The organism is Streptomyces hokutonensis, assembly GCF_000376565.1.
GTDB classification, from domain to species: Bacteria; Actinomycetota; Actinomycetes; order Streptomycetales; family Streptomycetaceae; genus Streptomyces; species Streptomyces hokutonensis.
The window spans coordinates 1-113656 of sequence record NZ_BARG01000054.1 but is presented as its reverse complement, the minus strand read 5'-3'; the positions used below and the strand labels follow the sequence as shown (position 1 = coordinate 113656).

Here is a 113656-nt window from a genome sequence, read left to right as displayed (position 1 = left end):
CGCGGCGGACCGTGGGGATCGTCCGGGAGCCGGCGCGCACCAGGACGGCCATGTCGTTCCAGGGGACGCCGTCCTCCAGGTGTGCCCTGCGGAGGATGTCGGCGATGTTGTCCAGCTCCGTGCCGGGGGTCGGATACGTGTACACCTCGACGCGTCCGCCGTCGCGCACCGGGGACAACTCGCGGTGGGCGCGCACCTTCTGGGCCGGGAGCCGGGTCAGGGGCATGCGCTGGGTCAGCAGGCGGGTGGCGGTCAGCAGGGTGGCGCCGGAGCGGCGGGAGGTCCGGAGCACCTCTACGGGGGCGGGGCGGCCGTCCGCGCGCGGGAAGGCGCTCGGGAAGTCCAGGATGCCGTTCACGTCGGCGCCCCGGAACGTGTAGATCGACTGGTCGGGGTCGCCGAAGGCGACGAGGGTGCGGCCGCCGCCGGCGAGGGCGTGCAGCAGTCGTACCTGGGCCGGGTCGGTGTCCTGGTACTCGTCCACGTACACGGCGTCGTACTGGGCGGCGAGCCGTTCGGCGGCCTCGGGGCGGTGGGCGAGGAGCACCGCGCGGTGGACCAGTTCCGCGTAGTCGAGCACTCCTTGGAGGTCGAGTACGTCGAGGTACTCGGCGAGGAAGGCGGCGGCCGCCCGCCAGTCGGGGCGGCCGATGCGGCGGGCGAAGGCGTCGAGGGCGTCAGGGCCGAGGCCGAGTTCGCGGCTGCGGGCGAGGACCGCGCGGACCTCGTCGGCGAAGCCGCGGGTGGTGAGGCAGGCCCGCAGTTCGTCCGGCCAGCGCACGTGCGCGAGGCCGAGCCGCTCCAGGCCGGGCTGGCCCGCGAGCAGTTCGCGTACGGCGACGTCCTGTTCGGGGCCGGACAGCAGCCGTAGGGGCTCGACGAACAGTTCGCTGTCCTGGTGGGCGCGGACCAGGGCGTAGCAGAACGAGTGGAAGGTGGTGGCCCGGGGCGCGCGGGCGGCGCCGATGCGCAGGGCCATGCGGTCGCGCAGCTCGACGGCGGCCTTGCGGCTGAACGTCAGCACGAGGATCCGCGCGGGGTCACCTCCCCGGGCGACGCGGGCCGCGACGGACTCCACGAGGATGGTGGTCTTGCCGGTGCCGGGACCTGCGAGGACGAGCAGCGGACCGGCCTCATGGTCAACCACCGAGCGCTGTGGCGCGTCCAGGTGAGGGGGAGCCGGCCGGGTCGGCGGGGTACGCACCAGTCGGTAAGCGCCACGGTTCCCCTGTCGCACCTGGGGGTGCGACAGGCGCCTGGTGGAGGAAGAGGAGCTCACGTGGTTCGCCGGTCCTGGTGGGTGTACTGGTTGGCAGGCTGCCGCGCGTCGAGGTCGGTGGCAGCGGGGTGAGGGGGACGCGTGCAGCCGACGCTACGCCGACGGGTCGTACGGGAGCGGGACTTCTGCTTCTTCCCCCGCGGCTCTCACGACCCGTGTGTCCCTCGCCCCTCGAACGTACGGCATGCCACGGACGTGCCCCGTTTCCCCCGTACGGGCCACAGGCCGCACCGGGGCGGGTCCGATGGCGGAAGCTGTCAGGTGTGACCGTCCGCGCGCTCGCCGCCGTCCCATCGCGCCCGTTTCATGTCGAGGCGCGGCAGGTGGCCCTCGGCGGCCCTGCTGGCCTCCTTCAGGGGGGTGCCCTCCTCGCGGTAGCGGGCGAGGGCCTCCAGTTCGTGGCCTGGGAGCAGCACGCCGTCCGCGCGGACGACGCGCCACCACTCGACGGCTCCTCCGTAGAGGGCCATCACCCGGCCGACCTGGCGCGGCCCGCCCTCCTCCAGCCATTCGGCGACGTCGCCGTACGTCATGACGCGCCCGGGCGGAATCCGTTCGGCCACGTCGAGGACCCGCTCCGCGTACTCGGGCAGCGCGTCCGCGTGCTCCGGGCCGGTGTCGTCCGGAAGGCTCTGCTCGCTCATCCGCCCCATCCTGCCGCACGCCACCGACAACGCGACGCGCTGGCGACTCTGCGTATCCCTCGCCCCGGAGCGGCGCTTGGGGCAGACTGTGCGCCCCCGCATTTGCACCCTGATGCCCCCGTGTGTCGGTGGGGCATGCCACCATCGTGCGGGCGGTGACAGGTGATACGAGATCAAGAAGAGACGATGAAGCAGCAGGGTGTGCACCCCGAAGACGCGGAGGGCACCTCTGACGCTGCGTCGCGCCCGGACACCGCCGAAACGCACGAGCAGGACCCCTCGGAGGGCCCCGTCGAAGCGCCCGCGTCCGACCCCACGCCCGGCCTCGACGACTGCGACGACACGCACGCGGAAGAGGTCGAGGGCGACGAACCACTCCTCCCCGCGCGCGTGCACCGCCCTTCCGATCTCATGCGCCTCCTGGTGGGCGTTCTCGCGATCGTCGTACTGCTCGCGATCGCCGCGTTCGCGCACGGCACGACCTCGGGGCTCGAACAGGACATCAACAAGGGCACCGGCCAGGCGCCCGACCTGCTGATCAAGCTCGCGGGACTGGCGTCGAGCATCGCCATCCTGTTGGTGCCGGTCGCCTTCGCGATCGAGCGGCTGATCAAGCGCGACGGGCTGCGCATCGCCGACGGCGTGCTCGCGGCGGTCCTCGCGCACGGAGTGACACTCGCCACGGATCTGTGGGTCGCCAAGGCCGCCCCGGGGTCCATCCAGGAGGCGCTCACCCAGCCCTCCCCCGGCGACATTCACGCGCTCACCGACCCGGTGCACGGCTATCTGGCGCCCGTCATCGCCTATATGACGGCCGTAGGCATGTCCCGGAGGCCGCGCTGGCGCTCCGTGCTGTGGATCGTGCTGCTGCTAGACGCCTTCTCGATGCTGGTCACCGGGTACACGACCCCGTTCTCGATCATCCTGACGGTGCTGATCGGCTGGACCGTGGCCTACGGGACGCTGTACGCGGTGGGCTCCCCGAACGTCCGTCCCACCGGGCGGACGCTGATGGCGGGCCTGCGGACGGTCGGCTTCCACCCCGTGGGCGCGGCCCGCGAGGAGGCCGTCGACACCGAGAACGGCGATCGCGGCCGACGCTACTTCGTCACCCTGGAGGACGGTCCACCGCTGGACGTCACCGTGGTCGACCGCGAACAGCAGGCCCAGGGCTTCTTCTACCGCGCGTGGCGCAATCTGACGCTCCGGGGCTTCGCGACCCGCAGCAGCCTCCAGTCGCTGCGCCAGGCGCTGGAGCAGGAGGCCCTGCTCGCCTACGCGGCGATCGCGGCCGGGGCCAACGCCCCCAAGCTGATCGCGACCTCGGAACTCGGCCCGGACGCCGTCATGCTCGTCTACGAGCACACCGGCGGACGCACGCTCGACTCGCTCGCGGACGAGGAGATCACCGACGACCTGCTGCGCCTGACCTGGCACCAGGTGCAGGCGTTGCAGTCACGGCGCATCGCCCACCGCAGGCTCGCCGGTGACGCGATTCTGGTGGATCGTTCCGGCACGGTGATCCTGACCGACCTGCGGGGCGGCGAGATCGCGGCCGGTGAGCTGCTGCTGCGCATGGACGTCGCCCAGTTGGTGACGACGCTCGGGCTGCGGGTGGGCGCCGAGCGCGCGGTGGCGTCGGCGGTCGGCGTCCTCGGCCCCGACGCCGTTGCCGACTGTCTGCCGATGCTCCAGCCCATCGCGCTGTCGCGCTCCACGCGCGCGACGCTGCGGCGACTGTCCCGGGAGCGGGCCCAGCGGGAGCGCGAGGCGATCCTCGAGGCGTCCCGGCAGACCAGGCTGGCGCACGCGGAGGCGCACTCGGAGAGCGGCTCCGCGCCCGTGCTCGAGAAGCCAGACAAGAAGGCCGTACGGGCGGAGCAGCGGGCCGAGAAGCGGGCCATCGACGATGCCCTGGACGAGGCGCGCGAGGAGGATCTGCTGACCCAGATCCGCCACCAGGTGCTGTTGATCAGGCCGCAGGCGCCGGTCGAGCCGGCTCGTCTGGAGCGGGTGCGGCCACGGACGCTGATCAGTTTCATCGCCGGTGCGATCGGCGCGTACTTCCTGCTGACGCAGCTCACGCACATCGAGTTCGGACCGCTCGTCGCCAACGCCCAGTGGGGCTGGGTGGCCGCGGCCGTGCTGTTCTCGGCACTGAGCTACTTCGCGGCGGCGATGGCCCTCCTGGGGTTCGTGCCGGAGCGGGTGCCGTTCCTGCGGGCGGTGGCGGCGCAGGTCGCCGGTTCGTTCGTGAAGATCGTGGCGCCGGCCGCCGTCGGCGGTGTCGCGCTGAACACACGCTTCCTGCAGCGTGCGGGGGTGCGGCCCGGGCTCGCGGTGGCGAGTGTGGGCGCGTCGCAGTTGTTCGGCCTGGGCTGCCACATCCTGATGCTGCTGTCGTTCGGCTATCTGACCGGCACCGAGAAGACGCCGTCGCTGTCGCCGTCCAGGACGGTGATCGCCGGGCTGTTGACGGTGGCGGTGCTCGTACTCGTGGTGACGTCGGTGCCGTTCCTGCGGAAGTTCCTCGTCACGCGTGTGCGGTCGCTGTTCGCGGGTGTCATCCCGCGCATGCTCGACGTGCTGCAGCGGCCGCAGAAGCTGGTCACCGGGATCGGCGGCATGCTGCTGCTGACGGCCTGCTTCGTGATGTGCCTGGACGCGTCGATCCGCGCGTTCGGCGACCAGTCGACGTCGCTCAGCCTGGCCAGCGTCGCCGTCGTCTTCCTCGCGGGCAACGCGCTCGGTTCCGCGGCCCCGACGCCCGGCGGTGTGGGCGCGGTCGAGGCGAGCCTGACGCTCGGTCTGATCGCCGTCGGCCTGCCCAAGGAGGTCGCCGCTCCGGCGGTGCTGCTGTACCGGCTGCTGACGCTGTGGATCCCGGTGCTGCCGGGCTGGCTGTTCTTCAACCACCTGTCCCGCAAGGGCTCCCTGTAGAGGACGCCCACGGAGGAACATGAGGAACATGGGGCACGCGCGCGTGCGTACCTCGTACGGCCCGTGCCCCGAGCGCCCGGTCGTGTACGACCTCAGGATGGGGTCATGCCGAACCCCTCCCGGCTGCGTGCCGCTGCCCTGACCGCCACCGTCGTCCTGCTGTCCGCCACGCTGGCGGGCTGCGACAGCGACTCCAAGGACGAGGATCCGACGGCCCAGAAGCTGAGCTGGAAGGACTGCCCGGCCCCGTCCGAGTCGGAGGGCGGCGGCGCCGCGCCATCGCCGCTGCCGAACGGCGGCAAGTGGCAGTGCGCCACCATGAAGGCGCCGCTCGACTGGAGCAAGCCCAAGGGCGACACCATCGGGCTCGCGCTGGTCCGGGCGAAGGCCAGTGGTGCCGCGAACAAGCGGATCGGGTCGCTCGTCTTCAACTTCGGCGGCCCCGGCGGCTCGGGCGTCACCACACTGCCCGCGTTCGGCGAGGACTACGCGACCCTGCGCACCCGCTACGACCTGGTGAGCTTCGACCCGCGTGGCGTCGGCCGCAGCGCCGGCGTCAAGTGTGAGAGCGACTCCCAGCTCGACGAGTACTTCCAGCAGGACGCCACACCGGACAACGCGGCCGAGCGGACCAAGCTCCTGGCCAACACCAAGCAGTTCAACGCGGCCTGCGAGAAGAACTCCAAGAAGATGCTCCCCCAGGTGCGCACCACGGACGCGGCCCGCGACATGGACCTGATGCGGCAGGTCCTCGGCGACGACAAGCTGCACTACTTCGGCATCTCCTACGGCACCGAACTCGGCGGTGTCTACGCCCACTTGTTCCCCAAGCACGTGGGCCGCGCCGTGTTCGACGCGGTCGTCGACCCCACCCAGAACTCCGAACAGGGCTCCCTGGGACAGGCCAAGGGCTTCCAGCTGGCGCTCGACAACTTCGCCGACGACTGCACGTCGAAGGCCACGGACTGCCCGATCGGCGACACCGCGCAGGACGTCAAGGACCGCATCGCGAAGCTGCTCAAGAGCCTCGATAGCAAGCCGATCCCGGGCATCTTCCCCCGCCAGCTGACCCAGACCGCCGCTACCAACGGCATCGCGCAGGCGCTGTACTCCAAGGACTTCTGGGAGTACCTGATCGAGGGCCTCGAACAGGCCTACAGCGGTGACGGCAAGGTCCTCATGGCGCTGTCCGACTCGATGAACGGGCGCAGCGAGAACGGCGAGTACAGCAACATCACTGCGGCGAACGTCGCCATCAACTGCGCCGACGACAAGCCGCGTTACACGGCCGACTACGTGGAGCAGAAGTTGCCCGAATTTCGGGCGGCCTCCCCCTTGTTCGGGGACTTCCTGGCCTGGGGCATGGTCACGTGCACCGACTGGGCCGTGCCCGGCGCCGCCGACCATCCCGACGTGAGCGCGGCCGGTTCGGCGCCGATCCTCGTCGTGGGCAACACCGGCGACCCGGCCACACCGTACGAGGGCGCGCGGAAGATGGTGGACGCGCTGGGCAAAGGCGTCGCGGTCGAGCTGACGTACAAGGGCCAGGGGCACGGGGCGTACGACAGCAAGAACAAGTGCGTGCAAAGCGCGGTGAACGGCTATCTGCTGAACGGAAAAGTGCCTGCGGCCGGCACCGTCTGCTCCTGACCCTCCCTCCGAAATTTCAGCAAAAGCGCAGGTCAAACGGTTATCCACAGGCCGTCACGGGCTCGGCTCGCGCCGCCTACTATGGCCTGACCGCCATCCGCGGCGTGACGCGGACGGCCTGCGAGGGGGGAATGCACATGGCGCGATTCGTACGGTGGACGGCCCTGATGGCCGCCGCCGCACTGCTGACGGCCGGCTGTAGCGGCGGCTCGTCCGACGACGGCAAGGACGGCGGGGGCGCGGGGGACGCCAAGCCGTCGGCGGCCGACTCGGCCTCTTCCACGTCCACCACGGCCGCGCTGCCCGCGTCGCTGACCGCGCAGAAGCTCGACTGGGGGCGCTGCAAGGCCACCGGCGACTCGGCCGCGCCCAGCAGCGACTGGCAGTGCGCGACGCTCAAGGTGCCGCTGGACTGGGCGAAGCCGGACGGCACCACGATCGGGCTCGCGCTGATCCGCTCGAAGGCGACCGGCGGCGACCGCATCGGCTCGCTGCTGTTCAACTTCGGCGGCCCCGGCGGCTCGGGCGTGGACTACATGCCGGCGTACTCCACCACCGTGTCCGCGCTGCACGAGCGCTACGACCTGGTGAGCTGGGACCCGCGCGGGGTCGCCGCCAGCGAGGGCGTCCGCTGCCGCAGCGACAAGGCGATCCAGGCCGCCGAGGACGTGGACGCCACACCGGACACACCGGCCGAGGAGAAGGCGTACTTCCAGGACGCCACCGACTTCGGCAAGGGCTGCGAGAAAGCCGCCGGAAAGCTGATGTCACACGTGTCGACGACCGACACGGCCCGCGACATGGACCTGATGCGCCAGGTCCTGGGCGACACGAAGATGCACTACTTCGGTATCTCGTACGGCACCGAACTCGGCGGTGTCTACGCCCACTTGTTCCCGACGAAGGTGGGGCGGCTGATCCTGGACGCGGTCGTCGACCCGAGCGCCGACTCGGTGGGCCACGCGCTGAACCAGACCCGGGGCTTCCAGCGCGCCCTGGACGACTACCTCAAGTCGACGGGACAGGACCCCGCGCAGGGCTCGAAGAAGATCGCGGCCCTGCTGAAGCAGATCGACGCCAAACCGCTGGCGACGTCGACGGGGCGCAAGCTGACCCAGACGCTCGCCCTGACCGGCATCGTCCTTCCGCTGTACAGCAAGGAGAGCTGGCCGACACTGACCAGCGCCCTGGACTCCGCGAAGGAGGGCGACGGCTCGGAGCTGCTGGCGCTCGCCGACGGCTACAACGACCGTGACAGCGCGGGGCACTACGGCACGACGACGCATTCACAACGGGTCATATCGTGCTTGGACGACAAGCAGCGGCCGACGCCCGAGCAGACGCAGAAGCTGCTGCCGGAGTTCGAGAAGATCTCCCCCGTGTTCGGCGACTTCCTGGGCTGGGACACGGCCGGGTGGTGTCACGACTGGCCGGTGGCCGGTCAGTACGACACCCCGGAGGTGAGCGCGCCCGGTGCGGCGCCGATCCTGGTGGTCGGCAACACCGGGGACCCGGCGACGCCGTACGAGGGTGCCCGCAAGATGGTCGACGAGCTGGGCAAGGGCGTCGGTGTGGAGCTCACCTGGAAGGGCGAGGGCCATGGCGCGTACGGCAGTGGGAGCGACTGTGTCGACTCGACGGTGGACGCGTATCTGCTGAAGGGGACGGTGCCCAAGGACGGCAAGGTCTGCGCCTCGTAGCCCGCGCGTCGGCCCGGGTTTCCGCCCGGGCAGCGGAAAGGGGCCCGGCACCTGTGGTGCCGAGCCCCTCCCGGGAAGGCGTATGCCTAGTAGACCGGCTTGTCGGGCTCGATCTGGTTGACCCAGCCGATCACACCGCCGCCGACGTGGACCGCGTCGGCGAAACCGGCGGACTTGAGGACGGCGAGGACCTCCGCACTGCGGACACCCGTCTTGCAGTGCAGGACGATCTTCTTGTCCTGCGGGAGGGTCTCCAGGGCGGTACCCATGAGGAACTCGTTCTTGGGGATCAGCTTGGCGCCGGGGATCGAGACGATCTCGTACTCGTTGACCTCGCGGACATCGATGATCTCGATGTTCTCGCCGTCGTCGATCCACTCCTTGAGCTGCTTGGGAGTGATCGTCGAGCCGGCGGCCGCCTGCTGGGCCTCCTCGGAGACGACGCCGCAGAAGGCCTCGTAGTCGATGAGCTCGGTGACGGTCGGGTTCTCGCCGCAGACCGCGCAGTTGGGGTCCTTGCGGACCTTGACCTGGCGGTACTGCATCTCCAGGGCGTCGTAGATCATCAGGCGGCCGACGAGTGGGTCGCCGACACCGGTGAGGACCTTGATCGCCTCGGTGACCTGGATGGAGCCGATGGACGCGCACAGCACGCCCAGGACGCCGCCCTCGGCGCAGGAGGGGACCATGCCGGGGGGCGGGGGCTCCGGGTAGAGGCAGCGGTAGCAGGGCCCGTGCTCGGACCAGAAGACGGAGGCCTGGCCGTCGAAGCGGTAGATCGAACCCCACACGTACGGCTTGTTCAGCAGTACGGCGGCGTCGTTGACCAGGTAGCGGGTCGCGAAGTTGTCCGTGCCGTCGACGATCAGGTCGTACTGGCTGAAGATGTCCATCACGTTCTCGGCCTCGAGCCGCTCTTCGTGCAGGACCACGTTCACGTACGGGTTGATGCCCAGCACGGAGTCGCGCGCGGACTCCGCCTTGGAGCGGCCGATGTCGGCCTGGCTGTGGATGATCTGGCGCTGCAGGTTCGACTCGTCGACCTCGTCGAACTCCACGATGCCGAGCGTGCCCACGCCCGCCGCGGCCAGGTACATCAGCGCCGGCGAGCCCAGACCGCCGGCGCCCACACAGAGCACCTTGGCGTTCTTCAGCCGCTTCTGCCCGTCCATGCCCACGTCGGGGATGATCAGGTGGCGGGAGTACCTGCGGACCTCGTCTACGGTGAGCTCGGCAGCCGGCTCGACCAGGGGTGGCAGCGACACGGGGACTCCGTTGGTCGGTCAATCACTACAGTTGTTCTCCCCGTAACACTGCCATGCCCCTCTTCATTCCGAGACACCCGTTCCGATCCGCGAGACGATCTCGTCCCAGTAGCCGGGCATGGTCTCCCAGGGGTCGGTGCGGCCCCCGCGATCGGTGCGGTCGGTGAAGTAGATGGTCGAGGCGCCCTGCCAGCGGGCGATGCGCAGCGCCTCGTCGAGATGGCCGCGCGGGACGCTGTGCACGAAGTGGCAGAAGCGTTCGGGCGGGTGGTCGGCGGTCCACTCGGCCACCTGGGACCAGCGGTAGTCGCTCCACGGGCCGGAGAAGGTCACCAACTGGTCGGCGAACTTGGCGTATCCGGGGTGCGGGTGGGTGCCGTGCCCCAGGACGACATGGGCGCCGTCGCGGATCTCGCGGAGCGTGGTGACCGTGCGGCGGACCTCGGGGAGCGCGGTGCCTCCGGTGGGGCAGCGGTCCAGGAGGAAGCCGTCGGTCCGGTACCAGTCGAGATAGCGGTGCGCCTCGGAGATCAGCTCGCCGAAGGCGCGGGCGCCGTACGCGGCGTCCAGGTGGCCGAGCACGCGGATGCCCATGTTGCGCAGCCGGCCGGCCGCTTCCAGGCAGTGCGGGTCGGGACGCGCCCCCGGGCCGGAGGAGACGTTGAGGACGACCCAGTGCAAGGGGGTTCCGGGGCGGGTGAGTTCGCCCCACTCGGCCGGTGCGACGAGGGGGTGTGCGTAGCCGGGGATGCCGAAGCCGGTGCGGACACCGGTGGTCGCGGTGCCCGGGGTCGTGCTGGTCAGATGCGGCACGCCGCCTCCATCCAGATGTCCGCGAGGGACTCCTCCAGGTTGATCCGGGGCCGCCAGCCCAGCCGGTCGCGCGCGGTGCGCACATCGGCCTGCTGCCAGCTGCCGCAGCCGTCCGGGTACGGGTACGCGACCGGGGCCGCGTGGTCGGGGTCGCTGCGGGGGTGGCCGATGGCGGCCCGCAGCGGGCCGGGCGGGCCGTCGAGTTCGTGCAGTGCTCCGCCGTATCCGGCGACGCGGGCGAGGACGGAGGCGGCGTCGCGCAGCCGGACCGCGCGGCCCGAGCCGATGTTGATGACGCCCTGCGCGGCGGAGAGCGAGGCGGCGTGGACGGCGCGGGCCACGTCCCGTACGTCGACGAAGTCGCGTTGCGCGCCGAGGCCGCCGAGCTTGAGCTCGCCGTCGCCGGACTGCATGGCCCGGCGCATGGCCTCGGCGAGTCGGCCGAGCGGGGAGCCGGCGGGGGTGCCCGGTCCGGCGGGTGAGAAGACGCGCAGGACGACGGCGTCGAGACCGGAGCCGAGGACCAGTTCGGTGGCGGCGAGTTTGCTGACGCCGTACGGGCCGCCGGGGCGGGGGACGGCGTCCTCGGCCGTGGAGGAACCGGGCTGGCTGGGGCCGTACTCGGCGCCGCAGCCGATCTGCACGAGCCGGGCTCCGCAGCCGCTGCGGCGCAGCGCCTCGCAGACGGTGGCGACGGCGACGGTGTTGTGGCGGGTGAGTTCGCGGGCGCCGCCTCTGGTGGCACCGGCGCAGTTGACGACGACTCCGGGGTGGACGGCGTCCAGGAAGCGGGTGAGTGCTCCGGGACTGCCGGACGCGAGGTCGAAGCGGACATCGGCGTCGTCGCCGCGGCCGAGCGCGGTGAGCTGGACGGCCGGGTCGGCGAGCAGGCGGTCGGCGACGAACCGGCCGAGGTAGCCGTTGGCTCCGATCAGCAGGACCCTCATCGGACGGCTCCCGTGGCCGACTCTCCGGATCGGGAGGTGATCATCTGGCGTTCTCCTTCACAAGGTGATGCGGTTGCCTCCGGCGGTGGGGCCGGGCGCCTGCGGCTGGGTGACGGGGCCGGTTGGTTCGAGGTCATGGCGGCGTCACCGCGGCTCGTCCGCCGGCGCGTGCGCGGAGGCTCTGGTCAGCGTGCGGGTGGTGTGGAACAGGAGGGTCAGGGCGGCTGCTCCGCAGGCCAGGGCGGGGATACTGCCCGGCCCCCAGGAGCCCAGAAGGGTCTCGACGGGGGTGGCCAGGAAGCCGCAGTCGGGGAGCCGGCCGATGAGGTCCAAGGCCAGGGCCGTGACCTCCGTCGCGGCTGCCGCGCCCAGGGCGAGGGCCGGTGCGCGGGTGAAGCCGTGCACGAAGAGGAGGCGGGCGAGCAGCAGGAGCGCGCCGAGGGTGATGCCCTGGGTGTACGCGGCGGGCTCGCCCAGGACAGCTCCGCAGAGAGCGAGGAGGGCAGCGAGGGCACACACGAAGAGGGCGAACGTGCCCAGCAACAGCGGTTGCACGGAGTCGGCGAAGTCCTCCAGGCCGCGGCTGGTGGCGAGCTTGCGCCGGGCGCGTACGGCGAAGTGGTGGGCGCACCAGGCGGCTGGGACACAGGCCAGGGTGAGGGCCAGGACGGGTGCGGTGGCCGTGGGCCAGGGTCCGTCGGCGATGCCGGTCGGCAGGCTGTCGGGGCCGCCGTCGTCCGCCGCGCGGAGCAGACCGTCGCCGAGGAGGGCGTAGGCGAGCAGCCAGTATGTCCACAGGCGCGTGCCGGGCGGGGTGCGCCACGCAGGGGTGCCGGGCGGGGTGCTCAGTGAGCCCCGACCGAGCGCCATGCGCACGCCGAACGCCACAGCGAGGACACCGGCGACGGCCACCGCCGACCGCACCCGACCGTCCGTGAGGCGCACGCCTGTCACGACTGCGGCGCAGAGGACTCCGGGCAGCAGGGCGCGTACGGCCCAGACGGCGCGGGGCGCGGGCATGGTGGCGAGGTCGGTGTGGGAGTGCCGGGCCGCCGTGTCGGCGCGGGGCACGCGCGCGTACATCTCCTCGGCGAGCGAGAAGACGTCACGGTGCCGGAAGCGGGTGGCGGTCCGGTCGGTGACACCGTGCGCCTCGAGGCCCGCCGCGATCTCCAGCGGGTCGACGGCCCGCTCGCACAGCTCGCGGTGCCGGTGCATCAGCGCCTTCACGGGGTCGGCGGCACCGCGCCGGGCGGGGGCGGGCTTGCGGTCCGTTGTGTGAGGGGGCTGCACGGGGGCGGGGCGGGCGGTAGGCGAATCGGTGTCGTGGTCGACCCGCGCGTTCTCCGTCTCCGTCGCCGACTCCGGTTCCGCCTGTCCTCCGAGCCACTCCCCCGACTGTGCGTCCCACGCCTCCGCGCCGGCGGGCGTTCCGGGGCGGTCGAGTTCGCCGAGGCCGCTCATCGGGCCGCCTCCGTCGTCGGCAGCGGAGTGGTGGCGCGTACCGGTGCTCCCGCCGCCCAGCGTGGGCCGCCGCGAGCCACGACGCGGGCCCCGGGGGCTGCCGTAGGACCGGTCGCCGGGGCCGGTGTGGGGCGGCCGGTCCAGCGGCCGGGGACGTGGGACTCCGCGGGCGCGGCGAACGGGAGGGGTTCGCCGGTGTCGTCGAGGATGACGCGGTGGACCGGGGAGTGGGAGACGACCTCCAGGTAAATGCCGTGAAATGCCGCGATGTTCTGCTCGACGGTGAACAGTTCGAGTGCGCGGGCGCGCGCGGCGGCGCCCAGGCGCTCACGGCGCTCCGGGTCGCGCAACAGGGTCACGCACGCCTCGGCGAGCGCCCGTGGATTGCGCGGAGGCACGACGAGTCCCGTGCCGCCGATGACCTCGACCACCGCGCCGACGTCTGTGGACACGGTCGCCCGGCCGCAGAACATGGCTTCGACCAGGCCGATCGGGAAGCCCTCGACGACGCTGGACAGGACGATCACCGTGCCGGACGCGTACGCCTCGGCGAGCGTGGGGGCCTCCGGGCCGCCGATCTCCTCGAAGGACACCGGGTTGTCGCCGACCGCGTGCACGCCCTCGGCCTCGTCGGGGAAGAGCTGTGCGGCCAGCGCCCGGCAGTGGCCCAGGTAGGCCGCGCCCTCGGCACCGGCGGCCGCGCCGACGATCCGCAGGCGCGCCTTCGGCTCCTCCTTGCGGATCTCCGCGAAGGCGTGGAGCAGGGAGATCAGGTCCTTGGCGGGTTCGATACGGCCGACCCACACGAGCGTGTCCGCGTCGGCGCGGTCGGGCGCCTCGCCCACCTCCGCGAAACGGGACGCCTCCATGCCGGGGTGGACCGTGCGCAGCTTCGTGCGGTCGGCGCCGCAGCGCTCCTGCCAGCGGCGGGTGTGGGTGTTGCCGGGGGTGATCAGCGCGGCCCGCCGGTACACCTCGGCGGCCAGCCTGCCGTGGAAGGCGGCGAGCAGGGCCCGTACGGCGGGCGGGGCGTCCGCGGAGGCCAGGTAGTGCGTGCGCAGCTGCACGCCGTACTCGGTCACCAGCAGCGGTACGCCGGCGAAGTGCCGGGCGAGCAGTCCGGGCAGGGCCGCGGTGCCGCCGGCCGTCGAGTGGCAGAGGTCCACGGAGCCGAGGGCGTCGTCCTCGTACCAGTCGAGCGAGAGGGGGCGCAGGGCGCGTTCGACGTGCGCCGCGACGGTCAGGAGGTCGGGCACGCGCGCCTCGCGCGCCGTGCGGAGTGCGCCGGGCGCACGACAGGCGCGTTCGAGGGCACGTACGGCGCTCTCGGAGCGCAGCGCGGACACGAGTCCGCCCTCGTCGCGGGCGAGTTCCGCGAGCCCGTACAACGCGTTGGCGAAACGGTCCGCCACAACGGCGGAAGCCTCCCTGGAGAGCGCGGAAGACCCTGCGGAAGCAGGCTCCGGGGACTCCGAAGGCCGCGCGGAACCATCCGGCTCCAGCCCGGCGGGGTCAGACACGGAGGACGGCGACTCCGCCGACACGCTCGGCCCCTGCACCGGCGCATCCCCCGCGCACAACACCGCCGCCAGCTCCTCGTAGTGCTCGCGGAACCGCCGGCGTGCGCGGCGGCCGAGCGCCGGTCCGTCGTCCTCGGTGCTCCACAGCGGCGCGGTACGCACCCGCCGGACCTGGGGCGGCAGTTCGAGCCAGCCCTCGTCCTCCTGGCGTTCGCTGCGGCTGAGCGCGTAGACGTCGAACTCGTGCTGCCCGAGCCCGCGCACGAGCCGGTCGCACCAGAGTCTGGCGTCACCGCTCACATACGGATAGCCACCCTCCGTAACCAGTCCTATGCGCACGACCACACCCCCGATCTCCCTTGTGGGGAGCCACCGTTGACCCGGCGGCTCGCAGCGGGACGAACGTATGCGGACATGACGGTGGCGCGACGGACGGTTGTCCATCGCGCCACCAAAAGGGGTGAACGGTCGTAACTTTCCCGTGCGGGTCGCGTTCGCTCGCGCTAAGGGATCACCCGGGGGCGGATCGTTCTACGATCCACGCCCAGATCGTTCTACGATCCTCAAGCCGTCGCCAACTCCCGTCGGACCGCCCTCCGCTGGGCCGCCACCTCCGGATCGAGGGCCGGTACGGCGGCCAACAGCTCCTTTGTGTACGGGTCCTGCGGGGAGTCGTAGACCTCGTCGGCGGGGCCTTGTTCAACGATCCTCCCGCGTCGCATCACCGCGACCCGGTCGCTGACCTGGCGGACGACGGCGAGGTCGTGGGCCACGAACACGAGGGCGAGGCCGAGTTCGCGCTGGAGTTCGCCGAGCAGGGCGACGACCTGGGCCTGAGTGGTGACGTCGAGGGCGGAGACGGGCTCGTCGCACACGATCACGCGCGGGTCGGCCGCGAGCGCCCGCGCGATGCCGACGCGCTGGCGCTGGCCGCCGCTGAACTCGTGCGGGTAGCGGTCGTAGTGCGCCCCTTCGAGCCCCACGCGCTCCAGGAGTTCGCGTACGCGCGCCCTGATGCGCCCCTCGTCCCGTTCGCCACGCGCGCGGAGCGGGTCGGCGATCGACTCGCCCACGCTGCGGCGGGGGTTGAGGGAGGAGACGGGGTCCTGGAACACCATCTGGACGTCGGGGCGTACGCCTCCCCCGGGCTTGATCTCGCCGGCCGTCGGCTTGAGCAGCCCGACCAGCATCCGGCCCAGCGTCGTCTTGCCGCTGCCGCTCTCGCCCACGATGCCGAGGGTCTCGCCCCGGTGGACGGTCAGCGACACGTCGTCGACGGCCGCGAACGCGCGCTTCCCGCGCCCGAATTCGCGCCGCAGTCCCGTTGCCTCCAGGACGACCTCCGGGGCCGCCGAAGACGCCTCGGGGGACGAACCCGAGGACCCCTCGGAGCGAACGCGCCGCGCGTCCACGCGCGGGACCGCACCCAACAGATCCTGGGTGTACGTCTCGGCCGGCGCCCCCAGCACGGTGCCCACCGGGCCGTGCTCGACGGCCCGCCCGTGTCGCATGACCAGGATCTCGTCGACGCTCTCCGCGGCGACGCCCACGTCGTGCGTGACGAGCAGCAGCCCCAGGCCGGTCTCCTCGCGGAGCGTGTGGAGCAGGTCGAGGATCTGGGCCTGGACGGTGACGTCGAGCGCGGTCGTGGGCTCGTCGGCGATGAGCAGCTCCGGTTCGCAGGCCAACGCCATGGCGATCAGGGCGCGTTGGCGCATGCCGCCGCTGAACTCGTGCGGGCGGGAGCGGGACCGTCGTAGCGCGTCCGGAATTCCAACTCGGTCCAGTACGTCGACGGCACGCGCGCGGGCCGCCCGACGCGACACGCGCGCGTGCACCCGGTACACCTCCGCTATCTGGTCGCCGATCGCGTAGTACGGGTCCAGGGACGACAGCGGGTCCTGGAAGACCATCGCGGCCTTGCCGCCGCGCAGCCGCCCCAGGTCCGCGTCGGACGCCTCCTGTACGTCGATGCCGGCCACGCGCACCGAACCGCCCACGTCGGCTCCCGTGCCGCGGTGCAGCCCCAACAGGGCCGAGGCGACCGTGGACTTGCCGGAGCCGGACTCGCCGACCAGGCCCAGCGCGGCGCCCTTCTCCAGCGTGAAGGAGAGGCCGTCGACGGCGCGCAGCGATCCGAACCCGACCGTCAGGTCGGTGACTTCCACCAGGACATCCGCCGAGACGCCCGTCGAAACGTCGACCGAACTCATGCGAGCACCACCCGTCGGTCGGCCACCGCGTACAGCACGTCCGCGACGGCGTTGGCGATGACCACGAAGAAGCCGATGACCAGGACCATGCCGACGACCACAGGGAGGTCGACGACATTGACGGCGTGGACGAGTTCCTGTCCGATGCCGGGCAGTCCGAAGAGAGTCTCGGTGAGGACCGCGCCGCCGACCGCCGAGCCGACGTTGTTGGCGTTGAGCGCGATGATCGGCGCGAACGCCCCCCGCAGGGCGTGCCGCCCGATGATGGACCGTTCACCGACGCCGTACGCGCGGAAGGTGCGGATGTGGTCCTCTGCGAGGGTCTCCAGCATCGACGCCCGGGTGAGCCGGGCGAACGTGGCGGCCTCGATGAGGGCCAGGGAGAGCCAGGGCAGCAGCAGGTTCCAGGCCCACTGTTCGGGATCGTCGGTCAGGCTGACGTACTGCGGGAAGGGCAGCAGTTGGAGCTGCCCGCAGACGACGATCATCAGCACCAGGCCGATGACGAAGACCGGGGTGGCGACGCCCGCGAGGGTGATGCCGGTCAGCAGGCGCTCGGTGAACCGGCCGCGCCGCCACGCGGACAGGACGCCCGTGCCGACGCCGAGGATCAGCCACAGCACCATCGCGCCGAACACGAGGGACAGGCTGACCGGGAGCTTCGCCAGGATCAGCTGGGTGACCTGCTGGTCGCCCTGGTACGACAGGCCGAGGCAGGGCGCCGAGCAGTGCTCCACCGAGGTGCCCGTGGAGTAGTCCTGGCCGACGAGGATGCCCTGGAGGAAGTGCCAGTAGCGGAGGTACAGCGGGTCGTCGAGCCTCAACTGCTGGGCGACCTGGTGCACTTGTTCCGGGGAGCAGCGCGGGCCGCAGGTGATCTGGGCGACGTTCCCGGGGGTGACGAAGAAGACGACGTAGACGATCACCGAGATCGCGAGCAGGGTGATCACGGTGCCGACACCGCGGCGCAGGACGAATCCTCCGAAGCCGCTCATGACGTGGCCTCCTTGGAATTCGTGCTCTTCGTAGTCGCGCCTTCGGTGCGGACGTCGCCCTTGGTACCGGCGTCCTTGCCGCTCGCGCCCTTGGTGCTCGCGTCCGCCTTCGCCTCGCCCTTGCGGCCGGTGCCGATACGCAGGCGGGAGGCCGCGCGCGGGTCGAGGGCCGTGCGGATGCCGTCGCCCAGGACCGTCAGGGACAGCACGGTGACGAACAGCGCACCGGCGGGCAGCAACAGGTACTGCGGGGCCGCCTGGTACCAGACGTCGGCGGCGGTGAGCATCTGTCCCCAGGAGGGCGTCGGAGGCTTCACACCGACGCCGAGGAAGGACAGCGCGGCCTCGACGGTGATGTTCATCGGGACGAGGAGCGCGGCGTACGTGATGACGGGCGCGGCGAGTCCCGGGAGCAGTTCGCGGCGGGCGATGCGCCAGGTGCCCCAGCCGCTGAGCCGGGCGGCGGAGACGTAATCGAGTTGCTTCAGGGTGAGCGTCTGGGCGCGCACGATCTTCGCGGTGTTGCCCCAGGCGATCAGGCCGATGACGAGCGCGACCAGCAGGGGCCGCGGAAAGCTGCTGGGCACGATCGCCAGCAGCGCCAGCGACATGATCATCAACGGCATCGCGACGATGATCTCGGTCAACCTGCTCAACAGTTGATCAACCCATCGACTGCCGAGCGCGGCGGCGACACCGACCACGACACCGATGAGGACCTGTACGACGGTCGCCCCCAGCGCGACACCGAGCGAGACCCGGGCGCCGTAGACGAGACGCGCGAACAAGTCGCGGCCGGTCTGTGGTTCGACGCCGAGCCAGTGGTCGCCGGTGATGCCCCCGAAGGAGCCGGTCGGGACGCCTCCGCGCGCGGAGTCGATGAGCGAGGGGTGGTAGGTGAAGGGGTCCTGGCCCTCGATCGCGGTGAGCAGTGGCGCGGCGAGCGCGACCAGGACGAGCAGGGCGACGACGGCCGCCGCGACGAGGGCGGCGCGCTGCGCGCGCAGCCGCCGCCAGAACTGACGGGCCCCCGAGGCCGCCGGGACGGAGACGTCCGTCCCGGCGGCCTGGGAGGCGACAAGTGCCTCGCTCATGGGGTTACTTGACCGCGACCTGGGAGATGTCCAGGACGCCGGTCCAGTCGCTGATCACGACGTTCTTGATGTCCTTGCCGACCAGTCGCTTGTAGACGGGGTGGAACAGCGGCACGGTCAGGGCCTGCTCGCCGATCTTCTTGTCCAGTGCGCCCCACCTCTTGGCGGCCTCGTCAAGATTCGTCAACTTGTTGATCGCGTCAATCTCGGCATTGACCGACTTGTCATTGAGCAGGCCGGTGTTGAAGTTCGCGCCGTCCTTGACGATCTGGCGGCCGTCGAAGATCGGGGCGAGGAAGGGACCGCCGGAGGGCCAGTCGGCACCCCAGTGGGCGAGGAAGAAGCCCGGCTCGGTCTTGACGCTGTGGATCTTGTCCTTGTAGTCGTTGATCTCCAGGCCCTGCAGCTTGACGGTGATGCCGGCCTTCTTGAGCGCGTCCTGGATCGCGGTCGCGATCTCCGGGCTGGTCTCGAAGTCCTTGTCGTTGGAGTGCGTCAGCGTGACGGTGATCCCCTTCGGGTAACCGGCCTCCTTCAGCAGCTCCTTGGCCTTCGCCGCGTTGCCGGACGCGCCCGCCGGGAAGAGGTCGTAGGGGTCGTACCCGAAGGACTTCTGGTTGGGCAGGAAGGTGGTCGCGGCCTCGGCCAGCGACGAGCCGCCCGCCGCGTTGACCACCGACGACCGGTCGACGGCGTACGAGATCGCCTGGCGCACCTTGACGTTGTTGAACGGCGCGACCGTGGGGTTGAACGCGATGTAGTTCGTGTAGCCGAAGTGCCCGGTGCCGACGCGCGCGGCGAGTTCCTTGTCGCCGGTCACCTTGGCGAGCTCGGCAGGACCGAGGTTGGTGTCGGTCGTGACGGCGGTGGCGTCCGCACCCTGGGACGACGACAGCCGCTGGTTGATCACGGAGGAGTCGAGCCCGGACTTCACGTCGATCTTGTCCGGGTAGGCCTTGCGCTCGGAATCCGTGGCCGTGGACCAGTACTTGTTGCGCTCCAGGACGAGCGTCTCACCGTCGTTCTGGTTGCTGACGACCTTGTACGGCCCCGAGGAGATCGGGTGCTGCTCGTACTTGGTGCCCGTGTCCTTGCCCTGCGGGACGGGCGTGAACTGCGTCTGCGTGGCGAGGTAGGGGAACTCGCCCTCGGGCTTGTTGAGATGGAAGACGATGGTCCGGCTGTCGGGAGTCTCGATCGCGCTGAGCCCCTTCTTGTCCTTGTACGGCCCCTGGTAGTCGGCCGCGCCGACCAGCCAGTCCCGCAAGTAGGGCGCGCCGCCGGAGAGTTCGGGGGCGAAGGAGCGCTCGATGCCGTACTTGATGTCGGCCGAGGTGATCGCGGTGCCGTCCTCGTACTTGAGGCCCTTCTTCAGGGTGTACGTCCAGACGGTCGCGTCCTTGTTGGGGCGCCCGGTGTCGGTGGCGAGGTCCGGGACGACCTTGGCGCCGGCCGCGCCGTTCTCACGGTTGCGGGTGGTGAGCGTACGGAAGACGAGGGAGGGGACGTTGCCGCCGCCGGAGGTGTACAGGCGCGCCGGGTCGAAGTCCTCCTGGGGGTTGGAGTTCAGGACCGTGAGCGTGCCGCCCTTGTGCGGCGTGGAGTCGCCACCTGAGCCCTTGGCATCGTTGTCCTTCGGCCCGCAGGCGGCGGCGCCCGCTGCCACGGCCAGGCTGACGGATGCCACGGCCACGCGCCGGGCTATGACGGACGGTTGACGCATCGGAATGACGACCTCTCGGGGGGGATGTTCGGGAATTCTCATGGGGTTTCCCGAATGGTGAGACGGATGGACGAGGGGTGAGACGGAAATGAACAGGCGTCCGCCCCGGCGTCAGGTCGTCGGAAATGCCCTGCCGGGGTCAGGGGCAAGGGCGAGGTGGTGCGGGTCGCGACACGAACGCCAGGGGGCGGTGTTCAGCGACAGAGAATGTCGGCCACGCAGAGCGGGGTCACACCGATGAGCGCCAGCTCGATGGCGGCGCGATTCACGACATGACTAGACCACATGCCCAAAAATATGAAGGATGCTGCGGCTCGTGTCAATGTGACATAAGCGTCGCCTGTCAACTGCCCGGGTACGGCCAGGGGTTCGCCAGACAGTGGATCCCGTCGTGGTCGAGGAACTTGGTCTGCTGCTGCATGACCGGCGCCAACTCGCCGTCCTTGTCGCAGGTGACGTGCCCGTAGCCCAGACGATGACCGACTTCATGGTTGATCAACATCTGTCGATACGCATACATCTTGTCCCCATATGTTGACGACCCCTGCGCCCATCGATACGCATTGATCAACACACGTTCGGTGGCCGCCGAGTCGCACGACACGTTGTCCTCGGTGGTGTCGAGGCCGGACTTGGCGCACCACTTGGCCGTAGTACCAGGGCTCGCGAGAGTGATCACGAAGTCCGGTTTGCCGGAGTAGATGCGCTCGAAGGTACGGGCCCCGTTGTGGGCCCAGCTCCGGTTGTCGTTGAGCGTCTTCTGTACGGCCGCCGCGAAGAGCGTGCCGTCGAGCCCGAGCCCCTGCTCCACGTCCACGCGGTACGTGTACTTGCGCCCCTTGCCGGGCGCCTTGTCGACACCGGGCACCGCGTCGAACTTGTCCGGCCCCTTGAGCGTGGCGCTGAGCGGGTACTTCTTGTCCATCATCTGGGCATACGTCAGGGTCGCCACCCGCGGCGAGGCGGAGGCGCTGGGCTGCGCCGAGGCGGCACCAGTACCGCGTACGTCCCGGGCCTGGTCGGTGGCCGCCTCAGACCGCACACCGCCCTTGTCACCGTCTCCGGCGACCTGTCCTGCGACGACGACGGCCAGCACGGTGGTGACGGCCGCGGCGGCGATACCGGTGTAGGCACGCCCCTTCCCACCCTTGGCGGGACCGGTCTTGGCGGGACCGGTGCCGACGCCGGGCCGGCCACGGTCGCCGGGCGGCGCGCCCGCACCGTCGACGTCGCCCTCGGTGCCGGCGTCGCTCTCGGACGGCCAGTCCGTGACGGAGGCGTACGGGTCGGAGCGGTGCGCGGCGACACCGGACCGGGGCGCGAAGACGTCACCGCCCTCTTCGAAGGCGTCGACGTAGTCCTGCCGGGGACCACGACCACGCTGCCCACCTGGCCGAGCCCCGGTTTGCGGCGCCTGCCGCTGCCGGGGAATGGGCAGCACCGGACCCGCCCCGGTCGGTACGGGTCCACCGGGGACCGAGGCTTGAGGCACCCCGGCCCGCCCGTCCCGCCCCCTCAACTCGCCCCAACCACCGCCGGATTCAGGCTGCTGGGGGTGCCCGGCACGAGCCTGCGGGACACCGTGGGCGGGAGTGCCGTCCGGCAGACGAGGAACACCGCGCGCGGGAGTGCCATCGGAGAAGCGGGGGGTGCCGTGCGCCGGAGTCCCGTCGGAAAAGCGCGGCATGCCGTGCGCAGGCGTCCCGTCGGAAAAGCGCGGCATGCCATGTGCCGGAGTCCCGTCGGGAAAGCGGGGACTGCCGTGCGCCGGAGTCCCGTCCGCCAAGCGCGGAACACCCCTCGCCGGAGTCCCGTCCGGAAGCCTCGGAAAGCCATGGGCAGGAGTGCCGTCAGGCAGCCTCGGGAAGCCGTGTGCCGGGGTCCCGTCGGCGTAACGCTGCTCTCCAGGGCCCGGGTTGCCCTCCCCGGAACGCGGCGCACCCGGCCGACTCGCCCCCGGCTGAGCGCCCTGGCCCGCTTGGCCCACCCAGTTCGCTTGACCGAGCTGGCCCGGCCTGCCCGGCTGACCCACCCGACTCGATCTGCCCACCTCGCCGGGCTGAGGCCCCTGAGCCCGCTGAGGCCCCTGAGCCGCCCAACCGCCTTCGCCAGTACCGGCGTTGGCATCGACGTCGGCACCGGCACCGGCACCGGCCCTCGTGCCTATGCCCCCGTCCGCGGAGTCACCCTTGGAGTTGGATTTACGGCGACTATGGCGTCCCACGTCGCCCCCTCAACTCCCCGTGTTCGTATCGTCGCCCTTGACATCACCCGCGGCGCCGGAACCGGTACCCGCACCCGAGGAAGCACCGCCGCTCTCGCTCACCGTACTCACCGAACCGCCGTCACGGACCCCCCGCGCACCACTCCGTCCCCCTCGGCCACCGCGCCCCACCGCTTCCGCGTCAACCGCCCGACGCCCCGTCACCGCGCTCACGCCCCCACCGGCACCGGTTTGAGCGCCCGCCCCCAACTCCCCCGCATCCGCGAGCAGTTCACGAAACGCCGTGGCCACGATCTCCGGGTACTCCATCATCGCGACATGCCCGGCGTCCGGCAGGGACAGCAGTCGGGAGTCGCGGAAGGCGCGGGCGGCCCGCTGGGCCATGCGGTAGCCGACGAGTTGGTCGCGGCGGCCGTAGACGAGGAGGGTCGGGGCGAGGACGCGCTCGGCCTGGCGCCAGAGGCCGTGCTGGCCGCCCAGGGTGTAGGCGTTCACGACGCCGCGGGAGGAGCGGGCCATCACGTCCCAGAAGTACGGGAGTTGGAGCCGCCGTTCGAGTTCCTCGACGGCGTGGCGGAACTCCTCCGGCGTCACCTGGCCGGGATCGCCGTAGCAGAGGCCCAGGACGCCGCGGACGCGCTGTTCAGCCGTCCATTCCCTGCTGACGCGGGTGAACAGGGAGGCCACGCCCGGTACGCCGAGCAGGGCCGTGGGGACGGCCGTGCGCTGGACGCGAAGCTCAGGGAGGGCCGGGGAGACCAGGGTGAGCGTACGGACGAGGTCCGGGCGTACCGCGGCCACGCGGGTCGTGACCGCGCCGCCCAGGGAGTTGCCGACGAGGTGCACCGGGCCGCGGCCGGCCGCGTCGAGGTAGCGGATGACCGCGCGGGCGTGCCCGGTGACGGAGTAGTCGCCGTCGTCCGGTGGCGGGGAGTCGCCGAAGCCCGGCAGGTCGAGGGCCTCGCTGTCGACCACGCCGTCGAGCTGCGCCATGAGCAGCGACCAGTTCTGCGAGGAGCCGCCGAGCCCGTGGACGTACAGCGCGGGCGGGAGTCCTTCGCGCACCGGCGGCCTCGACCGCACCGTAAGGGTGATTCCCGGCAGCCGGACCGACCTGAGCCGCTCGCCGTCGCCGACTCTGACGGGCGCCACTTTGGGGAGCACGGCGGCGACCGACACGGAGGGCAGCTCTGTCGAAGACATGCGGCAATGTTACGAGACGATCACGCTGTGGCTCATGTGTTCGCCGTCACAGACAGCGAACGGGCCGCGGCGAACCGGCGGCGGGCAGGCAACGAGCCGGACAACCGAGCGACTGCCCCGCCCATCGCATGGCGTCCGGATCGGGTGTCTCCTAGGCTCGTACACAGGGCACCCGCATGTGGCCCCCTGCTTCGTCAGGGACGTACTAGGAAGGGAGCCCCTCATGGCCGTCGACCCCACCGATCCCGAGACCTTCGAGGACGAGAGCGGCGCCGCCGAACTCGGCGTCGAGGCTCCGGAGGACGACGCCGCCGAGCAGTTGGCCGAGGTGACGGCGGGCCGTGAGGACTCGCCGACCGAGCTGGACCCGGACTCCGCGAACGAGGCCGACGTCATCGAACAGGCCCGGGTCGTCTCCATCGACGAGGACGACTATCGCTGACCGCCTCATGGTCACCACCGTCCCCGCTTTCCCCTGGAGCGCGGACCGAACCGCGCCCCCATGCCCGCTCCGTCCCCTTTCAAAACACTTTGCACGACTTCCGTCGCCGTCCGGTCCGTGAAATTCTGCGCTCGCAGCGCGCACACCAGGGTTACCGAAAAGTACGATGGCCGCGCGGCGCTCACCGCATGAGGACGACATTGGGAGGCGGCGTGACAGCCATCGAGCAGACAGAGGCGGCGCGCCCGCGGGGCACCCGCCTGCCGCGCCGTGCCCGACGGAACCAGCTGCTGGGCGCCGCCCAGGAGGTCTTCGTCGCGCAGGGGTACCACGCGGCCGCGATGGACGACATCGCCGAGCGCGCCGGCGTCAGCAAGCCGGTGCTCTACCAGCACTTCCCCGGCAAGCTCGACCTCTACCTGGCCCTCCTCGACCAGCACTGCGAGTCGCTCATCCAGGCGGTGCGGACCGCGCTCGCGTCGACGTCGGACAACAAGCAGCGCGTCCGGGCCACGATGGACGCGTACTTCGCCTACGTCGAGGACGACGGCGGCGCCTTCCGGCTGGTCTTCGAGTCGGACCTGACGAACGAGCCCGCCGTGCGCGAGCGCGTCGACAAGGTGACGAACGAGTGCGCCGTCGCGATCTGCGACGTCATCGCCGAGGACACCGGCCTCTCGCGGGCCGAGTCGATGCTCCTGGCCTCGGGTCTGGGCGGTCTCGCCCAGGTCGTCGCCCGCTCCTGGCTGCACAGCGACCGCAGCGTCCCGCGCGACCAGGCCGTCCAGCTGCTGGCCTCGCTGGCCTGGCGCGGCATCGCCGGTTTCCCGCTGCACGGGAGCGAACAGCACCACTGACCCGCCGGCTCCCCTTTTGTTCCCGTCCGGTGTTCGCTCCTGGCGTTCCCGGCGCGGAACATCTACGTCCTCTCACCGGGCTAGTGTGTGCTGCGTACGGCGCGGAAGATCGCGCACTTTGCTGACCGTCGGAGGGACATAGCGTGGAGGTCAAGATCGGCGTGCTGCACACGCCTCGCGAGATCGTTCTGGAGACCGGTCAGAGCGCCGAGGAGGTCGAGCAGGCCGTGGCCGAGGCACTGACCGGGAAGGCTCCGCTGCTGAGCCTCGTGGACGAGCACGGCCGCAAGGTCCTCGTCCCCGCCGACCGGCTCGCCTATGTCGAGCTCGGCGAGGCGGCCCCGCGCAAGGTGGGCTTCGGCGCGCTGTAGTCACGAGCGAACAGCGAGGGGGCCCGGCGGCCGGAAGGTCGCCGGGCCCCCTCGCGCTTCCATCACAGATGGAGCACAAGTAGCCCACAGGGGAGGATTGCATTCCGCAGGTCACGGGTATGACCGGCTGTGAAAGCAGTACGCAGGCCGACCGTGGGAGGGACCCCCGTGATGATCCTGGAAGCGCTCGGCTCCGCCGTGCTGGGTCTGCTGCTCGCCTGGGCCGCCACCCACCGGCTCGCGGACCGTCTTCCGGCCCGCGCCCTGGTCTTCTCCACCGGTGTCGCGGGAGCGCTCTTCGGCGACTTCGTCACACACAGCGCGCTGGGCCCCGGCAGCGGCCTGCCGAGCCTGCTCGGCGCGGCGGTCGTCTCGGCCGCCTCGCTCTCGCTGCTCGTTCGGCCGTCAAGACGACTCCGGGGACGATCCGCACCGGCGTGACTAGGGCCTGTCCGGCGGATCATGCCGGAGACGCGGGGTCTGGCACGCCCTCCCCCACTGCCTCAAAGGCGTGGGGGACCCCCAGTGGCGTTGTCGTCAGTCGCCGACGCTCCGCGTCGGACTCCCTCCTCCGCCTTGCAGCTGCACGCGCCAGACCCCGCTCACCCGCGCTTATGAGGCGCCGCTGCCTTCCTCCGGCCTGATCCGCCGGACAGGCCCTAGGCCGCGAGCCCCAGGGCCGCCATCCGCTTGGTGTGCGCCTCGGTGATCCGGGAGAACATCCGGCCCACCTCCGCGAGGTCGAAGCCGTCCGCCACGCCACCCACGAGCATCGTCGACAGCGCGTCCCGGTCGGCCACCACCCGCTGCGACTGCGACAGCGCCTCCCCCATCAACCGCCGTGCCCACAGGGCGAGTCGGCCCCCCACGCGCGGGTCCGCGTCGATCGCCGCGCGTACCTTTTCTACGGCGAAGCTCGCGTGCCCGGTGTCGTCGAGGACACCCAGCACCAGCGAGCGGGAGTCCTTGTCGAGGCGGGCCGCGACCTCGCGGTAGAAGTCACTCGCGATCGAGTCGCCGACGTAGGCCTTCACGAGCCCTTCCAGCCAGTCCGAGGGAGCCGTCTGCTTGTGGAAGCCGTCGAGCGCGGCGACGAACGGCTGCATCGCCTCGGTCGGCTCGGCCCCGATCTCCGTGAGCCGGTCCCTGAGCTGCTCGAAGTGGTGGAACTCGGCCGACGCCATCTTCGCCAGCTCCGCCTTGTCCGCGAGCGTCGGCGCCAGCTTGGCGTCCTCCGCGAGCCGCTCGAACGCCGCCAGCTCGCCGTACGCGAGGGCACCGAGCAGGTCCACGACCGCGTTGCGGTACTGGGGGTCGGCGGCGGCCGTGGCCCAGTCCTGGGCGGCGACTCCGGTGGGTTCGGCGGGTGCGTCGGAGGCATTGTCAGCGGTCGTCATGAAGCGCACAATAGCCCGCTCACAGCACGGCGGAAGGCCCTGGTCAATCAGTGTGACGACGACTACGTGACCAAATCGGCCAACGCATGTGCGTGATTCCGGGGTATGGTGGTAATGCGCCCGCCGAGTATTCGCCGGGCCGCACGAATGAGGATGCCCGGTCGGTGGCCCGATCGGCTCCGACCCGACAGCCCTCCTCGCCCGTACGGCACTTTGCGTACGAAGTTCGGAGGGGGACCCTCAGCGGTTCGAGCGCTAGAGCGTCGGCAGTGGTCCCGTGCAGTACGGCTTGCCCTCACGGGTTGTCCGTAAGGCAGCCGACGTCCCCGGCACGGTCCTGACACGACCCCCGCGCTCGCCTCGCACCGCGCACACAGAAGAGGCAGCACCCTGACTACTTTCCGAGAGCTCGGAATCCTTCCCGAGACCGCTGAGGCCCTTGAGGCCGTCGGCATCGTCTCCCCCTTCCCGATCCAGGAGATGACGCTCCCCGTAGCCCTTTCCGGCACGGACGTCATCGGCCAGGCCAAGACCGGCACCGGCAAGACGCTGGGATTCGGTCTCCCGCTCCTGGAGCGCGTCACCGTCCCCGCCGACGTCGAGGCCGGCCGCGCCAAGCCCGAGCAGCTGACCGACGCCCCACAGGCGCTCGTCGTCGTCCCCACCCGCGAGCTGTGCACCCAGGTCACCAACGACCTGCTGACCGCCGGCAAGGTGCGCAATGTGCGCGTCCTCGCCATCTACGGCGGCCGGGCCTACGAGCCGCAGGTCGAGGCGCTCCGCAAGGGCGTCGACGTCGTCGTCGGCACCCCGGGCCGACTGCTGGACCTCGCGGGCCAGAAGAAGCTCGACCTCAAGCACATCCGCTCGCTCGTCCTCGACGAGGCCGACGAGATGCTCGACCTGGGCTTCCTGCCCGACGTCGAGAAGATCATCAACTTCCTGCCGGCCCGCCGCCAGACGATGCTGTTCTCGGCGACCATGCCGGGCGCGGTCATCGGTCTCGCCCGCCGCTACATGACGCAGCCCACGCACATCCGCGCCACCTCGCCGGACGACGAGGGCAAGACGGTCGCGAACACCACGCAGTTCGTCTACCGCGCGCACAACATGGACAAGCCCGAGCTCGTCGCCCGCATCCTGCAGGCCGAGGGCCGGGGCCTGGTCATGGTCTTCTGCCGCACCAAGCGCACCGCGGCCGACCTCGCCGACCAGCTCCAGCAGCGCGGCTTCGCCTCCGGCGCGGTCCACGGCGACCTCGGCCAGGGCGCCCGCGAGCAGGCGCTGCGCGCGTTCCGCAACGGCAAGGTCGACGTGCTCGTCTGCACCGACGTCGCCGCCCGCGGCATCGACGTCGAGGGCGTCACGCACGTCATCAACTACCAGTCCCCCGAGGACGAGAAGACCTACCTGCACCGCATCGGCCGTACGGGCCGCGCGGGCGCCAAGGGCATCGCGGTCACCCTCGTCGACTGGGACGACATCCCGCGCTGGCAGCTCATCAACAAGGCGCTGGACCTCAAGTTCAACGACCCGCCGGAGACGTACTCCACCTCCCCGCACTTCTTCGAGGAACTGAACATCCCCGCGGGCACCAAGGGTGTCCTGCCCCGCTCGGAGCGCACCCGCGCCGGGCTCGCCGCGGAGGAGGTCGAGGACCTCGGCGAGACCGGCGGTCGCGGCGGTCCGCGTGGCCGTGGCGGTCGCGACGGTGGCCGTGGCGGTCGTGACAGCGGCCGAGGCGGACGTGACGCCGGCCGGGACAACCGCAGCGAGTCCCGCTCCGGTGCCGGTCCCGTCGACGCCGAGCGCCCGGCGCGCACCCCGCGCCGCCGCCGTCGTACGCGCAACGGCGCCCCGATGGAAGGGACTTCGGCCGCTACGGCCGTGACGTCCGCGCCGGAGGAGACCGCGCTGGCGGCCTCCGAGGAGACCGCGACCCGCACTCCGCGCCGCCGTCGCCGCACCCGCACCGGAGCGACGGGAGAGCAGCTGCCGGCCACGGCAGTCACCTCCGCGGTCGCACCCGAGGCGGCGGAGAACGCCGTAGCAACAGCTGAGGGCCCGGCCCTGGACACCGCCGCGCCGACGCGCCGCCGCCGTACCCGCAAGTCCGCGGAGCCGGCGGTCGTGACGGCCGAGACCGTGGTCGCCGAGACGCCGGTGGCCGAGGCCCCGGTCGCCGAGGAGACGAAGCCGCGCCGCCGGACCCGCAAGGCCGTGGCTGTCGCGGAGCCGGTCGAGGCCGTGGCCGCTCCGGAGGCCGCCGCCGTGGCCGCCGTCGACACGGCCGAGGCCGTCGAGACCAAGCCGCGTCGCACCCGGACCCGGAAGACCGCGGCTCCGGCCGAGGGCGTCGCCGTGGACACGGCCGAGGGCACGGAGGCCAAGCCGCGCCGTCGCGCCACGACCCGCAAGGCCGTCGCCGACATCCCGGCCCAGGTGGCCGAGGAGTCCGAGGTCAAGCCCCGCCGTACGACCCGCAAGGCCGCCGAGGCCCCGGTCGAGGCGGAGGCCAAGCCTCGTCGGACGCGGAAGGCCGCGGTTGCCACCGAGGCCGCCGAAGCCGTCGTGGAGACGGTCGAGGCCGTCGAGACCAAGCCGCGCCGGACGCGCAAGGTCGCCGCCGCGCCGGTGGCCACCGTGGCAACGGAGACCGTCGAGGTCACGCCGCGCCGGACCCGGAAGGCCGCGGTTGCCGCCGAAGCCGTCCTGGACACGGTCGAGGCCGTCGAGGCGAAGCCCCGTCGGACCCGCAAGGCGGCCGCCGCTCCGGTAGCCGCCGAAGCAGCGGAGGCCGCCGAGGTCACGCCGCGCCGGACGCGCAAGACGGCCGCCGTGGTCGCCACCGAGGCGCCCGAGGCGGTCGAGACCAAGCCGCGCAGCACCCGGACCCGGAAGACCGCGGCCGTCGCCGCCGACACCGTGGCCGAGGACGCGGAGGCCAAGCCCCGTCGCCGTACGACCCGCAAGGCCGCCGAGGCTCCCGTCGTAGCGGAGACGGAGGCGGCCGAGGCGAAGCCGAGGGTGCGCCGTCCCCGCAAGGCCGCGGCAGCGGAGGTCGGCGAGAGCTGATCGCCGCCGAAGGTGACAACACCGAACGGCCCGGCCCACTCCACGTGGGCCGGGCCGTCGGCGTTCCCCCTCCGCCCGCCGCTCCCGCTCCCCCGTTAACCCCGGTTACACCGTCCCGTCCCCAACCCGCTCAGTTCCGCCGGATAACCTCGGGCCATGAGTAGGCCTCCCTCCTTCGTCCCGCCCCCCGGCGCTCGCGCGTACCCGCTGCGGACCGGTCGCGGTGAGTTCGCCGTCGTGGACTCGGCCGTGGCCGACGGTGTCGAGCCGAGGGGGGTCGCCCTGCTGCTGCCGGGATTCACCGGGAGCAAGGAGGACTTCAACCCCCTGCATGTGGCGCTCGGCGCGCGCGGGTATCGGACGGTCGCCGTGGACGGGCGGGGGCAGTACGAGACGGACGGGCCCCAGGACGACGAATCCGCCTACGCGCAGGACGAGTTGGCGCGGGACGTGCTCGCGCTGGCCGAGGCGGTCGGCGCGCCGGTGCACCTGCTCGGGCACTCCCTCGGCGGACAGATTGCGCGGGCCGCCGTACTCCTGGACCACGCGCCGTTCGTGTCGCTGACGCTCATGGCGTCGGGGCCTGCGCAGATCTCCTCGTCCCAGCAGGACCGCGTGAAGCTGCTGCGGGACGCGCTGGCCGTGATGTCGATGACCGAGGTGTGGGACGCGATCCAGGCGATGGAGACGCCCGAGGAGACCGAGACCGGCGGCGCGCTGGACGAGGGGCTCGACGACCGGGAGGACCTGCGGCGCCGTTGGCTGGGCACGAAGCCGGCCCAACTCCTCGCCACAGGACGCCAGTTGTGCGTCGAGCCGGACCGGGTGGCCGAGCTGGCCGCCGTCCCGCTGCCGTTCCACGTCCTGTCGGGTTCCCGCGACGACACCTGGCCGGTGCCGCTCCTCGACGACATGGCCGTACGGCTGAAGGCGCGGCGGACGGTGATCGCGCGGGCCGAGCACTCGCCGAACACGGACCAGCCGGCCGCGACGGCGCGGGCCATCGCCGACTTCTGGGACACCACCGTGCGATAGATGATCAGTACTGCGTCTGCAGGTGCTCCCAGAACCCGTCCCGCAGCGACCGCCGCAGATCGGCTTGTCCGCGCAGGGAGTACTGCAGCAGCCCCTCCGCCTCCACCAGCAGATCCTGGTCGACGGAACCGGGCAGATACGGATGCCCGGGCAGCAGTTCCACCAGCGCCTCCCGTCCCCGCGCGGCGAGCCACTTCGCGGCGATCTGCGCGCCCACGAAGCGGACGTCGTCGCGGGTGGGCCGGGTGGCGGCGGCCTCGTAGACGGCGGCCGTGCGCCGGGAGACGTACGGCTTGAAGAAGTCGAGGTCGAAGGTGCGCTGGCTGTCGACCTCCCAGAGGAGCGGCTCGGCCTGGTTGCGGCCCTCGGGAGCCTCGATGCCCCACAAGTGGACGCGGGCGCCGTACCCCTGGGCCGCCTCGACCGCCGAGACCAGGTCCTCGTCGCCGCCGATGAGGGCCGCGTCACTGATGGCGCGGTGCCGGGCGAGGGACTCAAGGTCGGAGCGGATGAGTGAATCGACGCCCTTCTGCTGGTTGTTGGCGTTGAGGTTGCCCAACCGGACCTTCACGTCCGGGAGTTCGGCGATGGCCTGCTGCTCGGCGGTGTGGATGCGGCGGCGGGCGCCGTCGTACCAGTAGACGCGCAGCAGCCGGCTGTCCGCGAAGATCGTGCGGGCCTTGTCGATGAGCGCCTCGATGAGGCCCTCGGTGTCGAGGTCGAAGGTGCGTCGGTCCTCGGTCCCGGAGACGAGCCGGCCCGCGGCTGCATACAAGTACCCGGCGTCGACGAAGATCGCATGCGTCGAGGGCGTCTTCGCCACTTCGGCGAGCATGCGCTGCAGCAGCTCGTTCGTGCGGTCGATGCGGGCGCTGAGGGCCGCGAGGTCGTCGTTCATCGCCTCCATTGTCCCGGCGGTCACGCTGCGAACACAACCGGTCCCGGTCAGTCTCGTGCCGATCCCTTACCGGTCAGTAATTAGGCGTTCGAAAAATTTCCTTAGCGTAGGGAATGTTTGTAACACGCATCCCGTTGACTACATCAGTACCCAAGTAGTTCTCCTCAGGAGGATGACCAGACGAAGGGAGAAGCCAATGCGCTTCGAAATCATGCGTCTTGACGAGGTCGACGGCACCACCGTGGACAGCACCGTCGTGGACGCCGCCTCCGTCAATCGGATCGTGCAACAGGCCGCCGCCATAGGACAGCGACTGTGGATCCGCCCCGCCGAGACCAAAGCCTCGTAACACCGACGACATCCACGCAGAGCTCCACCAGACTTCAGAACCCCCGTACGGCACCGACGCCGTACGGGGGTTCTGCGTTCTCGGGCCTCAGCCCGCCCGGATCACCTGGGTGACCCCGTTGATGATCTGCTGCACGGCGATGGCCGACAGCATCATCCCCGCGAGCCGCGTGACGAGGACGACCCCGCCGTCCTTGATGACCCGGATGATCAGCAGCGAGTACCGCATCACCACCCACAGCACGGCGTGGATGGCGAGGATCGCCGCCCACACCGACACCTGCGTGGCCGCGCTGTCGGCCTTCTGCACGGCGAGGATGACGGACACGATCGCACCGGGCCCGGCGAGCAGCGGCATGCCCAGCGGTACGAGGGCGACGTTGACGTCCTTGGTCTGCTTCGGCTCGTCGGTCTTGCCGGTGAGCAGATCGAGCGCGATCAGCAGGAGCAGCAGTCCGCCCGCGATCATCAGCGCGGGCACGGAGACATGCAGATAGTCGAGGATCTGGTGCCCGAGCAGCCCGAAGACGGTGATGACACCGCCCGCGACACACACGGCCTGGAAGGCCATCCGCCTCTGCACCTTGGCCGGTCGTCCGGCGGTCAGCGCGAGGAAGATCGGGGTGATCCCGGGGGGATCCATGATGACAAAAAGGGTCAGGAAGAGGGAGCCGAAGACGGCGACGTCGAACATGGGTGAGCCACAAGCCTTGCAGAAGAGAGGTGAGCGGGGAGGACGCGGGCGGGGTCAGACTCCGCCGGCTCCCGGTACCGGGAACGCGCCGGTCGCGCGCCGCGTGATCTCGCCGTAGACCTCGGGATCGGTCGTGTACTCACCGAGCTGCACGGACTTGCGGCTCCCGTGGTAGTCGCTGGACCCGGTGGTCAGCAGCCCGAGCTCCTTCGCGAGCCCCCGCAACCGCACCCGTGTCTCGGCGTCGTGGTCCATGTGGTCGACCTCGATGCCGTCGAGCCCGGCCGCGGCCATCTCGGCGATGGCGGACTCGGGCACGGTGCGCCCGCGCTTGCTGGCCCCGGGGTGCGCGAACACGGTCACGCCCCCCGCGGCCTTGACCAGCCGGATCGCCTCGAACGGATCGGTCTCGTGCTTCGCCACATGCGCCCGGCCGCCGTCGCCCAGCCAGTCCACGGTGAAGGCGTCGTTCACGGTCGGTACGACACCCAGCTCGACCAGCGCGGTGGCGACATGCGGCCGCCCGACCGACCCCTCACCGGCGATCCGCGCGACCTGCTCCCAGGTCACCGGCACCCCCAGCCCCTGAAGCCGCTCCACCATGGCCCGGGCCCGAGGCACCCGGTCGTCCCGCACCAGCTCCCGCTCGGCGAGCAGCTCCGGTTCCTCGGGATCGAAGAGATAAGCCAGCATGTGCATCGAGATCCCGTCGATCCGACAGGACATCTCGGCCCCGGTCACGAGCGTGAGCCCCGGGGGCAACGCGTCGATCGCCTCGCCGTACCCACGACTGGTGTCGTGATCGGTCAGCCCGACGACGTCCAGCCCGGCGGCAGCGGCATTCCGCACCAGCTCAGCGGGCGAGTCCGTACCGTCGGAGGCCGTGGAGTGGGTGTGCAGATCGATACGCACGACAAGACTCCAGGCGCCGGCAGGACGGGACCACACAAGGGTAACGGCAACCCCGGGACCTCTGGAAACACACCCGAGGCGCACCCACCTCAGGGGCGCGGGGAACTGCGCGACCAGCCACAACGCACCAGCACGCGCCCCAAAACAGAACCAGGCACCCCCCTGGGCGCTACGGCTCCAGCAAGCGCGGCGACAACGCGCCACACGGCACCAGATCCACTTCCGCCCCCGCGTCCCGCAAATCCGTGAGCACCAGCTCGTCGTACATCAACAACCCCGACTGCTCAGGCCAGACAACAGCCCACAGCCACAACCCCAACGCCTCCCCGGCGAAAACGGCCCGATCATCCGGCGCCGTAGCCACATGCCACAACGGCGTAGGCCGCCCCGCCGCGAGCAGCTTCGCCTGCGGCGGCTTCTCGACGCTCATGTACGGCCCGGGATCCGGCCCGTCGATCCCCGCGTACCGCGCTCCGAGCCCGACACCGAGCTCCTCCGCGACAAGGATCAGCTCACCCATCCCACCGAGCGGCCCGGGGCCGGAGCACGCGACAGCCGTCGCACGCCCCCCGCTCCGGTCGTCCCCCGCGCACGCCACGCCCGTGAACAACCAGCCGACCGGCAGGGGCCACGGCATCCACACGGGTACCTGCGTGCGATGCACGACGACACTGAGGGCCTCGACGCTGGGCGGGATCACGGGCTGCACCGGATGCACCGTGCCGTGGACATCGCACTGCCAGGAATCGGCGAAGAGTCCGGGAGCCCTGACCCGGCCACCACACTTCGGGCAACTGGGTTCGCCCCTCATAGGGCCCCACGGTCCTACCCTCGCACCCGCACGTCAAGGACGATCACCCGTCCGGACGGGGCCACTCACCGAACGAAACTAGATGCATCTTGCATTTATTACCTTGTCTAACTTACTATGTGCATACACCAACTACTTGGGAGGAAGCATGGACGGGACGGACGACCCCTTCGACGAGGGAGCCGGCACCGGCAGCCTGCTGCGCCAGCCGAAGGCCGTATGGGCGACGGCCGGCGCCTCGGTCGTCGCCTTCATGGGCATCGGGCTCGTCGACCCGATCCTGCCGTCGATAGCCAAGGGCCTGGACGCCACCGCCGGCCAGGTCTCCCTGCTCTTCACCTCGTACTTCCTGATCACCGCCGTCGCGATGCTGGTGACCGGCTTCGTCTCCAGCCGCATCGGCGGCAAGAAGACCCTGCTGCTCGGCCTCGCCCTCGTCGTGGTCTTCGCCGGTCTCGCCGGCACCTCGGGTTCGGTCGGCGAACTCGTCGGCTTCCGGGCCGGCTGGGGCCTCGGCAACGCGCTCTTCGTCTCGACGGCCCTCGCGGTGATCGTCGGCGCGGCGGCCGGCGGCAGCGCCGCCGCGATCCTGCTCTACGAGTCCGCCCTCGGCCTCGGCATGGCCTGCGGCCCGCTGGTCGGCGCCCTGCTGGGCAACCAGAGCTGGCGCTACCCCTTCTTCGGCACCGCGTTCCTGATGGCGATCGGCTTCCTGTGCATCACGGTGTTTCTGAAGGAACAGCCGAAGCCCGCCCGCAAGACCTCGCTGCTGGACCCGCTCAAGGCGCTCGGCCACGGGGGTCTGGCCTCCGCCGCGATCTCGTCCTTCTTCTACAACTACACGTTCTTCACCGTGCTGGCCTTCACCCCGTTCGTGCTGAACATGACCCCCTACAAGTCGGGTGCCGTGTTCTTCGCCTGGGGTGTGCTGCTCGCCGTCTTCTCGGTCTTCGTCGCCCCGCGCCTGCAGTCCCGCTTCGGCTCGCTCAAGGTGCTCGGCGGTTCGCTGGTGCTGCTCGCCGTCGACGTGCTCGTCCTCGGCTACGGCAGCCACACCACGGCCATCGTCTGCACGATCCTGTCCGGCGCCTTCATCGGCGTGAACAACACCGTCTACACCGAGCTGGCCCTCGAGGTCTCGGACGCGCCGCGCCCGGTGGCGAGCGCGGGCTACAACTTCGTCCGCTGGTTCGCCGCGGCCGCCGCGCCGTTCTTCGCACCGAAGATCGAGGGCTGGAGCAACATCCACATCCCGTTCGTGGTCGCGGCCGTCACCGCGGCGCTGGGCGCGCTGGTGGTCGTCGTACGGCGGACCGCGCTCACGCACGAGGCGGAGGAGCTGGAGCCGAGGCACGCGGCGGAGGACGGTGTCGCGGTGTTCGCCAACTGACGGATTCCGGCCGGGCGTTGGTGAGATCGGTCACTCACGCGGTCGCTCAAGAGGTCAGTCCAGCGGGACGGACTTGCGGGACGGATCCCGGAGGTCCGTCCCGTTCGTCAGCCAGCGCTCCTGGAGGGCCTGGGCGCCGTGGACGCGTTTCCAGGCGGCCTCGTTCGGGGTCATGGGGAGCAGCGGGAGGAAGCGGACCGGGTCGAGGGGCGCGTCGAGGTCCAGGTCCTCGACCAGGCCGCCCGGTTCGGCGACCAGCACCGAGGTGAAGGGGGCGCCGGGCCACAGCGGCTCGCCCACGTCGAGCGAGGCGCCGGGGGCCACGACCACGCCCTCGACCTGCGGGGACGCGGCGAGTACGGCGAGCGGGCGGAGCACCTTGTCGGTGTCGGCGAGGCCGCCGCGCACGGACAGGACCAGCTCGGCGCGGGGGCCGGAGACCGGGTCGGCGAGCATCGCCGTGGGGTCGCTCATGGGCTGTGCGGACATGCCGAGCGTGGCGTAGCGGACGATGCCGCCCTCCTGGCCGGTGTCCTGGAAACGGAGTACCTCGACGCGGTCCGTGCCCAGGAAGGTGACCGCCGCGCGCGCGTCCGGTTCGCCCAGCGCGGTGCGCAACCGTGCCTCGACCAGAGCAAGAACATCAACCATGCGGGGAGCATAGAACTCGTCAGTACCGGGCAAAGCAGCGCCTTGACACTTCGGCCTGCTGATAGTCTGGGCCGGTCGTTCGGGCAGCACGCAGAAGCGTCGCGTTCAAGTCCGACGCCGTTGAGACTCCCCCACGGGGGACCGGCCGGAGGAGGTGGGGCTGCAATGGACCGAAGTCGACCTGGCAGTACCACCCGCTCTTCCGGCCGCTGATGTCGTCGCTCTGGCTCTAGCCCCTCCAGCCGGCTGCCGCCGCTCGCACTTCTTCACTGTCGCGGAAGAGCACTTCGTTTCCTTTTCCTGATCTGCCTGATCTGTTCGATCTGTCTTGCCGAAGTCAGTGCCTGTATCAGTAGCGAAACTCGCCACCGCGACGGTGCGGTGCTCCCCGCTTTGTGGACGTGCCAAACATCCGCACACAGGACGTCCCCATTCCGGGCAGTTCCAACCGTCGTTGGCGCCTTTCGTTGCTCGTCGCGAAGGAGCCCGCCATGTCGATGATCCGCGACCTGCGTGCCGTGGTCCGCCCGTCCCGCCCCGCCCTGCGCAAGGACGGCGGCGCGTACGACACCACGCGTGACCCCGGCACCCCGTCGGCCGTCGTCGACTGCGCCGTCTACCGCGACGGAGCCCGTGTGGACACCGGCAAGCCGCTCACCCCGCACGAGGCGATGCGCCAGGTGCGCCGTGACGGCGGCTTCGTGTGGATCGGGCTGCACGAGCCGACCGAGGCCGAATTCGCCGGTATCGCCGGGGAGTTCGGACTCCACCCGCTCGCCGTCGAGGACGCCGTGCAGGCCCACCAGCGGCCCAAGCTGGAGCGCTACGACGACTCCCTGTTCACCGTCTTCAAGACCATCCACTACGTCGAGCACGACCAACTCACCGCAAACAGCGAGGTGGTGGAGACCGGCGAGGTCATGTGCTTCACCGGCCGGGACTTCTTCATCACCGTCCGGCACGGCGGCCAGGGCTCGCTGCGGGCGCTGCGGCACCGGCTGCAGGACGACCCCGAGCTGCTCGCGCGCGGTCCCTCGGCGGTGCTGCACGCGATCGCCGACCATGTCGTGGACGGCTATGTCGCGGTCGCGGACGCGGTGCAGGACGACATCGACGAGGTCGAGACCGAGGTGTTCACGCCGGGCCGCAAGGGCGGGGTCTCGCGCGGTGTCGACTCGGCGCGGATCTACCAACTCAAGCGCGAGGTACTGGAGTTCAAGCGCGCGGTGTCGCCGCTGCTGCGTCCCATGCAGCTGCTGAGCGAGCGGCCGATGCGGCTGATCGACCCCGACATCCAGAAGTACTTCCGCGATGTCGCCGACCACCTCGCCCGGGTCCAGGAGCAGGTCATCGGCTTCGACGAGCTGCTGAACTCGATCCTCCAGGCCAACCTCGCGCAGGCCTCCGTCGCCCAGAACGAGGACATGCGGAAGATCACCGCGTGGGCCGCGATCATCGCCGTACCGACGATGGTGACGGGCGTGTACGGCATGAACTTCGAGCACATGCCCGAACTGCACGCGCGGTACGGGTATCCGGTGGTGCTCGCCTTCACGGTGACGGTCTGTCTGGCGATCCACCGCACGCTGAAGCGCAACGGCTGGCTGTGAGCGGCCTGGATAGGCTGGGCGCCATGACTAGCAGCGAGCTGCTCGACCAGGCCCTCGTCGAGGAGGCCACGAAGAAGTCCGGCCTCGTCTGGGTCAACGGTCCGGGCGTACCGGCCCGTGCCCTGTGGCACGTCTGGCACGAGGGCGCGGCCTGTCTGGTCGGCGACGGTCCGGGCGAGCAGCCGCTGCCGGGGCTCGTCGACGGCGGCGCGGCCGAGGTCACGGTCCGCAGCAAGGACAAGGGCGGCCGGCTGGTCGTATGGACGGCGAAGGTCGTGGAACTGGCGCCGGGCTCGGAGGCCTGGACCGCGGCCGTCGGCGAGCTGAAGGGCAAGCGGCTCAACGCGCCCGACGGCGAGGCGATGACGGAGCGCTGGGCGCGCGAGTGCCGGGTGCTGCGGCTCGAACCGACGGGTGCCACGGGCGAGTTGCCGGAGGGATCGCTGGCGGAACCTCCGCTGCCCTCTCCCGCGACGACCCGTCAGCCGGCTCCGGCCGCGCTGCCGCGCCTGCTGCTGAAGAAACGCAAACAGCGGTAACCACCGCTAGGAAGACGGCAGTTGCTTGCCGTAGTCGACAGTGTCGTCGTCCGCGGGTTCCGTCACGGCGAAGCTCTTGCCCCAGTCCGAGAAGGTCAGGGTGCCCGCACCGCCCGCGCGGACCAGCCGGAGCGGATACGGCTTGCCCTCGAGCGACACGTCGAGGGTGCCGCCGGAGCCGTCGTCGCCGGTGATGCGGATCGTACGGACGCCGTTCTGGTCGTGGTGTCCGTCCGTCGCGAGTGAGCCGTGCAGGGTCAGCAGACTGGAGAGGAGGACGTCCTTGTCCGTGAAACCACTGAACTTCTTGTACGAGGGGTCGTCCTGCGGCACCTTCACGTACTTGCCGTGCAGCGAGTCGCCGACGCCCGAGTCACCGTTGCTGTTCCAGAAGTCCGCGTCGGCCTTCAGATACAGCTGCTCGCCGACCCGCAGCAGCCCGAACGTCGACCCCTTCGAGGTGACCGAGCCGCTGCCGCCGTCGGACTTCAGCCGCATGTCGAGCTTGTACGTCCGCCCGCTGGTGACGACGGTCCCCGACAGCCGTACCGCGTCGGCGGCGCCCGCGGCCGTCACCGACTTCGACTGGATCTTGTCGGCGGCCAGCTTGCCGACCCCGTTGGTCCCCGCGTCCGGATCCTCGCTGCAGCCCGCCAGAGCCAGCACGCAGACCGCGCCGAGCAGCACCGCACGACGGTTTCGGACCTGGGGAATCGCAGTCACAGGTGGAGGGCCTTTCGTGCGGCGGGGGGCGATGGCGTACGGCAGCGTACCGGGGTCGCCGGGCGCCGTCGGAGCCAGTCCGTCCGGACCGCCCACCTGCGCGGATCGCATACGGACGGGCTAGCCTGAAGCCCGTCCGAGCGGGCAAATCGGAACATCGGGAAACCAGGAAAAGAAAGGGAGGTGCAGCCATGGCAGGGAGCGCCCCCAGGGTCTTCGTCTCGCACCTCTCCGGTGTCGCCGTCTTCGATCCCAACGGCGACCAGGTGGGCCGCGTCCGCGACCTCGTCGTCATGCTGCGCGTCGGCCAGCGGCCCCCGCGCCTGCTCGGCCTGGTCGTCGAACTGTCCACCCGGCGCCGCATCTTCCTCCCCATGACCCGGGTCACCGGCATCGAGTCCGGCCAGGTCGTCACCACCGGCGTGCTCAACGTCCGCCGCTTCGAGCAACGGCCCACCGAGCGGCTGGTGTTCGGCGAACTCCTCGACCGGCGCGTCACCCTCGTGGAGACCGGCGAGGAGGTCACCGTCCTCGACCTGGCGGTGCAGCAGCTGCCGGCCCGCCGGGACTGGGAGATCGACCGGATCTTCGTCCGCAAGGGCAGGACCGGCGGAGCCTTCAGAAGGGCCAAGGGCGAGACGCTGACCGTGGAGTGGTCCGCCGTCACCGGTTTCTCCCTTGAGGAGCAGGGACAGGGCGCGGAGAGCCTCCTGGCCACCTTCGAGCAGCTGCGCCCCGCCGACCTCGCCAACGTCCTGCACCACCTCTCCCCCAAGCGCCGGGCCGAGGTCGCCGCCGCCCTCGACGACGACCGCCTCGCCGACGTCCTCGAAGAGCTCCCGGAGGACGACCAGATCGAGATCCTCGGCAAGCTGAAGGAGGAGCGCGCGGCGGACGTCCTGGAGGCGATGGACCCGGACGACGCGGCCGACCTGCTCGGCGAGCTGCCGGAGGAGGACCAGGAGCGGCTGCTGAACCTGATGGAGCCCTCCGAAGCCGCCGACGTACGCCGCCTGATGTCGTACGAGGAGCACACCGCGGGCGGCCTCATGACGACCGAGCCGATCGTTCTACGACCGGACGCGACCGTCGCCGACGCGCTCGCCCGGGTCCGCAACGCCGACCTGTCACCGGCCCTCGCCGCCCAGGTCTACGTCTGCCGCCCGCCCGACGACACCCCGACCGGCAAGTACCTCGGCACGGTCCACTTCCAGCGGCTGCTGCGCGACCCGCCGTACACCCTGGTCAGCGCGATCATCGACGGCGACCTCCAACCCCTGGACCCGGACGCCTCGTTGCAGCTCATCGCCGGGTTCTTCGCGACGTACGACATGGTCGCGGCGCCCGTGGTCGACGAGACCGGGTCGCTGCTGGGCGCGGTGACCGTGGACGACGTACTGGACCACATGCTGCCGCAGGACTGGCGGGAGACGGAATTCCACCTGGACGAGGACGAGGCAGAGACAGAGGAGGTGGCGGCTCATGACTCCTGAGCGCGAGACCACGCGTGAGCGGACACCGGCGGGCGCGACCGCCACCACCCGGTCGCGGCCCCGGCTCGACCAGCCGCGCCCGCCCCGGCGCCGGCTGCTGCCCGAGTACGACCCGGAGGCCTTCGGACGGCTGTCGGAACGGATCGCCCGCTTCCTGGGCACCGGCCGGTTCATCGTCTGGATGACGATCGTCATCATCGTGTGGGTGCTGTGGAACATCTTCGCCCCGCGCGATGTCCGCTTCGACAACTACCCGTTCATCTTCCTCACCCTGATGCTGTCGCTCCAGGCCTCCTACGCCGCCCCGCTGATCCTGCTCGCGCAGAACCGGCAGGACGACCGCGACCGGGTCAACCTCGAACAGGACCGCAAGCAGAACGAGCGGTCGATCGCCGACACCGAGTACCTCACCCGCGAGATCGCCGCCCTGCGCATCGGCCTCGGCGAGGTGGCGACCCGGGACTGGATCCGCTCCGAGCTGCAGGACCTGGTGAAGGAGCTGGACGTACGGCACGACGGGCATGTCGTATTCCCGGCAGAACGGTCTTCCGTGCGTGACGCAGACGACCGCTGAGGGGCTGGCCGAAGGGACCGGTCGGCGCCGTACCATCGACACATGGCTACGGAAGACGCGGTGCGCGAAGCGCTGTCGACGGTGAACGACCCCGAGATCAACCGACCCATCACCGAACTGGGGATGGTCAAGTCGGTGGAGATCGGTGCGGACGGAGCGGTCGCGGTCACCGTGTACCTGACGGTCTCCGGCTGCCCGATGAGGGAGACGATCACGCAACGCGTGACCGATGCGGTCTCCGGGGTCGACGGCGTCACCCGCGTCGACGTGACGCTGGACGTCATGAGCGACGAGCAGCGCAAGGAACTCGCGACCGCCCTGCGCGGTGGCACGGCCGAGCGCGAGGTCCCCTTCGCCAAGCCCGGCTCCCTCACCCGCGTCTACGCGGTCGCCTCCGGCAAGGGCGGCGTCGGCAAGTCCTCGGTGACGGTGAACCTCGCGGCGGCGATGGCGGCCGACGGCCTGAAGGTCGGGGTCGTCGACGCCGACATCTACGGCCACTCCGTGCCGCGCATGCTGGGCGCCGACGGCACTCCCACCCAGGTCGAGAACATGATCATGCCGCCGTCGGCGCACGGCGTGAAGGTCATCTCCATCGGCATGTTCACCCCGGGCAACGCCCCGGTCGTGTGGCGCGGCCCGATGCTCCACCGCGCACTCCAGCAGTTCCTGGCGGACGTGTACTGGGGCGATCTGGACGTCCTCCTCCTCGACCTCCCGCCGGGCACGGGCGACATCGCGATCTCCGTCGCCCAGCTCGTCCCGAACGCCGAGATCCTCGTCGTGACGACCCCTCAGCAGGCAGCGGCCGAGGTCGCCGAGCGGGCCGGCTCCATCGCCGTACAGACCCACCAGAAGATCGTCGGCGTCGTCGAGAACATGGCGGGCCTGCCCTGCCCGCACTGCGGCGAGATGGTCGACGTCTTCGGCACGGGCGGCGGCCAGTCCGTCGCGGACGGCCTCACCCGCACGACCGGCGCCTCGGTCCCCGTCCTCGGCTCCATCCCGATCGACGTCCGCCTCCGCGAGGGCGGCGACGAGGGCAAGCCGGTGGTGTTGAGCGACCCGGACTCCCCGGCGGGCGCCGCGCTGCGAGCGATCGCGGGCAAGCTCGGGGGACGGCAGCGAGGCCTTTCGGGACTGTCGCTGGGGATCACGCCCAAGAACAAGTTCTAGAGCTCTTCCTACGACGATGGGGGCGCCGTCTCACCGGACGGCGCCCCCATCGTCGTAGCAACTACTGGGCGTAGGCAGCGATGTCCTTGATCGCGGCGAAGCCGAGTCCATACGCGCTCATGCCCCTGCCGTACGCCCCGACGTGGACCCCCGCCTGGGTCGACCCGGCCAGTACCCAGCCGAACTCGGACTCGCGGTAGTGGAAGGGCGTCGGGACGCCGTCCACGGGCAGGGACAGGGTCGACCAGTCGTCGCCGGCGAGGTCGTCGGCCAGGACCCAGGCCGTCTCGGTCTGCTGCTCCAGCCAGTCGTCGCGCAGGGTGTGGTCCATCTGGCCGGGCCAGGTGAAGGAGAGCAGTCCGACCCCGGCGAGCCAGGCCGCCGAGGACACCGAGGTGGCCTCCAGGAGGCCCGTGCCGTCGGCCGTGCGCCGCGCGGGGTTGCCCGCGACGGTGACGACCACCGCGAACTTCTCCTTGTCCTCCGTGCCTTCGTTGCGTACGGAGGGCTCGTCGCCGTGCCCGATCGAACCGTGCTCGACGGCACCGTCCGCCGCCATGCCCACCTGCATCAGCCAGCGCGGCCCCGTGAAGGCCTCGTCGAGGCCGTACCACGGGAAGGGCGCCAGCAGGTAGCCGTCGACCGTGCGCCGGGCGGAGGGGACCTGCTGTCCGCCCTCCGCGGCCGGCGCCTGCGCGCCTACCCGACTCGTCGTCTCCATGCCGGACGCCTCCTCGCTCTCGTCGGACCGGGGCGGCCCGCCCCCCTTCGGGCGACTCGCCCGGTCCGCACAACAACTCGGCAGCATAGCCACCTCGTGGGAGGCAGCCCGGAAAGCGCCCGGCGCGTGAGGCGCCCGGAGGCCGTGTTCAGGCCGTACGAGGGCATGGCAAACGTATGAAACGCGTCACGTGGGGAGCGCTTCGGGAGCCGCGCGGGAGGGTCAGGTGGCGTCCGCGTCGAAGGGCGGGCGCTCGTCCTTCTCGGGGTCCTCGGGCTTCTTGGTCATGTCGAGACGACCACCGGAAGCGGGCGGGGAACTCGGAGTGTCGGCGCTCTGCACCGCCTCCGTGACCTCGGCCATCTCCTTCTTCAGGTCGAAGCCGTTGCGGATCTCCTTGAGCCCCAGCTCGTCGTTGTCCAGCTGCTTGCGCAGGAACGTCTTGGGGTTGAGGTCCTCGAAGTCGAAGTCCTTGAAGTCCGGGCCCAGTTCCTCGCGGATGTCCGCCTTGGCGCTCTCCGAGAACTCTCGGATCTTCCGGATCGTCCGCATGACGTCCTGGATGACCTTCGGGAGCTTGTCCGGACCGAAGACGAGCACGGCGAGCACAATGATCGTCACCAGCTCGAGCGGTCCTATGTCATTGAACACCTGAAGCTCCTTGCGATCCTCGGTCCGCGGCCCTCGGTGGTCGGTGCGCGTCTTCCGTGGTCCGGGCCGGGTCCACGGTACCCGGCGATCCCACCCGACCGGTACTGTCCCGTGGGCTACGAGTGGGTGTACAGGACCGGTTTTCCGGGTTGTTTGCCTAGTGGGACGGGGCGCGGGGCTCTCACCTGTGACGTTTCTGTCAATCGCCGGTCGAGGAGCCCAGAACGAGCGACACGGTCATGTCTTTGCCGCCCCGCCGGAGAGTCAGCCGCAGGTGGTCGCCGGGGCGGTGCGCGCGGGTCCTCACGATGAGTTCGTCGCCCGAGTGGACCCGCTCGCCGTCGACCTCGGTGATGACGTCGCCCGCCTTGAGCCCGGCTTTGGCACCGGGGCCGCCGGCCGTGACGGCGGGGCCGCCGTCGCTGCCCTTCGTCGCGACGCGGGCGCCGTCCCCGGAGTAGTCCATGTCGAGGGTGACGCCGATGACCGGGTGGGTGGCCTTCCCGGTGTTGATCAGTTCCTCGGCGACGCGCTTGGCCTGGTTGACGGGGATGGCGAAGCCGAGCCCGATGGAACCGGCCTGGCCGTCGCCCGTGTAGGTCCCGTCGTCGGCGGACCGGATGGCCGAGTTGATCCCCACGACCCGCCCCTGGGCGTCGAGCAGCGGCCCGCCGGAGTTGCCCGGGTTGATGGGCGCGTCGGTCTGCAGGGCGTCGACGTACGAGACGTCGCTCCCGTCCGCCGCGTCGCCGCCGGCCGTGATGGGCCGGTCCTTGGCGCTGATGATCCCGGCGGTCACGGTGTTGTCGAGGTCGAAGGGCGCGCCGATCGCCACGACGGGGTCGCCGACCCGCACGTTGTCGGAGTTGCCGAGGGGCATCGGCCTGAGCCCGCGCACCCGGCTCACCTGCACCACGGCGAGGTCGTACCCGGTGTCGTGCCCGACGACCTTGGCCCTGGCGGTCTGTCCCCCGCTGAAGCTCACGGATATCTCGCCGTCGCCGCCCGCGGGCTGCACGACGTGGTTGTTGGTGAGGATGTGCCCCCGCGTGTCCAGCACGATCCCGGTACCGGTCCCCGACTCCTCGTCCCCGGTCACATGCAGGGTCACCACACTGGGCAGCGCCCTGGCCGCAATCCCGGCCACGCTCCCGGCCGCCCGCCCACCGCTCTCCGCACCGGCCTGCGGCAACACGACGTCTCCACCGACACCGTCCCGCTCGAGATACGCCCCTACGACACCTCCGACGCCCCCGGAGACCAGGGCGAGCACCAGCCCGGAGACGACGAGGAGTTTCCGGGTGCGGTTGCGGCGCTGCTGGTGGGTCGGGGATGCGGCGCCGGTCTGTTGGAGGGGGGCGACCAGCGGTGCGGGTGCCCAGGGGTCGTAGCGGTGCCAGGGGTCGGGAACGGCGTCGGGGGTGGGATCACGTGGGGCGGGAACGCCGGAGGCCGTTGTGGGGGCCTGTGGGGCGTCGCCGGGCTCCTGTGCAGGGCGCTCCGGTTCGAAGTCGGCGTCGGCGGAAGCGACTTCACCGCTCACGGCCACACCGGGCGTCACCGCCCGCCCTCGGCCCCACCACTTCGGCTTCGGTGTCTCCTCGTTCATGTGCTCCCCACCGCCCGCCGTGCCACCCCGTACTCCCCGGATTCAACCAGGTCGGCGGGGTGCGGTGCAGGGGCCGGTCAGCGCGGGGGGCGGGAGGAGGCGGAGGGGGACGGAGTGGGGGAAGAGGTGGTGTCGGGTGCCCGCAGCAGGCCGGGGGCCATGACATCGGGGGCCGTGGACCACGAGGTGAGGGCGACCGGCGGGTTCGTGTTGAGCGGGCGTATCAGCGGGGACATGACCGCCGCACCGGCCACGACGGGCGCGGTCAGCGTGTGCATGACCTCGTCGTCGCCCCGGACGACCGCCGGGGACGGCACCCCGGGCAGCAGCGGCGCGGAGACGGAGGTCGGGGCCATCGGGGTGTCGCCGAGCATCGACCGCTGGCTCGTGCCCTGGGCGAGCAGGGGCCCTACGCCACGGCGGCGCCCGGAGTCGGTGGCCGCGGCACCCGTGCCCTGGGTGCGGGCCGGGGTCACTCCCGCGCCGCCCCGCGCTTCGGCCGCGGTGTCGCCCGGTGTGACCGTGGCGACCCCGCCCAGGGCGATCGCGGCCAGCGAGACCGCGCCGGCGGCGACGAACGCGAACCGCATGCCGCGCGAGGCGGAGCGGTCGCTGTCGTGCCGGCTGACGTCATGGATGCGGAAGCCTTCGCGGGCCGGTGCGGACGAAGGGGTCAGGGCGCTCGCGGCGTGCGGGCCCGCGGGGACGTAGCCGAACTCGAACGCGTCGAGCGGGCCGTCTCTTTTCACGCCGAAGAAACCGGCTCCGGCGAAGAGTCCCCCGCCGGGCGGTTCCTCGGCGTCCGAGTCGCCGTCTCCCCCGGGGAGTCCCTGGAGGCGCGCCAGAAAGCTCTCGGAGGGCGGCGGCGGGGCCATCTCCGCGAACACGTTCTTCAGTCGGCGCTGCGCGTCGGCCTCGGCCTTGCACTTCGTGCAGGTGGCCAGGTGCGCCAGTACGCGATCGCGCGACTCATGACCGAGCTCCCCGTCCACCAGGGCGGAAAGTCGGTCTCCCAGATGCTGCTCCGCAGGCGTAGGACGTGATCCACTCACGCGGTCGCGCCCCCTCCCCCCAGCGCGGGCACACGCGCCACGAAGGAACGGCGCTCGGCCCGTGCTTCCGGCGAGCGGTGTGCGAGGGCCTTGCGCAGCTGGGAGCGGCCACGGTGGATCCGGGACCGGACCGTGCCGAGCTTGACGCCCAGGGTCGCGGCGATCTCCTCGTACGAGAGGCCCTCGATGTCGCACAGGACGACCGCCGCCCGGAACTCGGGCGCGAGGGTGTCCAGGGCCTGCTGGACGTCGGCGTCGAAGTGCGCGTCGTTGAAGACCTGCTGGGGCGACGGCTCGCGGCTGGGCAGGCGCTCGGCCGCGTCCTCCCCGAGCGCGTCGAAACGGATGCGCTGCTTGCGGCGGACCATGTCCAGGAAGAGGTTGGTGGTGATGCGGTGCAGCCAGCCCTCGAAGGTGCCGGGCGTGTAGGTCGACAGGGAACGGAAGACCCGGACGAAGACCTCTTGTGTCAGGTCCTCGGCGTCGTGCTGGTTCCCCGTCAGGCGGTACGCGAGCCGGTACACACGGCCGCTGTGGGTGCTGACGATCTCCTCCCAGGTGGGCGGAGTCCACGCCTGCCCGTCCGCGTCGGTGGAGAAGGTCGCGGTCTGGGCATGGTCAGCGGCGTGGCTGTGGTCAGCAGCGGTGTCGTTCACGGATTTCGGCCTGCCCGCCGATCCGAGAAAGCGCCGGAGCACTCCTCCCCGATCCACAGGTACAGCCGCACCTCCCCTGTCGGCTCTGGTGGTGTCCAGTGGAGTCCCTACCATAGCCACCTCGCCCGTTAGCTCCGGATAAGGGGTTTTACGAGAATTTGATACACGCTCATACCGACCTTCCGGCGGTACGAGCCGATGCTCGGGCCCCTGCTCCCGCCGTTGCTCGACGTCCTGATCCATCCTCATCCCCCGCTCTCCCCTCCGGCCGCGTCCCCCAGTGCATTCCTCCCCCTCTAAACGCCCGGTCCCATCAGCAGGTTCCCGGCACCAACGGATACAGTCACGCCCAGGCAACCACGGGGACAGGAGAGGGTCATTACCGGCAACCGGCAGACGAGCTGGGCGTTCGCCGACGCCTATGTCGCCGAGGACGAAGCACTGCGCTGGGCCCGGGACCGGGCCCGCGAGGCAGGGCTGCGCTCGGTGTCGCCCGGCACGGGCGCCGCGCTGCGGATGCTGGCCGCCACCGTGGACGCGAAGGCGGTGGCGGAGATCGGTACCGGGACCGGCGTGTCCGGGATGCATCTTCTCCACGGCATGCGGCCGGACGGGGTACTGACCACCGTCGACCAGGAGCCGGACCACCAGCAGTTCGCCCGCCAGGCCTTCCGCGCCTGCGGCTTCGCCAGCAACCGGGCCCGCTTCATCCCGGGCCGCGCCCTGGACGTGCTGCCCCGGCTCGCGGACGCCGGTTACGACCTGGTGTTCTGCGACGGCGACCGGCAGGAGTTCCTGGACTATCTCGCTGAATCGTTGCGCCTGCTGCGTCCGGGTGGCCTGGTGGTCTTCGAGGGCGTCTTCGCCAACGGCCGGACCGTCGACTCGGGCCCGCAGCCGACCGAGGTGCTGCGGCTGCGCGACCTATTGCGAGCGGTGCGCGAGATCCCGGAGCTGGTGCCGTCGCTGCTCCCGGTGGGCGACGGACTGCTGTGCGCGGTCAAGCGGTAGAACGCCGTGAGAACGCGGGAAAGCAGCTGCCCCGGCACCATCTCGGATGCCGGGGCAGCTGAAGGGGTATGGTCGCGTTCCGCCGCGTCAGCCGACGACCTTCTTGAGGGCGTCGCCCAGCGCGTCGGCCTCGTCAGGGGTCAGCTCGACGACGAGCCGACCGCCGCCTTCGAGCGGAACGCGCATGACGATGCCCCGCCCCTCCTTGGTCACCTCGAGCGGGCCATCGCCCGTCCGCGGCTTCATGGCCGCCATGCTCGTTCCCCTTCCTGAAACCAGCTCATCGTCGCCGACGGCCCCATGGAGGGCACGCGCGGCCCCTAATGAGACACGCGTCACCGGCATCGAACACATTGCTTCCAAGCCATTATCCCGCATCTCAGGACCCGATGACCAACATCAGTCGGCATCGCTTGGGCAACGCGCGCGAGCAAAACCACTCAATTCGCCGATGTGACTGCGATACTTCGCCGCCGCGCGGACCCCCGCCGACCGAAACCGGCGCAGAATTCTTTGACGCAGGTCACACGTACGGTCCGGTGCGTGGACGGCGATCTCCGCCATGCTGTCCTACGGACACAGGGCGTACCGACCGGTACGCCGGAGCGGCGACACCGGAGGGGACCCACCATGGCCGACACCGTGCTCTACGAGGTGAGCGACGGACTCGCGAAGATCACGCTGAACCGCCCGGAGGCGATGAACGCGCTGAACATCGCGACCAAGGTCGCCCTCCGGGAGGCGGTCCGGGCCGCGGCGGGCGACGACGCCGTACGGGCCGTGCTGCTGACCGCGGCCGGGGAGCGGGCGTTCTGCGTGGGCCAGGACCTCAAGGAGCACATCACGCTGCTGGCCTCCGACCGGGAGGCAGGGACCGGGGCCACCATGACCACGGTCAAGGAGCACTACAACCCCATCGTGCGGGCGCTGGCCGGGATGACGAAGCCCGTGGTGGCCGGGGTCAACGGCGTCGCGGCCGGGGCCGGCTTCGGGCTCGCGCTGGCCGCGGACTACCGCGTGGTGTCGGACAAAGCCGGCTTCAACACCTCCTTCGCGGGCGTGGCGCTGACCGCGGACTCCGGCATCTCCTGGACGCTGCCCAGGGTCGTCGGTCCCGGGCGCGCCGCCGATCTGCTGCTGTTCCCGCGCACGATCACGGCGCAGGACGCGTACGACCTGGGGATCGCCAACCGTCTCGTGCCCGCGGGCGAGCTGCACGCGGAGGCCGAGAAGGTGGCGCGGGCGTTGGCCGGTGGGCCGACGGTTGCCTATGCGGCGCTGAAGGAGTCGGTGGCCTACGGCCTCTCGCACACCCTTGAGGAGACGCTGGAGAAGGAGGACGAACTCCAGGCTCGGGCGGGCGCGTCGGAGGATCATGCGATCGCTGTCGAGGCGTTCGTCAACAAGGAGACGCCGAAGTACTTGGGGCGCTGAGATCAGAAGCTGCGGGTCCGTTGTGGCTGGTCTCGCCCACGCGGCGGAGCCGCGAATTGATACAGCCCCGCGCCTCTTACGGGGCGCTTCTCGCTACGCAGGTTTCCAAGTGGTCGTTCACCAGTCCGCACGCCTGCATCAGTGCGTACGCCGTTGTCGGGCCGACAAACTTCAGGCCTCGCTTCTTCAGGGCCTTGGACAGGGCCGTCGACTCCGTCGTGACCGCCGGGACGTCCCCGAGTGTCTTCGGGGCCGGGCCCGGCTCGGGGGCGTGAGACCAGATGAACTCGTCGAGCTCGCCCGGCGCCCAGTCGGCCAGCACGCGTGCGTTGGCGATCGTCGCGTCGATCTTGAGGCGGTTGCGGATGATGCCCGCGTCGAGGAGCAGGCGTTCGCGGTCGGCGTCCGTGAAGGTCGCGACCTCCGCGATCTTGAAGCCCGCGAACGCGGCCCGGAATCCCTCGCGGCGGCGCAGGATCGTGATCCAGGAGAGGCCCGACTGGAAGGCCTCCAGGGAGAGCCGTTCGTAGAGGGCGTCGTCGCCGTGGACCGGGCGGCCCCACTCCTCGTCGTGGTACGTGATGTAGTCCTCGGTGGACAGCGCCCAGGGGCAGCGCAGACCTCCGTCCGGACCGGCCACGGCGTCGCTCACTGGTGGTCGCCTTCCGCGGGCTTCTCGATCGAGACGCGGTGGCTCTGCGCGCCCGCCAGCGCGGACTCCAGGTCGGCGATCCGGGCGTCGCGCTCGGCGAGTTCGGCGGCGATGCGGCTCAGCGCGTCGTCCACCTCGGCCATGCGGTAGCCCCGTACGGCGAGCGGGAAGCGGATGCTCTCCACGTCGGCCTGGTCGACGGGCCGGTCCGGGGGCAGCGCGTCGTCGAGGCGCTCGGGCGCGACGTCGGGCAGCGGGGCGTTCTCGCCGCCGCCGATCACCGAGAGGGTCACGGCGCCGACCACGACGGCCAGCCCGACGACCAGGAACAGGAACATGAACATCGCTGGAGTCTCCACGGGCGTCGATGTCGGACGTGCCGAAGCCGAATGTGTCAGGGTCCGATCGTGCCATGCGACGCTGACAGTTAGGGTCACAGGCGGCTGAAGACCGGTCAGTACTAGGAGAGGTCACAGGGGATGCTCAGGCTGGGCAGGCGTGAATTCGACGCGCACGAGCCGGTGATCATGGCGATCGTGAACCGGACCCCGGACTCCTTCTACGACCAGGGGGCGACGTTCCGCGACGAGCCCGCCCTCGCGCGCGTGGAGCACGCGGTGGCCGAAGGCGCCGCCATCATCGACATCGGCGGGGTCAAGGCCGGCCCCGGCGAGGAGGTCACCGCCGAGGAGGAGGCGCGCCGCACGGTCGGTTTCGTGGCCGAGGTGCGGCGGCGCTTCCCCGACGTGATCATCAGCGTCGACACCTGGCGGCACGAGGTCGGCGAGGCCGTCTGCGAGGCCGGCGCGGATCTCCTGAACGACGCGTGGGGCGGCGTCGATCCGCGGCTCGCGGAGGTCGCCGCGCGGTACGGCGTGGGGCTGGTGTGCACCCACGCGGGCGGCGCCGAGCCCCGGACACGCCCGCACCGGGTGACGTACGACGACGTCATGGCCGACATCCTGCGCGTGACCCTGGGGCTCGCCGAGCGGGCCGTTTCGCTGGGTGTGCCCAGGGAGTCGGTGCTGATCGATCCCGGGCACGACTTCGGGAAGAGCACGCGGCACAGTCTGGAGGCGACGCGGCGGCTCGGGGAGATGGTCGAGACGGGGTGGCCGGTGCTGGTGTCGTTGTCCAACAAGGACTTCGTGGGCGAGACGCTCGACAAGCCGGTCAAGGAGCGGGTTGTCGGGACGTTGGCGACGACTGCCGTGTCGGCGTGGCTGGGTGCCCAGGTGTATCGGGTGCACGAGGTCGCCGAGACTCGGCAGGTGCTGGACATGGTGGCGTCCATTGCCGGGCATCGGCCGCCGGCTGTGGCGCGGCGGGGGCTGGCCTGATTTTTTCGCCCCCGCCGCCCCTGCCCGTCCCGTCCCTGGGGGCTGCCGCCCCCAGACCCCCGCTTCGGCCTGAACGGCCTCGTCCTCAAACGCCGGACGGGCTGAAAAGAACCACCGTCACCGGCCGGCTTCCTTCGAGACCAGCGCTACCGCCTCGTCCACGTCGTCCGTCACGTGGAACAGCAGGAGGTCCTTCTCCGACGCCTTGCCCTGGGCGATCAGGGTGTTCTTGAGCCAGTCGACGAGGCCGCCCCAGTAGTCGCTGCCGAAGAGGACGATCGGGAAGCGGGTGACCTTCTGGGTCTGGACGAGGGTGAGGGCCTCGAAGAGTTCGTCGAGGGTGCCGAGGCCGCCGGGGAGGACCACGAAGCCCTGGGCGTACTTGACGAACATCATCTTGCGGACGAAGAAGTAACGGAAGTTCAGGCCGATGTCGACGTAGGGGTTGAGCCCCTGCTCGAAGGGCAGCTCGATGCCCAGGCCGACGGAGATGCCCTTGGCCTCCAGGGCGCCCTTGTTGGCCGCCTCCATGGCTCCGGGGCCGCCGCCGGTGATCACGGCCCACCCGGCCTCCACGAGAGCGTGTCCGAGCCGTACGCCCGCTTCGTACTCCGGTGAGTCCGGCTTGGTGCGGGCCGAGCCGAACACGCTGATCGCGGGCGGCAGTTCGGCCAGTGTGCCGAAGCCCTCGATGAACTCCGACTGGATGCGCAGAACGCGCCACGGGTCGGTGTGGACCCAGTCCGAGGGGCCGCCCGCGTCCAGGAGACGCTGGTCGGTCGTGCTCGCGGTCACCTGGCCGCGCCTCCGGAGGACCGGTCCCAGGCGCTGCTCCTCCGGTGGCTGCTGCTTGCCCTCGGGGTTGCCTGTAGCCATGTGCGCTCCCTCCACTTGCAGGTGTTTCGTACCTCAGCGTAGGTCTACGCGGGTTACGGAGGGGGGACATACGGATGTCAGGCGATGAGCCAGTCCCGCAGCCGCCGCTCCGCCTCGGGGATGAGGGCCGCCTCGACCCTCTCGTCGACCTTGTGGGCGAGGAGTTGGGCACCGGGGCCGTAGTTCACCGCGGGCACTCCGAGGGCGCTGAAGCGGGCCACGTCCGTCCAGCCGAACTTGGGACGGGCCTCGCCGCCGACGGCCGCCATGAAGGCCGCCGCGGCCGGGTGGGTCAGGCCGGGGCGGGCTCCTCCGGTGTGGTCGTCCACGACGAACTCGTCGACCCCGCAGTCGGCGAAGTACTCGCGCACGAAGGCCTCCGCCTCCGCCTCGCTGCGGTCGGGCGCGTAGCGGAAGTTGACGACCAGGGTGCACCCGTCGGGGATGACGTTGGTGGCCACTCCCCCTTCGACGCGTACCGCGTTGAGGCCCTCGTGGAACTGAAGGCCGTCCACCACGGGCCTGCGGGGCTCGTACGCGGCGAGCTTGGCCAGTGCCCTGGAGGCCGCGTGGATCGCGTTGGAGCCCATCCACGCGCGCGCGGAGTGCGCTCGTTCACCCTTGAACTTCAGGAACACCCTGAGCGTGCCCTGGCAGCCGCCCTCGACCTGACCGTCCGTCGGCTCCAGGAGGACCGCGAAGTCGCCCGCCAGCCACTCGGGATGGGTCTCGGAGACGTGCTTGAGGCCGTTGAGCGGAGCGGCGACCTCCTCGTTGTCGTAGAAGACGAAGGTCAGGTCGCGGTTGGGGGCCGGGACCGTGGCCGCGAGGCGGAGTTGGACGGCGACGCCGGACTTCATGTCGCAGGTGCCGCAGCCCCACAGGACGCCGTTCTCGTCGAGGCGCGAGGGGACGTTGCCTGCGATCGGGACCGTGTCGATGTGGCCGGCCAGAATGACGCGTTCCGTGCGGCCCAGGTTCGTGCGCGCGACGATGTTGTTGCCGTACCGGTCGACCGTCAGGTGGGGCAGGGCGCGCAGCGCGGTCTCGATCGCGTCCGCGAGGGGCTTCTCGCTGCCGCTCTCCGAGGGGAAGTCGACGAGCTGCGCGGTGAGCCGTGCGGCGTCCAGCGTGAGGTCAAGTGGGGTATCGGCCATGCCGTCGACCCTAACGCGAAGGGCCTCTCCACCGTTTGTCCACACCCGGCGCAGCGGCAACAGGAGCCTCCAGTACCTTGTGGGGATGCCTGAGCAGTCCCCCACCCCAAAGAAGCGTCGACGCGGCCGCCTCTTCAGGTTCTCGGCCGCCTTCGTGGTGCTGCTCGCGGTCGCGGGCTACCTGGTCGTCCAGTACGTCACCGGCGGCCGGGGCGGCCCCGGTTGCAAGGTGGTCTCCGGGAAGGGCGACGGCCAGGAGTTCGAGTTCACGCAGGAGCAGACGATGAACGCGGCGACGATCGCCGCCGTCGGCACCGGGCGCGGGATGCCCGAGCGGGCCGTGACGATCGCGCTGGCGACCGCGATCCAGGAGTCGCAGCTCGTCAACATCACCCACGGGGACCGGGATTCGCTCGGCCTGTTCCAGCAGCGGCCCTCGCAGGGCTGGGGCACCGAGAAAGAGATCATGGACCCGACGTACGCGGCGGGCGTCTTCTACGAGCACCTGGCCAAGGTGGACGACTACCAGAAGCTCCCCCTCACGGTCGCTGCGCAGCGGGTGCAGCGCAGCGGTTACCCGGAGGCGTACGCCAAGCACGAGCCCGACGCCACGCTGCTGTCCGCCGCCCTCACCGGGCAGTCGGCCGCCACGCTGACCTGCCAGGGCCTCCCGGACACCACCGTGACCACCACCGGCCCGGACGCCGTACGGGCCGCGCTGGTAAGGGACTTCGGACGCGAGGTGCTGAAGGAGACCGGCGCGGAGGTGACCGGCGGCGGCTCCACGTCCAAGGGCACGTCCAAGTCGAAGACGAAGACGAAAGCCACGGCCACGCCGTCTCCGAGCGCGAGTGCGACCGGCGGGAGCAGCACGGTGACCCTGCCGGTGCGGTCCGGCAGCACGAAGACCGGCTGGCAGCTCGCCCACTGGGCGGTGGCCAACTCCTCGGCGCTGCACATCGACCGTGTGTCGTACGCGGGGCGGGAGTGGGCCGCCGGCAGCGCGAACGACCCGTGGCACTCGACCGGCACGAAGGCCGCGGGCGGGGTCCGCATCCAGACCGAGGGGCCGACCGGGCAGTAGTACGGGGCCTCACCCGTAGGGGTTATGCGTGGTCGATCCGGGGCCGGGGGTGCTCAGGTTTTCGCGTGGTCACCCTCAGGTGCGCCGGAGTCCTTGAAAACAAAGGGCTGCAAGGATTCGACGGGCTTTCGGGCCGGGCGACCTTTGTCCGTTTTTATCCGTAGCTGATAATGCGACGCATTGCCAACTCTTTACGTTGGCGCTCCGCAACCTTCGCGCGCTTCGAGCGGTAGTCACTGCGTCCGAGCCCGGAGATCAACACAAGGAGCATCATGTCCCTCCCCCTGACCCGCCGGATCGCCCGTGCCGCGCTGCTCGTCGCAGCGGGAGCGGCAGCCGGGGTCGGTGCGGCCGGCTCCGCCAGTGCGGCCCCCTCCCTGCCGGCCACCCCGAACCTGGGCGCGCTGACCGCCCTGGACGGGGCGAGCGTCGGCAACACGGTCGACGGCGCGAGCCAGAACGTCACGGGGGTCGCCGGCAAGTCCGGTGGCCAGACGCTGGAGAAGGCGGTGCCGGCCGCAGGCAAGACCGGCGGGAAGGTTGCCAAGACGGTGGCTCCGGCTGCGCAGCATGTTGCCGGGGACACGGCGGGGCAGGCCGGCGGCCTGCTCGGTGACACGGCCAAGACCGCCACGGCGGGTGGCGGTCTGCCGACCGACGCGGTCACCAAGGGTGGGCTGCCGACGGCTCAGGAGCTGCCGTTGAAGGGGCTGCCGCTCGGCTGAGCGCCCTGCGTCGAAGGGGTCCAGGGAGTTCCCTGGACCCCTTTTCGCGTTGTATTTCGGCTTGCGGCCGGTGGGGGCTGGGCGCGCAGTTCCCCGCGCCCCTAAAAGACAAAAGCCTTCAGCTGAGCCGGTTTACAGCTGCCCTTACTCGCTCGTCCGTTGCCGTCAGGGCTACCCGTACGAAGCGGTCGCCCGCCTCCCCGTAGAAGTCGCCCGGTGCCACCAGGACGCCCAGGTCGGCCAGGTGGGCCACCGTGTCCCAGCAGGACTCGTCCCGTGTTGCCCACAAGTAGAGGCTGGCCTCGCTGTGTTCGATGCGGAAGCCGTGGGCGGTCAGCGCTTCGCGCAACAGCGTGCGGCGGGCCTTGTAGCGGTCGCGCTGTTCCTGGACGTGGGTGTCGTCGCTCAGGGCCGCCACGACGGCCGCCTGGGTCGGGGCCGAGGTCATCATGCCGCCGTGCTTGCGGATCTCCAGGAGCGGGGCGAGGACCGCCGGGTCGCCGGCCAGGAAGGCGGCGCGGTAGCCGGCGAGGTTCGAGCGCTTGGAGAGGGAGTGGACGGCGACGATGCCGTCGTAGGAGCCACCGTTGACGTCCGGGTGCAGGACCGAGACCGGGTCGGCCTCCCAGCCCAGTTCGAGGTAGCACTCGTCGGAGAAGATCAGGACGCCGTGCTCGCGGGCCCAGGCGACGGTCTCGGTGAGTTCCTGCTTCGAGAGGACCTTGCCGGTCGGGTTGGACGGGGAGTTCAGCCAGAGGAGCTTCAGACCCTCGGGGTCGAGCCGCGTCGGGTCGTCGTAGACCTCGTAGTCGGCGCGGGCCAGGCGGGCGCCGACCTCGTACGTCGGGTAGGCGAGGCGGGGGTACGCGACGCGGTCGCCGGGGCCGAGGCCCAGCTGTGTGGGGAGCCAGGCGACGAGTTCCTTGGAGCCGACGATCGGCAGGACGTGGCGGTGGGTGACGTCGCGGGCGCCGAGGCGGCGTTCGACCCAGCCGGTGAGCGCGTCGCGCAGGGCCGGGGTGCCCCAGACCGTGGGGTAGCCGGGCGAGTCGGCCGCGTCGATCAGGGCCTTCTGGATCAGATCGGGGACCGGGTCCACCGGGGTGCCGACCGACAGGTCGACGATGCCGCCCGGGTGCGCCGTCGCCGTCTTCTTGTACGGCTCCAGCTTGTCCCAGGGGAAGGTGGGCAGACGGTCGGAGACTGCGGACACGGTTGCTAGCTCACTTTCATCGGTACGACCGGTACGGCCCGATGCGGCCGGTGGACCCGGTACGGCAAACGCCTCGGCCCCGTAGGGCGCTGATCGGGCGTGATCAGGCCGTACGGGACCGAGGCGGCGCGTCTGCGCGGGCCGCTCTTACTGGTTCTGCGGCGGCAGCGCGGCGACGAAGGGGTGGTCGCGCTCGATCAGGCCCAGCTTGCTGGCACCGCCCGGGGAGCCGAGCTCGTCGAAGAACTCGACGTTCGCCTTGTAGTAGTCCTTCCACTCCTCGGGAGTGTCGTCCTCGTAGAAGATCGCCTCGACCGGGCACACCGGCTCACAGGCTCCACAGTCGACGCATTCGTCCGGGTGGATGTACAAGGACCGGGAGCCCTCGTAGATGCAGTCGACCGGGCACTCCTCGATGCACGCCTTGTCCTTGACGTCGACACAAGGCTGCGCGATGACGTAGGTCACGCTGTCGTTCCTCCTCGATAGGGCGCTGGCGGGCCTCCGTAGGCTCCGCCGCCAGGCGCGCTGGAGCGCGGCGTCGTCCATGCCCGCACCTAGTATCTCCGTTCCGGGGCGTGATCCATACAGGAGGGGTGAACTGACCTGTGGAAATCTCTGCGGCCGGACGACTCGAGGTCCGCATCACCGCTGCTGACGTGGGCAAACGGGTGTCCGTCAGGTGCCTGTCAGATGCTGAAGACACGGCGGAGAAGTTCACCGACACGGTGGGTGTTCTCACATCATGGGACAGCGGTGTGCTGACGATCACACGGAAGGGTGGGGAGTCCGTCCGCATTTCGGAATCCTCGCTGGTGGCGGGCAAGGTCGTACCGGCCGCTCCGGCCCGTCGGCGGGGGCCCGCCGCCACCTACCGGGAGCTGGCGCTAGTCTCCGCGCGCGGCTGGCCGCCGGTGGAGAGCGAGCGGCTCGGCGAGTGGGAGCTGCGCGCCGCAGTCCAGAAGGTGCCGCGCGAAGCGCGTCCGTGGGGGGCGGTGGTCGGGCGACGGGCGGGCTTCACCCGCCGCGCCAACTCCGTGCTCCCGCTCGGCGATCCCGGCCTGCCTCTCGACGCGGCCCTCACCGCCGTACGACGGTGGTACGGCGACCGCGGCCTGCCCGCCTACGTCCAGACCGCGACCGGCGCCGAGGGCACGCAGGAGCTGCTCTGTGCCGAGCTGGAGCGGCGCGGCTGGACCCGTGAGGTGACGGCCGAGCTGTGGGTCGGGGCCCTGGCCCCGGTCGCCGACCGGGCCGACCCGGCCGGGGTCGTCCTCTCCAGGACGGCCGACGACGCGTGGCTGGCCCGCTATCAGCGCAAGGGGGTGAGCGAGGTGGCCCTGAAGGTGCTGGGCGGCGGCCCCTCGGTGTGGTTCGCCACGGTGCCCGGTGAGGGTGCCGAGCCCTCGGCCATCGGGCGGTGCGTCGTCGACGGGCGGTGGGCCGGCTTCGGCGCCGTCGAGGTCGATCCGGCGCTACGGCGGCGGGGGCTCGCCTCGCTCGTCATGTCCGCGTTGGCCTCGCGGGCGCTGGAGGAGGGGGCGTCGGCCGCGTGGTTGCAGGTCGAGACGGACAACGCGGGGGCGCGGGCGCTGTACACGGGGATGGGGTTCGCGGCACATCACGCCTACCACCACTATCGCGAGCCGGCCTCGACCGACGACATCGGTGACATCCGTGCGACCGGTGACATCGGTGCCGGCGGTCGCGACGGTTCGTCGTGAGGGGGTTCGAGTTCGCCATGCCCGTTCCCTGTCCCTCTCCCCCGTCGCCCGAGCGGTCGGCGGAGGTACGTGCCTGGTTCGCCGAGGAGGCGCGGTCCGAGCGGCCCGATCTGGTCACGCTGTGCCTGCTGGTGGGGGCGGTGGCCGACGGGGCGCTGGACGACGCCGGCATCGACGCGGCGCAGGTCGAACTGGACCGGCTGGCCGGGCAGTTGCCGTACCGCCCCGGCGGGCCCTCCGCCTGGGCGAACGCGCTGCACCAGCTCCTCGGCGTCCGCTTCGAGTTCCGGGGTACGCCCGGCGACTACCAGCGGCTGGGGTCCTCGCTGCTGCACGACGTACTGCGGCGGCGGCGCGGGCTGCCCATCCTGTTGTCCGTGGTGTGGATGGAGGTCGCCCGGCGGGCGGGGGCTCCGGTGTACGGGGTCGCGCTGCCGGGGCACTTCGTGGTGGGGTTCGGGCCGGCCGAGGAACAGGTGCTGGCCGATCCGTTCGACGGGGGGCGGGTGTTGTCGGGCGGCGATGCGGAGTTGCTGGTCGCGGGGGCGACGGGAGCTTCGCTGGAGCCTTCGATGCTTGTGCCTGCGGCGCCGCTGGAGGTCGTTTCGCGCGTCCTGAACAACATCCGGGCGTGGGCCGCTGCTCGGCCGGAGCGGTCGGATGTTGCCTTGTGGGCTGTGGAGTTGGCCCTGCTGTTGCCTTCGCATTCGGCTCGGTTGCGGTACGAGCGGGCTCAACTGCTGGTTGAGCGGGGGGATTTCCTCACGGGGGCTGCCGAGTTGGAGGCGTATGCGGAAGTGGTGGCGGTGGTGGATGAACCTGCTGCTGATCGGGTGCGGGGGCAGGCGCGGTCGGCTCGCGCCAGGCTGAACTGACTTTCGCCTGTGCGCCGTTGAGGTGTCGGCTGTTTCGCGGGTGCGGGTGCGGGTGCGTTGTGGCTGGTCGCGCCCACGCGGCGGAGCCGCAAATTGATACAGCCCCGCGCCCCTTGGGGAATCGCTGCTGGCCGGCGGTTACAGCCAGCCCTTCTCCCTCGCGATCCGTACCGCCTCCGCCCTGTTCCTCACCGCCAGTTTCTGGATCGCCGTCGACAGGTAGTTGCGGACCGTCCCCTGCGACAAGTGCAGCGCCTTGGCCAGTTCCGCGTTCGTCGAGCCGTCCGCCGCTGCCCGCAGGACCTCGCGCTCGCGGTCGGTCAGCGGGTTGGCGCCCTCTGCCAGGGCCGCTGCGGCCAGGGTTGGGTCGATGACCCGCTCGCCCGCGAGTACCTTCCGTACCGCTGCCGCGAGTTGGGCGGCCGGGGCGTCCTTCACCAGGAACGCGTCGGCGCCCGCTTCCATCGCGCTGCGGAGGTAGCCGGGGCGGCCGAAGGTCGTCAGGACGACCAGCTTTACGTCGGGGAGTGCCTTGTGGACCTGGGCCGCCGCCTCAATGCCGGTGCAGCCGGGCATCTCGATGTCGAGGAGGGCCACGTCGACGGCGTGTTCCCGGGCCGCCGCCAACACCTCGTCGCCGCGCGCGACTTGGGCGACGACCTCGATGTCGTCCTCCAGGCCGAGCAGTGCGGCCAGTGCCTCGCGGACCATCGACTGGTCCTCGGCGAGGAGGACCTTGATCGTACGGCTCATGCGGGGGATCCTACGTCCGCCGAAGAGACCGGAACGCCTGCGGGCACCCGTGCGACCAGCCGGAAGCCGTGTTTGACGCGGGTCGCCTCCAGGGAACCGCCGACCTTCGCGAGGCGCTCGCTGAGGCCCGTCAGGCCGTTGCCGGGGCCCTTGCCGGAACCGCCCGAGCCGTTGTCCTCGACGGAGAGTTCGAGCATCGGGCCGTCCAGGGTCTGGCGTCGGACCAGTTCGACCACACAGCGCTGGGCTCCGCTGTGCCGTACGACGTTGGTGATCGCCTCGCGCAGGGCCCAGGCGAGGGCGGACTCGCTGACCTCGGGGACGTCGGTGAGGTCCGGTTCGGCGGGGAGGTCGGCCGTGACGCCCGCGGCCGTCAACGCGACCTGGGCACCCGCGAGTTCGCCGGGGAGGCGGGGGCGGCGGTAGCCGGTGACGGCCTCGCGGACGTCCACCAGGGCCTGGCGGCTGACCTGTTCGATGTCGGCGACCTGCTGGGCCGCCTTGTCGGGGTGGTCCGGGAGCATCCGGCCGGCCAGCTCGCTCTTCAGCGTGATGAGGGAGAGGGAGTGGCCCAGCAGGTCGTGCAGGTCCCGGGCCAGGCGCAACCGCTCCTCGTTCGCGGCCAGTTGGGCGACGGTGGCGCGCGCCTTGCGCAACTCGACCGTCGTGCGCACGAGTTGCCGTACGCCCGTCATGGAGTAGCCGACGAGCAGCACCACCAGGAACAGGCCCCAGGCGTCGTCCAGGTCGTGGGCGTGCCAGCCGGTCAGCATCATGGCCGCGGTGGTCAGCGGGATCGTCCAGTACGCGGCGCGCAGCGGGAGGGCCACCCCGCAGGAGACGGACACGTAGACGAAGAGGCCGATCCAGGAGCCGCCGAGGGTGAGGGCCAGGGTGACGGCGAGTGTCCCGAGCAGGGCGACCAGGGCGGCGACGGTCCAGCCGGCGTAGGGGCGGCCCATGGTGCGGAAGACGACGGCCAGGTAGGCCGCGACGAAGGCCGTCCAGCCCACCCAGCCGGCCGCCGTGGCCAGGGTGGTGTGGTGGCCGGACGTCAGGTCGTGCACCGGCGCGCTGAGGAAGACCAGCCACGGCACGACCCACACCAGCTTGCGCATCGCCTCGGAACGGTTGCGGGGCGGCTGGCCGATCCGGACCAGCCGGTCGGCCCGGGCCTCCTCCTCGGACCGCAGGTCTTCCGTCATCGCGCTCACGCCTTCAGCGTGTCCTTCCGGTACAGCCAGGCCGCCCCGCCCGCGAAGAGCGCGAAGTAGACGACGAGGAGGGTGATGTCCTTCGCGTGGGGCGACCGGCTCTGCTCGATGGCCTGCCCCAGGGCAGCGTACGCGTGCGTGGGCAGCCACTTCGCGATGTCCTGGAGCCAGGTCGGGAAGGTCGTGGACGGGAACCACAGGCCGCCGAGGATCGACAGTCCGAAGTAGACGATCATCGTGATCGGGCGGACGGCGTCCCCGGAGGCGAGGTAGCCGATGGCGACCCCTAGCGCGGCGAAGACCAGGCTGCCGGCCCAGATCGCGCCGGTCAGCGCGAGCCACTGCCAGGCCTCCAGCCGTACGTCCTTCAGCACGGCGGCGACGACGAACACGACCACGATGGACGGCAGGCTGACCACGGCGGCGCTGGCGGTCTTGGCGAGGACGTAGCCGCGCCCGGGCAGGGTGGTCAGCCGCAGCTGCCGTACCCAGCCGTTCTCGCGTTCCTTGGCGATGCGCTCGCTGTTGCCCATCAGGACGGCGGTCAGGGCGCCGAAGGAGGCCATGGAGACCATGACGTACTTGGCGATGCTCAGGCCGGTGCCGTCGACCGTGCCCGTCTGGTTGGAGACCAGCAGGAAGATCACCGAGGGGTAGATCACCGAGAAGAACAGGAACTTGCGGTTGCGCAGGGCGCGGGTGAGTTCCAGCTTGATGAGACTGTTCATGACTGCTTGGCCTCCTCGGCGGTGGTGATGGCGACGAAGGCCTGCTCCAGGCCGAGTCCGGCGACTTCGAGGTTGCGGGGGTAGACGCCGAGGCCGTAGAGCGCGTGGACCGTCGCGTCGGCGTCGGTGGACTGAATGCGGATCGTCTGACCGGAGATGTCGACCGAAGTCAGGAACGGGAGCGCGCGGATCGGTGCCTCGTCGATCTCGCCGTCCAGGTCGAAGGCGACCCTGCGGGCGCCCGCCTTCGCCTTGATCTCGGCGGAGGTGCCGTCGGCGAGCAGCCGGCCGCGGTGCAGGACCAGCACGCGGTCCGCGATGGCGTCGGCCTCTTCGAGGTAGTGGGTGGCGAAGAGGACCGTACGGCCCTGGTCGGCCTGTTCGCGCATGGTGGCCCAGAAGGCCTGGCGGGCGGAGACGTCCATGCCGGTGGTCGGTTCGTCGAGGACGATCAGGTCGCTGTCGCCTGCGGTCGCGAGGGCGAAGCGGACGCGCTGGGACTGGCCGCCGGAGAGCTTGTTGACCTTGCGGTCGGCGATCTGGGCGATGCCCGCGCGGGCGATCACATCGGAGACCTTGTACGGCTTCGGGTGCAGGTCGCAGGCCAGCTTGACCAGTTCGCCGACCGTGACCTCGTCCATCAGCCCGCCGCTCTGCAGCATCGCGCCCACCCGGCCGGCGACGATCGCCTCGCGGGGGCTGGTGCCGAAGACGCTGACCGTGCCGCTGTCGGCGTGCTTGAGGCCGAGCAGCAGATCGAGGGTGGTGGACTTGCCCGCCCCGTTCGGCCCCAGCAGGGCCACCGTCTCCCCCGGGTGCAGCGCGAGCGACAGCCCGTCGACGGCCCGGACCTCGCCGTAACTCTTGCTCACCTGGTCGAACCCGACCACCGGGGTGGAGGTGGTCGCCGCTGTTGTCGTCATGCAGCCATCGTGGCCGCCCGGGGCCGGTGCCCGGCAGTGTCGGCGGTCCGGTGTGCCGCATGACAGATGTCATGTCGTACGACCGAGGGGGCACCCGGCGTGTGTGCCGGATGCCCCCTCGGTTCTCAGGGCGTGCGCTAGCTGGGGGTCGTGTCGATGATCCCCACCCGGTCGGTCTTGCTGATCAGGGCCTGGCGCAGGGCGATGTAGACCTCCTGCGGTGTGACGGCCGTCTTCTGGCCGGTGGCGCGGGTGATCTTGACGCCGTCGAAGAGGCCGCCGTAGAGCTCCTTGAGGGCGGCCAGGTCGGGGCTGTCGGTGAGCTTGCCGTTCACGGCCTTCACCCGCAGGAACTTCCAGAGGGAGTTCTTCGGGCTCAGCTGCAGCGAGAGTCCGGTGTCGGTCTTGACCGTGGCGAGGCCGGACATGGCGGGCTCCGCGAAGGCCTTCATCTCGCGGTCGACCTCGGCGTTGTTGACCGTGGGCTGCTTGGTGGTCGTCGGAACCGTCACCGTGGTGGCCGTGTTGGTCTCCACCTCGGTGCGGTACGCCTCCTCCACGGCCGTGACGGAGCCGGCCGCGTCGATGGCCTTGCCCGCCTTGCCGTAGACGGCGACCGCCTTGCCCGACTTGAACTCGATCGTGCCCTCGGTCACCGCACCGGCGCCGGAGCCGCCGCCGAGGTTGGCCAGGGCGGCCTGGAGCTTCTCCTCGTCGGTCGGCATGTCGGGCTGGACGATCCGCTCCTGGCCGAAGAGCGAGCCGATCACGGAGACCGGGTTGTAGTCGCTGGTGGCGGCCTTGCTGACGGTCGAGGCGAAGTCGAACTGCAGCCCCGCCTGGTCCGGCTTCAGCGAGACGGTCTTGCCGCCCACCGACAGCTTCAGCGGCTTGTTCACCCGGTCGCCGAACGCGTCGTCGAGCTTCTTGACCGCGTCGTCACGGGTGCCGCCGCCGATGTCGACGCCGAGCACGGTGGTGCCCTTGGGCACGTCGGTGTGGTTCATCAGCAGCCCGGCGCCGTAGGCACCGCCCGCGATGACGAACACGCCGACGCCGAGCAGGACCAGCTTGCTGCGGCCCTTCTTCTTTTTCTTCGCCGCGCCCTTGCCCGCGTTCTTGGCGGCGGGCGCGCTCTGCGCCGAGCCGGGGTCGGGCAGCTTCGGAGGCGTGTGCGGCAGCGGTCCGTCCGGGTGGGTGCCCGTGCCGAACGGCGCGGTGCCGTTGCCCGGGACGACCGGCATACCGCTGGTGACGGTGTGTCCGGAGACCTGGTCGGCGGGGGCGCCGTAGCCGGGCATGCCGGGCTGGGCGAGCTTCTGCGGGGTGAGGATCGCGGTGTCGTCGCTGAGACCGCCGCCGGGGATCGCGCCGGGGAGACTGGCGCCACCGGCCGTACCGGGGCCGGTGAGACCCATGGCGGGGCCTGCGCCAGGACCGCCGGGTCCCATGCCGGAACCGCCGGGGCCTACGCCTGGACCACCAGGACCACCAGGACCACCAGGGCCGCCGGGACCTCCAGGACCTCCAGGACCGCCCGGGCGCCTGCCGCGCCCGCCGTGTCGGCCGGAAGCCGCGCCGCCCGGACCGCCGGGAGCACCCGGTCCGGCGAGTCCACCGGGACCGCCGGGACCGCCGGCCGTACCCGGGCCGCCCTGGCCGTCGGCATAGCCGCTCAGCGCGCTGGGCGCGCCCGGTGCTCCGCCCATGGAGCCGGGGCCCGGCGGCAGCATCAGGCCGTCGCCGGTGACCGGGCCGCCGGTCGGGCCCGCGGGACCCTCGGGGCCGCCCTGGCCGCCGCGCCCGTTCGGGCCGTTGAAACCGCTGGGTCCACCGGGACCGCCCGGGGCGCCGGGGCCGATGCCCTGGCCGTCGGGCCCGGGGAACTGCTCGATGCGCGCGCCCTGACCGTTGGTCCCGGGGAAACCCTGGCCGTTGGACCCGGGGTAGCCGCCCTGGGCACCCTGACCGTCGGGCCCGGGGTAGCCGCCCTGGCCGTTGGAACCGGGAAGGCCGCCCTGCTCGCCCTGCCCGTTCCCCGAGAAGTACGGCAGCTCGTCGCGGCGCGGTTCGCCGGGGCCGCCGCTGGGACGCGAGCCGTTGCCCATGGAGCCGGCCGCCAGCGCCTCGGTCACGTCGAAGGAGCCGGTGCCGCCGCCGTGCCCGGGGGCAACTGGTCCGCCACCCGTGGCACCGGCGAACCCGGCACCGTTCGTACCGCCGTTCGCGCCGCCCGGCCGGGAAGCGCTCGGCAGACCCATCGCGCCGACCACACCACCGGGCCGGCCGCCGGTCGGCCGTGCGGCCCCGGGCGTCCCCGCAGTCGGAGTGCCGGCACTCGGGGTCCCGGCGGCCGAACCGCCCGGAATTCCCGCGCCGTTGGTGCCGCCACCGCCCTGACCGCCCTTCGCGGGGCCGGACTTGCGTGGCGCGAACCAGTCGCTCGTCTTCTCCTCGGGCGTGGGCAGGGCGAGTTCGGCGGTCGGTTCGACGACGCCCGTGGGCAGCGCGGAACTCGGCAGCTGCGTCTCGGCGGTCGTGGACCCGTCGGCGGACTCGGCGTCAGCGACGGGCGTGCGCACGACGACCGGCGGAATGGGCCGCGACCCGGGGATGTTGATCCGGATCCGGGTCGTCAGCGTCGTCTCGGTCTTGCGTTCCTCCGGCTGCGCGGCCGAACGCCCCGCATCCGTACGGTCGTCGGAAGCCGCGGGCGTCCCGTACGGCGGGGTCCCCGAGGGGTAAGCGGCTCCGCCGCGCCCGTCGGGCCCGGAGGACGGAGTGTCAGTTTCACGACTCAAGGCAGGTTCTCCCGGTTGGCTCCGCCGCCCGACACCCACGGGCGACTCGGCGGCGCGCACCACCATACTGGCCACTTCTTGGCGGTATCCCACGGCCGCTGGGGAAACCCACACCGGACTCGCACGCGCGCGTCACCGCGAAGTGGTACGTCACTTGCCAAGTCGGACGTCAGGGCCGCTTGGTTGCCGCCCCAAACCCAACGTGGCGCAGATCACAGCAACGGCCATCCCACCGAGCAGGAAGAGATAGGAACCGACTCCCGCGCCGAAGAGGAAGTCGCCCTCCGGACGGCTGGCGGTGAGCAGGATGACGGCGACCATCCAGCCGGCCGCGGGCGCCACCGCCCCGCCCCGCCCGTCGGCCGCTCTCGCTCCGCCGAGGAAGAGTCCGCCCGCTCCGGCGAGCGCGAGCAGCAGTCCGCCGGGGAACCAGGCGCCCTGCACCAGCGCCCCGGCCGCCCCGACGACCGCGCCTAGTACGAAGAGCCCGAGGTAGGCCAACACCCGTAGTCCGGACGGCCGTTGCAGTGGCTGGGCGAGCAGGCTTCCGCCGCCCTGGTTGGCGCTTGTCACAGGCCCAGCCCTTCGAAGAGGTCGGTCTCGGGCGCCGGGCCGGCGGCCTCGCCCTTGACCAACTCGTAGTACTCGGTGGTGAGGATCGGCTGCGCGAGGTAGTTGGAGAGCACGAAGTACGGCTCGTCCGGGGCGACTTCGATCTGGGTCGCGTGCGCGCGCATCGCGGCGGTCTTGGCGGCCGCGTATTCGGTGCCGTCGATCGCGGTGGTGATCCGTCCGTCGTCCACGACACCCGGTACGTCGTCCACGGCGGCGGTCTCCCCGAAGGGAAGCTCCGGAAGCGCGTCCCGCAGCCGTGCGAAGCCCTCCTCGACGACGGTCCGGGGTACACGGTTCCAGTAGACCTTGGCGATCGACTGCCCTGCGTCGGCGGCGAGTTCGGCGGCGCGCATGGCGACGCGGTGGGCCTGGATGTGGTCCGGGTGGCCGTAGCCGCCGTCGGGGTCGTAGGTGACGAGGACCTGCGGGCGTACCTCGCGGATCACCTCGACGAGGTGTTCGGCGGCCTCGTCGACGTCGGCCTGCCAGAAGCAGTCGGGGTCGTCGTTGTCGGCGGTGCCCATCATCCCGGAGTCCTGGTAGCGGCCCGCGCCGCCGAGGAGACGGAAGTCACGGACCCCCAGCTCGTCCGTCGCGGCCCCGAGCTCGCCCGCACGGTGTTTCCCGAGCGCGGCACCCGTCAGCTGCCGCAGCGCGGGCGGAATGACCTCGCCGTGTTCACCGAGGGTGCAGGTGACCAGCGTCACCAGGGCACCCTCGGCCGCGTACTTGGCCATGGTCGCGCCGTTGTTGATCGACTCGTCGTCCGGATGCGCGTGCACGAGCAGCAGACGACGGGCGGGCAGTTCCGTCATGTGCCCACCCTAAAGGCGGGCCGTCAGAACTTGATGCTGCCGATCATGCTCGCGATGTTCGTCGTGAGATCGCTGATCGTGGGCGCGACCGTCGACGAGGCCAGATAGAACCCGAGGAGCACACAGACGACCGCGTGCCCGCCCTTCAGCCCTGATTTCTTGACCAGAAGGAAGACGACGATCGCCAGCAGCACCACCGCCGAAATCGAGAGTGCCACGGCGGCTCACCTCCAATGATCCCAGGGACTCGGGGGGGTCGGACTATGGGGGCAATGGATCCATGGCGTGGATCCGTAGAGCAAATCCATACAGCAGCCAGCAGGTTCATACCCACGCAGCGCTAGTGATCATAACTATCCGCGCTCGCGCATCGCTCGGCGCACAGCCGCACAAGGGGGCGCATGGCCAATATGGTCGGGGCATGACGACCGAGACCGACTCCTTCCCCCGACGGCACGCCCGTACCCAGCGGTTCACGCTCGGCGCGCCGCGCGCGTTCACCGTGGCGCCCGATGGTTCGCGGGTCGTGTTCCTGCGCTCCTCCTCCGGGACGGACCGGGCGAACGCGCTGTGGGTCCTCGATCCGGCGGGCGGCGAGGAGCGCGTCGCGGCCGACCCGCGCGCCCTCCTGGGCGGCGCCGCGGAGCACCTCTCGCCCGAGGAGCGGGCGCGCCGCGAGCGCACCCGCGAGGGCGGTGCGGGGATCGTCGGCTACGCCACCGACAGCGAGGCCGAGTTGGCGTCTTTCGCCTTGTCAGGGCGGCTTTTCACGGCCGAGCTGCGGGCCGGCACGGCACGTGAACTCCCCGTCCCCGGGCCGGTGATCGACCCCCGCCCGGCCCCCGACGGACGGCACATCGCCTACGTCACCGAGGGCGCCCTGCGGGTCGTGGGAGCCGAGGGCGAGGACGACCGGGTGCTCGCCGGGCCGGAGTCGGACGAAGTCGCCTATGGACTGGCCGAGTTCATCGCGGCCGAGGAGATGAGCCGTACCCGCGGCTTCTGGTGGTCGCCGGACTCGGACCGGCTGCTGGTCGCCCGCGTGGACGACACGCCGGTGCAGCGCTGGTGGATCGCCGACCCGGCCCACCCGGAGCGCGAGCCGCAGCGGGTCGCGTATCCGGCGGCGGGCACGGCCAACGCGGAGGTACGGCTGTATGTGATCGCGCTGAACGGGGTGCGCACGGAGGTCGTCTGGGACCGGGCGCGGTACCCGTATCTGGCGCGAGTGCACTGGTCAGCGGCGGGTGCGCCGCTGCTGCTCGTGCAGGCGCGGGACCAGCGCAGCCAGCTGTTCCTGGCCGTGGACCCCGACACCGGGGCGACCCGGATGGTGCACGCCGACGAAGATCCAATTTGGCTTGATCTTTTCCCTGGCGTGCCGTGCTGGAGCCCCTCCGGACGGCTCGTGCGGATCGCCGACGAGGGGGGTGCCCGGGTCCTCGCGGTCGGTGAACGCCCGCTCACCGGACCGCAGTTGCACGTCCGCGCGGTGCTGGACGTCTCGGACGACAACGTGCTGGTCGCGGCCTCGGCGGGCGAGTCCGCACCCGCCCCGGAGACCGGCGAGGTGCATGTCTACCGGGTCAACGAACTCGGTCTGGAGCGCGTCTCGCAGGAGCCCGGCGTGCACTCGGCGGTACGCGCCGGGGGCGTGACCGTACTGCTGTCGGCGGTGCCGGACCGGCCGGGCACGCACGTACAGGTGCTGCGCGAGGGCAAGAAGGCGCTGACGATCGCGTCGTACGCCGAAGATCCCGGTATGTCCCCGCGCATCACCTTCACCGAGGGGGGCGCACGCCACATCCCGTGCGCCCTGCTTATGCCACAGGACTACGACGGCGGCAGCCCGCTTCCGGTTTTGCTGGACCCGTACGGCGGTCCGCACGGCCCCCGGGTGGTCGCCGCGCACAACGCGCACCTCACCTCGCAGTGGTTCGCCGACCAGGGTTTCGCGGTGCTCGTCGCCGACGGGCGGGGCACGCCGGGCCGCTCACCGGCCTGGGAGAAGGCCGTCCACCGCGACTTCACGGTCTCCCTCGACGACCAGATCGACGCCCTCCAGGACCTCGCGAAGTCCCACCCCCTCGACCTCTCCCGGGTCGCCATCAGGGGCTGGTCGTACGGCGGTTGGCTCGCGGGGCTCGCCGTGCTGCGCCGCCCGGACGTCTTCCACGCGGGCATCGCGGGCGCCCCGGTCACCGACTGGCGGCTCTACGACACCCACTACACCGAGCGGTACCTCGGCGACCCGGCCAAGGACCCGGAGTCGTACGCGAAGAGCAGCCTGGTGACGGACGACGGCCTGTCAGCACCCGCCGAACCGCACCGCCCGCTGATGGTCGTCCACGGCCTCGCCGACGACAACGTGGTGGTCGCGCACGCCCTGCGGCTCTCCTCGGCCCTGCTGGCCGCCGGCCGCCCGCACGAGGTGCTGCCGCTGTCCGGGGTGACCCACATGACGCCCCAGGAGCAGGTCGCGGAGAATCTGCTGCTGCTTCAAGTGGACTTCCTGAAGCGGGCGTTGGGTCTCGGCTAGGTACGGCAACGGACCGGGGCGACATGGCGCGCCCCGGTCCGTTTACGGCACCCGCACGGCCGTACGTTGTTCAGGTTGACGCGTCCGTATATCGAGATCGGGTCGGCCGAGTTGCCTGCGTGTTAACGCGGTTGATGCCTGTTTGTGCGGTTATTCCGCCCCGTTTCCAAGATCGCCCGGAGTCTCGTCCTTCGGTACGACCGTCTTCTCCTCCGCGAAGTGACAGGCCGAGTCGTGCGCGGCGGGCCCGCTCGCGAGCCGGAACTCGGCCGGTACGGCGAGCAGCGGCACCTCCAGCGAGCAGCGCTCCTGGGCCTTCCAGCAGCGGGTGCGGAAGCGGCAGCCGGACGGGACGTTCGTCGGGGACGGCACGTCGCCGGACAGGATGATCCGCTCCCGGTGCTCGCGCGCGTCCGGGTCGGGCACGGGGACCGCGGACAGCAGCGCCTGGGTGTACGGGTGCGTCGGGTGGTCGTAGATCTCCTCGTCCTTGCCGATCTCCACGATCCGTCCGAGGTACATCACGCCGACCCGGTCCGAGATGTGCCGGACGATCGACAGGTCGTGCGCGATGAAGACGTAGGAGAGGTCGAACTCGTCCTGGAGGCGGTCGAGGAGGTTGATGACCTGGGCCTGGACGGAGACGTCGAGCGCGGAGACGGGTTCGTCGGCGACGATGACCTCGGGGCGGAGGGCCAACCCCCGTGCGATGCCGATGCGTTGGCGCTGGCCGCCGGAGAACTGGTGCGGATAGCGGTTGATGTACTCGGGGTTGAGCCCCACGACATCGAGGAGATCCTGAACCCGCTTGCGCCGGTCGCCTTTGGGCGCCACCTCGGGGTGGATCTCGTACGGCTCTCCGATGATGTCGCCCACCGTCATACGGGGGTTGAGGGAGGTGTACGGGTCCTGGAACACCATCTGGATGTTGCGGCGGGCGGTCTTCAGGGCACGCCCCGACATCTTGCTGATGTCCTCGCCCTTGAACTTGATCGACCCCTCGGTCGGGCGCTCAAGATTGACCAGCATCTTGGCAACAGTTGATTTGCCGCAGCCGGACTCCCCGACGATGCCGAGGGTCTCTCCTCTGTTGAGCGTGAAGTCAACACCGTCAACAGCCTTGACGGCACCGACCTGTTTCTTGAACAGGATGCCCTGGGTCAACGGGTAGTGCTTGACCAGTCCAGTCACTTCAAGGATCGGCTCAACCATTGAGGCACTCCCTCCAGAAGTGACAGGCGCTGCCCCGGTGTTGATCAACCTCGTACAGCTCGGGTTCATCGGTCCGGCACACGTCCTGGGCCATCGGACAGCGGGGGTTGAAGGCGCAGCCGGGCGGGATGTGCATCAGGTTCGGCGGGAGGCCCTTGATGGCGTAGAGCTCCTGGCCCTTCTGGTCCAGGCGCGGGATGGAGTCGAGCAGGCCGCGCGTGTACGGATGTGCCGGGGCCTTGTAGATGTCATGGACGGGGGCCGACTCGACGATCCGTCCCGCGTACATCACGGCGATCTTGTCGGCGACGTCCGCGACGACTCCGAGGTCGTGGGTGATGAGGATGAGCCCCATGTTGAGCTCGCGCTGCAACTCGGCAAGGAGGTCCATGACCTGGGCCTGGACGGTGACGTCGAGGGCGGTGGTGGGTTCGTCGGCGATGATGAGCGCGGGTTCGAGGGCGAGCGCCATCGCGATCATGATGCGCTGGCGCATACCGCCGGAGAACTGGTGCGGGTAGTCCCGGACACGCTCCTTGGCAGCCGGAATCCGCACCCGCTCCATGAGCTCGACGGCCTTGGCGCGCGCGTCCTTCCTCGACATCCCCTTGTGCACGACGAACATCTCGCCGAGCTGATCGCCCACGGAGAGCACGGGGTTGAGCGAGGACAGCGCGTCCTGGAAGATCATCGCCATCTCGGCGCCGCGGACCTTGCGCCGCTCCTCCTCCTTGAACTTGAGGAGGTCCTTCCCCCGGAACAGAATCTCCCCGCCGGTGATCTTCCCCGGCGGCACATCGAGAATCCCCATGACAGCCTGCGCGGTCACGGACTTCCCGGACCCCGACTCCCCCAGCACGGCAAGGGTCTCCCCCTCGTCCACGCTGTAGTTGACCCCGTTGACGGCCTTGGCGACCCCGTCCCTGGTCCTGAACTCCACGTGCAGATCCCGCACTTCGAGCAGCATGACGCCGGTCACCTCACCTTCGGATCAGAAGCGCCGCACACCGCGCCGCCGAACACACCGAACCCGGCCCCGACTTGGACCGGCCCGACCGGAGCACACCAGGCGCCCGACGCGAACGGCACAACCGGGCCCGTCACCCCGCCGACGGCCCGCACCCGACCCCTTGCGAGAACCCGACACCACCACACACCACGCACGTCCAGCGTCAGCACGCCGTCACCTCGACTTCGGGTCGCGGGCGCCGCACACCACGCCGCCGGGCAGGAAGAACGCGAACGCGGGGATCACCGGACGCATGTCGATACGGCCCTGCCAGGAAAGGCCGTCGCGCAGCCGCCGCACCGTCGTGGCTGGTCGCGCAGTTCCCCGCGCCCCTCTGGGGCGCTGCCCAACCGCCCGACCGAACTGACGGCCCGCCCGCGCCCGCAAACCGCCCGTAGCTCTTCCGCACACCCCTCACCTCAGCTTCGGGTCAAGGGCGTCGCGCACCGCGTCGCCCAGCATGATGAACGCGAGGACCGTGATCGCGAGGGCTCCGGCCGGCCAGAGGAGCATGTGGGGGGCGTTGCGGATGTAGGCGGAGGCCGAGGAGATGTCGATGCCCCAGCTGACCGTGGGGGGCTTCAGGCCCACGCCGAGGTAGGACAGGGTCGCCTCCAGGGAGATGTACGTGCCGAGCGCGATGGTGGCCACGACGATCACCGGGGCGACCGCGTTCGGGGTGATGTGCCGTAGCAGGAGGCGGGAGTTGGAGGCGCCGAGGGCCCGCGCTGCCTGGACGTAGTCGTTCTGTTTGGCGGTGATGACCGAGCCGCGCGCGATGCGGGAGATCTGCGGCCAGCCGAGCAGCACCATGAAGCCGATGACCGGCCAGACCGTGTTGCTGGTGACCACGGAGAGCAGGACCAGGCCGCCGAGGACGACGGGGATCGCGAAGAAGATGTCGGTGAGGCGGGACAGGATCGAGTCCCAGATGCCGCCGAAGAAGCCGGCCAGTCCGCCCAGCACCGAGCCGAAGATCGCGACGCCGAGTGTGGCGAGGACGCCGACCGTCACCGACGTACGGGTGCCGTAGACCGTGCGGGTGTAGACGTCGCAGCCCTGGCCGTCGTAGCCGAAGGGATGGCCGGGCTGGGAGCCCTCCTGGGCCTTTGCGAGATTGCACTTGAGGGGGTTGCCGGAGGCGATCAGGGACGGCCAGAGGGAGATGACGATCAGGAAGAGGATGACCAGCGCGGAGATGATGAAGACGGGGTTGCGGCGGAGGTCGCGCCAGGCGTCGGACCAGAGGCTGCGGGGCTTCTCCTGGGGGCCCGTGCCTTCCGGGCCGCCGGGTGTTTTCTCCAGGGTCTCCGCCTCGCTCGTGGCGAGGTCCATCGCGCCGCCCATGCCGGTGCCGGCGATGGCGCGCTCCGGTTCGAACGGCTGCTCAGGCATAGCGGATCCTCGGGTCGAGTACGGCGTACAGGAGGTCGACCAGCAGGTTGGCGACCAGGAAGACGAGGACGAGGACCGTCACGAAGCCGACCACGGTCTGCGTGTTCTGCCGGACGATCCCCTGGTAGAGCTGGAAGCCGACGCCGTGGATGTTGAAGATCCGTTCGGTGACGATCGCGCCGCCCATCAGGGCGCCGATGTCGGTGCCGATGAAGGTGACCACGGGGATGAGCGAGTTGCGGAGGAGGTGACGGATGATCACCCGGCGTCTTGGCAGGCCCTTCGCGACAGCTGTACGGACGTAGTCGGAGCGGCGGTTCTCCGCGATGGACGTCCGGGTCAGCCGGGTCACGTACGCGAGGGAGACCGAGGCCAGGACCAGGCCCGGCACGATCAGTTCGCTGAAGGTCGCGTCCGTGGACACCGACGGCTTGATCCAGCCCCACTCGACACCCAGCAGCAGTTGCAGCAGCAGACCGGTGACGAAGGTCGGGATGGAGATGACGATGAGGGTGAGCAGCAGCACGCTGGTGTCGATCGGGCGGCCGCGCCGGAGGCCGGTGACGACCCCGAGCGCGATGCCCACGACGACCTCGATGACGATCGCCACGACGGTCAGCCGGATGGTGACGGGGAACGCGGTCGCCATCAGCTCGGTGACCTTCTGGCCGTTGAACGCCGTACCGAAGTCACCGGTGAAGACGTTCCCCATGTAGGTCAGGTACTGCTGCCACACGGGCTTGTCGAGGCCGAACTCCTTCTTGAGCTGGGCGGCCGTCGCCGGGTCGCACTGCCGGTCGCCGCACAGACCCGCGATGGGGTCGCCCATCACGTTGACCATCAGGAAGATCAACAGGGTGGCGCCGATGAAGACCGGGACCATCTGCAGCAGCCGCCGGACGACGTACCGTCCCATGCGGGCTCAGCCGACCTTGATCTCGTTGTACACGGGGACGCTGAACGGGTTGAGCGCCACGTTCGAGAGCCGGTCGGAGTAGCCCGCGCTGCCGTTCTGGTACCAGAGCGGGATGGCGGCCATGTTGTCCCGTACGACGCCCTCGGCCTCCTGGAAGAGCTTGATCGCCTTGCCGGTGTCGGTCTCCGCGTTGGCCTCGTCCACGAGCTTGTCGAAGTCCTTGTTGGACCACTGGCCGTCGTTCGAGGAGGCGTTGGTGTAGTACAGCGGCTGGAGGAAGTTCTGGATGAGCGGGTAGTCCATCTGCCAGCCGGCCCGGAACGGCCCGGTCATCTTGTGCTGGCCGATCTGGTTGCGGAAGTCCGCGAAGGTGCCGACCGGGTTGCCGACGCACGCCTTGTCGTTGCCGAGCGCGTTGTTGATGGAGTTGCACACGGCGTCCACCCACTCCTTGTGCGAGCCCGTGTCCGCGTTGTACGTGATCTTGACCTGGCCGCCGGGCAGCCCGCCGCCCTCCTGGACCAGCTTCTTGGCCTCGGTCGGGTCGTACTTGCAGGAGTCCCCGCACAGCCCGTCCTGGAAGCCGCCCGCGGTGCCGAGCACCGGTGAGGTCCAGTCGGTGGCGGGGGTGCGGGTCTTCTGGAAGATCGTGTCGGTGATCTGGTCCCGGTTGATCGCCATGGACAGGCCCTGGCGGACCTTCTCCGAGCCGCTCTTGTTCCAGTCCTTGTCGTAGTACGGGAACGCGAGCGTCTGGATGATCCCGGCGGGCGTGTTGATGTACCGGCCGCCGAGGTCGCTCTTGACGTTCTTGAGCTGCGAGGCCGGGATGTCGTCGACGAGGTCGAGGTTGCCGGCCATCAGGTCGGTGTAGGCGGTGTTGTTGTCGGTGTAGACCTTGAGGGTCACGCCACCGTTCTGCGCCTTGTCCGCGTTGGTGTAGCCGTCCCACTTCTTGAGCTGCATCTGCGAGCCCTTGGTGTACGACTCGATGGTGTACGGGCCGTTGCCGACCGGCTTCTTCAGCCAGGCCGCGTGGTCCGAGAAGAACGTCGACGGCAGCGGGGAGTAGGCCGCGTAGCCGAGGGTGTCCGGGAAGGTGGAGAACTTCTGGGTGAGCTTGATGGTGAAGGTGTCGGTGCCGGTCACCTTGAGCCCGGAGAGGGTGGTCGCGGACTGCGAGCCGCTGTCGGGGTGGACCTTGTCGTAGCCGTCGATGTACCCGAAGAAGTACGCGTTCTTCTGGTTGTTCTTGAGGCTGGCGCCGTAGTTCCACGCGTCGACGAAGGACTTCGCGGTGACGGCCTCGCCGTTGCTGAACTTCCAGCCGCTCTTGATGGTCACCGTGAAGTTCTGCGAGTCGGTGGTCTCGATCTTGTCGGCGAGCATGTCCTCGGCCTTGCCGGTCTTGGCGTTGTAGCGCTTGAGACCGCGGAAGACCATGTCGAGGACCTTGCCGCCCTGCACCTCGTTGGTGTTGGCCGGCTCCAGCGGGTTCTGCGGGTCTCCCCAGGAGGCACTGAGCACCGCGCTGCCGTCACCGCCGCCGCTGCTGCTGCCGCCGCTGCTCCCACAGGCGGTCGCCGCGAGGGCTACCGCCGCCGCGCAAGCGGCCCATTTGGCGTGCGTGGCTCCACGCATCGAGTGCCTCCTCAGGAAAGCCGATCCAGGCCGATCCAGATCGATCCATTACCGGCCAATATCTGCACAAATCGGTCACCTCGCACACGCAGTCACCCGAATGCAGCACAGGCCGCGCGTGGGAGGGGTGACACACAGGCCGAAGCGGTCCCGGCTCCACCGCCACCGCCCCACCAGGCACGCTTCAGTGGTGTGGACCAATAAACCTCGAATCGGCCCGTCAACTCACTGTTTCCGCAGGCCACATGGCCTTTCATGCGCCGTTGACGGGCGCCGACCGCCGCTGATAGACACACTCTTCAACCCAGCCCGGCGTCACCTGGTCAAGCGCGAGGTCAGGACCATGAGCACTCAGGACCGGAACGGCACAGAGCACTCACGCCCCAGAAGACCGCGGCCCCGCCGCTTACACCGGCTGGTGGCCGGAGCATCCGGCGCCCTGGCCCTCACGGCGGCCCTCGCCACCCCCCTCAACCCGGCACCGCAGCAGGCCGAGGCCAGGGCCGACAAGACCGACAAGGTCCTCACCGTCGCCGTCGCGCAGAGCGTGGACTCCCTGAGCCCCTTCCTGGCGACCCGTCTGGTCAGCACGAGCATCGGCCGGCTGATGTACGACTACCTCACCAACTACGACCCCAAGGACAACCACACCATCCCGGGTCTGGCCACCAAGTGGACGTCGTCGCCGGACAAGCTGACCTGGACGTACACGATCCGCTCGGACTCGAAGTGGTCCGACGGACAGCAGGCCACCGCCGAGGACGCGGCCTGGACGTTCAACAAGATGATGACCGACCCGGGCGCCGCCACCGCCAACGGCAGCTTCGTCACCAACTTCGCGAAGGTCACCGCCCCCAGCCCCACCCAGCTGGTCATCCAGCTGAAGAAGCCGCAGGCCACGATGACCGCGCTCGACGTGCCGATCGTGCCCGAGCACATCTGGTCGAAGGCCGGTGACCTCTCCAAGTTCAACAACGACAAGACCTTCCCGATCGTCGGCAACGGCCCGTTCGTCCTCACCGCCTACAAGCCCGACAGCTACGTCCGTCTCAAGGCCAACAAGTCCTTCTGGCGCGGGGCTCCGAAGTTCGACGAACTCGTCTTCCGCTACTACAAGGACCAGGACGCGGCGGTCGCCGCGCTCCGCAAGGGCGAGGTCTCCTTCGTCGCCGGCTCCCCCTCCCTGACCCCCGCCCAGGCCGCCTCCCTCAAGGGCGAGAAGGACATCAAGGTCAACGACGCCCCCGGCCGCCGCTTCTACGCCCTCGCCACCAACCCCGGCGCCCAGGCGAAGAACGGCACCCACTTCGGCGACGGCGACCCCTCCCTGCTCGACGAGAACGTCCGGCACGCCCTGTTCATGGCGGTCGACCGCGAGACCCTCATCGACAAGGTGTTCCAGGGCCACGCCGTCGAGGGCGAGGGCTACATCCCGCCGCGCTTCTCGACGTACTTCTGGAAACCCTCCGCGAGCCAGGACCTCGCCTACGACCCCACGAAGGCGGCCCAACTCCTCGACCAGGCGGGCTACAAGAAGAACGGCGACGGCAAACGGGTCGGCAAGGACGGCAAGCCGATCGACTACCGCCTGCTGTGCCACGCCACCGACCCCAACGACAAGGCGGTCGGCCAGTACCTCAAGGAGTGGTGGGGCAAGCTCGGCATCGGCGTGACACTCGACTGCCTCGACAACGTCACCGACCCCTGGCTGGCGGGCAAGTACGACCTCGCCTTCGACGGCTGGTCCGTCAACCCCGACCCGGACTTCGTGCTGTCCATCCACACCTGCGCGGCGCTTCCGGCGACCCCCAAGGACATCGGCGCCACCGACAACTTCATCTGCGACAAGACCTACGACAAGCTCTACGCCCAGCAGTTGGCCGAGTACGACCCGGCCAAGCGCGCGGACATCGTCAAGCAGATGGAGTCACGGCTGTACGACCTCGGGTACATGAACGTCCTGGCGTACCCGAACGCCGTCGAGGCCTACCGCACCGACCAGATCAAGTCCCTCGACACGATGCCCCTGAGCGGCGGCAACATCTACGGGCAGGACGGCTACTGGAGTTGGTGGTCGGCGGTGCCCGCGGCCTCCGACGGCTCGTCGTCCGGCGGGCTCTCGGGCGGGGCGACCGCCGGGATCGCCGTCGGAGGGCTGGTGGTGGTCGGCCTGGTGGTCCTGTTCGCGGTACGGCGCCGGGCCACCGCCGAGGACCGGGAGTAGCCGGTGCGCGGAACCTCAACACCCGTGCGCGGGACGGCAGTTCATGGCCGCTGACGTCACCTCGGTGCCGGTGGAGGAGACGGCCGGACCGGGAACGGGAAGCTCCCGGTCCGGCTACGTCCGCTACGTCGGCGGCAAGTTGGGCGGTGCCGTCGTCTCGCTGCTGGCCGTGCTGGTCACCGGGTTCTTCCTGTTCCGGCTGATCCCGGGCGACCCGGTCAAGACGATGACCGGCGGCCGTCCGATCTCGACCGCTCAACTGGCGGAGTACCGCCGGGAGTTCGGGCTCGACCTGCCACTGTGGGAGCAGTTCACGGACTACTGCGGCAAGGCGCTCACCGGCGACCTCGGGACCTCGTACCAGTTCCGGGCACCCGTGATCGACAAGATCAGCGAGGCGCTGCCCAACACGCTGCTGCTCACCGGCACGGCCTTCGTGCTGTACACCGCGCTCGGCATGTTCCTCGGCACCAGGTCGGCATGGCGGAACGGCAGTCTCTCGGACCGGTTCAACACCGGTCTGGCGCTGACCCTTTACTCCGTCCCGTCGTTCTGGCTCGGGCTGCTGCTGATCATCGTGTTCTCGGTGGGCGTGGGCCCGATCCCCGGGCTCTTCCCGACCGGCGGCATGGAGTCGGGCGACAAGGAGGGCTTCGCGTACGTGCTGGACGTGGCCCACCATCTCGTCCTGCCGGTGGTCACACTGGTGGCGGTCGAGTACGGGCAGACCCTGCTGGTCACCCGCTCCGCGCTGCTCGACGAGATGGGCAGCGACTATCTGACGACCGCGCGGGCCAAGGGACTTCGGGACGATCTGGTCCGGCGCCGGCACGCCGTGCCGAACGCGCTGCTGCCCACCGTCACCCTCGTCTTCGTCAACCTCGGCCGTACGGTCGCGGGCGTGATCCTGGTGGAGACGGTCTTCTCCTGGCCCGGTCTGGGCGGCCTGTTCTACCAAGCCCTCAGCGTGCCCGATCTGCCCCTGGTCCAGGGCCTGTTCCTCTTCTTCGCCGCGGCGGTGATCGTCATGAACACACTGGCAGACCTCGTCTATCCGCTGCTCGACCCACGGGTGGGCCGATGACCGCTCCCCCGGTCGCAGGGACCGGCCCGCGCGCCCTCGCCTGGCAGCGCCGCCGCCGGTCCGCCGTACGGTTCTGGGCGCGGTACCGCACCCACCGCGCCGGGCTGGTCGGCCTGGCAGCGCTCGGCCTGTTCGCACTGGTCGCGCTCACCGCGCCGCTGACGGTCGGCTCGGACGTGTCGAGCGTGACCGACGCGCCGGGGCAGCCCCTGGAGAGCCCGAGCGCCCAATTCCCGCTGGGGACCGACCAGTTCGGCCGCAACCTGCTGGGCCTGGTGGTGTGGGGCGCGCGGGTCTCGCTGCTCGTCGGGCTGCTCGCGGCGGTACTGTCCGTGGCGATCGGCGCGGTGGTCGGGATCACCGCCGGGCACTTCCGGGGCGCGTACGGGACCGTGCTGATGCGGGTCACCGACTGGTTCCTCGTGATGCCGACCCTGGTACTCGCGATCGCGCTGGCCACCGTCATGTCCCGCTCGCTCGGGACGGTGATCCTGGCGATCGGCGTGACCACCTGGCCGACCACGGCCCGGCTGGTGCGGGCGCAGACGCTGGCGGTGGAGTCACGGCCGTACATCGAACGGGCACGGGCGCTCGGCGGCGGGCACTGGCATGTGATGTCCCGGCACGTGCTGCCGAATGTGATGCCGCTGGTCCTGGCGCAGACCACCCTGATGGTCTCCTCGTCCATCCTCGCCGAGGCGACCCTCGCGTTTCTGGGGCTCGGCGATCCGACGGTGGTGTCGTGGGGCGGGCTGCTCCAGGACGCCCGGGAGGCGGGCGCGGTGAGCGCCGGGGACTGGTGGTACCTGGTGCCGCCGGGCATCGCGATCGCCGTGGTCGCGCTGGCGTTCACGCTGTGCGGGCGCGCGGTGGAGTCCGTCCTCAACCCCCGGCTGGGGGTGGCGGGTTGACCCTCCTGGAGGTCCGGAACCTGGAAGTGACGTACCCCGGCGGGGTGGCCGCGGTGCGGGGCGTCGACCTGTCCCTGACGGCCGGTCAGAAAGTGGGCGTGGCGGGCGAGTCGGGCTCCGGCAAGTCCACCCTGGCGCTCGCGCTGCTACGACTGCTGCCGCCGGGGACGCGGGTCTCCGGGGAGATCCTGCTGAACGGTGAGGACGTGCTGACGATGCGGTGGGGGCGGGTGCGGGCGGTCCGCTGGGCCGGTGCCTCGATCGTCTTCCAGGGCGCGATGCACTCCCTCAACCCCGTGCACCGCATCGGCGACCAGATCGCGGAACCGGTGCTGCTGCACCAGGGCGCGACGGCCGCACAGGCCAGGCGCCGCGCCGGGGAACTCCTCGAACAGGCCGGACTGCCGGCCGCCCGCGCGAGCGCCTACCCGCACGAACTCTCCGGCGGCCAGCGGCAACGCGTCATGATCGCCATGGCGCTCGCCTGCGATCCGCAGCTGATCATCGCCGACGAGCCCACCACCGCACTCGACGTGATGATCCAGGCCCAGATCCTCGGCCTGATCCAAGGCCTCGTCACCGACCAGGACGTGGGCCTGATCATGATCAGCCACGACCTCGCGGTCCTCGCCGACAGCTGCGACCGCCTCGTCATCATGTACGCGGGCCGCGTCATCGAGGAGGGCCCCGCCCAGCAGGTCTACGAGAACGCCCTCCACCCCTACGGCCAGGCCCTGTCCGCCTCCTTCCCGCACATCGGCGACCCGGCCTCCCGCTTCGCCCCACGCGGCCTCGCGGGCGACCCGCCCGACCCGTCGGCGCTCCCCTCCGGCTGCGCGTTTCATCCGCGGTGCGCTGAGGCGCTGGAGGGCTGCGCGACCGAGGATCAGTTCCTCCGGGAGGCCGGCCGGGGGCGGCGGGCCGCGTGTGTTCATGTACCTGTGGGTGTTGTCGGGGTGGCGGCACGGGATTCCAGCGTGCCGGAACAGGCCGCCGACGTAACGGAGTTGGCGGTCGGCACGGGGCCGGCGGTCGAGGTGGCTCAGTCCGCCGGGCCGGGTGGGTCCTCCGGGCCGGGCGGGCGGGACGAGCAGGGGCGGCCGGGCGGGTCCGCCGGACCCGTGGAACGCGTTGGATCCGCCAGACACGCCGGACCCACCGACCCCGCCAGATCCGCCGGACCCACAGGACCAGCCGAAGCCACGGGACCAGCCGAACCCGCCGAACGTGCCACACCCGCCGGACCAGCAGAACCCGCCGAACGTGCCACACCCGCCGGACCAGCCGAACCCGCCGAACCCGCCGGACGTGCCACACCCGCCGGACCTGCCGGACCAGCCGGACCCGCCGGACCTGTCGAAGGCATGACGACGGGTCGGGCTGCGGGGCGTGCGGAGGGCTCCGACTCCGGTACGGCCGCCGCGCGCGCCGAGAGCCCCGGTCACCCCGGCACCGGTCACCCCAGCCCCAGCCCCGGCCCCGGCCCCGGCCCCGGCCCCGAGAACACACCAGACCCAGCCGCCCCACCCCACGACACCAGGAGCCCGTCATGACCACGCCGACGGCGCCCCTGCTCAGCGCGCAAGGACTGCACGTGGCCTTCCCGGGGCGGCGCGGCGGGGCGCCCGCGCGGGCCGTGGACGGGGTCGATCTCGACATCCGGCCGGGAGAAGTCGTCGCCCTCGTCGGGGAGTCCGGGTGCGGGAAGACGACGCTGGCCCGCTCGCTGCTCGGGCTGGTGCCGCCGACCGGGGGGCGGGTCACCTTCGACGGCAAGCCGCTGCAGTACTCCTCACGGGCTCTCAAGGCCTACCGCCGACGGGTGCAGCTCGTTCTCCAGGACCCGAGCGGGTCGCTCAATCCACGGCACACGGTGTACGACGCGGTGGCCGAGGGGCTGCGCATCCACGGGGGCGTGAGTGACGAACAGGCCGTGGTCGCGCGGGCGTTGAGCCGGGCCGGGCTCCGGCCGCCCGAGCGGTTCTTCCTGCGCTACCCGCACGAGCTGTCCGGCGGTCAGCGGCAGCGCGTGGTGATCGCCGGCGCGCTCGTCCTTGAACCCGAACTCCTCGTCGCCGACGAGCCGGTGGCCTCCCTGGACGCCTCCGTGCGCGGCGAGATCCTGGCACTCCTGCTACGGCTGCGCACCGAACTCGGCCTGGCCGCCCTGGTGGTGACCCACGACCTGGGGCTGGCGTGGAACATCGCCGACCGGGTCGCGGTGATGTACCTGGGCCGGATCGTGGAGACGGGGGATGCGGAGCGGGTGCTCACGGCACCCCAACACCCGTACACCCAGGCCCTGTTGTCGGTGCTGCCCGAAGCGCCGGGCGATCCCGTGGTGCTGTCCGGCGAGCCTCCGGACCCGTCCCGTATCCCGAGCGGCTGCCGGTTCCGGGTGCGCTGTCAGATCCTGGCGAGCGGGGAGGCGGAGCGGGCGGGGGTCGCGCACCGGTGCCGTACCGAGGACCTGGAGGTGCTGGGCGGCGGGGGCGAGGCTCAGGTGGCCTGTCACTGGGCGCGGGTGCCCGACCCCGCCGTATGAAAAGGCCGTATGGGAACGTCGTAGGAAAACGCCGGTTCCCGGCACCGTCATTACAGTGCCGGGAACCAGTCGTGACCGTAAAGGATCAGGCCGCGTGGACCACGTCCTTGACCTCGGCGAAGTGGCACGCCGACTCGTGGGCCGCGGGGGTGTCGGAGCCCTTGAAGCGCTCCGGGATCGCGAGCAGCGGCTCCTCCTGGGCGCACTTGTCCTGGGCCTTCCAGCAGCGGGTGCGGAAGCGGCAGCCGGAGGGCGGGTTGGCCGGGGAGGGCACGTCACCGGTGAGGATGATCCGGTCCCGGTGCTCGCGGGCCTCCGGGTCCGGCACGGGTACGGCCGACAGCAGCGCCTGGGTGTAGGGGTGCGTCGGGTACTCGTAGATCTGCTCGTCGGTGCCGACCTCGGCCATCTTGCCGAGGTACATCACGCCGACCCGGTCCGAGATGTGCCGGACGATGGACAGGTCGTGCGCGATGAAGATGTAGGAGAGGTTGAACTCGTCCTGCAGTCGCGCCATCAGGTTGATGACCTGTGCCTGCACCGACACGTCGAGCGCGGAGACCGGCTCGTCGCAGATGATGATCTCGGGGTTGAGCGCGAGGCCGCGGGCGATGCCGATGCGCTGGCGCTGGCCGCCCGAGAACTGGTGCGGGTAGCGGTTGATGTACTCCGGGTTGAGACCCACGACGTCCAGGAGGTCCATCACCTTGCGGCGACGGTCCCCCTTCGGTGCCACCTCGGGGTGGATGTCGAAGGGCTCACCGATGATGTCGCCCACCGTCATACGGGGGTTGAGCGAGGTGTACGGGTCCTGGAAGATCATCTGGATGTTCCGGCGGACGGCCTTGAGGGCCCTGCCAGACAGCCGGGTGATGTCCTGGCCCTTGTAGAAGACCTCGCCGGCCGTCGCCGTCTCCAGGCTCATCAGGAGCTTGGCGACCGTCGACTTGCCGCAGCCGGACTCGCCCACGATGCCCAGGGTCTCGCCCTGGTGCAGGTCGAAGGAGACGCCGTCGACGGCTTTCACCGCGCCGATCTGGCGTTTGATCACGATCCCCTGGGTCAGCGGGAAGTGTTTGACCAGGTTGCGCACCTGGAGGATCGGCTCGCCCCGCTCGACGTTCGCGTCGAGAGCGGCGACCGCCTCCTCCTCCGAGTGCACCTCCGCCACCTCGACGTCGGAGACGTTGGGCATCGCGTCCTGGGGCTCGTCGGCCTTGGTCGGGTCAGCCATGGATCGTCTCCTTCCAGAAGTGGCACGCGCTGGCGCGGCCGGGCAGTTCGGTTCCGTCCGCCTCGGTCACCGGGACCAGCGGCGGGAACTCCGTGCGGCAGATGTCCTGCGCCTTGTCGCAGCGCGGGTTGAAGGCGCAGCCCTGCGGCACCTTCAGCAGGTTGGGCGGCAGGCCCTGGATCGCGTAGAGCTCCTGGCCCTTCTGGTCCAGGCGCGGGATGGAGTCCAGCAGACCCCGGGTGTAGGGGTGCGCCGGGCGCTTGTACAGCTCGTGCACCGGTGCCGTCTCCACGATGCGGCCCGCGTACATCACCGCGATCTTGTCTGCGACGTCCGCGACCACGCCGAGGTCGTGGGTGATGAGGATGAGCCCCATCCGGTACTCGCGCTGCAACTCCGCGAGCAGGTCCATGACCTGGGCCTGCACCGTCACGTCGAGGGCCGTGGTCGGCTCGTCGGCGATGATCAGGTCCGGCTCCAGGGCGAGCGCCATCGCGATCATGATGCGCTGGCGCATACCGCCGGAGAACTGGTGCGGGTAGTCGTTCACCCGCGCCGCGGCGGCCGGGATCTTCACCCGGTCCATCAGCTCGATGGACTTGGCCTTGGCCTGCTTGCGGGACATGCCCTGGTGGACGCGGAACATCTCGCCGAGCTGGAACCCCACGCTGAGCACGGGGTTGAGCGAGGAGAGCGCGTCCTGGAAGATCATCGCGATCCGGGCGCCGCGCAGCTTGCGCCGCTCCTCGGCACCCATGGTCAGCATGTCCTGGCCGTAGAAACGGATCTCCCCCTGCGGGATCCGGGCCGGCGGCATGTCCAGGATGCCCATGATCGCCTGCGCGGTCACGGACTTGCCGGAGCCGGACTCGCCGAGCACGGCGAGCGTCTCTCCGGAGTCGACGGTGTAGTTGACGCCGTTGACGGCCTTGACCACACCCTCGCGGGTCTGGAACTCGACGTGCAGATCGCGCACTTCGAGCAGTGGGCCGGTGTTCTCGTGGTCGCCGGGGCGCTGGGCCGGAACGGCGTCCGTCGGGTCGATGATGGTCACGTACGCCTCCCTCAGCGCATCTTGGGATCGAAGGCGTCGCGAACCACGTCGCCGAGCATGATGAAGGCCAGGACCGTGATGCTCAGGGCACCGGCGGGGAACATCAGCGCGTGCGGCGAGGTCAGGAACCTGTCCTGGGCGTCACTGATCATCACGCCCCAGGAGATGTTGGGGTACTGGATGCCGATGCCCAGGTAGGACAGGGCCGCCTCGGCGCTGATGTACACACCGAGGTTCATGGTGGTGATGACGATGACGGGGGCGAGCGTGTTCGGCAGGATGTGCCGGAACGCTATTCGCCAGGAGCCCGCGCCCAGTGCCCGCGCGGCCGTCACGTAGTCGTTGTACTTGTTGGCGATGACCTCGCCGCGCATGATCCGGTAGACCTGCGGCCAGCCGAGGATCGCCATGATGAACGACACCGACCAGACGTCGCCGCCGCCCCAGATGGACATGATCAGCAGACCGCCGATGATCAGCGGCAGACCCGCGAACACCTCGGTGATACGGGACAGCAGCGCGTCGGCCCAGCCGCCGATGAGACCGGCGAGCATGCCCACCAGACCGCCGATCAGCGTGGTGGCGGTGGTGGTCACGACACCGACGACGACCGAGTTGCGGGCGCCGTAGACGGTCCGCGTGTAGATGTCGCAGCCCTGCACGTCGTAGCCGAACAGGTGCCCGGACGAGGGCCCGTTCATGGAGTTCTGCAGCTGGCAGAAGCCGTCGGAGAACGGGGAGCGCGCCGTGAAGAGGCTGGGCGCGATCGCCAGCGCGAGCAGGATCAGGATGATCAACGAGGTCACGATGAACAGGGGCCGCTTGCGCAGGTCCGCCCAGCCGTCCCGCAGCAGGCTCGCCTGCCGGGCCGCCGCCTTCTCCTCCGCCTCGATCTCCTTGGCGATGGCGGCCTCGTCGGTGGTGGGCCTTTCTATCGTCTTCTCACTCATAACGGATCCTCGGGTCGAGCACGGCGTACAGCAGGTCTACGAGGAGGTTGGCGACCAGATAGATCAGTACCAGGAGGGTCACCAGACCGACCACGACGGGCCGCTCGCGCAGATAGACGGACTGGGCCAACTGACCGCCGATGCCGGGCATGTTGAACACGCGCTCGGTGATGATGGCGCCGCCCATGAGCGCGCCGAGGTCGAAGCCCAGGAAGGTGACGACCGGGATCAGGGAGTTGCGCATCGCGTGCACGCCGATGACCCGCCGCGTCGGCAGGCCCTTGGCGATCGCCGTACGGACGTAGTCGGCACGGACCGACTCCATCATGCTCGTACGGACGAGTCGGGCGATGTACGCCATCGACGTCGAGGCGAGCACGACGGCCGGGAGGATGTAGCTCTGCGGCCAGCCGTGTTCGATGCCGGCGACCGGTGTGATCTTGAGGTTCACACCGAACTCCAGCTGCAGCACGGAGCCGAGCACGAAGACCGGGATCGAGATCAGGACCAGCGTCGAGACCAGCACGACGTTGTCGATGAACTTGCCCTTCTTCAGGGCGGAGAAGATACCGGCGATGATCCCGATCACGGCTTCGAGCGCGAACGACGTCAGACCCAGCTTCAGGGTGACGGGGAACCGCTCGGAGACGATGTCGGAGATGGCCCGCCCGTTGTAGGTCTCACCGAGGTCACCGGTGAGGACACCGCTGATGTAGTGCCAGTACTGCTGGTACAGCGGCTCGTTGAGGTGGTAGTGCGCGCGCAGGATCGCCGCGATGTTGGGGTCGGCGCGCTTGTCGCCGGCCAGGGCCTGGATCGGATCGCCGGGCAGAGCGAAGACCAGGCAGAAAATGATGAACGTGACGCCTATGACCACAGGGATCACCTGCAGGAGGCGGCGCGCGACGTATCGGCCCATGGGTGCTCCAGAGGGGGGTGCTCGACCCGACCGCGGCCGGGGGGAGGGCACGGTCGGACGGGAGACGGCAGCAGAAGTGAGCAGGGGAAGGCTATTCCTCCCCCTGCTCACCCCGTACTGCTGTGTCAGAACTGCTCAGAACCGGTTCAGCTGAGCTTGACCGTGTCCCACAGGATCTGGTGACCGGCGATCTTCATCGACTTGATCTTGTCGCTGAAGCCGGCGTTCAGCGTGTAGAAGTACACCGGGATGTACGGCAGGTCCTTGAGCAGGACGTCGTCGGCAGCCTGGTACTTCTTGATGGCTTCCTCGTGCGTCGGGGCCTGGTCGCCCTCGACGAGCAGCTGCTCGAACTTCTCGTTCGTGTAGCCCGAGTAGTTGGAGCCGTTGGCGATGGCTTCCTTCGAGAAGACCGGGCGGAGGTAGTCCTCCATGTCCGGGTAGTCCATGCTCCACGCCATACGGAACGCGCCCTGGTACTTCTTGGCGTCCAGGTCGTTGAGGATGGTCTGGAACTGCTCGAACGGCTTGGCCGTCACCTTGATGCCGAGAGCCTGCTGGATCTCGTTCGACACGGCCTCGACCCACTCCTTGTGGCCGCCGTCCGCGTTGTAACCGATCTCCAGCGTGTTGCCCGGCAGACCACCGCTCTGCTTGTAGAGCTCCTTGGCCTTGGTCGGGTTGTACGTGCAGGCCTCACCACAGGCGCCCTTGCGGTAGCCGTCGATGATCGGGCTGATGTAGTCGTCCGCGGGCGTACGGGCGCCGAGGAAGATCTTCGACGAGATCGTCTTGCGGTCGATCGACATCGAGATGGCCTTGCGGAGGTCCGCGTTCTGGAAGGCCTTGTTGTACTTGATCGGGAAGCCGATGTAACCGACGGCCGAGTCGGCCTCGTCGATGTAACGGCCGTCCAGGTCCTTGTGGTACGTCGGCAGACCCGAGGTCGGGATCGTCAGCAGGCTGTCGAGGTTGCCGGCGACAAGGTCCTTGTACGCGGTGTCGGGGTTCGAGTAGATCTTGAAGTCGACACCCTTGACCTCGATCTTCGACGCGTCCGGGTACTTGTCGTACTTGACGGTGTCGATTTCCTGGTTGTGCTTGAACGTACCGCTCATCTTGAACGGGCCGTTGCCGATCGGGGCCTCGCCGAAGGCCTTCGGGTCCTTGAAGAACGCCTTGGGCAGCGGCACGAACGCGGTGAACGAGAGCTGCGAGGGGAAGGCCGAGAACGCGCCGCTCAGCGTGACCTGGAGCGTGCTGTCGTCGACCACCTTCAGACCGGACAGCTTGTCGGTCGTGGGCTTCTTGCCCTCGCCCGGGTTGAGGTCCGCGTAGCCCGCGATGTGGCTGAACAGCGGGTTGGTCTGCTGGGCGTTGGTCTGGTTCGCGCCGTAGTTCCACGCGTCAGCGAAGGACTGGGCGGTGACCTTCTCCCCGTTGTGGAAGGTGTAGCCCGACTTCAGCTTGATCGTCCAGACCTTGTTGTCCTTGGACTCGATCGACTCCGCCATGGCGTTGACGACCTTGTTGTCGGCGTCAAGCTTGGTCAGCCCCGTGAAGAGGGCGTTGATGACCTGGCCGCCCTCGGTCTCGTACGTGTTGCTCGGAACCAGGCTGTTCTGCGGTTCGCCGATCTCCACGGAGACGATGCCGTTGCCCTTGCTGCCGCCGGAGCTGTTGTCGTCACCGCCGCCGCCACAGGCCGTTGCGCCCAGCGCCACAACTGCGGCTATCGCAACCCACTTGGCGCTCTTGGCACCACGCATGGGGGCTCCTCCTCATGAGTCCAATGGTTCATCACCTGGGAGAGCGCATGACACATCACCGTCACCGGTGCCTGAAATGGTCAAGTGCTCCCCGCGCTCGATGAGTCGCCGCCTACAGCGAGTGACCCGTGATCCGAGCTCTACGCGCCTAACTATCTGCCATGAGGCGGGACCGAGCCATATTCACAAGGTCTCGGTTCGATCACACCTCGCGCGTACATCTTCCAAAATCCGGACAAAGGGTTTGGTGAAAGATCCCTGCGAAACGGACTTGTTACATATTTATCGGGCTTGAATGTCCGCATGCCGAACGCGGAACGCGTGAAAATCCAGTTGCGGTTCAACGACCGCTGTGCAATCAACACGCCCGCACGCCAGAGGCCTTCAGAGGCAGCCGACAGGGCATGGACAGGATCACGCCAACGGCAGAGTAGTGCGGATCGGTCGGCCTGTGCGGATTCCTGACCAGGACAAGGGATAACCCTTTATTCGGCCAACCCTCGGGGGCGCCCACGTGCCGGCTCCGCCCCGCCCGCCGTCTCCTCCGCAGTTGAGAACCCGTCAAGAATGCGGGCCGTCCACGCGTACCGGTGTGATGGGTGTGACAGGCTGAATCGGTGGTGGATCGGTCATTCGGGGACATGTCGCTTGCCGAGTTGTACGACGGGCTCAATCCGTGGGGTGCGGGGGACGACTTCTATCTGGACCTGGTGATGTCCGCGCGGGCCGTACTCGATGTGGGGTGCGGTACCGGGAAGCTCCTGCACCGGGCCCGGGGCGAGGGACACCGGGGGCGGTTGACGGGGATCGATCCCGCCGCCGCCATGCTCGTTCAGGCACGCCGGCGGGAACCCGGTGTCGAGTGGGTGCTCGGGGAGTTGCGGACTGCGGCCTGGCGCGGCGAGTTCGATCTCGTCGTGATGACCGGGCACGCGTTCCAAGTCCTGGTCCAGGACGAGGAGTTGCGCCTCGCGCTGCGTGCGGTCCGGGACGCGCTGGCACCCGGCGGGCGGTTCGTGTTCGAGACGCGGAATCCGGCGGCGCGTGCCTGGGAGAGCTGGACGCCCGACCGGGCGCGCCGGCTCACCGGCCCGGACGGCGGTGTCGTAGAGGTGTGGCACGAGGTCGAGACCGTGCCGGCCGCGGCGGACCGGGTGACGTTCACCGAGACCTTCGAGGGCGGGTGTTGGGCACGGCCTCAGGTCAGCCGGTCGACCCTGCGGTTCCTGGACCGCGATGCCCTGTCGGGGTTCCTCGCCGGGGCCGGGCTGGCGGTCGTCGAGCAGTACGGCGACTGGGCGCGGGGGCCGCTCACGCCCGCGAGTCCCGAGATCATCACCGTGGCGCGGCCGACGCACTGAGCCCGGGCACCCCCAAGTCGGGGGCACCCGGGCTCAGTTGGGCCTCGGCGGGGTGTCAGGCGTGCTTGGCGCGGCTCGCGGAGCGGCCCCGCTCCTTCTGGTCGAGGACGACCTTGCGGATACGGACGGCCTCCGGGGTCACCTCGACGCACTCGTCGTCGCGGCAGAACTCCAGGGACTGCTCCAGGGAGAGCTTGCGCGGCGGGACGATCGCCTCGAAGGAGTCGGCGGCGGCCGAGCGCATGTTGGTGAGCTTCTTCTCCTTGGTGATGTTCACGTCCATGTCGTCGGCGCGCGAGTTCTCGCCGACGATCATGCCCTCGTACACCTCGGTGCCGGGGTCGGTGAACAGCACACCGCGCTCCTGGAGGTTCGTCATCGCGAACGCGGTGACGGCGCCGGCGCGGTCGGCGACCAGCGAGCCGTTGTTACGGGTCGTCAGCACACCGAACCACGGCTCGTGGCCCTCGTGGATGGAGTGGGCGATGCCCGTGCCGCGCGTCCCGGTGAGGAACTCGGTACGGAAGCCGATGAGACCGCGGGAGGGGACGACGAACTCGAGGCGGACCCAGCCGGAACCGTGGTTGGACATGTTGTCCATCCGGCCCTTGCGGACGCCCATGAGCTGCGTGACCGCGCCCATGTGCTCCTCGGGCACGTCGATCGTCATGCGCTCGACCGGCTCGTGCACCTTGCCGTCGATGATCTGCGTGACGACCTGCGGCTTGCCGATGGTCAGCTCGAAGCCCTCGCGGCGCATCTGCTCGACCAGGATGGCCAGCGCCAGCTCACCGCGGCCCTGCACCTCCCAGGCGTCGGGACGCTCGGTGTCGAGGACGCGCAGCGAGACGTTACCGATCAGCTCGCGGTCGAGGCGGTCCTTGACCTGGCGGGCGGTGACCTTGCGGTCCTTGACCGCGGCCTTCGCGGAGGCGCCCTTGCCGGTGCCGCCGCGGCCGACCAGCGGCGAGGTGTTCGTACCGATGGTCATGGAGATCGCCGGCTCGTCGACCGTGATGAGCGGCAGCGCGATCGGGTTCTCCGGGTCGGCCAGGGTCTCGCCGATCATGATGTCCGGGATACCGGCCACGGCGCAGATGTCACCGGGGCCCGCCATCTCGGCCGGCTTGCGGGTGAGCGCCTCGGTCATCAGCAGTTCGGTGATGCGCACGTTGGACATCGTGCCGTCGCGCTTGATCCACGTGACGGTCTGGCCCTTGCGCAGCTCGCCCTGCTCGACGCGGAGCAGCGCGATACGGCCGAGGAAGTTGTCCGCGTCCAGGTTGGTGACGTGCGCCTGGAGCGGGGCCTCCTCGTCGTACTGGGGGGCCGGGACGTGCGACAGGATCGTGGAGAAGAACGGCTCCAGGTTGTCGCTGTCCTGCGGGACCGTGCCGTTCTCCGGCTTGGTCAGCGAGGCGACGCCGTCACGCGCACACGCGTAGACGATCGGGAACTCGATCTGCTCCTCGTCCGCGTCCAGGTCCAGGAAGAGGTCGTACGTCTCGTTGACGACCTCGTCGATCCGGGAGTCGGGGCGGTCCGTCTTGTTGATGCAGAGGATGACGGGCAGGCGCTGCTGGAGCGCCTTGCGCAGCACGAAGCGGGTCTGCGGCAGCGGGCCCTCGGAGGCGTCGACGAGCAGCACCACCGCGTCCACCATCGACAGACCGCGCTCGACCTCGCCACCGAAGTCGGCGTGGCCCGGGGTGTCGATGATGTTGATGGTGATGACGTCGCCGCCATCCTTCGGGTGGTACTTCACGGCCGTGTTCTTGGCCAGGATCGTGATGCCCTTCTCACGCTCCAGATCGTTCGAGTCCATCATGCGGTCGTCGAGCGATTCGGCGGCGTGCGCGGCGAAGGCACCGGCCTGCTTCAGCATGGCGTCGACGAGGGTCGTCTTCCCGTGGTCGACGTGGGCGACGATGGCGACGTTGCGGATGTCGTGGCGCGTGGCCATATTGCGGCGTACTCCCGGAGAGTGAGGAAGGCCTGCGCGTACGTCTGTGTTACGCGGACCCTGCCGGGCTGGACACGCCACGGCCTTACCCCATCGTACGTGGCGTACGGGGACGGGGCCTCCGCAGGGCATTGCGGGTGGGGACGGGAGGGGTCAGACGCCCGTCACGGCCGGGGATCCGGCGGGGCACAGCTTCACGGCGGCGACCTTGGCCGGGATGCCCTCGGAGGGCTCGGAGCAGGGCAGGAACCCGCCGCCGTAGGTGTCCCAGGTCCGCACGTGACCGTGTACCGGCGGGTTCAGTCCGCAGGTGTAAGTGAAGTCGGCCTCAATCAGGTCGACCGACTCCCAGGTGTAGTAGCGCTGCCGGGGTTCGCCGAGCTCGTCGAAGAACTCCGTCTTCTCCTGCCCGGCCGTCTCGGACGGCCCGGCGAGCGGGTTCTCCGTCTCGAGGTGGGCGCCCAGCGCCTTGATCACACGGGCCGGGGTGACGCCCTGGGGCGGGTGGGTCACGGTCGGGCGGTAGACGGTGTCGGAGACGGGTTCGATGACGCCCTGGTACCCGCCGTCGGTGTAGGTGATCCGGTCGGGGAGCCCGGTCAGCCGCTCCTCGTGCCGGACGCCGGACCAGGTGTAGGTCCCGTGCGCGCAGATCGTGGCCGCCCCGGCGGCGGATCGCCCGTCGTCGCCGGCCACGGCTCCGCAGCCGGCCGTCCCCAGCATCACCACCGCGGTCAACGCCGCACCCCAACCCCGCACAACCCACCCCCGTACGACAACCGCCGCCCCGCTTCGGAAGCGGGACGGCGGCCGTGCCAGTCACGTTCGCGCGATGTTAGCCCTTGGACGGGCTCGCCGAGGGGTGCGCCCCCTTCTTCAGGAAGCCCATGTCCTCGTAGACCGGCGTCTGGAAGCCGAAGGAGCCCGCGTTGACGACGGTCTTGCGGGCGGCGGTGAGCTGGGGGCGCTGGTAGAGGGGGATGGAGCCGGCCGCCGCCCAGATGCGGGCGTCGGCCTTGCGGACGAGGGCGGCGGACTCGTCCTCGTCGAGGGTGGAGGCGGCCTGGTCGAAGAGCTGGTCGACCTGGTCGGTGCCGACGCGGGTGTAGTTCTGCTCGACGTTCAGGGAGCCGTCGGCGGCCGGGACCGGCTTGGCGAAGATCGGGCGGGCGTCGGTGGCGGGGAAGGCGGACGCGGGCCAGGAGTAGAGGGCGAGGTCGTACTGGCCGGACGCGATGTGGTCCTTGAAGTAGCTGTCGTCGGAGACCTTGGTGATCTCGGTGCGGATGCCGACCTTCTCCAGCATGCGGGAGATGCTGTCGGCGACCGCGCTCAGCGACTCCGAACCGGTGCCGGAGGGCAGCACGAAGCGGAGCGTGAGCGGCTTGCCGTCCTTGGCGAGCGTGCCGGTCCTGGCGCCGGCCGGGGCGGCCGTGCCCTTCGGGGCGTACGCGCCGGGCGCCCCGCCCTGCTTCACCTTGCGGCCGTCGTACTGCTTGCCGTCGGCGAGGTGCTTGGAACCCTCGTCGCCGTGCCCGTGCTTGTCGGTGTGGTCCTGCGGGTCCTTGTTGTCCTCGCCGACGATGTACTGCCCGTCGGAGCCGCCCTCCGACTCGTCGTCCTTCTTGCCCTTCTTCCCCTCGGCGCCGGCCGCCTTCTCCCCCTTGTCCTTGACCGGTCCGCCGGCCACCCAGCCGGCGTCGGTGAGCAGCGCCTGCGCCTCCGCGGTGTCGTGGTCGCCGAGCGCGCCGCTGTTGTCGGCGTACGCGGCCTGTCCGGAGAGCGCGAGGTGGCTGCCGACCGGCACGGCGGGCAGGCCCAGCGGGGTGAGGACGACCTTGGCGAGCGCCTCCCGGTCGAGCGCGCGGGCCACGGCGCGCCGGACACGTTCGTCGGCGAGGGGGCCCTCGGAGCCGTTGAGGGCGAGCTGCGTGTAGGCGGGCTCGAAGGAGCGGCGGACGGTGAAGGCCCTCAACTCGTCCTGCTGGCGCAGGTACTTGGCGAGCGCCTTGCGTTCCTTCTTGCTGAGCTTCTTCTTCTCCTTGGGGCTCTCGCCCTTGTTCTCGTCCTTGCTCTCCGTGTCGTCCGTGGCGCTCGCGCTCGCGCCCTGGAGCGGGGTGCCGGTGCCCTTGGCGCGGCCCGCGAGGGCGATCCGGCTCGCGTCGGCGGGGTCGACGGCGGCGAGGTCGACCGTGCCGTCGGCGAGCGCGGCGGCCCGCTTGTCCAGCGGTACGGCGGTCAGCACGATCTGCGAGAGCTTCGCGGGCCGGCCCCACCAGTGCGGGTTGCGGGCGAGGACGATCTCCTTGTCCTTGCGGTCGACCTTCTGCAGCGAGAACGCGCCGGCGGTGACCTTCAGCTTGCGCCGCGCCCCGTCGTTGAAGGCGTCCGGGGTGCCCATGACGTCCTTGGGGTACAGCGGTGAGAACAGTGACTTCCAGTCGGCGTACGGCCTGCTGAAGGTGACCTTGACCTCGAGGTTGTTGGCGCCGCGCTCGATCTTCTCGATGCGGTCGTAGCCGGCGTTGCGCGCGGTCCAGTACGCGGAGTCCTTGCCGGACAGGGCGCGCCACTGGGCGGCGAAGTCGGCGGCGCCGATCTCGCGGCCGTCGCTCCACACGGCCTGCTGGTCGAGCTTGTAGAGGACGACCTGCTTGGGCGAGGTGTCGACGACCTTCGCGGACTCCAGGTAGTCGGCGTCGCGCTGCGGGCGGCCCTGCGCGTCGAGCCGGAACATGGCGGGCAGGACGGCCTGGGCGACGCGGGTGGTGGCGTCGTCGGCGTCCGACTGGAAGGCGTTGAGGGTCTCGGGTACGTCGTCGACGGCCCAGCGCAGGGTGCCGCCGTCGGCGACCAGGTCACGCGCGACGGGCGCGATGTCCTGTGCGGCCAGCGGCTTGCCCGACTCGTCCTCGGAGCTGCACGCCGAGAGGGTGGGCACCGCGAGCGCGCCCGCGGTGAGGAAGGCGACCGAGCGCATGACCGCTCGCAGTCCGACGCCGTCGTGGGACATCACTGCTACCTCCGGTAAGCCGCGGGCTTCTGATCGCTTTTGGTGGTATATGGAGCTGATCAGATCTATGCGGCCACTGAAGAGGAAACGGTTCGGCCCTGTGGGACGACACGGCGAGGGGCGCCGGGAAGCCCACCCGTGCGGCGCAATGTTCGAATCTGCCCCCGTACACACCAACGCACCCCGGCCAATCCGTGCACACCGCTTCCCACCGGCCGGTGTGACGCGCAACACTCGCAGGCGCATGAACGTTGCCGTCCAGGGCCGAGGCCCACGGAAGCGAGGTCACGTCATGTCCGTGCACGACGAACTGACGTCAGTCCAACGCTGTCTTGAAGACCTGTTCAGGTCGGTGGGACGGCTGGAACAGCAATTCGGCAGCGGCGGCCTGGAGATGCGCAGGGTCAAGGCCGACGCCGACCGCCTGCGCGAGAGCGTCGCGCTGCTGCGCGACGCCGCACCAGGGATCGAGCGCCCCAAGCGCCCCGATCTCGTCCCCATCTCCGACACCCCCTACGACAACACCCTGTGGACGGATACGGACGACGAAGGACTCGGCGCCCATCACCGCCACGCACCCTGAACCGACCGGAGTCCTGAGTTGGCCACTGGTACGGAACCCCATCCGAACAGCGGCGGCGTACGCACCGGTACGCGCGCCGCCATCGACGCCCCGCATCTGCGGACCGACCGCTGGTGGCTGGCCCCGGCCGTCACCGCCGCCGGACTGCTCGCCTTCGTCGTCTACTCGACCTGGCGGGCCTTCGCGGACTCGAACTACTACTCGGCGCCCTATGTCTCGCCGTTCTACTCGCCCTGCCTCGCCGAGCGGTGCAGCACCATGCACGCGGGCCCGAACGCCGACCTCTTCGGGAGCTGGTGGGGCATCTCCCCCGCCATCATCATCCTGATCTTCCCGCTCGGCTTCCGCCTGACCTGCTACTACTACCGCAAGGCCTACTACCGCGGCTTCTGGGCCTCTCCCCCGGCCTGCGCGGTGGCCGAGCCGCACAAGAAGTACTCCGGCGAGACCCGCTTCCCGCTCATCCTCCAGAACGTCCACCGGTACTTCTTCTACGCGGCGCTCCTGGTGGCGGGCACCCTGACCTACGACACCGTGCTGACCTTCCGCGACGAGCACTACCACTGGGGCCACATGGGCCTCGGCACCCTCGTCTTCGTGGCCAACATCGTGCTGATCTGGGCGTACACCCTCTCCTGCCACTCCTGCCGGCACATCGTCGGCGGCAAGCTCAAGCACTTCTCCAAGCATCCCGTGCGCTACAAGGCGTGGAAGTTCGTGGGGAAGCTGAACAACCGTCATATGCAGCTCGCCTGGGCGTCGTTGATCAGTGTCGCCCTCGCCGATTTCTACGTGTACCTGGTCGCCTCCGGCGCTTTCGATGATCCGAGGTTCTTCTGATGTCCGTGGTCGAGCGACAGGAGTGGGACGTCGTCGTGGTCGGTGCCGGTGGCGCGGGCCTCCGGGCCGCCATCGAGGCGCGCGAGCGCGGTGCCCGTACGGCGGTGATCTGCAAGTCGCTGTTCGGCAAGGCCCACACGGTGATGGCCGAGGGCGGCATCGCGGCGGCGATGGGCAACGTCAACTCCGGCGACAACTGGCAGGTCCACTTCCGCGACACCCTGCGCGGCGGCAAGTTCCTCAACCAGTGGCGCATGTCCGAGCTGCACGCGAAGGAAGCCCCGGACCGCGTCTGGGAGTTGGAGACCTGGGGCGCCCTCTTCGACCGCACCCAGGACGGCCGGATCTCGCAGCGCAACTTCGGCGGCCACGAGTACCCGCGCCTCGCCCACGTCGGCGACCGCACGGGACTCGAGCTGATCCGCACGCTCCAGCAGAAGATCGTGTCGCTCCAGCAGGAGGACTTCCGCGAGACGGGTGAGTACGAGTCCCGTCTGAAGGTCTATCAGGAGTGCACGGTCACAAGGGTGTTGAAAGACGGCAGCCAGGTCTCCGGGGTCTTCGCCTACGAGCGCGAGACGGGCCGTTTCCTCGTCCTGGAAGCGCCCTCCGTGGTGATCGCGACCGGCGGGATCGGCAAGTCCTTCAAGGTGACGTCCAACTCGTGGGAGTACACGGGCGACGGCCACGCGCTGGCGCTGCTGGCGGGCGCGCCCCTCCTCAACATGGAGTTCGTGCAGTTCCACCCGACCGGCATGGTCTGGCCGCCGTCCGTGAAGGGCATCCTCGTCACCGAGTCGGTGCGCGGCGACGGCGGAGTGCTGCGCAACTCCGAGGGCAAGCGGTTCATGTTCGACTACATCCCCGACGTCTTCAAGGAGAAGTACGCCGAGTCGGAGGCCGAGGGCGACCGCTGGTACGAGGACCCGGACCACAACCGCCGTCCCCCCGAGCTGCTTCCCCGCGACGAGGTCGCCCGCGCGATCAACTCCGAGGTGAAGGCGGGCCGCGGCTCACCGCACGGCGGGGTCTTCCTCGACGTGTCGACGCGTATGCCGGCGGAGGTGATCCGGCGCCGACTCCCGTCCATGTACCACCAGTTCAAGGAGCTGGCCGACGTCGACATCACGGCGGAGGCGATGGAGGTCGGGCCGACCTGTCACTACGTGATGGGCGGCATCGCGGTCGAGTCGGACACGGCCGCGGCACGCGGGGTACCGGGGCTGTTCGCGGCCGGTGAGGTGGCCGGCGGCATGCACGGCTCCAACCGGCTGGGCGGCAACTCCCTGTCCGACCTGCTGGTGTTCGGCCGCAGGGCGGGCTGGCACGCGGCGGACCACGCGGCCGACCTGGCGGACAGCCGCCCCCAGGTCGACGACACCGAGGTGGACCTCGCGGCGGCGGAGGCACTGCGCCCCTTCTCGGCGGAGGGCCCCGAACCCGGCAAGGAGAACGGGCGTCCACCGGAGAACCCGTACACCCTCCACCAGGAACTCCAGCAGACCATGAACGACCTCGTCGGCATCATCCGCCGCGAGGGCGAGATGGAGCAGGCACTGGAGAAACTGGCGGATCTTCGAGTACGGGCCCGCCGGGCCGGCGTCGAGGGCCACCGGCAGTTCAACCCGGGCTGGCACCTCGCGCTCGACCTCCGGAACATGCTGCTGGTCAGCGAGTGCGTGGCGCGGGCCGCCCTGGAGCGCACCGAGTCGCGCGGCGGACACACCCGCGAGGACCACCCCGGCATGAACCGCGACTGGCGCCGCATCAACCTGATCTGCCAACTCACCGATCCCACAGGCGGGTTGGGTGCCACGGATCCGGTGGCCGCCCAGATCGGCCTGACCCGCGAGACCACCGACCCCATCCGCGCCGACCTGCTCGCCCTCTTCGAGAAGGAAGAGCTGGTCAAGTACCTCGCCGAAGAGGAGCTCTACGAGTGAGCAGCTACGAGGCCCGCTTCAAGGTGTGGCGGGGGGACGTCAAGGGCGGCGGCCTGGAGGACTTCAAGGTCGAGGTCAACGACGGCGAGGTGATCCTCGACATCATCCACCGCATCCAGGCCACCCAGGCCTCCGACCTCGCTGTGCGCTGGAACTGCAAGGCGGGCAAGTGCGGTTCGTGCTCGGCCGAGATCAACGGGCGGCCCCGGCTGATGTGCATGACCCGCATGTCGACGTTCACCCGCGAGGAGACCATCACGGTCACCCCGCTGCGCGCCTTCCCGGTCGTACGGGATCTGGTGACGGACGTCGGCTTCAACTACCAGAAGGCCAGGGAGGTTCCGGCCTTCGTACCGCCGCAGGGCGTCGCTCCCGGCGAGTACCGGATGATGCAGGAGGACGTGGACCGCTCGCAGGAGTTCCGCAAGTGCATCGAGTGCTTCCTGTGCCAGGACACCTGCCATGTGGTCCGCGACCACGAGGAGAACAAGACGGCGTTCGCGGGACCTCGGTTCCTCATGCGGGTCGCGGAGTTGGACATGCACCCGCTGGACGCGGCCGCCGAGAGCGGCCTGGACCGCAAGAAGACCGCCCAGGACGAACACGGCCTCGGCTACTGCAACATCACCAAGTGCTGCACCGAGGTCTGCCCCGAGGGCATCCACATCACGGACAACGCGCTGATTCCCTTGAAGGAACGGGCAGTTGACCGCAAGTACGACCCGCTGGTGTGGCTGGGGTCGAAGATCAGGAGGCGTTCTTCGTAGGGTCCCCGGCTTTCCCGGGCTCCACGGCGGCCCGCTGGACGAGGATCCCGGCGGCCATCACGAACGTGCCGGCCAGCGCGAGGAACCCGTGCGAGTGGGGGCTCAGACAGGGGCCGAAGAAGGTGGACCAGGCCAGGCCCGCGGCGCTGACCAGGATGCCGTAGCCCCACAAGCGGGGGCGCGCGACGCCGCGTCGGCGGACGAGCGGGGTCCAGCCGCGCGCGATCGCCCCGACGCCGACGACGGCGAGAACGGCGATCAGCACCACGGCCACCGTCAGTTCGACGTCACTCATGTCTGCTCCACGAGGGTCAGCGCCTGCTGGAGGTTGTGTTCCGCGATGCCCCGCATGAACTCGGGGTCGTGGAAGTCGCCGACCTCCAGGAGGCGCAACGGGCCCGCCACGAGGGAGAGATGCATGGCCAGGCGGTAGAGGTGGAGCCGGTCCTCGTCCAGACCGTCGGTGCGCAGGGCGTCGTAGTGGCGGCCGAAGCGCAGGCGGAGGAAGACGTGCTCCCATTCGACGTCGAAGTACATCAGGCCTTCGATGTCGATGAGGGCGAGGTCGCCGTCGGCGGTCACGCGGACGTGGTCGCCGCCGAGTTCGCCGTGGATGAGGGCGGGGGGCTCGTCGCGGGGGCGGACCCGAGCGGCCAAAGCCGTTATGGCGTCGGCCAGTTGGGGGTGGGCCTCAGCTGCTCGCGGGTCCCGGGCGGGGAGTTCGTCGAGGTCGCCGAAGGCGCGTGCGACGACGAGCTCCTCGCATGAACTCCCGTACGAGGAAACGCCGTTGTCGACGACGGCCACCTTTCCGAAGCGCGGGCCCGTGCAGGAGTGCAGGGTGGCGAGGAGGGCCGCCATCCGGTCCAGCGTCTCCGGTGCGGCGGCCGGGTCGGTGGCCAGCAGGTCCTCCAGGGTGCCGCCCGGGAGGTCCTCGACGAGCGCCGCGTCCGCCGGGAGGTGGGTGTGGGTGGGGTCGGCGTGCAGGAGCCGGGGCGTGCGGACACCGGCCGCGGCGAGGCGGTCGGCCGCCGCAGTGAACAGGGTGAGGCCGGAGGCGTGGGAGAACGGGTCGCGGGGATCTCCGGGGCCCGCGTCCCAGAGGTCCTCGTCCGGCGACCAGACGTAGGCCACCGCGGTCGTACCGTCCTCGAAGACGAGACGGTAGACGCCCTTCTTCGAACCGCCCCGGACACGGGTGACGGCCGTCGGGGCGCGGCCGAGGGCGGCACGGGACAGCGGGGACAGGTCGGTGCGGGTGAGTTCCTTGCGGGTGGCGGTCACAGGGCAGCGGGGCGCCGCGCACGCCACTGCAGTACTCCGCCGAGGATGATCAGGGCGAACGCCGTCGCACCGCCCACGTTGCCCATCACCAGGGAGTCCGCCCACCACTGCAGGGACATCGCCGTCCCCATGCCCAGGGCCCCGGCCAGCACACCGAGTCCCCACAACTCGGGCCGTACGACCCTGCCGCGCGCCATCGGCGGCATCCAGCCGGTCGTCGCCGTGAAGACTCCGAGAGCCGCCAGCAGCAGCAAGGCCACCGCGGCCAGCCATGTCAACACCATCGCCCACCCCCATCGGACGTGACGGATCATCGCATCCGCAGCTGTGAACGGCACCGTATTTGACCGGACTTGGGCACGCGCTCAACGCACCCAGCCCTCCCGGTACGCCGTCCAGTCCGCCTCCGTCGCCGCGAAGTCCACGTACAGGGCGACACCGAAGTTCGCGCGGTCCGCGTCCGTGCGGGACAGGCCGAGGCGTACGCCCCGGACGGCGGCGGGGACGGTCTCGGCGGAACCCCGGTGACCGAAGCGGTTCTCGTGGAAGAAGGGCAGGCCCATCAGGAGGTCGGTGGAGTCCGGGGTGACCTCCAGGGCGAGCGAGGTCTGCTGGGCGACATAGCCGCCGTAGAGACTCTGCAGGGGCTGCATCGTGTCGTACGACATCACGGCGATCTGGTCGACCCGACGGGCGACCTGGCCGAAGTACGCCTGCGACCACCACTTGGGGTGGTTGGTGACGGTGCCCCAGAAGGAGTGGAAGGCGGGGAGCGGGTCGATCTGGTGGGCGGCGACGGAGAGTTGGGCGTTCCGGGACTCGGTGACGTCGTGCAGCCGGTCGAGCAGGTCGAGGTAGTTCTCGTCGCCGGAGTGCAGGGGTTCCAGGTCGAAGTGGGCGCCCTCGAAACCGGCGTCGAGGATCTGCCGGGTGGAGGCGACGATCGCCGTACGGGTCGCCGCGCGCTCCAGCCGCAGACCGTCCGGGCTCTCGGTGGCGAGCTTGTCCCCCAGCCAGGCCTGCACGCGTACGCCGGGCAGCGCGCGGTGGACGGACTCGATCAGCCGGCCGGCTCCGGGGTAGTCCGCCTCGGGGAGGGTGCCGTCGTGTTCCAGGGGCCCCGAATGGACGTACAGGTCGCGGATGCCGGTGCCCTTCAGACGGCGGGCCAGCGCGGTGACGTCCGCATCGGTCTTCCGCCCGTCCACCCAGGCGTGGCCCAGCCAGATCGCGTCCTGGTTCCTGGTGTGGGTGCCGTCCGCGGGGTCACCGGTGTAGTTCACCCGGAGGGCGATCTCGGCGGCGAGGGTGGGGAGGACGAGGAGAAGAGCGAGCGCGAGGGCGGTACGGCGGGTCCAGCGGACCCACCTCTTTCTCCGGGGTGGCCCTTGTGGAGGTACAGCACCGTCGGCGACCTCGGGCCCCTCGTCTCTCCCCGTACTCGTACCCGTACCCGTACCCCCTGCATGCTCCATCAGCGCGTCTCCCCTCCCGTAGCCGTACCCCGCACCCCACCCGTCACCGGCACGCCCCCACGTCCCGCCCCGGTCGCGCGTCCGTAATCCTGCTCATACGCTCCGAAATGTGACGTCATCCTTGATACGCGGCCGGCCGCGACGCGCGGCCTCTCACATATCCGTGCGGGTGGCGCATGCCGTGCTGGGCGGGGCGGCCGGGGTCGTGTGGCTGGTGCTGCCGGTGATGACGATCAATGCGGAGGTTCCGGTTGCGGCCACCCGGGCCGGACCCGCCGCCCCGGCCCGGCCGGAGGCCGAGGGGACCACCTCCGCCGCCGATCTCGTCCTGCCGCTCGTCGCCGTGGGCGGGGCGGGGGTACTCGCGGGGTACGGGTATGTACGGCGCACCCGTAGGGCCCGTACCCGTACGACTCCCGGGGTGGTCTCACCCGGGGTACCGCCCGTGGTGTCGCCCCGGCCCCCTGTGACCCCATTGCACGTACTCGAACGACAGGCCGGTGCCGCCCTCGTCCAGGCCGACGACTGCATACGCACCAGCTGCGCCGAACTCTCCTTCGCCGAGGCCCGGTTCGGGCCGGCACCCGTCGAACCGTTCCATCAGGCCCTGCGGGAGGCCGAGCGCGAACTCGCCGCCGCCTTCGCGATACACCTGCGCTACGGCCAAGGGGTCCCGGAGGTTCCGGAGGTCCGTGGCGAGGAAGCCGCCCGGCGGCAAGCCCTCGCCGGCATCGTCGGACGGTGTGCCGAGGCCGGGCGGCGACTGGATGCCGCAGCCCTGGAGTTCGATCAACTCCGGTCATTGGACCGGGAGATGGGTGAGGCGCTGGAGGTCGCGGAGGGCCGTTTCCGCGAACTGACCGGCCGTACAGGGACCGTAGAGGCCACACTCGCCGACCTGCACACGCGTTACCCGGCATCGGCCACCGCACCAGTCACCGGATACGTCGAACAGGCCAAGGACCGCCTGGTGTTCGCCACGACCCACCTCAACCAGGCCCGCCAGGCAGCTGACTTGGGCCGCACCGAGCAGGCGGTACGTGACCTGCGCGCCGCCGAGGGCGCCATCGGCCAGGCCGACACCCTCCTCACCGGCGTCGACCGGCTCGCCAACTCCCTCACCAGAGCCGCCGAGTTGATCCCGGCCGCGCTCACCGGCGCGGAGGCGGAGAGGACGAGGGCACAGGCGGCAACCGGAACAGCCGACGGCGTGCCCCGCTCCCTCCTGGGCGACACCGACGCCGCCCTCGCCGCCGTACGGGAGGAAGTGACCGGCGACCGCCCGTACGACCCATTCGCCGCCCTGCGGAGCATCGTGCGGGCAGTGTCGGCGCTGGGCGCCGGACAGGACGGTGTGCTCGGTGCCGCCGCGTGGCTCGTCGGCCAGGCTGACGTCCGGGTGACGGACGGCTTCGTGGCGACGCACCGGGGCGCGGTGGGCGCCGGGGCGCGAACCCTCCTGGCGGAGGCGGAACGGCTGCTCGCCACCGACCCCGCCGCAGCCGACGAACCCGCCCTGGCGGCCCGGCAGTTGGCCGAACAGGACGTCCGCGTACACGGCAACCCGTACTCCGGCGCCGCCGAGCACACGACCGGAGCCGTCCTCGGCGGAGTACTCCTCGGCGAGTCCCCGAACGGCGGCCCACCGCCCGCCTTCGGCGGCCCGGACACCCGAAAGCGCGGGGAACCCGATCCGGGTGAGCCCGCCTCCAACTCCGTCAGAACAGACTGAGCAGCGCCTCCCCCAACGCCGAATACACCGGCGGAGCCGCCCCGGCGGATTACCGCTCAGCGAGGAAACAAACGGCAGGCAGCCGCCCCCCTTCAGCGAACCCAACACCCAGAAACGCGAAGGAACCCGCCCCAGAGCCCCTCAGAACAAACCGAGCAGCAGCTCCACCGCCCCCGAACACACAGGCGGAGCCACCCCCCCCCGGCGGATTACCGCTCAGCGAAGACCCGAACGGCAGGCAGCCACCCCCCTTCAGCGAACCCAACACCCAGAAACGCGAAGGAACCCGCCCCAGAGCCCCTCAGAACAAACTGAGTAACACCCCCGCCGACGCCGAACACACAGGCCGAGCCGCCCCCGGCGGGGTGCCGCTCGACAAGGAGACAGACGGCGGCCCACCGCCCGCCCTCGGCGCCCCGAACACCCGAAAACGCGCGGAACCCGACCCGGGACAGGCCCGCCCCCAACTCCCTCAGAACAGACTGAGCAGTGCCTCCGCCGGATCCACCATCCCGGTTTCGCCGTCAGGCAACGGCAGTTCGAACCACACCGTCTTGCCGCGCGGTGTCCGGCGTGAGCCCCAGGCTGCCGACAGGAGGCCGACCAGTTGGAGGCCCCGGCCGCCCTCGTCCGTGTCGCGGGCGCGGCGGCGGCGTGGTTGGACCAGGCCCGCGTCCCAGACCTCGCACACCAGGGTGCGGTCCAGGAGCAGCCGTAGCCTGATCTCGCCCTCGCCGTAGCGGAGCGCGTTCGTGACGAGTTCGCTGACGAGCAACTCCGTGGTGTCGATGAGGGGTTCGAGGTCCCAGGACTGGAGGCGGGCGCGGGCGTACTCGCGGGCGCGGCCCACGCTGCGCGGCTCGCGCGGCAGGGTCCAGTCGCCGACGGAGTCCTCGGGCAGGCCCTGGACACGTGCCATCAACAGCGCGATGTCGTCCTCGCCGTGGTGGGTGTCGAGGGTGCTGAGGACGTGGTCGCAGACGTCCTCCAGGTCACGGTGGGTCTCGGCGTTGAGCGCCGCCGCCGTGACCGGACGGCCGTCGTCCGCCGGGCGGTTGGGGTCGGTGAGGGCGCCCACGAAGGCCTGGAGGCCCTCGTCGAGGGGGTGGTCGCGGGATTCGACCAGTCCATCCGTGTAGAGCGCCAACAGTGCGCCTTCGGGCAGTTCGACCTCCACCTCCTCGAAGGGCTCGCCGCCGACGCCGAGCGGCATGCCGGGCGGCACGTCGAGCATCAGCGCCGCCTCGCCGGGTTCCACCAGGACCGGCGGGAGATGGCCGGCGTTGGCGAAGGTGCAGCGCCTGGTCACCGAGTCGTAGACCGCGTAGATGCAGGTCGCGAGGTACACCTCGGAGAGGTCGGCCTCGCGGGGGCGGCGGGCGGCCCGGGTGGCCTGCTGGACGCCGCCGGGGGTGCCGAGCCCGCGCGCGATCTCGTCCAGGGCGGACAACACCTCCGCCGGTTCGAGGTCCAGGAGGGCCAACGTCCGTACCGCCGTGCGCAGTTCACCCATCGCGACCGCCGCGCGCAGTCCGCGGCCCATCACGTCCCCCACCACCAACGCCGTGCGGTGGCCGGGGAGTTCGATGACGTCGAACCAGTCGCCGCCGACCTCCGTCGCCGCGTTCCCGGGCAGATAGCGGCAGGCGATGTCGAGGCCGGACGCCTCCGGGTCGCCGGGCGGGAGGAGCGACCGCTGGAGTATCAGGGCGCGTTCGTGCTCGCGGCGGTACAGCCGCGCGTTGTCGATGCAGACCGCGGCCCGCGCCGCCAGCTCCACCGCGAGATCCCGGTCCCGGTCGCCGAACGGCTCGCTGCCCTTCGTACGGGCGAACTGCACGAGTCCTACGACGGTGTCGTGGGCGACCATCGGCACGGCCAGCGTGGACTGGACCGGGCCGCCCTCCTCGGCGGGGACGTACTGCGGGCGGGCGGTGCGCAGGGCGTCCGCGCAGGGCGAGTTGAAGGGGTAGTGGTGGACCGCGCCCACCGTGACGGGTGCGCCGCCGCCGGCGAAGGGGGCGTCGGAGACCGCGCTGGCGAAGGCGACCCGGCGCAGTTCCGCGCTGCCGTCGGAACGGCCCGGCGGGGTCTCGTCGCCGGCCAGGAGGCCCTGGTAGAGGTCGACGGTAGCGAGGTCGCAGAAGCCGGGGACGACGACGTCGAGGAGTTCGCGGGCCGTGGTCTCCAGGTCGAGGGAGTTCCCGATGCGGGCGCCGGCCTCGTTCAGAAGGGCGAGATTGCGCCGCGCGGAGGCGGCCTCACGGGCGGCGGCGCGGCGGGCGGTGACATCGGTGCCGAGCCAGGCGATGCCGATGGGGCGGCCGCTGCCGCTGTGCACGCGGTAGAGGTTGATGGACCAGTGCCGGCGCTCCTCGGAGCCGGGCACGAATCCGGTGACATGCATGTCCGTTATCGAGTTGCCGGTCTCCAGGACCCGGCGCAGGGTCGCGGTGACCCGCTCGGCCTCGGGGCTCTGCAGATAGTCCTGGACGCCGTTGCCCCGGTGGTCGTCGGGGGTGCCGCCGAAGGTGTTGGCGATCTGCTGGTTGGCGCGCCGGACCCGCAGGTCGGGGTCGATCAGCAGGAACCCGAACGGAGATTGACCGAATATCGACTGCGAGGCGGCGAGATCGGTCTCGATACGGCGCAGGATCCGGACGTCGACGACGATGCAGACGGCGGCCCGCTCGCCCTCCTCGGTCCGGGTCGGCATCACATAGACCTCGGCGAGACCTTCCTTGCCCGGATCGCCCTCTGCGCTCTCCGGCACCCGGAAGGGCACCACTCCGGTCCACTCCCGGCCGTCGAGGATCTCGGCCATCTTCCGCTGGCCGTGCTCGCGCAGCGCGGGGTCGACGAACGCCTCGATGGGGTCCATGCCGACGGCCTGCTCCGTGGGGATACCGAAGAGCTGCTCGGCCCGCAGGCTCCACTGGTCGACGAGCCCGTCGGGGCCGATGGAGAAGGAGGCGACCTTGATGTAGTCGTAGATCGAGCCGGGCGGGCTGCTCTGCCACATGGCGTCGCCGACGGACATGGCGTCGGCGGAGGGCACGTCGGCGAAGCCCACGGCCTCAGCCCTCGCGCCGCCCGACGGGTCCTCGGACTCCGTGGCCTTCGCTGGTATCTCGCTCACGCGAACCGTCCCCTCCAGCTCACCGCGTCCGGCACCGGTCACCGGGGGCGGCTGCCCGCAGTATCCAGCACTACGGCGCCCCACAACACGGTGTTCACGATCACAGGACAATCCCGATGCATTTCGGACCTGCCCGCGACAACACTCCCAGTCTTCTAACCAGCGGACACGCAGTCGAACCACGCCGATCGACAACCGTCACAGGCCTTGACCAATCGATGGACACCACTGTCCGGTTCGTACAGGAGCGTGCGCCCGCGCGCCGGGCGGGGTCCATCACGGCACCGCGAGTTCGAACCACACCGTCTTGCCCGTCTCCCCGGGCCGGGTGCCCCAGCGGACGCAGGCGTCGGCGACCAGTTGGAGGCCGCGTCCGCTCTCGTCCTCGGGGCGGGCGACGCGCTCGCGGGGCGGATCGGGGAGCGGGTCGGAGACCTCGACGAGCAGGACGCCGCCGGGGCGGGCGGGGCGGACCAGGCGGACGCCGATGGGGCCCGTGGCGTGCCGCAGTGCGTTGGTCACCAGCTCACTGACCAGCAGCGCGGCGATGTCGGCGAGGGCGATGAGGTCCCAGTCGCGCAGCTGACCGCGGACGGCCGAGCGCGCGGTGCGGACGGCTCCGGGGTCGGCGGGAAAGGTCCACTCGGCGCAGTCGCCTTCGGTGTCGATCAAGCCGATCACATCCCGGGGCCGGCCCAGCACACCCATGTCCGATTTCATGGGGTTAATGGGCACATACCCGATATCAAGGGCCCGGTACCGTCCCGGAGGGCGCACTGTGGCACGAACGGCGTACACCGACCCCGGCACACTCCACCACCTCGCGCCCCATACGAATCCGGCGCGCCGGTCCGCCACGAACTACGGCGGGTTCCGCACACCCGGCTCGTCCGGGCCTACGACGGGTTCAGCGCGCCCCGGCGTCGAGCAGCGCCAGCGTTTCCCGTACGGCGGGGACGTCCTGGTCGAGCCAGTCGACGGTCCAGATGTCCGCGGGGGCGAGCCAGCGCAGCTCGTCGTGGTCCTGCAGGGGGCGCGGGCGGGGCGAGCCGGGCAGCAGGCGGGCCGTCCAGACCTGGAGGACGTACGGGGGCTTCAGCGGCCACTCCCCCGGGACGCGGGCGACGGTCTCGGCGTCGACACCGAGTTCCTCACGGAGTTCGCGCACCAGCGCGGCCTCGGGGCGCTCGCCGGGCTCCACCTTGCCGCCGGGGAGTTCCCAGCGGCCGGCCAGCTCCGGGGGCGCGCTGCGGCGGGCGGCGAGCAGCAGGCCGCCGCGGCCGTCACCGTCGTCGCCGAAGTCGCCGTCGAGGTCGTCGTCGAACAGGGCGGCTCCGACCACCACGATCCGTGTCGTCATGCGCCGGAGCCTACGGGGTGCGTCAGTTGCGGGTGGCGTCCCCGTTCTGCCCGATCCGCTCGACCCAGTAGAGCTGCTTGTGCTTGCGGTCGTCGAGGCTGTCCGCGATCTTCTGGGCCTCGGCGCGGGTCGCGTACCTGCCCACGCGGTAGCGATTGCCGTTGTCGTCCTGCCGTATCACGAGCCAGGGAAGAGTGATCGTGCCGTCGTTCATCGCGCCCCTCCGCTTCCCGCTCGCGGTTCGTGCCGTGCCCCACCCCATAAGGAAACCGCAATCCGCATATGCCGGAGCCTACGCCTAACCTTCACGCAGCGAATACGGCTTTTCACAAAGAGGTACGCAACCAGCCATGACGGAGGGGGCGCACGACAACGAACGCGCCGTTGGCGCACCTCGATGCATCCGGTCGGAGGCACGCTACAGCTCCTGTGAGCGACCTGCGAGAAAGACCGGAATCCAACGGCCCCCAGGGCAGGGCGGATTGACCGGTTCCGGCGACAAGTGCCGGGAAAGTTGCGCTACTTCACCTGGAATGCACCCAACGCGCTACTCGGCGCGCTACTTCACGGGAAGTCGGTGCATTACTTCACGGGAAGGTGGTGGCGTTCACTTCACGGGCAGGTGGTAGGCGATCCGGTAGCGGTCGGCCGGGACCACCACGTCGGCCGTCTCCACCGCGCGCCCCGAGGCGTAGTACGTGCGCTGGATGACCAGGACCACGTGCCCGGGGACACCGCCCAGCGCGAGCAGTTCCTCGGAGAGGCCAGGGCGGGCGCCGACCTCCTCCGTGACGTTGTCCACGACGACGTCGATGGCCCGCATCCGCTCGACGACCCCCATGCCGCCGAGCGGGCCCTCCTCGGGCAGCATCACGGGCGTACGGCCGGTCACCGCGAGGGGTTCCCAGGACGTGGAGAGCATCATCGTCTCGCCGGCGTCCCGGAACACGTACTTCGTGCGCATCACGCGCTCGCCGGCCTGGAGACCGAGCCGCTCGGCGATCGCGCCGCCGGCCTCGGTCTGCTCGCTGCTGGACTCCCAGGTGCCGCGCGCCTCGCCGTCGGCCTGCTCCTGCCGGAACGGTGTCGCGCCGGCGGGCGGCCGGAACCCGGAGCGGGCGATACGGCGCGGCACCGGACGCTCACGCACATAGGTCCCCGAGCCGGAGCGGCCCTCGACCAGCCCCTCGGCCATCAGCACCTTGCGCGCCTCGAGAGCGACCGTGTCCGAGACGCCGTACTCCTCGCGGATCCTGGCCTGCGAGGGCAGCCGGGTGTGCGGAGGCAGCCTGCCGTCGACGATCTTCTTGCGGAGATCACCCGCGACGCGCAGATACGCCGGCTGCTCACCGAATGTCACTGGCCGCTCCCATCAGGTTGTACAGACAGCAACAGCCTGGCAACCGTGGGTTGTGCCATGCAAGCAAAGGCCAGAGAATCACTCGATGTGATGACTTGTGCCCGGCGTGGGCTTTACCCAGGCAGTTTCTCCCCGCTATAGAGGCCGTCACACCTCCAGACCGGTATCGCCTCCCCCGCTGTCCCCTCCGCTGTCGCTCTCGTCGTACGGCGGCGGGGTCGTGGCGAGCCCCAGAGCCTTGCGGGCGGTGACCGACAGGTGGGGGTCGATGAGCTCGGCGCCCTTGTCGTAGTACCCGTAGAACTCGTCGGCGTCGGAGGCCCCGGCCGCCTTCGCCCACTGCTTCTGCGCCACCCGCAGGTCCTTGACCAGGTCCGCGACCGGTTTCGCGGAGGCACTCGGCCACTGATGGGCTTCCAGCAGGTCGGCCTGCCGGGTGAGCGCGGTCGAGACCCGGCCCGCCCAGGCCCGGTGCCCCGGCAGGTCGTCCTCGACGTACTGCGCGTCGGGTGCCGAGTCCAGCGCCGCGTTGAGGACGTGGGCCGCCTTCAGATACGCGACCTGGTCCGCGTCGAGGGTCGTGGCGTCGTTGCGCAGCGAACCGCCGGGCAGACTCGCCTCCTCGTCCTTGTTGCCGAACGCGCAGGTGATCTCGCGGTCGCCCAGGCTCCAGCTCTGCTCGGTCGGGGTGACGTAGTAGATGTCCACGTCGTCGGGCACGGCCCAGCCGTCCATCGCGTAGGAGTCCTGGAGCGCGTAGCACTTGTCGTCGGCGGTGGCCGTGACCTTCTTGTCCCCCGGGTACGAGTCGCCGCTCAGCCGCACCACGGCGAACACCTCGCCGTCGTGCTCGCCCGCGCAGGACACCACGTCGAAGTCGTACGCCGTGCCCTCCAGCGAACCGCTGGGCGCGTCGAAGCACTGGCCCTTCCCGGGGGACGCGCTCGCACTGTTCCCCCCGTCGACCTCGACGTCGTCGAAGAAGCCGGTCGCCGCGCCGGCCACCCCGAGCGTCCACAGCACCAGCCCGAGCGACGAGAGCACGATGCCGGCCACCGCCATGCCCCGGCCGCGCTCGCCCCGCTTCTTCGTCTGGTTCAGTCCGATGAGCCCCAGGACCAGACCGACGCCCGGTATGCAGCAGAGGATGCCGAGCACCAGGGCGGCGATGGACATGCCGTTCAGGGGCGCGGGGTTGTTGTACGGGCTGTAGCCCTGGGACCAGGTCTGGTAGGGCTGGGGCCCGTAGGGGGCGTACGGGGGCGGGGGACCTTGGGGGTACGGGGTGTACGGGTTGTACGGGGGCTGCGGCTGTGCCCCGTAAGGGGGTTGGGGCTGTGCCGTCCCGTGGGTGTCCTCCGGCGGCGGGGCGTACGGGTTGTACGGGGTGGCGGGCGCCTGGGGGAGAGGAGCCGGGCCCGGGGGCTGGTCCTGGGGGCCTTCGGGGTCCGGCGGCGGGGGTATGGACACGGGTACCGTGCTCCTGGTTCAGGCGGGGGATCTTCGGCGGGCGGGCTTCACTGCGGAGCCGGAGATCTTCAGGTGCGGAACTGACGTACGACTCGCGCATGTTAAGCACGCGGTGACCGGGGGCGGAATGCGGGTTTCTAAGACGACGGTCCGGGCGGTGAACGCGCTCACCGCGCGCTGGGCCGGGGCCGCCTGCGGGGGCACGGTGTTCTCGGCGGCCGGGGTGTGGCCGCCGCTGGCCCTCCTCGCGGACGGCGCCGAGGGCGCGGCGCGGGCGGAGCTCGCGGACGCGGTGGGGCTGCCCGCGGGCCAATCGGCCGCCGCCGCACGGGAGTTGCTGGCCGGGCTGGCGGCGATGCGCGGTGTCGACGCGGCACTCGGGCTATGGACGAAACGGACCGTGGAGCTGCGCGAGGCATGGGCTGCGGGGCTGCCCGCCGAGGCGCACGGAGTGCTCACCGGGAACCTCGCGGTCGACCGCGCGGCCCTGGACGCGTGGGCGGCGAAGCGGACCGGCGGGCTGATCGAGCAGATGCCGCTCGCGCTGACGGACGCCACCGAGCTGGTGCTGGCGAGCGCGCTGGCCCTGCGCACCGAGTGGCTGCGGCCGTTCACCGAGGTGCCGATGGAGAGCGCGTACTGGCGCGACCGGGTCCCGCTCGGCCTGCACCGCGAGACCGCCCTCCTGGACCGGATCGGCGTCGCGGACACACCGGACGGCCATGTCACCGAGCTGAAGGTGCTGGGCGACGCGGCGATCGACGTCCACCTCCTCCTCGGGGAGGAGCGGATGACACCCGCCCAGGTGCTGGGCGCGGGCATGGGAATCCTGGACCGCCGTCATCCCGTAGTACCCGGGGACCGACTCCCCTACGGCGACCCCGGACCGGGGCTGCGGGTGGAGAGGACGCGCTCCACCCGCCCCCGGCCGCCCACCCTCGACGTGACGACGGTGGCGTACGACCTGACCGCGCGGCACGATCTGCTGCGCCTGCACCGCCTGTTCGGGCTCACGACGGCACGGGACTCCACGCACGGCCACTTCTCCGGCATCAGCCCTTCCCCGCTGGCCATCGGGTCGGCCGAGCAGGCCACGACGGCGAGGTTCGGCGCGCTCGGCTTCCGCGCGGCGGCGGTGACGGCGGTCAGCGCCTTCCCGGCCGGCCTGCCCGACCTCCGCCACGTGACCACCACCGTCACCGCCCGCTTCGACCGCCCCTTCGCCTTCCTCGCCCTGCACCGCCACTCACGGCTGGTGCTGGCGGCGGGGTGGGTCACCGAACCCGAGCTGTTCCCCGAGGACCAGGGCTGATCATCCGGCGCCGGAACGGCGACGATAGCCTTCCCGTGCGCGATCTTGCGCTACGGCACTGACGGGGGCGGAATTGGGAGCGGTCCAGGGGACGGCGGTTCAGGGCACGGCGGTCGGGGGGACGACGGTCGGGGGGACGACGGTCGGGGGAACCGTCGACGCGGTGAACCGGCTGACGGCGCGCTGGGCGGACACGGCGACCGGCGGCACGGTGTTCTCGGCGGCCGGGGTGTGGCCGCTGCTCGCACTCCTCGCCGACGGGGCGTGGGGCGCCGCGCGGGCTGAACTCGCGGACGCGGTGGGCCTGCCCGCCGACCAAGCCGCCCCCGCCGCACGGGAGTTGCTGGCCGCGATGGGCTCGATGCCCGGGCTGCGCTCCGCCCTCGGCCTGTGGACCCGGCACGAGTTGGCCGTGCGCGAGGAGTGGCGGGCCGGGCTGCCGGCGGACACGCACGGGGTGTTCACCGACGATCTCCCGGCCGGGCAGCGGGCGTTGGACGCGTGGGCGGCCGAGCGGACGGACGGGCTGATCGAGCGGATGCCGATCGCCCTGGACGCGGACGTGGTCATGGTGCTGGCGAGCGCGCTCGCGCTGCGCACCGAATGGCCGCGCCCCTTCGAGGAGTTGCCGTTCAGTCCCGACGCCGGCCCCTGGCAGGGGCGGCGGCTGGTGGGCCTGCGCCGCACCGGCGTCCGCCTCGACCGCGCCGGCGTGACGAACGGCCCGCACGGCTACGTCACCGAGCTGAAGGTCCCCGGCGACAACGGCATCGACGTCCATCTCCTGCTCGGCGAACAGCGGATGACCCCCGGCCAGGTACTCGGCACGGGCGTCGCCACGCTGGCCCGCCAGGTCACCGTGGTACCCAGCGGCCAACTCCCGTACGGCGACGTGGGACCGGGCCTGCGCATCGAGCAACGGCGGTGCGCCACACCGCAGCCGCCGGAGCTGTCCGTGACGACAGTGGCGTACGACATGAGCGCGCGGCACGATCTCCTCGACCAGCACGGCCTGTTCGGGCTCACCACGGCCATGGACACCGGCGACGGCCACTTCCCCGGCATCAGCCCCGACCCGCTGGCCGTCGGGAAGGCCGAGCAGTCGGCGGTGGCACAGTTCGGCGCGCTCGGCTTCCGCGCGGGCGCGGTGACCGCGATCGCGCCCGCCCCCGGCGGTGCCCGGCCCGACCTCCGCTGCACGACCACGGTCGTCACGGCCCGCTTCGACCGCCCCTTCGGCTTCCTGGCCGTCCACCGCGAATCGCGTCTCGCCCTGACGGCGGGCTGGGTCACCGAACCGCTGCCGTACCAGAGGTAGGGCGGGCTCGGGGCCGGGTGCGCTCGGTACGTGGT

Annotated in this window: 101 protein-coding genes and 1 pseudogene (1 of these 102 cut by a window edge); 37 read left to right on the top strand and 65 right to left on the bottom strand. The window is 70.5% G+C overall.

Annotated features, from left to right (window positions below):
* Together SSP08S_RS33900 and SSP08S_RS33895 are read right to left on the bottom strand one after the other, a co-directional pair.
* Positions 1-1279 carry the beginning of an ATP-dependent helicase gene (locus tag SSP08S_RS33900; RefSeq protein ID WP_078532588.1) on the bottom strand. The gene continues 2225 nt to the left of window position 1, outside the view, so 1279 of the gene's 3504 nt are visible here — the first part of the coding sequence; the start codon lies at positions 1277-1279; its stop codon lies beyond the left edge, outside the window.
* Between the two features lie 257 nt (positions 1280-1536).
* Positions 1537-1923, bottom strand: a complete 387-nt coding sequence (locus SSP08S_RS33895) for an MGMT family protein (protein ID WP_019072112.1) — start codon at positions 1921-1923, stop codon at positions 1537-1539.
* 186 nt (positions 1924-2109) lie between these two features.
* On the opposite strand from SSP08S_RS33895, the gene SSP08S_RS33890 reads away from it, so the two are divergent.
* The 3 genes from SSP08S_RS33890 to SSP08S_RS33880 all read left to right on the top strand — a co-directional run bounded on the left by SSP08S_RS33890 (position 2110) and on the right by SSP08S_RS33880 (position 8213).
* Positions 2110-4863: a lysylphosphatidylglycerol synthase transmembrane domain-containing protein gene (locus SSP08S_RS33890; protein WP_019072111.1), complete on the top strand. Its 2754-nt coding sequence runs from the start codon at positions 2110-2112 to the stop codon at positions 4861-4863.
* A gap of 105 nt (positions 4864-4968) precedes the next feature.
* On the top strand, positions 4969-6513 hold the full coding sequence (locus SSP08S_RS33885) for an alpha/beta hydrolase (RefSeq protein WP_019072110.1): 1545 nt from the start codon (positions 4969-4971) through the stop codon (positions 6511-6513).
* Between the two features lie 137 nt (positions 6514-6650).
* On the top strand, positions 6651-8213 hold the full coding sequence (locus SSP08S_RS33880) for an alpha/beta hydrolase (protein ID WP_019072109.1): 1563 nt from the start codon (positions 6651-6653) through the stop codon (positions 8211-8213).
* Positions 8214-8299: 86 nt separating this feature from the next.
* On the opposite strand, the gene moeZ is transcribed toward SSP08S_RS33880, so the two are convergent.
* The 12 genes from moeZ to SSP08S_RS33825 all read right to left on the bottom strand — a co-directional run bounded on the left by moeZ (position 8300) and on the right by SSP08S_RS33825 (position 23674).
* On the bottom strand, positions 8300-9478 hold the full coding sequence (gene moeZ / locus SSP08S_RS33875) for an adenylyltransferase/sulfurtransferase MoeZ (RefSeq protein WP_019072108.1): 1179 nt from the start codon (positions 9476-9478) through the stop codon (positions 8300-8302).
* Between the two features lie 63 nt (positions 9479-9541).
* A complete protein-coding gene (locus SSP08S_RS33870; protein ID WP_019072107.1) occupies positions 9542-10291 on the bottom strand; it encodes a spherulation-specific family 4 protein in 750 nt (249 codons plus the stop codon).
* Entirely contained in the window at positions 10279-11238 is a 960-nt protein-coding gene (locus tag SSP08S_RS33865; RefSeq protein ID WP_019072106.1) for an NAD-dependent epimerase/dehydratase family protein, read from the bottom strand. Before SSP08S_RS33865 ends, SSP08S_RS33870 begins: the two co-directional genes overlap by 13 nt.
* Before the next feature lie 144 nt (positions 11239-11382).
* A complete protein-coding gene (locus tag SSP08S_RS33860; RefSeq protein WP_019072105.1) occupies positions 11383-12702 on the bottom strand; it encodes a hypothetical protein in 1320 nt (439 codons plus the stop codon).
* Positions 12699-14561 (bottom strand): DUF3492 domain-containing protein, encoded by a 1863-nt coding sequence (locus SSP08S_RS33855; RefSeq protein ID WP_078532595.1) that lies wholly within the window; start codon positions 14559-14561, stop codon positions 12699-12701. The genes SSP08S_RS33860 and SSP08S_RS33855 overlap by 4 nt, the downstream gene beginning before the upstream one ends.
* A gap of 224 nt (positions 14562-14785) precedes the next feature.
* Positions 14786-16435, bottom strand: a complete 1650-nt coding sequence (locus SSP08S_RS33850) for a dipeptide ABC transporter ATP-binding protein (RefSeq protein ID WP_019072103.1) — start codon at positions 16433-16435, stop codon at positions 14786-14788.
* Positions 16432-17430: an ABC transporter permease gene (locus SSP08S_RS33845; RefSeq protein WP_019072102.1), complete on the bottom strand. Its 999-nt coding sequence runs from the start codon at positions 17428-17430 to the stop codon at positions 16432-16434. The genes SSP08S_RS33850 and SSP08S_RS33845 overlap by 4 nt, the downstream gene beginning before the upstream one ends.
* Positions 17427-18524 (bottom strand): ABC transporter permease, encoded by a 1098-nt coding sequence (locus SSP08S_RS33840; RefSeq protein ID WP_019072101.1) that lies wholly within the window; start codon positions 18522-18524, stop codon positions 17427-17429. Before SSP08S_RS33840 ends, SSP08S_RS33845 begins: the two co-directional genes overlap by 4 nt.
* Positions 18525-18528: 4 nt before the next feature.
* Positions 18529-20247 carry an ABC transporter substrate-binding protein gene (locus SSP08S_RS33835; protein ID WP_019072100.1) on the bottom strand — a complete coding sequence of 573 codons (1719 nt, stop codon included), beginning with the start codon at positions 20245-20247 and terminating at the stop codon, positions 18529-18531.
* A gap of 194 nt (positions 20248-20441) precedes the next feature.
* Positions 20442-20534, bottom strand: a complete 93-nt coding sequence (locus SSP08S_RS64605) for an Ms4533A family Cys-rich leader peptide (protein ID WP_327389191.1) — start codon at positions 20532-20534, stop codon at positions 20442-20444.
* A gap of 56 nt (positions 20535-20590) precedes the next feature.
* A complete protein-coding gene (locus tag SSP08S_RS33830; protein ID WP_245608012.1) occupies positions 20591-21970 on the bottom strand; it encodes a DUF3152 domain-containing protein in 1380 nt (459 codons plus the stop codon).
* A 510-nt stretch (positions 21971-22480) separates the two neighbouring features.
* Positions 22481-23674, bottom strand: coding sequence for an alpha/beta fold hydrolase (locus SSP08S_RS33825; RefSeq protein WP_019072098.1), 1194 nt, complete (start codon positions 23672-23674; stop codon positions 22481-22483).
* Between the two features lie 223 nt (positions 23675-23897).
* Between SSP08S_RS33825 and SSP08S_RS33820 the strand changes: the two genes are divergently transcribed.
* The 4 genes from SSP08S_RS33820 to SSP08S_RS33805 all read left to right on the top strand — a co-directional run bounded on the left by SSP08S_RS33820 (position 23898) and on the right by SSP08S_RS33805 (position 25785).
* On the top strand, positions 23898-24116 hold the full coding sequence (locus tag SSP08S_RS33820) for an Rv3202a family protein (protein WP_019072097.1): 219 nt from the start codon (positions 23898-23900) through the stop codon (positions 24114-24116).
* A gap of 212 nt (positions 24117-24328) precedes the next feature.
* Positions 24329-24973, top strand: coding sequence for a TetR/AcrR family transcriptional regulator (locus SSP08S_RS33815; RefSeq protein WP_019072096.1), 645 nt, complete (start codon positions 24329-24331; stop codon positions 24971-24973).
* 143 nt (positions 24974-25116) lie between these two features.
* Entirely contained in the window at positions 25117-25344 is a 228-nt protein-coding gene (locus SSP08S_RS33810; RefSeq protein ID WP_019072095.1) for a DUF3107 domain-containing protein, read from the top strand.
* Positions 25345-25515: 171 nt separating this feature from the next.
* A complete protein-coding gene (locus tag SSP08S_RS33805) occupies positions 25516-25785 on the top strand; it encodes a hypothetical protein (protein ID WP_019072094.1) in 270 nt (89 codons plus the stop codon).
* Between the two features lie 218 nt (positions 25786-26003).
* Here SSP08S_RS33805 and SSP08S_RS33800 read toward each other — a convergent pair whose 3' ends face one another.
* Positions 26004-26741 carry a ferritin-like fold-containing protein gene (locus tag SSP08S_RS33800; RefSeq protein WP_019072093.1) on the bottom strand — a complete coding sequence of 246 codons (738 nt, stop codon included), beginning with the start codon at positions 26739-26741 and terminating at the stop codon, positions 26004-26006.
* 480 nt (positions 26742-27221) lie between these two features.
* On the opposite strand from SSP08S_RS33800, the gene SSP08S_RS33795 reads away from it, so the two are divergent.
* Both SSP08S_RS33795 and SSP08S_RS33790 read left to right on the top strand, forming a co-directional pair.
* A complete protein-coding gene (locus SSP08S_RS33795) occupies positions 27222-29816 on the top strand; it encodes a DEAD/DEAH box helicase (protein ID WP_019072092.1) in 2595 nt (864 codons plus the stop codon).
* A gap of 156 nt (positions 29817-29972) precedes the next feature.
* Positions 29973-30851, top strand: coding sequence for an alpha/beta fold hydrolase (locus tag SSP08S_RS33790; protein WP_086022026.1), 879 nt, complete (start codon positions 29973-29975; stop codon positions 30849-30851).
* Positions 30852-30855: 4 nt separating this feature from the next.
* On the opposite strand, the gene SSP08S_RS33785 is transcribed toward SSP08S_RS33790, so the two are convergent.
* Complete coding sequence (locus tag SSP08S_RS33785) at positions 30856-31749, bottom strand: NYN domain-containing protein (RefSeq protein WP_019072090.1); 894 nt, start codon at positions 31747-31749, stop codon at positions 30856-30858.
* A 196-nt stretch (positions 31750-31945) separates the two neighbouring features.
* On the opposite strand from SSP08S_RS33785, the gene SSP08S_RS62635 reads away from it, so the two are divergent.
* Entirely contained in the window at positions 31946-32098 is a 153-nt protein-coding gene (locus tag SSP08S_RS62635; protein ID WP_019058373.1) for a DUF8834 family protein, read from the top strand.
* An 87-nt stretch (positions 32099-32185) separates the two neighbouring features.
* Here the strand turns inward: SSP08S_RS62635 and SSP08S_RS33775 are convergent, their stop codons facing one another.
* From SSP08S_RS33775 to SSP08S_RS33760, 3 genes are all read right to left on the bottom strand, one after another.
* Entirely contained in the window at positions 32186-32791 is a 606-nt protein-coding gene (locus SSP08S_RS33775; RefSeq protein WP_019072089.1) for a MarC family protein, read from the bottom strand.
* 54 nt (positions 32792-32845) lie between these two features.
* Positions 32846-33703 carry a PHP domain-containing protein gene (locus SSP08S_RS33765; protein WP_019072088.1) on the bottom strand — a complete coding sequence of 286 codons (858 nt, stop codon included), beginning with the start codon at positions 33701-33703 and terminating at the stop codon, positions 32846-32848.
* A 169-nt stretch (positions 33704-33872) separates the two neighbouring features.
* Positions 33873-34514: a DUF6758 family protein gene (locus SSP08S_RS33760; RefSeq protein WP_026179063.1), complete on the bottom strand. Its 642-nt coding sequence runs from the start codon at positions 34512-34514 to the stop codon at positions 33873-33875.
* 148 nt (positions 34515-34662) lie between these two features.
* On the opposite strand from SSP08S_RS33760, the gene SSP08S_RS33755 reads away from it, so the two are divergent.
* Complete coding sequence (locus SSP08S_RS33755) at positions 34663-35904, top strand: MFS transporter (RefSeq protein WP_019072086.1); 1242 nt, start codon at positions 34663-34665, stop codon at positions 35902-35904.
* Between the two features lie 54 nt (positions 35905-35958).
* On the opposite strand, the gene SSP08S_RS33750 is transcribed toward SSP08S_RS33755, so the two are convergent.
* Positions 35959-36555: a suppressor of fused domain protein gene (locus tag SSP08S_RS33750; RefSeq protein ID WP_043259879.1), complete on the bottom strand. Its 597-nt coding sequence runs from the start codon at positions 36553-36555 to the stop codon at positions 35959-35961.
* A 491-nt stretch (positions 36556-37046) separates the two neighbouring features.
* On the opposite strand from SSP08S_RS33750, the gene SSP08S_RS33745 reads away from it, so the two are divergent.
* The gene (locus tag SSP08S_RS33745) at positions 37047-38165 is read left to right on the top strand and encodes a magnesium and cobalt transport protein CorA (protein ID WP_019072084.1); all 1119 of its coding nucleotides are present in this window, start codon (positions 37047-37049) and stop codon (positions 38163-38165) included.
* Between the two features lie 23 nt (positions 38166-38188).
* Entirely contained in the window at positions 38189-38704 is a 516-nt protein-coding gene (locus SSP08S_RS33740; RefSeq protein WP_019072083.1) for a hypothetical protein, read from the top strand.
* Between the two features lie 6 nt (positions 38705-38710).
* Here SSP08S_RS33740 and SSP08S_RS33735 read toward each other — a convergent pair whose 3' ends face one another.
* On the bottom strand, positions 38711-39427 hold the full coding sequence (locus tag SSP08S_RS33735) for a LolA-like protein (protein WP_026179062.1): 717 nt from the start codon (positions 39425-39427) through the stop codon (positions 38711-38713).
* Between the two features lie 191 nt (positions 39428-39618).
* Here SSP08S_RS33735 and SSP08S_RS33730 point away from each other — a divergent pair, with 191 nt between their 5' ends.
* From SSP08S_RS33730 to SSP08S_RS33720, 3 genes are read left to right on the top strand one after another with little or no spacing between them, the layout of a single operon-like run.
* Complete coding sequence (locus SSP08S_RS33730; protein ID WP_019072081.1) at positions 39619-40920, top strand: magnesium transporter MgtE N-terminal domain-containing protein; 1302 nt, start codon at positions 39619-39621, stop codon at positions 40918-40920.
* Positions 40910-41494 carry a DUF1003 domain-containing protein gene (locus tag SSP08S_RS33725; RefSeq protein ID WP_019072080.1) on the top strand — a complete coding sequence of 195 codons (585 nt, stop codon included), beginning with the start codon at positions 40910-40912 and terminating at the stop codon, positions 41492-41494. The genes SSP08S_RS33730 and SSP08S_RS33725 overlap by 11 nt, the downstream gene beginning before the upstream one ends.
* A 42-nt stretch (positions 41495-41536) precedes the next feature.
* Positions 41537-42670 carry an Mrp/NBP35 family ATP-binding protein gene (locus SSP08S_RS33720; RefSeq protein WP_026179061.1) on the top strand — a complete coding sequence of 378 codons (1134 nt, stop codon included), beginning with the start codon at positions 41537-41539 and terminating at the stop codon, positions 42668-42670.
* Between the two features lie 61 nt (positions 42671-42731).
* Here the strand turns inward: SSP08S_RS33720 and SSP08S_RS33715 are convergent, their stop codons facing one another.
* The 5 genes from SSP08S_RS33715 to sigE all read right to left on the bottom strand — a co-directional run bounded on the left by SSP08S_RS33715 (position 42732) and on the right by sigE (position 47401).
* Entirely contained in the window at positions 42732-43391 is a 660-nt protein-coding gene (locus tag SSP08S_RS33715) for a hypothetical protein (RefSeq protein ID WP_019072078.1), read from the bottom strand.
* A 222-nt stretch (positions 43392-43613) separates the two neighbouring features.
* A complete protein-coding gene (locus tag SSP08S_RS33710; RefSeq protein ID WP_019072077.1) occupies positions 43614-44042 on the bottom strand; it encodes a sec-independent translocase in 429 nt (142 codons plus the stop codon).
* A gap of 199 nt (positions 44043-44241) precedes the next feature.
* On the bottom strand, positions 44242-45651 hold the full coding sequence (locus tag SSP08S_RS33705) for a S1C family serine protease (RefSeq protein WP_019072076.1): 1410 nt from the start codon (positions 45649-45651) through the stop codon (positions 44242-44244).
* 77 nt (positions 45652-45728) lie between these two features.
* A complete protein-coding gene (locus SSP08S_RS33700) occupies positions 45729-46703 on the bottom strand; it encodes an anti-sigma factor family protein (protein ID WP_026179060.1) in 975 nt (324 codons plus the stop codon).
* A complete protein-coding gene (sigE, locus tag SSP08S_RS33695; protein WP_019072074.1) occupies positions 46700-47401 on the bottom strand; it encodes an RNA polymerase sigma factor SigE in 702 nt (233 codons plus the stop codon). Before sigE ends, SSP08S_RS33700 begins: the two co-directional genes overlap by 4 nt.
* 270 nt (positions 47402-47671) lie before the next feature.
* Between sigE and SSP08S_RS33690 the strand changes: the two genes are divergently transcribed.
* Positions 47672-48370 carry an O-methyltransferase gene (locus SSP08S_RS33690; RefSeq protein ID WP_078532585.1) on the top strand — a complete coding sequence of 233 codons (699 nt, stop codon included), beginning with the start codon at positions 47672-47674 and terminating at the stop codon, positions 48368-48370.
* A gap of 87 nt (positions 48371-48457) precedes the next feature.
* Here the strand turns inward: SSP08S_RS33690 and SSP08S_RS59730 are convergent, their stop codons facing one another.
* Positions 48458-48625: a DUF3117 domain-containing protein gene (locus SSP08S_RS59730; RefSeq protein ID WP_003966491.1), complete on the bottom strand. Its 168-nt coding sequence runs from the start codon at positions 48623-48625 to the stop codon at positions 48458-48460.
* A gap of 375 nt (positions 48626-49000) precedes the next feature.
* Between SSP08S_RS59730 and chcB the strand changes: the two genes are divergently transcribed.
* Positions 49001-49804, top strand: a complete 804-nt coding sequence (gene chcB / locus SSP08S_RS33680) for a 2-cyclohexenylcarbonyl CoA isomerase (RefSeq protein WP_019072072.1) — start codon at positions 49001-49003, stop codon at positions 49802-49804.
* 76 nt (positions 49805-49880) lie between these two features.
* Here chcB and SSP08S_RS33675 read toward each other — a convergent pair whose 3' ends face one another.
* Both SSP08S_RS33675 and SSP08S_RS33670 read right to left on the bottom strand, forming a co-directional pair.
* On the bottom strand, positions 49881-50456 hold the full coding sequence (locus SSP08S_RS33675) for a DNA-3-methyladenine glycosylase I (protein WP_019072071.1): 576 nt from the start codon (positions 50454-50456) through the stop codon (positions 49881-49883).
* A complete protein-coding gene (locus SSP08S_RS33670) occupies positions 50453-50794 on the bottom strand; it encodes a DivIVA domain-containing protein (protein ID WP_078532593.1) in 342 nt (113 codons plus the stop codon). The genes SSP08S_RS33675 and SSP08S_RS33670 overlap by 4 nt, the downstream gene beginning before the upstream one ends.
* Before the next feature lie 141 nt (positions 50795-50935).
* Here SSP08S_RS33670 and folP point away from each other — a divergent pair, with 141 nt between their 5' ends.
* Positions 50936-51796, top strand: coding sequence for a dihydropteroate synthase (gene folP, locus SSP08S_RS33665; RefSeq protein WP_019072069.1), 861 nt, complete (start codon positions 50936-50938; stop codon positions 51794-51796).
* Between the two features lie 117 nt (positions 51797-51913).
* Here folP and SSP08S_RS33660 read toward each other — a convergent pair whose 3' ends face one another.
* Positions 51914-52672, bottom strand: a complete 759-nt coding sequence (locus SSP08S_RS33660; protein ID WP_019072068.1) for an LOG family protein — start codon at positions 52670-52672, stop codon at positions 51914-51916.
* A 77-nt stretch (positions 52673-52749) separates the two neighbouring features.
* Complete coding sequence (gene dapE, locus SSP08S_RS33655; RefSeq protein WP_019072067.1) at positions 52750-53829, bottom strand: succinyl-diaminopimelate desuccinylase; 1080 nt, start codon at positions 53827-53829, stop codon at positions 52750-52752.
* A gap of 85 nt (positions 53830-53914) precedes the next feature.
* On the opposite strand from dapE, the gene SSP08S_RS33650 reads away from it, so the two are divergent.
* Both SSP08S_RS33650 and SSP08S_RS33645 read left to right on the top strand, forming a co-directional pair.
* Complete coding sequence (locus SSP08S_RS33650; RefSeq protein WP_019072066.1) at positions 53915-54913, top strand: hypothetical protein; 999 nt, start codon at positions 53915-53917, stop codon at positions 54911-54913.
* 272 nt (positions 54914-55185) lie between these two features.
* Positions 55186-55638, top strand: coding sequence for a hypothetical protein (locus SSP08S_RS33645; RefSeq protein ID WP_019072065.1), 453 nt, complete (start codon positions 55186-55188; stop codon positions 55636-55638).
* 118 nt (positions 55639-55756) lie between these two features.
* Here the strand turns inward: SSP08S_RS33645 and SSP08S_RS33640 are convergent, their stop codons facing one another.
* Positions 55757-56851 carry a bifunctional succinyldiaminopimelate transaminase/glutamate-prephenate aminotransferase gene (locus SSP08S_RS33640; protein ID WP_019072064.1) on the bottom strand — a complete coding sequence of 365 codons (1095 nt, stop codon included), beginning with the start codon at positions 56849-56851 and terminating at the stop codon, positions 55757-55759.
* 147 nt (positions 56852-56998) lie between these two features.
* The gene (fdxA, locus tag SSP08S_RS33635) at positions 56999-57319 is read right to left on the bottom strand and encodes a ferredoxin (protein WP_019058397.1); all 321 of its coding nucleotides are present in this window, start codon (positions 57317-57319) and stop codon (positions 56999-57001) included.
* 140 nt (positions 57320-57459) lie between these two features.
* Between fdxA and SSP08S_RS33630 the strand changes: the two genes are divergently transcribed.
* A complete protein-coding gene (locus SSP08S_RS33630; RefSeq protein WP_019072063.1) occupies positions 57460-58575 on the top strand; it encodes a GNAT family N-acetyltransferase in 1116 nt (371 codons plus the stop codon).
* Positions 58576-58592: 17 nt separating this feature from the next.
* Positions 58593-59450 (top strand): transglutaminase family protein, encoded by an 858-nt coding sequence (locus SSP08S_RS33625; protein ID WP_043259884.1) that lies wholly within the window; start codon positions 58593-58595, stop codon positions 59448-59450.
* 138 nt (positions 59451-59588) lie between these two features.
* On the opposite strand, the gene SSP08S_RS33620 is transcribed toward SSP08S_RS33625, so the two are convergent.
* From SSP08S_RS33620 to SSP08S_RS33575, 8 genes are all read right to left on the bottom strand, one after another.
* Positions 59589-60203, bottom strand: a complete 615-nt coding sequence (locus SSP08S_RS33620; protein ID WP_019072061.1) for a response regulator transcription factor — start codon at positions 60201-60203, stop codon at positions 59589-59591.
* Positions 60200-61408: a sensor histidine kinase gene (locus SSP08S_RS33615; RefSeq protein WP_043259883.1), complete on the bottom strand. Its 1209-nt coding sequence runs from the start codon at positions 61406-61408 to the stop codon at positions 60200-60202. Before SSP08S_RS33615 ends, SSP08S_RS33620 begins: the two co-directional genes overlap by 4 nt.
* 5 nt (positions 61409-61413) lie before the next feature.
* Positions 61414-62145 (bottom strand): ABC transporter permease, encoded by a 732-nt coding sequence (locus tag SSP08S_RS33610; protein ID WP_019072059.1) that lies wholly within the window; start codon positions 62143-62145, stop codon positions 61414-61416.
* Positions 62142-63068: an ABC transporter ATP-binding protein gene (locus tag SSP08S_RS33605; protein ID WP_019072058.1), complete on the bottom strand. Its 927-nt coding sequence runs from the start codon at positions 63066-63068 to the stop codon at positions 62142-62144. The genes SSP08S_RS33610 and SSP08S_RS33605 overlap by 4 nt, the downstream gene beginning before the upstream one ends.
* A 137-nt stretch (positions 63069-63205) precedes the next feature.
* Positions 63206-65869 carry a hypothetical protein gene (locus SSP08S_RS61970; RefSeq protein ID WP_162473542.1) on the bottom strand — a complete coding sequence of 888 codons (2664 nt, stop codon included), beginning with the start codon at positions 65867-65869 and terminating at the stop codon, positions 63206-63208.
* A 150-nt stretch (positions 65870-66019) separates the two neighbouring features.
* The gene (locus SSP08S_RS33585) at positions 66020-66442 is read right to left on the bottom strand and encodes a DUF6113 family protein (protein WP_026179059.1); all 423 of its coding nucleotides are present in this window, start codon (positions 66440-66442) and stop codon (positions 66020-66022) included.
* On the bottom strand, positions 66439-67299 hold the full coding sequence (gene mshB, locus SSP08S_RS33580) for an N-acetyl-1-D-myo-inositol-2-amino-2-deoxy-alpha-D-glucopyranoside deacetylase (RefSeq protein WP_019072053.1): 861 nt from the start codon (positions 67297-67299) through the stop codon (positions 66439-66441). The genes SSP08S_RS33585 and mshB overlap by 4 nt, the downstream gene beginning before the upstream one ends.
* Positions 67300-67322: 23 nt before the next feature.
* Complete coding sequence (locus SSP08S_RS33575; protein ID WP_019072052.1) at positions 67323-67517, bottom strand: hypothetical protein; 195 nt, start codon at positions 67515-67517, stop codon at positions 67323-67325.
* 203 nt (positions 67518-67720) lie between these two features.
* Here SSP08S_RS33575 and SSP08S_RS33570 point away from each other — a divergent pair, with 203 nt between their 5' ends.
* Positions 67721-69838, top strand: coding sequence for a S9 family peptidase (locus SSP08S_RS33570; RefSeq protein ID WP_019072051.1), 2118 nt, complete (start codon positions 67721-67723; stop codon positions 69836-69838).
* A 150-nt stretch (positions 69839-69988) separates the two neighbouring features.
* Here SSP08S_RS33570 and SSP08S_RS33565 read toward each other — a convergent pair whose 3' ends face one another.
* From SSP08S_RS33565 to SSP08S_RS33540, 6 genes are all read right to left on the bottom strand, one after another.
* Positions 69989-71050 carry an ABC transporter ATP-binding protein gene (locus tag SSP08S_RS33565; RefSeq protein WP_026179058.1) on the bottom strand — a complete coding sequence of 354 codons (1062 nt, stop codon included), beginning with the start codon at positions 71048-71050 and terminating at the stop codon, positions 69989-69991.
* A complete protein-coding gene (locus SSP08S_RS33560) occupies positions 71043-72017 on the bottom strand; it encodes an ABC transporter ATP-binding protein (RefSeq protein ID WP_026179057.1) in 975 nt (324 codons plus the stop codon). Before SSP08S_RS33560 ends, SSP08S_RS33565 begins: the two co-directional genes overlap by 8 nt.
* Positions 72018-72233: 216 nt before the next feature.
* Positions 72234-72359: a hypothetical protein gene (locus SSP08S_RS64285; protein ID WP_019072048.1), complete on the bottom strand. Its 126-nt coding sequence runs from the start codon at positions 72357-72359 to the stop codon at positions 72234-72236.
* Positions 72360-72473: 114 nt separating this feature from the next.
* Positions 72474-73454 carry an ABC transporter permease gene (locus SSP08S_RS33550; protein ID WP_019072047.1) on the bottom strand — a complete coding sequence of 327 codons (981 nt, stop codon included), beginning with the start codon at positions 73452-73454 and terminating at the stop codon, positions 72474-72476.
* Positions 73447-74370, bottom strand: coding sequence for an ABC transporter permease (locus SSP08S_RS33545; RefSeq protein ID WP_019072046.1), 924 nt, complete (start codon positions 74368-74370; stop codon positions 73447-73449). The genes SSP08S_RS33550 and SSP08S_RS33545 overlap by 8 nt, the downstream gene beginning before the upstream one ends.
* Positions 74371-74376: 6 nt before the next feature.
* Positions 74377-76011 (bottom strand): peptide ABC transporter substrate-binding protein, encoded by a 1635-nt coding sequence (locus tag SSP08S_RS33540; protein WP_019072045.1) that lies wholly within the window; start codon positions 76009-76011, stop codon positions 74377-74379.
* Positions 76012-76354: 343 nt separating this feature from the next.
* Here SSP08S_RS33540 and SSP08S_RS33535 point away from each other — a divergent pair, with 343 nt between their 5' ends.
* From SSP08S_RS33535 to SSP08S_RS33515, 5 genes and pseudogenes are all read left to right on the top strand, one after another.
* Entirely contained in the window at positions 76355-78235 is a 1881-nt protein-coding gene (locus tag SSP08S_RS33535; RefSeq protein ID WP_026179056.1) for an ABC transporter substrate-binding protein, read from the top strand.
* A gap of 43 nt (positions 78236-78278) precedes the next feature.
* Complete coding sequence (locus SSP08S_RS33530) at positions 78279-79319, top strand: ABC transporter permease (RefSeq protein ID WP_019072043.1); 1041 nt, start codon at positions 78279-78281, stop codon at positions 79317-79319.
* Positions 79316-80230, top strand: coding sequence for an ABC transporter permease (locus tag SSP08S_RS33525; RefSeq protein ID WP_019072042.1), 915 nt, complete (start codon positions 79316-79318; stop codon positions 80228-80230). The genes SSP08S_RS33530 and SSP08S_RS33525 overlap by 4 nt, the downstream gene beginning before the upstream one ends.
* Positions 80227-81169: pseudogene (locus tag SSP08S_RS58780) on the top strand (ABC transporter ATP-binding protein); the annotation flags it as partial. The gene SSP08S_RS33525 and the pseudogene SSP08S_RS58780, both read left to right, overlap by 4 nt.
* A 610-nt stretch (positions 81170-81779) precedes the next feature.
* A complete protein-coding gene (locus SSP08S_RS33515; RefSeq protein ID WP_019072040.1) occupies positions 81780-82775 on the top strand; it encodes an ABC transporter ATP-binding protein in 996 nt (331 codons plus the stop codon).
* An 85-nt stretch (positions 82776-82860) separates the two neighbouring features.
* Here the strand turns inward: SSP08S_RS33515 and SSP08S_RS33510 are convergent, their stop codons facing one another.
* From SSP08S_RS33510 to SSP08S_RS33490, 5 genes are all read right to left on the bottom strand, one after another.
* Positions 82861-84009, bottom strand: coding sequence for an ABC transporter ATP-binding protein (locus SSP08S_RS33510; protein WP_019072039.1), 1149 nt, complete (start codon positions 84007-84009; stop codon positions 82861-82863).
* Positions 84002-85063, bottom strand: coding sequence for an ABC transporter ATP-binding protein (locus SSP08S_RS33505; RefSeq protein WP_019072038.1), 1062 nt, complete (start codon positions 85061-85063; stop codon positions 84002-84004). Before SSP08S_RS33505 ends, SSP08S_RS33510 begins: the two co-directional genes overlap by 8 nt.
* An 11-nt stretch (positions 85064-85074) precedes the next feature.
* Positions 85075-86013 carry an ABC transporter permease gene (locus SSP08S_RS33500; protein ID WP_019072037.1) on the bottom strand — a complete coding sequence of 313 codons (939 nt, stop codon included), beginning with the start codon at positions 86011-86013 and terminating at the stop codon, positions 85075-85077.
* Positions 86006-86932 carry an ABC transporter permease gene (locus SSP08S_RS33495; RefSeq protein WP_019072036.1) on the bottom strand — a complete coding sequence of 309 codons (927 nt, stop codon included), beginning with the start codon at positions 86930-86932 and terminating at the stop codon, positions 86006-86008. The genes SSP08S_RS33500 and SSP08S_RS33495 overlap by 8 nt, the downstream gene beginning before the upstream one ends.
* A 146-nt stretch (positions 86933-87078) precedes the next feature.
* A complete protein-coding gene (locus SSP08S_RS33490) occupies positions 87079-88701 on the bottom strand; it encodes a peptide ABC transporter substrate-binding protein (RefSeq protein WP_026179055.1) in 1623 nt (540 codons plus the stop codon).
* Between the two features lie 617 nt (positions 88702-89318).
* Here SSP08S_RS33490 and SSP08S_RS33485 point away from each other — a divergent pair.
* Positions 89319-90062 (top strand): class I SAM-dependent methyltransferase, encoded by a 744-nt coding sequence (locus SSP08S_RS33485; RefSeq protein WP_026179054.1) that lies wholly within the window; start codon positions 89319-89321, stop codon positions 90060-90062.
* A gap of 55 nt (positions 90063-90117) precedes the next feature.
* Here the strand turns inward: SSP08S_RS33485 and typA are convergent, their stop codons facing one another.
* The 3 genes from typA to SSP08S_RS33470 form a co-directional block, all read right to left on the bottom strand.
* A complete protein-coding gene (typA, locus tag SSP08S_RS33480) occupies positions 90118-92025 on the bottom strand; it encodes a translational GTPase TypA (RefSeq protein ID WP_019072033.1) in 1908 nt (635 codons plus the stop codon).
* A gap of 153 nt (positions 92026-92178) precedes the next feature.
* Positions 92179-92754: a hypothetical protein gene (locus SSP08S_RS33475; RefSeq protein ID WP_245608013.1), complete on the bottom strand. Its 576-nt coding sequence runs from the start codon at positions 92752-92754 to the stop codon at positions 92179-92181.
* Positions 92755-92860: 106 nt separating this feature from the next.
* Positions 92861-95038, bottom strand: a complete 2178-nt coding sequence (locus SSP08S_RS33470; RefSeq protein WP_019072031.1) for an ABC transporter family substrate-binding protein — start codon at positions 95036-95038, stop codon at positions 92861-92863.
* A 292-nt stretch (positions 95039-95330) separates the two neighbouring features.
* Between SSP08S_RS33470 and SSP08S_RS33465 the strand changes: the two genes are divergently transcribed.
* The 4 genes from SSP08S_RS33465 to SSP08S_RS33450 are packed head-to-tail and all read left to right on the top strand — an operon-like array spanning position 95331 to position 99171.
* Entirely contained in the window at positions 95331-95621 is a 291-nt protein-coding gene (locus SSP08S_RS33465) for an Rv0250c family protein (RefSeq protein ID WP_019072030.1), read from the top strand.
* A gap of 18 nt (positions 95622-95639) precedes the next feature.
* Positions 95640-96461, top strand: coding sequence for a succinate dehydrogenase subunit SdhC (sdhC, locus tag SSP08S_RS33460; protein ID WP_019072029.1), 822 nt, complete (start codon positions 95640-95642; stop codon positions 96459-96461).
* Complete coding sequence (locus tag SSP08S_RS33455; protein ID WP_019072028.1) at positions 96461-98404, top strand: fumarate reductase/succinate dehydrogenase flavoprotein subunit; 1944 nt, start codon at positions 96461-96463, stop codon at positions 98402-98404. The genes sdhC and SSP08S_RS33455 overlap by 1 nt, the downstream gene beginning before the upstream one ends.
* The gene (locus tag SSP08S_RS33450) at positions 98401-99171 is read left to right on the top strand and encodes a succinate dehydrogenase/fumarate reductase iron-sulfur subunit (RefSeq protein ID WP_019072027.1); all 771 of its coding nucleotides are present in this window, start codon (positions 98401-98403) and stop codon (positions 99169-99171) included. The genes SSP08S_RS33455 and SSP08S_RS33450 overlap by 4 nt, the downstream gene beginning before the upstream one ends.
* Here SSP08S_RS33450 and SSP08S_RS56410 read toward each other — a convergent pair.
* From SSP08S_RS56410 to SSP08S_RS33430, 4 genes are all read right to left on the bottom strand, one after another.
* Positions 99152-99466: a hypothetical protein gene (locus tag SSP08S_RS56410; RefSeq protein WP_019072026.1), complete on the bottom strand. Its 315-nt coding sequence runs from the start codon at positions 99464-99466 to the stop codon at positions 99152-99154. The two genes, SSP08S_RS33450 and SSP08S_RS56410, sit on opposite strands and share 20 nt — an antisense overlap.
* Positions 99463-100455, bottom strand: a complete 993-nt coding sequence (locus SSP08S_RS33440; RefSeq protein WP_019072025.1) for a phosphotransferase family protein — start codon at positions 100453-100455, stop codon at positions 99463-99465. Before SSP08S_RS33440 ends, SSP08S_RS56410 begins: the two co-directional genes overlap by 4 nt.
* The gene (locus SSP08S_RS33435) at positions 100452-100739 is read right to left on the bottom strand and encodes a hypothetical protein (protein WP_019072024.1); all 288 of its coding nucleotides are present in this window, start codon (positions 100737-100739) and stop codon (positions 100452-100454) included. Before SSP08S_RS33435 ends, SSP08S_RS33440 begins: the two co-directional genes overlap by 4 nt.
* 81 nt (positions 100740-100820) lie before the next feature.
* The gene (locus SSP08S_RS33430) at positions 100821-101930 is read right to left on the bottom strand and encodes a glycoside hydrolase family 18 protein (protein WP_245608011.1); all 1110 of its coding nucleotides are present in this window, start codon (positions 101928-101930) and stop codon (positions 100821-100823) included.
* Positions 101931-102111: 181 nt separating this feature from the next.
* Here SSP08S_RS33430 and SSP08S_RS33425 point away from each other — a divergent pair, with 181 nt between their 5' ends.
* Entirely contained in the window at positions 102112-103662 is a 1551-nt protein-coding gene (locus SSP08S_RS33425; RefSeq protein WP_019072022.1) for a hypothetical protein, read from the top strand.
* A 472-nt stretch (positions 103663-104134) separates the two neighbouring features.
* Here the strand turns inward: SSP08S_RS33425 and SSP08S_RS33420 are convergent, their stop codons facing one another.
* The 6 genes from SSP08S_RS33420 to SSP08S_RS33395 form a co-directional block, all read right to left on the bottom strand.
* On the bottom strand, positions 104135-106801 hold the full coding sequence (locus tag SSP08S_RS33420) for a SpoIIE family protein phosphatase (RefSeq protein WP_019072021.1): 2667 nt from the start codon (positions 106799-106801) through the stop codon (positions 104135-104137).
* A gap of 276 nt (positions 106802-107077) precedes the next feature.
* A complete protein-coding gene (locus tag SSP08S_RS33415) occupies positions 107078-107521 on the bottom strand; it encodes an ATP-binding protein (RefSeq protein ID WP_174479423.1) in 444 nt (147 codons plus the stop codon).
* 187 nt (positions 107522-107708) lie between these two features.
* A complete protein-coding gene (locus tag SSP08S_RS33410) occupies positions 107709-108161 on the bottom strand; it encodes a (deoxy)nucleoside triphosphate pyrophosphohydrolase (RefSeq protein ID WP_019072019.1) in 453 nt (150 codons plus the stop codon).
* Between the two features lie 22 nt (positions 108162-108183).
* Positions 108184-108375, bottom strand: a complete 192-nt coding sequence (locus SSP08S_RS33405; RefSeq protein ID WP_019072018.1) for an SPOR domain-containing protein — start codon at positions 108373-108375, stop codon at positions 108184-108186.
* A gap of 393 nt (positions 108376-108768) precedes the next feature.
* Positions 108769-109521 (bottom strand): GntR family transcriptional regulator, encoded by a 753-nt coding sequence (locus SSP08S_RS33400; protein WP_019072017.1) that lies wholly within the window; start codon positions 109519-109521, stop codon positions 108769-108771.
* Positions 109522-109668: 147 nt separating this feature from the next.
* Entirely contained in the window at positions 109669-110991 is a 1323-nt protein-coding gene (locus SSP08S_RS33395; protein ID WP_019072016.1) for a DUF4190 domain-containing protein, read from the bottom strand.
* A 127-nt stretch (positions 110992-111118) separates the two neighbouring features.
* Here SSP08S_RS33395 and SSP08S_RS33390 point away from each other — a divergent pair, with 127 nt between their 5' ends.
* Entirely contained in the window at positions 111119-112303 is a 1185-nt protein-coding gene (locus SSP08S_RS33390; RefSeq protein ID WP_026179053.1) for a serpin family protein, read from the top strand.
* 163 nt (positions 112304-112466) lie between these two features.
* Positions 112467-113621 carry a serpin family protein gene (locus tag SSP08S_RS33385; RefSeq protein WP_019072014.1) on the top strand — a complete coding sequence of 385 codons (1155 nt, stop codon included), beginning with the start codon at positions 112467-112469 and terminating at the stop codon, positions 113619-113621.
* Positions 113622-113656: the final 35 nt, after the last annotated feature.

What these genes read in the sequence shown, in the direction of transcription:
- SSP08S_RS33605 (WP_019072058.1), bottom strand. Translation starts at nt 63,068, where the DNA reads ATGACGACAACAGCGGCGACCACCTCCACCCCGGTGGTCGGGTTCGAC.
- SSP08S_RS33755 (WP_019072086.1), top strand. Translation starts at nt 34,663, where the DNA reads ATGGACGGGACGGACGACCCCTTCGACGAGGGAGCCGGCACCGGCAGC.
- SSP08S_RS33750 (WP_043259879.1), bottom strand. Translation starts at nt 36,555, where the DNA reads ATGGTTGATGTTCTTGCTCTGGTCGAGGCACGGTTGCGCACCGCGCTG.
- SSP08S_RS33620 (WP_019072061.1), bottom strand. Translation starts at nt 60,203, where the DNA reads ATGAGCCGTACGATCAAGGTCCTCCTCGCCGAGGACCAGTCGATGGTC.
- SSP08S_RS33880 (WP_019072109.1), top strand. Translation starts at nt 6,651, where the DNA reads ATGGCGCGATTCGTACGGTGGACGGCCCTGATGGCCGCCGCCGCACTG.
- SSP08S_RS33415 (WP_174479423.1), bottom strand. Translation starts at nt 107,521, where the DNA reads ATGAAATCGGACATGGGTGTGCTGGGCCGGCCCCGGGATGTGATCGGC.
- SSP08S_RS33515 (WP_019072040.1), top strand. Translation starts at nt 81,780, where the DNA reads ATGACCACGCCGACGGCGCCCCTGCTCAGCGCGCAAGGACTGCACGTG.
- SSP08S_RS33410 (WP_019072019.1), bottom strand. Translation starts at nt 108,161, where the DNA reads ATGACGACACGGATCGTGGTGGTCGGAGCCGCCCTGTTCGACGACGAC.
- SSP08S_RS33745 (WP_019072084.1), top strand. Translation starts at nt 37,047, where the DNA reads ATGTCGATGATCCGCGACCTGCGTGCCGTGGTCCGCCCGTCCCGCCCC.
- SSP08S_RS33540 (WP_019072045.1), bottom strand. Translation starts at nt 76,011, where the DNA reads ATGCGTGGAGCCACGCACGCCAAATGGGCCGCTTGCGCGGCGGCGGTA.
- SSP08S_RS33840 (WP_019072101.1), bottom strand. Translation starts at nt 18,524, where the DNA reads ATGAGCGAGGCACTTGTCGCCTCCCAGGCCGCCGGGACGGACGTCTCC.
- SSP08S_RS33720 (WP_026179061.1), top strand. Translation starts at nt 41,537, where the DNA reads ATGGCTACGGAAGACGCGGTGCGCGAAGCGCTGTCGACGGTGAACGAC.
- SSP08S_RS33705 (WP_019072076.1), bottom strand. Translation starts at nt 45,651, where the DNA reads ATGAACGAGGAGACACCGAAGCCGAAGTGGTGGGGCCGAGGGCGGGCG.
- SSP08S_RS33895 (WP_019072112.1), bottom strand. Translation starts at nt 1,923, where the DNA reads ATGAGCGAGCAGAGCCTTCCGGACGACACCGGCCCGGAGCACGCGGAC.
- SSP08S_RS33790 (WP_086022026.1), top strand. Translation starts at nt 29,973, where the DNA reads ATGAGTAGGCCTCCCTCCTTCGTCCCGCCCCCCGGCGCTCGCGCGTAC.
- folP (WP_019072069.1), top strand. Translation starts at nt 50,936, where the DNA reads ATGCTCAGGCTGGGCAGGCGTGAATTCGACGCGCACGAGCCGGTGATC.
- SSP08S_RS33430 (WP_245608011.1), bottom strand. Translation starts at nt 101,930, where the DNA reads ATGGAGCATGCAGGGGGTACGGGTACGGGTACGAGTACGGGGAGAGAC.
- SSP08S_RS33835 (WP_019072100.1), bottom strand. Translation starts at nt 20,247, where the DNA reads ATGCGTCAACCGTCCGTCATAGCCCGGCGCGTGGCCGTGGCATCCGTC.
- SSP08S_RS56410 (WP_019072026.1), bottom strand. Translation starts at nt 99,466, where the DNA reads ATGAGTGACGTCGAACTGACGGTGGCCGTGGTGCTGATCGCCGTTCTC.
- dapE (WP_019072067.1), bottom strand. Translation starts at nt 53,829, where the DNA reads ATGGCCGATACCCCACTTGACCTCACGCTGGACGCCGCACGGCTCACC.
- SSP08S_RS64605 (WP_327389191.1), bottom strand. Translation starts at nt 20,534, where the DNA reads ATGTGGTCTAGTCATGTCGTGAATCGCGCCGCCATCGAGCTGGCGCTC.
- SSP08S_RS33730 (WP_019072081.1), top strand. Translation starts at nt 39,619, where the DNA reads ATGGCAGGGAGCGCCCCCAGGGTCTTCGTCTCGCACCTCTCCGGTGTC.
- SSP08S_RS33820 (WP_019072097.1), top strand. Translation starts at nt 23,898, where the DNA reads ATGGCCGTCGACCCCACCGATCCCGAGACCTTCGAGGACGAGAGCGGC.
- SSP08S_RS33545 (WP_019072046.1), bottom strand. Translation starts at nt 74,370, where the DNA reads ATGGGACGGTACGTCGTCCGGCGGCTGCTGCAGATGGTCCCGGTCTTC.
- SSP08S_RS33775 (WP_019072089.1), bottom strand. Translation starts at nt 32,791, where the DNA reads ATGTTCGACGTCGCCGTCTTCGGCTCCCTCTTCCTGACCCTTTTTGTC.
- SSP08S_RS33805 (WP_019072094.1), top strand. Translation starts at nt 25,516, where the DNA reads ATGATCCTGGAAGCGCTCGGCTCCGCCGTGCTGGGTCTGCTGCTCGCC.
- SSP08S_RS33850 (WP_019072103.1), bottom strand. Translation starts at nt 16,435, where the DNA reads ATGAGTTCGGTCGACGTTTCGACGGGCGTCTCGGCGGATGTCCTGGTG.
- SSP08S_RS33570 (WP_019072051.1), top strand. Translation starts at nt 67,721, where the DNA reads ATGACGACCGAGACCGACTCCTTCCCCCGACGGCACGCCCGTACCCAG.
- SSP08S_RS33465 (WP_019072030.1), top strand. Translation starts at nt 95,331, where the DNA reads ATGTCCGTGCACGACGAACTGACGTCAGTCCAACGCTGTCTTGAAGAC.
- SSP08S_RS33405 (WP_019072018.1), bottom strand. Translation starts at nt 108,375, where the DNA reads ATGAACGACGGCACGATCACTCTTCCCTGGCTCGTGATACGGCAGGAC.
- SSP08S_RS33890 (WP_019072111.1), top strand. Translation starts at nt 2,110, where the DNA reads ATGAAGCAGCAGGGTGTGCACCCCGAAGACGCGGAGGGCACCTCTGAC.
- SSP08S_RS33390 (WP_026179053.1), top strand. Translation starts at nt 111,119, where the DNA reads ATGCGGGTTTCTAAGACGACGGTCCGGGCGGTGAACGCGCTCACCGCG.
- SSP08S_RS33800 (WP_019072093.1), bottom strand. Translation starts at nt 26,741, where the DNA reads ATGACGACCGCTGACAATGCCTCCGACGCACCCGCCGAACCCACCGGA.
- SSP08S_RS33715 (WP_019072078.1), bottom strand. Translation starts at nt 43,391, where the DNA reads ATGGAGACGACGAGTCGGGTAGGCGCGCAGGCGCCGGCCGCGGAGGGC.
- SSP08S_RS33725 (WP_019072080.1), top strand. Translation starts at nt 40,910, where the DNA reads ATGACTCCTGAGCGCGAGACCACGCGTGAGCGGACACCGGCGGGCGCG.
- SSP08S_RS33435 (WP_019072024.1), bottom strand. Translation starts at nt 100,739, where the DNA reads ATGGTGTTGACATGGCTGGCCGCGGTGGCCTTGCTGCTGCTGGCGGCT.
- SSP08S_RS33670 (WP_078532593.1), bottom strand. Translation starts at nt 50,794, where the DNA reads ATGTTCCTGTTCCTGGTCGTCGGGCTGGCCGTCGTGGTCGGCGCCGTG.
- typA (WP_019072033.1), bottom strand. Translation starts at nt 92,025, where the DNA reads ATGGCCACGCGCCACGACATCCGCAACGTCGCCATCGTCGCCCACGTC.
- SSP08S_RS33795 (WP_019072092.1), top strand. Translation starts at nt 27,222, where the DNA reads ATGACGCTCCCCGTAGCCCTTTCCGGCACGGACGTCATCGGCCAGGCC.
- SSP08S_RS33530 (WP_019072043.1), top strand. Translation starts at nt 78,279, where the DNA reads ATGGCCGCTGACGTCACCTCGGTGCCGGTGGAGGAGACGGCCGGACCG.
- SSP08S_RS33885 (WP_019072110.1), top strand. Translation starts at nt 4,969, where the DNA reads ATGCCGAACCCCTCCCGGCTGCGTGCCGCTGCCCTGACCGCCACCGTC.
- SSP08S_RS33825 (WP_019072098.1), bottom strand. Translation starts at nt 23,674, where the DNA reads ATGTCTTCGACAGAGCTGCCCTCCGTGTCGGTCGCCGCCGTGCTCCCC.
- SSP08S_RS33500 (WP_019072037.1), bottom strand. Translation starts at nt 86,013, where the DNA reads ATGAGTGAGAAGACGATAGAAAGGCCCACCACCGACGAGGCCGCCATC.
- SSP08S_RS33525 (WP_019072042.1), top strand. Translation starts at nt 79,316, where the DNA reads ATGACCGCTCCCCCGGTCGCAGGGACCGGCCCGCGCGCCCTCGCCTGG.
- SSP08S_RS33860 (WP_019072105.1), bottom strand. Translation starts at nt 12,702, where the DNA reads ATGAGCGGCCTCGGCGAACTCGACCGCCCCGGAACGCCCGCCGGCGCG.
- SSP08S_RS33785 (WP_019072090.1), bottom strand. Translation starts at nt 31,749, where the DNA reads ATGAACGACGACCTCGCGGCCCTCAGCGCCCGCATCGACCGCACGAAC.
- SSP08S_RS33495 (WP_019072036.1), bottom strand. Translation starts at nt 86,932, where the DNA reads ATGGGCCGATACGTCGCGCGCCGCCTCCTGCAGGTGATCCCTGTGGTC.
- SSP08S_RS33660 (WP_019072068.1), bottom strand. Translation starts at nt 52,672, where the DNA reads ATGGCTACAGGCAACCCCGAGGGCAAGCAGCAGCCACCGGAGGAGCAG.
- SSP08S_RS33470 (WP_019072031.1), bottom strand. Translation starts at nt 95,038, where the DNA reads ATGTCCCACGACGGCGTCGGACTGCGAGCGGTCATGCGCTCGGTCGCC.
- SSP08S_RS33455 (WP_019072028.1), top strand. Translation starts at nt 96,461, where the DNA reads ATGTCCGTGGTCGAGCGACAGGAGTGGGACGTCGTCGTGGTCGGTGCC.
- SSP08S_RS33845 (WP_019072102.1), bottom strand. Translation starts at nt 17,430, where the DNA reads ATGAGCGGCTTCGGAGGATTCGTCCTGCGCCGCGGTGTCGGCACCGTG.
- SSP08S_RS33740 (WP_019072083.1), top strand. Translation starts at nt 38,189, where the DNA reads ATGACTAGCAGCGAGCTGCTCGACCAGGCCCTCGTCGAGGAGGCCACG.
- SSP08S_RS59730 (WP_003966491.1), bottom strand. Translation starts at nt 48,625, where the DNA reads ATGGCGGCCATGAAGCCGCGGACGGGCGATGGCCCGCTCGAGGTGACC.
- SSP08S_RS33490 (WP_026179055.1), bottom strand. Translation starts at nt 88,701, where the DNA reads ATGCGTGGTGCCAAGAGCGCCAAGTGGGTTGCGATAGCCGCAGTTGTG.
- mshB (WP_019072053.1), bottom strand. Translation starts at nt 67,299, where the DNA reads ATGACGGAACTGCCCGCCCGTCGTCTGCTGCTCGTGCACGCGCATCCG.
- SSP08S_RS33535 (WP_026179056.1), top strand. Translation starts at nt 76,355, where the DNA reads ATGAGCACTCAGGACCGGAACGGCACAGAGCACTCACGCCCCAGAAGA.
- SSP08S_RS33625 (WP_043259884.1), top strand. Translation starts at nt 58,593, where the DNA reads ATGCCCGTTCCCTGTCCCTCTCCCCCGTCGCCCGAGCGGTCGGCGGAG.
- SSP08S_RS33760 (WP_026179063.1), bottom strand. Translation starts at nt 34,514, where the DNA reads ATGAGGGGCGAACCCAGTTGCCCGAAGTGTGGTGGCCGGGTCAGGGCT.
- SSP08S_RS33645 (WP_019072065.1), top strand. Translation starts at nt 55,186, where the DNA reads ATGTCCCTCCCCCTGACCCGCCGGATCGCCCGTGCCGCGCTGCTCGTC.
- SSP08S_RS33560 (WP_026179057.1), bottom strand. Translation starts at nt 72,017, where the DNA reads ATGCTGCTCGAAGTGCGGGATCTGCACGTGGAGTTCAGGACCAGGGAC.
- chcB (WP_019072072.1), top strand. Translation starts at nt 49,001, where the DNA reads ATGGCCGACACCGTGCTCTACGAGGTGAGCGACGGACTCGCGAAGATC.
- SSP08S_RS33510 (WP_019072039.1), bottom strand. Translation starts at nt 84,009, where the DNA reads ATGGCTGACCCGACCAAGGCCGACGAGCCCCAGGACGCGATGCCCAAC.
- SSP08S_RS62635 (WP_019058373.1), top strand. Translation starts at nt 31,946, where the DNA reads ATGCGCTTCGAAATCATGCGTCTTGACGAGGTCGACGGCACCACCGTG.
- SSP08S_RS33865 (WP_019072106.1), bottom strand. Translation starts at nt 11,238, where the DNA reads ATGAGGGTCCTGCTGATCGGAGCCAACGGCTACCTCGGCCGGTTCGTC.
- SSP08S_RS33550 (WP_019072047.1), bottom strand. Translation starts at nt 73,454, where the DNA reads ATGCCTGAGCAGCCGTTCGAACCGGAGCGCGCCATCGCCGGCACCGGC.
- SSP08S_RS33830 (WP_245608012.1), bottom strand. Translation starts at nt 21,970, where the DNA reads ATGCCGCGCTTTTCCGACGGGACGCCTGCGCACGGCATGCCGCGCTTT.
- SSP08S_RS33610 (WP_019072059.1), bottom strand. Translation starts at nt 62,145, where the DNA reads ATGAACAGTCTCATCAAGCTGGAACTCACCCGCGCCCTGCGCAACCGC.
- SSP08S_RS33615 (WP_043259883.1), bottom strand. Translation starts at nt 61,408, where the DNA reads ATGACGGAAGACCTGCGGTCCGAGGAGGAGGCCCGGGCCGACCGGCTG.
- SSP08S_RS33650 (WP_019072066.1), top strand. Translation starts at nt 53,915, where the DNA reads ATGCCTGAGCAGTCCCCCACCCCAAAGAAGCGTCGACGCGGCCGCCTC.
- SSP08S_RS33565 (WP_026179058.1), bottom strand. Translation starts at nt 71,050, where the DNA reads ATGGTTGAGCCGATCCTTGAAGTGACTGGACTGGTCAAGCACTACCCG.